The sequence below is a fragment of the Lentzea sp. JNUCC 0626 genome, assembly GCF_043632865.1.
GTDB lineage: Bacteria > Actinomycetota > Actinomycetes > Mycobacteriales > Pseudonocardiaceae > Lentzea.
In genome coordinates, this window is record NZ_CP171635.1 from 4,559,214 (window position 1) to 4,666,347 (window position 107,134).

A 107,134-nucleotide genomic window follows, 5' to 3' on the forward strand; every position below is an offset into this window, starting at 1 on the left:
CGCCTTGGCGTGGATTCTGCGTCGCCGCAAGGCCGTCGGCATCGCCCAGGCTTTGGTCGACGCCGGATGGAGGCCTTTCGCCCAGATGGACACCGTTGCCCAGAAGGAGGAAACCCGATGACCTGCCGTACCTGCGGAATGACCGGCAAGCACACGACCAGCTGCAAGACCACCGCCAGTACGACCCGCACGCGGGTGACCGCGCCCGGCCGGGGCGTCTACGCCGACCCGATCGCCGTGGGCTTCGACGTGACGACCCCCATCGACTCCCCGGCCGAACCGTGCCCGCCCAGCGACCCCGGCCCGAGCTGCACCCCGGACGGAGGGACCACGTGGTGAGCAGCGCCCAGTACTCCCGAGACTGCATCGCTGTCGGGATCTGCCCGCCACCGCTGGAGCAGTGGCAGCAACGCCGAGCGGTCCGCGCGGTCGCCCACCACGCCCAAGACGCAGACGACCTGCTGACCCTGCTGGAGATCCTCGGCCTGCCCGCCCAGGCAGGCAAGGCCGACGCGGAAACGCCACAGATGTGGCGATCGGTGCGGATCACGTGAGCACCAGCCCACTGCCACCCCTCGGGGTCGTCGGGATGGTCGCCCTGGTGCTCGGCCTGCTGGGCTGGGCGGTCTCGGGCCACTGGCAGGCCGCGGCCGTGGGCCTGGCGCTCTGTCTGACCTGCGCAGTACTCGACGCAGGCCTACGGCACCGGTGACCAGGCGCGGCACGGCGAGCACGACATGACCCTGGAGGAACACCCTGATGGCGCTGTGTCTGGTGACGAACTGCTTCCACGAGGCCTACCACCGGTACGCCTGCGAGTACTGCACCGAGCGGATGCAGCGCCACCTGCGGGAGGTCGAAACCTACGCGGTGATCATCCGCGCGACCAAGACACCAGGCCGCGGCCAGCCTGCCGTCCGCCGGGCACCGGGGTTCGGCTCGTCCATCCCAGGACGAGCCGACGCCCTGGTGGCCGACGACTACCGCAGCAGGTCCACCGGGGACGGACCGGACGACGTGGAACGCGACGTCCGGTCCCTGCTCGGCACCCTGCACGGCATCACCTCGTGGCTGCGACAGGAACGCGACGAACCCCCACCCAGAGGCACGCTGGACCTGTCACGAGAGATCGGCTGGTTGTTGCCGCGCGTGGAGTGGTGCGCCACCCAGCAGTGGGTGGACGAACTGGCAGGCGACATCTCCGAACTGCACCACCAAGCCCGCCGTTTGGCCGGCGACAGCCCACCCAAGGCCGTAGGGCCGTGCCTGACCGCCTCGTGCACCGGCCGGGTCTACCCGGCCTTGATCCTCGACCACCGAACCGCACTGCGGCAACGAGTCGAGGGCGGCCGGTGCTCCCGCTGCCCAAGGATCTACGACTGGCTGGACCTGATCAACGTGCGGCGCTCGACGCTGTGAAAGGAGGTTCCCGAATGACCCACGACGAGTGCAAGGCCTACGCCGCGGCACTGCTGGTCGAGCACGCGGGCGACGTCGAACTGTTGTCCGTCTATGAGATGTTCGAACAACACGGCCCAGACGGCTGCGGCGACGAGATCAGCGACGAGGACGCAGGCAAGGTGTTCGACCTCGTCGCCACGGCGAACATCACCGTGCACTGGACTTAGGGGGCACCAATGGGAAGGCAGGAGTTCATCGTCCTGGTAGGACCCGACCGCACGTTGATCGACCGCCACTCCCTGGCGTTCCTCACCCAGCGCTCGGTGAACACCATCCGGGCGCACTGCCAGGTCGAGACCTACCACCGTCGTCACGCGCTGTACGACCTCGACCGCGCCCGCGCCGTGCTCGCCGAAGTCCCCGTGCGGGGTCACTCCATCGTGGCGTTGCCGTCCTGATCTCTTGCTATATCATCGTTTCCAGCGGGCAGAACTCTGCCCACATCCGGCGCTGGTCCCGTGTGGACGCGCCCCGACCCCCTGACGTCCCCCCGTCGCCTGGTCGGATACCCCTGGACGCAAGCCCTCACCTCTGAGATCGGGTGAGGGCTTGTTCCATTGCGCCCACAGGAGTCTTCGTGACCGACCCGTCCCAGTACCCCGGCCCGGCGGACACCGAGCAGGAACCCGAGGCCGCACCGCGCCCGGCCCCTGCCGAACAGCCGGACACCGAACAGCCGGAGCCGCACCAGGTGCCATCGGCCGAGCAGCCGCCGAACCTGACGCGCGACGCGTAGCCCGTGCTGTTCCTCGCACTCATCCTCATGGCCGGTTCCACGCTGTGCATCGTGCTGGGCCTGGTCCTGGACGGAATGGCGTGGCTGCTGGTCCTGGGCACCCTGGTGGCCATCGCCGCGGCCGTCGCCGCCGTGATCGGCGACCGTCGCCACGACTACTGACCCACCGGCCACCGCGAACCGGTTGCCCAGCAGCACAACGAAAGGCGTGAGCGATGCCGGCCACGGCCGTCCCCGTCATCGACATCCCCCAGGGCGTGGCGACGCCGCTCGGTGGCGGTGTCGCCGTCGACGCCATCAACGGCAACTCCGTGCAGAACAACAGCGCGGGCAAGACCTTCGTCCGGTTCACCAAGACCGACGCCGGAGCCGCCACGGTGGCCGTGACGATCACCCGCAAGGTCGCAGGTCAGAGCGTCACCCCGGTCACCTTCACCATCCCGGCCACCACGGGCGACGTCCTGTACCCGCTGGGAGATCCCAACGACTTCGGCAGCGTCGTGACCTTCGTTTTCACCAACGCCACCGCGGGCACCAAGATGTTCCCTTTTAGCCGCACCTGATCAGGCCCAAAGGGGTGATCCGGTGCCCCTCCCGCCGTCCGTCCAGCGCGTCACCGTCCACGGCCGCTACAGCGCCCTGCCCGACGGTGTGACCCCGACCGGCGTGGTGCACTTCGTGCCGCCCGCAGTCCTGCGGGTCACCGCCGACGACACCGTGGTCATCCCGGCCACCATCGCCGCGATCGTCACCGCAGGCGAGTTCACCGTGTCCCTGCCTGTCACCGACGATCCCGCCATCACCCCGACCGGCTGGACCTATGAGGTGATCGAGCGACTCGCCGGGTTCCCCTTGCGCCGCTACCGCATCCCGGTTCCCCGCTCCACCGTCGGCGTGCTCGAACTGGCCGACATCAGCCCCGCCGTCACCCCGATCCCGGCCCAGTCCTACGCGACCACAGCCGACCTCGTGGCCCTGGACGCGCGGGTCGACTACCTGGAAGCCCACCCCGGCGGCGGAGTCACCGACCACGGGGCGCTCACGGGATTGAGCAACGACGACCACCCCCACTACCTCAACGCGTCCAGGCTCAACACCGCGCTCGCCCCGTACGCCACGACAGCCGCTCTCACGACCGGACTGACCGGCAAGGCCAACACCACCCACACCCACCTGACGGCAGACGTCACCGGGCTGGACAGCACCCTGGCAGGCAAGGCCCCATCCGGGCACGGCCACGCCCAGGCCGACGTGACCGGCCTCGCCGACACCCTGGCGGGCAAGGCCTCCAGGACCGTCATCCGCCACGCCTACATCACCACCGGCAACGTCTCACCCTTGCCGGACACCAACGGGGCGTGGAGCTACCCCGGCGACGCCACCGGCCTGCCGGTCGACTTCGCCCTGGAACTGCCCGCCGCGGCCGGTGACTGGGTGGAGCTCGGCGTGCACGCCATGAAGAGCGACAACACCCAGGCCTTCCTGGACGTGGCGGTCATGGTCGGCCCGACGGTCGTCCGCCACCTGTCCACCGGCACAGCAACGCCCGCCGTCGAGGGTGACCCCGCCTGGTACCCGCCCCCGTTCCGAGGCATCTGCACCTCCCGCGGCTTCCTCGTCGGCACCGAACACCTCACCGACGGCACGGTGCAGTTCGTCCTTGCCAACAAAAGCGCCGGCGCAGGCGTCCTCTACGCCTCCCCGTCGTTCCCGTTCTACTGGTGCGCCCGCAACCTCGGCCCGGTGCTCTGACCAGGCAATGGCCGCTCGACTCGCCCTCTTCCTGACCGGACACCGAGGGGCGGGCGAATGGCCCGCCCCCTGCTGCTCGACGCCTTCTGCCGCAAGGGCGGATCGTCGGCAGGTTATGAAGCGGCGGGCTTCCACGTCGTCGGGGTCGACATCGAAGACCACGCCGACGGCTACGCGGGCAGCGAGTTCGTCCAGGCCGACGCCGTCACCTACATCCGCGACCACGGCCACCAGTTCGCGGCCATCCACGCCGGACCACCCTGTCAGCGAGACTGCGCGCTCACCCTGGGCACCAACGCCGCCCGCGCGGGACTGCACACCAGCCTCCTCGAGGTAACCCGCGAAGCACTGGACGCCACCGGACGCCCATACGTGATCGAACAGCCCATCGGACGCGCCCCAATGCGACGCGACGTCCTGCTGTGCGGGCTGATGTACGACCTCAAGGTCTACCGCCACCGCCAGTTCGAACTGTCCGGCTGGACGATGCCGAACCCGGCGCACCCCTCCCACCGAGGGCATCGAGTCGCCGGGTACCGCCACGGCCGCAACTACGAGGGCGACATGTACGCCGTCTATGGCGACGGAGGCGGCAAGGGATCGGTCACGGACTGGCAGCGGGCCATGGGCATCCCCTGGATGAGCAACAAGAAGGACCTGGCCGAGGCGATCCCGCCCGCCTACACCCGCCACCTCGGCGAGGCGCTTCACGCACTCGTCGCGAACCCACGAAGGTCAGCAGCTCCTGGAGTCCGCGTCGTTGCAAGAACGGGCTTGTCCAGGTCCCGGTGACGCAGGTCGACCTGCCACCCTTCTGCCCGGCACCGCGCGGCAAGGATCTGCCCGAACGCCGGTCCCCGGTGGCGACCTCCAACACAGAACACCACGACCCGCACCACACCCAGCCCCAAGCCGACCGGCAGGGACACCGCCTCGAACAGCGTCTGGGCGAAGGCCCGTGCTCCTGGTTGGCGCAACACGTTCTGGACGACCTCAGGATCTCGGGCAGTCATCTGCCGCATCGCCACGGACACGTGCGGGTCCCTGAACCAGTCGGACACGTCGTAGACCATGTGACCGCGTGGCACCGGCCCATGACCGGACCCGCAAGTCCTGATCGACACCTGGGCCTCCGGCCGTGGGGCGGAGAAGTTGCAGCGCTGCACCGTCATGATGCAACTGTGGAGTCCGGAACCGTTCCGGCGCACCGGATTGCCCGTTGCCCAACGCGACGGTCAACACCGTCAGCGCCGTGACCCCCGTCGCCTACTGCGAGTCTGGTCCTGCTGCCGCCGTTCGCGCTCGGCCTGCGCCTGCCGCGCGACCTCCCGAGCCCTGACGTCTTGTGCCCGGCGCTCGATCTCCGCGTCCTTCTCACGGTGAAACCACATCACGGCGTTGCGGGTGACCGGCGAACCGTCGTACGGCCACGAGACGCCCCGCGCTTCATCACGGTTATGGCCGTTCAGCCACAGTGCGGACAGCCGTCGAACGTTCTCGGCGTGGACGTCCTCGGGGCGCAGCTCCTCTGCCGCGATGTCCAAGGAGTGACGCCACCCAGGGCGCACCACCTCGGCCTGCGTGGCCTCCTCGTACCGGCCCCGCCCGAAGGCGTTGCGCGGGTTGCCCTTCATTACGAAGTGGTGATTCGTCGCGCACATCAACTCCGGGGCGTCCAGGTCCTCGGCGAACGTGATCGGGCCGTCGATGCTGCGCAAGATGTACACCGCGCACCGCCCTTTCGTGCCCAGCTGGCATGACCAGGCGACCATACGGCGCAACGATCAAGATCAGTAGATACCGGCTTGCCTCAGTAGAACTCCGACGTGTGGTCCTGCCACGTCACGCAGGTCGGAAGTTCGCCGGTCTGCCGGAATTCCTCCAGCGCCGCAAGGATGCGGTCAACCGGAAGGGCGGCATTGGGAGGGAACTCGGCCCGCACGTCCTTGTCGATGAACAATGTGGGCGCATTCGAACTCGGGGATTCGTTGCGGGTGACGTAGATCCCCTGCGGCGTCCCGTCCGCAGCAGGCGGTTCCCACGACTTCGGGCTGAGGAACATCAGCGCGCCCATGCGTTCCGGGAACGCCACGTCAACCTTGATCAACGTGTCAGGCTTCTGCCGTGGTCCGACCCTTGGGCGTTCCCGGGCAACGACCTGCGGTGGGTGGGGCTGCCGGTGCGCCAGCATGTACTCCAGCAGCTCCTCCAGTTCGGAGCGGGAGGTGACCGACGCCGGGGTCTTCGCCCCGTCGGTGTCGTCGTCGCGGTAGTACCAAACGTCGAGCGTGTACGTCACGTGATGTCCCTCCCGCGGAACGTGTGAGAGCCCTTCGGATCATGCACGACCAGCGTTTGCCCTGGCAGGAGTATGTCAGGAAGCAACTCGTCACAGCCCAGCTCGCCCCGGCAGATCACGTTGTTGATCACGACCTCGGCGTGGCGGACGTGCTGAACTGTGGCTTCACGCATTCGCCACGCCACCTTGGCCTCGACGTGTGACGCCACCCATGGTGTGCTCCCAGGTCGAATCAGGCCCAGGTCGGCAACGTGCTTGGCGATGGCGCGAACCTCGGCGCTGGCCGCGTCACCACTTTGGACCAGGTCGCTGTGACCGTCGTCGTCACGAAAGAAACCGCTGGTGACGTACGTCGGAAGCGCGGCGCGTTGCTGTTCGATCCAGTCGGCGTTCGGCGGCATTGGGGGCGAGGCGGACGGTGATCCGCGAGCTGGTGCAGGCGATGGCTGACTGGGCTGGGCCGGCGGCTGCGTGGGCGCGTCGCCTTGCAGGGTCCTGCGGTACTCCTCAACCGTCCGGCACCCCGCAGCGACGATCTCAGACAGTTCCACAGCCCCAGTAGCAACGCTCAACCACGCCTGCATGACCTGGTCGAACTCGTATTCAAGAGAACCCGATCCCTGCATGACCTCGGCCAGCAGCGCCGCGGCCTCGTCGGCAAGCTCCCCCGCCTGCGCCAGGGCCGCGTTCGCCTCGTCGGCCTTACTCACCACCCGGTCCAGCCCGGCGGCGATCTCCTCGAACGTCGCCACGTGCACCCCCGTCCCCGTCCACCGCATCGTGGCACGGGGTACCGACAGTCAGCCCGCCAAGCGCTCAGCGCTGATCCGGCGACTCCTGCGAGGTCCCGTCCTCGGCGTCGGTCGGTCTGGTCACTGGCGGGAGTTGTTCGCGTGCCGGAGCAGGCCACCGCGCCACGTCCGCCTTGATGCCCTCCACGACATGGGGCGGCAGTTCGCGAATCGCGCGCGCAAGGTCGGATTCCGGGCCGGACTCGTCCGGGCCGGGGTCTGAGTCGTCGGGCATAACTGCTGATCGTAGCCACGGGCCAGGTCGACGGCCCGCCTTGCGCGCCACTGCAGAAGGGCGCAGGCCATGCCGATGTCGCCCCCGACCCGGTGCGCCGCACCGGGCTGCAACGCGCTGACCAGCCGCGGGACCTGCGAGACGCACAAGCGGGTGCGCTCTCCACACGAGACCCGGCCGCGGTACCGAGACAGCGACACGTGGTCGTCGGGGTCGACGTCCCGGTGGCGCAGGGTCCGCGCGGCCCAGCTCGCCCGACACCCCGACTGCGCCCGCTGCCACGGCCCTGCCGACCAGGTGGACCACGTCGTCCCCCTCGCCATCGGAGGAGCCAAGTACGACCCGGCCAACCACCAGTCCCTGTGTGCGGACTGCCACCGGGCCAAGAGCGCCGCGGAGCTGGGCAAGACCTACGCCGGGAGGGGTCCTCGGGTGCGGACGTACCGAGTGGACAACCGAGTGGTCGTCGTCTCGGGATCGCCGTGCTCGGGTAAGACCACGTACGTACGGGACCGCAAGCAGCCGTACGACATCGTGTGGGACTTCGACGCCGTGGCCCTCGCCCTCGGTGCACCGGGAGACCACGCCCAGCCACCCCATTTCCTTCCGTTCGTGGCGGAGATGAGGGACGCGTTCCTGGGCCGGCTGACCCGCAAGCACCAAGCCCCCCGCGTGTGGGTCGTGACCTGCGATCCCCACCTGGCCGATCGGCTTCCTGGCGCACAACACGTCCGCATGGCCGCGACCCGAGACCAGTGCATGGCTCGTGCCGTCACGGCAGGCCGTCCACATCGGTGGGTCGAACTGGTCGAGCAGTGGTTCACCGAGCACGGGAACACGCCTGAACGGTGAGGTGGTGTACCGGTGCTGTACTTCGCCAACGCCAGTTCGCCCACCGTGCGGGCTGCGATGGCCGCCGGTGAAATCGGGATGATGTGCACGCCCGCGGAAGGGCGTTCGCCTGCTGGCGCACGGGTGTGGGCGGCTGACAACGGCTGCTATGGCCAGGGCTACCCCGGTGACGTCAGGTGGTTGAAGTGGTTGGCCAAGCTCCAGCCTTACGCCGGGAACTGCCGGTTCGCGGTCGCCCCCGACGTGTTCGACTCCGTCAACATGGCGGGTGACGCCGGAGCCACTCTTGCCATGTCGGTGCCGTTGCTCCCTGAGATCGAAAAGCTCGGGTACCGCCCGGCGTTCGCTGCCCAGGACGGCACGGAGGACCACCCCGTTCCGTGGGACAGGTTCGCTGTGTTGTTCCTGGCAGGAAGCACGTCGTGGAAGCTGGGTGAGCCAGCAGCAGCGTTGGCGGCCGAGGCCCTGCACCGCGGCAAAACGGTCCACATGGGACGCGTGAACAGCCGCAAGAGGTGGTTGATCGCTGAGCGCCTCGGGTGCGCGTCGGCTGATGGGACGTTCCTAGCCTATGGGCCGGACACCAACCTCCAACGGATGCGCCGCTGGTCGGTCACGACCGCAGATACGCCTCCAGCGGGGTCAACTCCGGCGGTACGTACGAGGCGATGTACTGGCGCGCAAACTCCAGGCCGTCAGGCGTGAGCCGGAAGTGATGCACCTTCCCGCGCACCAGCCTGACGCCGGTGCCGTGGTCCGGTAGATCATCGACCAGCCCGGTTTCGCGCAACCGTTGGACTATCCGACGTACACGGTCCGGGTCCAGGTGGAGCTGTGTTGCCAGGTCAGTTACATAGCGGTACGCGTCTGGCGCTGTTAGAAGCGCCTCGTAGACCTGTCGAGTCTGGCGAGAGTTCTTACGCATGAACAGGTTCAGGGTTGAAGTCTGGGGCAGGTTCGCGGTCGCCGATGTGTTCTTTGTGGAAGAACAAGGCGGAGCAAATGTCAGTGCCCCATGACTTGTCAGCGCTGGATTCCCACCCGGCGACACGGACCCAACCGTGTCCGTAGAGGAGGCGGTCTGCCCAGCGTTGACTGCTCTCCATGTCTGGCCAGTCAACGTCGCTGTGCCGAACGTGCACGGGGCCTTCCTCGTGGCCTCCCCACGCCACGTACCAGCAAGACGGGCCGCCGTGCTCCGGTGTGCCGAAGCCGATCTTCACGGCGGTGTGCCTCCTGCGCTTGATCAGTCCGTCCCCGATCAACTGGTGAAGCCGTGCGGGAACGGGCCGTTCCTGATCGTCAGGGGCGAAGTCCTCCGCAGGTTTGCGCCCGCCGAGCTTGTGTTCCTCGACGATCGACGCATGGCCGAACTCGCCTTGCTGGAGATCCTCGGGCTCAGTCCACGGGCTGAGCCTGACCCATCCCCGATGCGAGATGACCCTGTCTGCCCACTCCCTGCACTCGGGCACGTTCTGCCAGTCGACGGCATGGAACCAGGTGGTCGGCCCGTCTTCCCACGTGAGATACCAGACCGGCGGGCGGCAGGAGCCGGTCTCCTCGGCTCCGATCAACGCATGCTCAACAAGCCTGGCGGCCACGCGCGTCCCTTCATCCATAGGTGCCAACACCTTCGGTGAGGACGTCGTGCAACTCAAAGTTGCATAACCGAATGGGTGAACGCGCCTGAACGAAGCTCGGTGCAGGGAGGCGGTGCCCGTGGCCAAGAACATGTGGTGTTGCCAGGCGCATCTCGTTGCGGCGAACCGGGAAGGGCGACGTCAGGCCGATCGTCGGTGCTCGTGCCGTGGTCGGTGTGGATGGCACATCGGGCCACCGCCTAGACCAATGCCCGACGAGGTCGAGGCGACTACTCCAGTTGCCAACTAAACCAATCCTCGACTTTGGAGACGCGCAGTGACTAACGCGTGTACTCCAGACGGGGTAAGGGGTGTCGAAATCACTGGTGCCCCTCCGCTGCCATGTCTCCGCCGGTGGCGCGCTTTTTCGTGTGACAGGTTTCCGTAACTGAGTGTGACAGACCAGCGTGCGCCTTGCGCCTTGATCACGAGCAGGCGGTGACGGTGTGCCTGTACCAATCCACGATCTGACGACGACCCGTGAACCGGTCGCCTCGCTTCACACCTACTTCCGCAATCCCAGGCGCGGCAACGTGGACCTGATCGCACAGTCCCTAGTGGTCAATGGCCAGTACAGGCCGGTGGTCGCGAACAAGGGCACTCACACCGGCCGGGCACGGGAAGTGTTGGCGGGCAACCACACCCTGGTCGCCGCGCGGGACAAGGGCTGGCCCGACATCGCCGTGTGCTGGGTCGACGTGGACGAGGACCAGGCCGCGCGGATCGTGGCCGCGGACAACCGGACTGCCGACGTGGGCGACTACGACATGGGCGCGCTCGCCGAGCTGCTGGACGGGCTGGACGACCTGGCCGGTACCGGCTACACCGACGCTGACCTCCAGGCACTCCAGGCGGTTCTCGATGCGCCGGCCGATGTCGCCGACCTGCACGAGAAGTACGGCGACCCGGACGACGCGGTGTTCCACCCGGAGATCCGGATCAAGGTGACACCGGACCTGTTCGACCGGTGGCGCAACGCGTTGGAGCACTACGAGGGCGCGGACGACGTGGCCAAGCTGGGGCAGCTCCTGGACGACGTCGAGGTCATGCACGGGTGACCGCGCAGCCGTTCAAGATGCTGGGCTCCTATGCCTACTACCGCACGGTTGACCTGGCGAGCCTGGTCGACGGACTTCCTGGTGCGCGCCCGTTGTTCTTCGGTGACTCCGGCGCCCACTCCGCCCGGACGTTGGGGATCAACCTGACCCTGGACGACTACGCGGCATGGTGCCGACGCTGGGACCGGCAACTCACCGTGTACTCCAACCTGGACGTCATCGGCGCACCGGAAGCCACTTACGCCAACCAGAAGGCACTGGAGGCCAAGGGGTTGCGCCCCATGCCGGTGTTCCACACCGGCACGCCGTGGCACTGGCTTGAGCGCTACTTGGACGAGGGCTATACCTACATCGCGCTGGGCAAGCTGCTGGGCAACCCGATCAAGCATGTGATGCCCTGGCTGGCCAAGGCGTTCCGGTTGGCCCAGGGACGGGCCGTGTTCCACGGGTTCGGGATGACGGTGTGGCCCGCGCTGCGTGAGTTCCCGTTCTACTCCGTCGACTCCAGCACGTGGGGGTCCGGAGCCCGCTACGGCGACGTGAGCCTGTTCAACGGCCGCAACATGGTGCGGGTCCGCCTGCGGGACAAGGCCGCAGTCCTGGCCCACCGGGACCTGATCGCCCTGCACGGTGCCGACCCCGCTGTACTGGCGTCCAAGGCGAACTATGACCGCCGGGTGGTCGTCGGCGTGTGCGCCGTCGCCTACCACCGGGCCGAGGACTTCCTACGCAGGCGGCACGGCCCGATCGCCCTTCCGGACGGCCCGTACAACCCGGTGGCCCGCCAGACCAGCGCCCCGGCGACGGACGGCCTGCACCTGCACCTGGCCGACACCTGGGACGGCAACCTGACCGCCGCCGCGGCCGGGCTTCACCTGTACCTGGCCGAGACCTGCCGGGGAGACCTGCACAGCGCGTCGTCCGCCCTGGACCAGTACGCCCGACCCGCCCAAGCCAAGGAGGTTCCGGCGTGAGCCTGAGCCGCACGATCACCGTAGGACCCTTCGGGATCTTCTTCACCAACGTCAACCGCGCCATGAACCTGCGAGCGCACTCCCACACGGGAGCCGTCACCGTCGTCTACGACACCGTGGGGCGGCACGGATACCCGTCGTTCTGGGAGACCAACACGGCCCTGGAACAGCGCATCCACCAACTGACCCGCCGGGTGTTCAAGGACGCCACCAACGAGGACGTGGCCGACCTGCTGTTCGCCCACCTGGACGGGTGGACGTCCCCGCTCTGGGAACCGTGGGGCGGCACCTACCGGCTGCGCGCGGTCCACCTGGACGTCGTGGGAGTCCACGACGAGATCGGCCACGACGCCGGGACCACCCGGTACACCGTGGCTCGGACCGACGACGAGCAGGCCGCCTGATGCCGGCCCACATCGTCACCGTCTCCCACAACTTCGAGACCGCCCATCGGTTGCCGCACATACCCGGCAAGTGCATGTCCCTACACGGCCACTCCTGGTGGGCCGACATCACGGTGTCCGCGCCGGAACTGGACGGCGGGATCGTGGTGGAGTTCGGCCCGTTCAAGAAGGCGTTGCGCAGGTGGATCGACGAGCACCTGGACCACGGCGTGATGCTGGGCAGCAAGGACCCCCTGGTGGGGGTGCTGCGGTCCTACGACACCAAGGTCCACGTGGTCGACGGGTGGCCGACGGTGGAGACCGTAGCGGCGATGCTGGGACGGCTGGCCGGTGAGTTGCTGGCCGAGCTGGGCCGCGCCCCCGGCGCGCAGGTGACCGGCGTGACCGTCCGGGAGACGTTCGTCAATTCCGCGGGGTGGTCGGCGTGACCGCCCTCGACACTTCGCGCTCGGACCTGGTGACCCTGCTGGTGGCGGAGGTGTTCGGCCCCACCGTCCAGGGCGAGGGGCCGACCGCCGGGCGTCGCTGCTCGTTTCTGCGGCTGGGTGACTGCAACCTGGCGTGCGACTGGTGCGACACCCCGTACACCTGGGACGGCGGGCGGTTCGACCTGCGGGCCGAACTGACCAACCGGCCGGTCCACCTCCTGGTGGACGAACTGCTGGCCGGTGAGGTCGACCGGGTGGTGATCACTGGCGGGGAACCGCTGCTGCACCAGCGGCGCACCGGGTGGCGGCAGCTCCTGCAGGAGCTGGGCCGGGCCGGTGTCGACGTGGAGGTGGAGACCAATGGGACGATCCCGCCGCAGCCGTTCACAACGGAGTTCGTGGCGGCGTTCAACGTCTCTCCCAAGCTGGCCAGCGCGGGAATGGACCTGCGCCGCCGGGTCCGGGTGGCAGCCCTGACCACGTTGCGCGACACCGGCAAGGCCACGTTCAAGTTCGTGTGTCGCACGCCCGGCGACGTCGCCGAGGCCGCGGACTTGGTGGACCACCTCGGTATCCCAGCCGGGATGGTCTGGGTGATGCCGGAAGGCACCACCCGCGCCGAGGTCGACCGGCACCTGGCCGTGATCGCCGACCCCGTGGTGAGCCACGGATTCAACCTGTGCACCCGCCTGCACGTACTGGCGTGGGGCGACGAGAGGGGACGATGACCACCACATCCGCGACCATCGACCTGGACCAGCCGGTCCGGCAGCGCAACGCCTTCACCGACGGTGTCGACGCCTGGTTGGCCCACCGGGGGCTCGATCCCAACAGCCAGGCCCTGCGCGGAACCCCGATGCGGCTGTTCAAGGCGCTCAACGAACTGACCGCGGGGTACGACGAGGACCCGGCGGTCCTACTGTCCGCCCGGTTCGACGTCGAGCGGTCGGACGAGATGATCGTGGTGACCGGGGTCCCGTTCACCAGCCTGTGTGAACACCACCTGTTGCCGTTCACCGGTACCGCGACCATCGCCTACCTACCTGCACCGGGCGCTGCGGTTGCCGGGCTATCCAAGCTGCCGCGTGTCCTGGACGCCTATGCCCGGCGTCTCCAGGTCCAGGAGCAACTGACCCGCCAGGTGACGACCGCCCTGGACAGTCACCTGGACACCGACGGGTCGGCCTGCGTGATCCGGGCCGTTCACGGCTGCCTGGCTCATCGAGGGGCACGCAAGCCCGGATCGGTGATGGTGACCAGCTCCTACACCGGCCGGTTCCAAGCCGACATCGACGTGCGGGGCGAACTGCTCGCCCACATCCACGACTGACCGGCGCGGGAACGGGGGTGCGCCATGGGCAAGCGCGGCCCGTCTCCCAAGCCCACCGCCCTGCGGCTGCTGCACGGTGACCGGGCGGACAGGATCAACACCGACGAACCCACTCCGCGCACCGGCCTGCCGCACTGCCCGGACGATGCCTCCGACGAGGTCCGCCAGGTGTGGGACTACACGGTGGCCGAGCTCCAGGTGATGGGGCTGGCTTTCCCTGCGGACCGGGATTCGTTGCGCTGCTACTGCGAGGCCGTGGTGGCGCACCGCCGGTCGTCGGCGGTGCTGGCCAAGAGCGCCATCCTGGTCAAGGGCATCCACGGCGGCATGGTCCGCAACCCGGCTCTCCAGATTCAGCGTGACGCGGCGATGACGATTCGCGCGTTCGCCGGGGAGTTCGGGCTGACTCCCAGCGCTCGCAGCACGATCCGCGCACAGGAGGCGGGCCGTGGTCGAGAGGAAGACGTCAACCCGTTCGCCGGGCTCGCCCAGTAAGCGCCGCATTCGCCTGCCTTCCAAGGCAAAGCTGGACGAACTCAAGCTGTCCCGCGAAGTCGCCTGGTACCTGTTGGACCGGGGCTATGGATTGCCGTCCTGCCCACCTGCGATCAAGACCCCGGAGCCCGGCGAGGCACCGGGAGCCCAGTTCGATCCGTCCCGAGTGGACCGGGTACTGCGGGCGTTCTGCCTGCTGCGCCATACCCAGGGCCAGTGGGCCGGGCAACCGCTGCGGCCGGACGTGTGGCAGATCGCCTACGTGATCGCCCCGACGTTCGGGTGGGTCCGCTGGGACACCGACGCGGGTATCCACGTCCGGATCGTTCGCGAGTTGTACGTGGACGTCCCGCGCAAGAACGGCAAGTCGACCATCGCAGGCGGGATCGCCCTGTACATGGCGTGCGCCGACGGCGAACCTGGCGCCCAGGTCGTCACCGCGGCGACCAGCGAGCGTCAGGCAGGGTTCGTGTTCGGGCCTCTGCGTTTGCTGGCAACGAGTTCGCCCGCGCTCAAGCCGTACGTGCACTGCACGGTCAAGCGGATCGTGCACCACGCCACGGCGTCCTACATCGAGGTGATCGCCAACGCTGCCACCGCCCAGCACGGCGCGAACCTGCACTGTTCGATCGTGGATGAGTTGCACGTCCACAAGACGGCCGACCTGGTGGAGGCGCTGGAGACCGGCACCGGTTCGCGTCGCCAACCGCTGACCGTGATCATCACGACGGCGGACTCGGGCAAGCCCGGCACGATCTACAGCCGCAAGCGTCATTACGTCGAGCAGTTGTCCCGCCGGGTGCTGGTCGACCCCACGACCTACGGCGTGGTGTGGGCGGTCCAGGAGACCGACGACCCGCACGACGAGCGGACGTGGAGGCGCGCCAACCCCGGCTACGGCGTCAGCCCGACCCGCGCCTACCTGGAGTCGGCGAGCACCAAGGCGAAGCAGTCGCCGGCCGATCTCGCCTCGTTCCGGCGGCTGCACCTCGGGGTGCGGACCAAGCAGTTGACCAGGTTCCTGACCCTGGAGGCCTGGGACCGCAACGGCCACGCCTCGGTCGACCAGGCCGCGCTGACCGGCCGGGAGTGCTACGGCGGGCTGGACCTGGCGAGCACGTCGGACCTGGTGGCGTTGTGCTGGCTGTTCCCCGATGACCAGCGGGGCGGTTACGACGCGGTGTGGAAGCTGTGGACCCCCGAGGCCAACGTGGAGGCCCTGGACCGCCGGACGGCGGGCGAGGCCACCGTGTGGGTCCGGGATGGACTGTTGACCGTCACGCCCGGCAACGTCGCCGACTACGACTTCATCAGGGCGACGATCAACGCCGATCGTGAGCAGTACGACGTCAAGTCCTTGGGCTACGACCCGTGGAACGCCTCCCAACTGTCGAACGACTTGACCACCGACGGGGCACCGCTGGTCAAGGTGCGCCAGGGCTACGCCACGTTGAGCCCTCCGCTCAAGGAGGTGCAACGGCTGGTGCTAGCGGGCAGCGAGGACGCGCCCATGTTGCGGCACAACGCAAATCCGCCGGTTCGGTGGATGGTCGACAACCTGGCCGTGACCGTGGACCCCAGCGGCAACGTCAAGCCTGACAAGGCCACGTCCGCCGACAAGATCGACGCCGTGAGCGCCCTGGTCATCGCCATGTCTGAAGCCATGACCCGCCAACCGCCCCGCCGGTCCGCCTACGAAGACGGCGACCTGCAAGTGATCTAGGGAGTTCCGTGATCGACACGACCGGCCGCCACCCCTCCGTGGCGGCCATCGTCAAGCACTTCCACCAGGGCGAGCACCTACGGTCCGACCTGGCCGAGATCGCCGCCCTGTTCCACGGCGTCGTGGTCGAACTGCTCAGCCTCATCGAGCACGACGACCCCGAACTGAGCGCCGCTCTGCGCAAGCTGTTGGAAGCCAAGGACGCCGCTGTCCGGGCCGCTCTGTGACAGGAAGGAACGCCGATGACGTGGGCGTTCCGCCGCCTGGTGCGCAAGAGAGTCGTCATCAACCAGGCCGATCAGGCGTTCGCCGGAATCCTGTGGGCGCAACGCGGCCCGCTTCTCGTACTGCGTAACGCCGAGCTTCTCCAACCCGGTACCGCGCCCCAGCCGATGGACGGCGAGGTTGTGGTGGAACGCCACTCAGTCCACTTCATCCAGATCGTGGGGTGAGTCGTGGCGTTCGTGGTGAGCGCGGGCCAATTGGCCACGGTGAACCGCTCCGTCGTTCCCGCCCTGCCGCCGATGTCCGTGCGGCTGTCCGACGACCTGACCGCCGACTATGCCGCGATCTACCGGTCGCAGCCCCAGGTCCGCACGGTCGTGGGCTTCCTGGCCCGTAACGTCGCCCAGCTCGGCCTGCATCACTTCCGCCGGGTGTCCGACACCGACCGGGTCCGGCTGACCGACCACCCCGTGGCGCGGCTGTTCGCGCAGCCCAACCCCCGCATGACTCCGTACCGGCTGTTCCAGCGGCTGATCAGCGACCTGGCGATCTACGACGTGGCCCTGTGGGTGAAGGTCATGGAGAACGGCGGGGTTCGGGGCCTGGTGCCGATCCCGCCTGCGCGGTTCTCGCCGATCGGTGAGAACTGGTTGGAGCCGGACGGTTTCGAGATCCGCCGGGGCGGCCGGGACCGGCTTGAGCTCGACGCAGACCGGTGCGTGTACTTCCGGGGCTACCACCCCGACAACCCGGTCACCGGATGCAGCCCGATGGAGGCGTTGCGGTCTCTGCTGATCGAGGAGTACGAGGCGACCGCGACGCGGCAAGCCATGTGGCGCAACGGAGCCCGGATGTCCGGGGTCATCTCCCGACCCACAGATGCGCCGGCCTGGTCGCCCACGGCACGGGAACGTTTCCAATCCCAGTGGCGAGCCTCCTACACCGGGTCGGGCACGGACGCGGGCGGAACGCCGCTGCTCGAAGACGGCATGACGTGGCACAACGTCGGCCTGGACGCCCAGCAGGCCCAGTACGTCGAGTCCCGCAAGTTGACTCGCGAGGAAGTCTGTTGCGCCTACTGGGTTCCGCCGCCCATGGTCGGAATCCTCGACCACGCCACGTACTCCAACATCACCCAGCAGCACAAGATGCTGTACCAGGACTGCCTGGGGCCGACCATCGAGGCGATCGCCCAGGAGATCGAGTTGCAGGTCTACCCCGACCTGCCCGGTACCGACGGCGTCTACTGCGAGTTCAACATCGCCTCCAAGCTCCAAGGCAGCTTCGAGGAACAGGCATCGGCGGCCAGCTCGGCGACCGGGCGGCCGTGGATGACGGCGAACGAGACCCGCGCCCGGTTCAACCTGCCGACCCACCCTGACGGCGACGGCCTGGTGGTCCCGCTGAACGTGCTGGTCGGTGGGATGGCCTCGCCCCGCGACACGGCCCCGCCCAAGGCGGTCAAGGCCACCCGGCTGGACCGCCCGGCGGGCAAGGCCGCGGATCTGGCTCCGCTGGACGTCGAGGCGAGCCACCTCGAGGAAAACCTGAACGCCTGGTGCACCGCCCAGGCCTCCACGCTGCTGGCCGGTCTGGACGGCGACGCGCTTCCGTCTCTGGACGAGGCCTGGGGCGTCGCGGAGGCCTGGGACGAGTCGTTGTCCCAGGTGATCGTGCGCCACGCCGTGCGGATCGCTGAGACGGCCGCGGACGACGTCCTGGACCTCTACAACCCCGACAGGTCTGGGTGGAACGCAGACGTCCTGCTGCCCTGGCTCACCACGGCGTCGCGCACCTACGCCACCGCCATGAACACCAGCACCCGCTACCTGCTCACCGAGGGTCTGTCCGACGTGGCGTCGTGGAAGACCCGCGTGGCCGGGGTGCTCGGTGACCGGGCGTCGTTCGTACGGCTGTGGTCGTCGCGGATCACCACGGAGTGCGCGGCGTTCGGCGGCCTGGACGCCGCAGGACCTTCCGGGCTCACCGGCAAGACCTGGCACGCCGGGCACTCAGGCCACGAACACCTCGACGGTGTCCGGATCGAACTGTCCGCGACGTTCCCGAACTCCTGCCGCTGGCCCGGTGACCTGCGCGGCGGTCGCGCCGAGGCCGAGGGCTGCACCTGCCGGTTGACCTTCGACTGATTCACATCTCTGTGTGCCGCCACGCGGTGGCCACCCATGCGGGAGTGCTCATGCACATCAAGACCGCCCCGGTACAGATCAAGGCCGCTGGAGCGCAGGACGGCACCGACGAGGGTGTGTTCGAGGCGATCGTGTCGGCTTTCGACGTCGTGGACACCTACGGCGACGTGGTCCTACCGGGGGCATTCACCGAGACCCTCAAGGAGTGGGCCGACTCCGGCGATCCCATCCCCGTCCTGTGGTCCCACGCCGCCACCGATCCCGATTACCACATCGGGTGGGTGCTCGCCGCGGAGGAACGCGACGAGGGCCTGTGGGTTCGCGCCCAGATCGACCCCGACGACCTGGCAGACCCGAAGTCCAAGGCAGCCAAGGTTTACCGGCTACTCAAGGGACGCAGGGTCAAGCAGTTCAGTTTCGCCTTCGACGTCCTGGACGCCGGATGGGCGGAACGGGACGGGAACGACGTCTACGAGTTGCGCCGCCTCAAGCTCTACGAGGTCGGCCCGACTCTGGTCGGTGTCAACCAGAGCACTGAGCTTCTGGATGTCAAGCGCCGCAAGGAAAACGGTCCGAGGTCCACGCCGTCCGGCGGGGAGACCTCGGGCGCAGACGAGGCACAGCCGCCGCCACTGGCAGCCGTTGTGTCCGCGCTGCAAGAGATCAAGGCCCTTCTGACGGGTCACACGCACGCATCTGAGCAGGCCACGCCATCCCAGCCCGCCGACACGGAGTCGCCCACGCAGGCCGCCCCGGTCGAGCCAGCACGGACCGGAACCGCCTCGGCTCGTCTGCGCGCGGACTTCGAGCGTTTCGACGCCGAAGTCTTCGCTCTCACGAACGAGGACAACGAAAGTGCCAACCAAGGTTGATGACCTTGCCGAGCAGCTGAAGAGCTGCCTTACCTCCATCCGTGGCCTGGCTGACGCCGCTGACGCGGAAGACCGCGACTTCACCGACGACGAGCGCGCCACCGTCACGGCGAAGATGGCCGAGGCCAAGGACCTGCGGGTCAAGCTGGACAACGCCAAGTCCGATGGCGCGGTGCGCAAGGCGATCCGCGACCTGGGCGACGGGTTCGGCCTCACGGAGCCCAAGCCCCACGTCCGCCCGGACGGGCTGATCGTCCCGGATGGACAGAAGTCGATCGGTGAACTGTTCGTCGGTTCCGCCGAGTACAAGGCGCTGATGGAGTCGGTGCCCGGTGGCGTGTTCACCAAGCAGCACCGGGTCCAGAGTCGGCCGGTCGGCTTCACCCATCTGACCCGCAATCCCCGCGGTTCCAAGGCATTGGTGACCGGCGCTTCCGACACCAGCGCGGGTTCGTTGGTGGTCAACGACTACCTGGGCCTGCGGGTCGGCCTGGACGCCTTCCAGCGCCCGCTGACCATCCGTGACCTGGTGACGCCGGGCACCACCCAGTCCGACACGGTGGAGTACGTGCGGGTCACCGGCGTGACCAACAACGCCGCGCCGGTCGCGGAGGCCACCACGACCTCCAACGGCACCAAGCCGGAGTCTGGTCTCACCCTGGCCAAGGTCACCACGCCGGTCCGCACCATCGCGCACTGGATTCCGGTCACCAAGCGTGCTCTTTCTGATGCCGCGCAGATCCGCACTCTGATCGACGCGTATCTGGAGTACGGGTTGGAGGAGGAGTTGGAGGACCAGGTCGTCAGCGGTGACGGTGTCGGCGAGAACTTCGAAGGCCTGGCAACGGTTTCCGGCACGCAGACGCAGGCCTGGGACACCAACATCTTCACCACGACCCGGCGTGCCAAGACCAAGGTCCGCCTGGTCGGCCGGTCGATCCCGACGGCGTACGTGCTGAACCCGGCCGACGTCGAGACGATGGATCTGTTGCAGGACAACGAGGCCCGCTACTACCGCGGTGGTCCGATCGGGACTGTCGGTGGAAACCTGGGAACCGCACCGCTGTGGGACCTGCCGGTCATCGAGTCGGAAGCCGTGCCCGCCGGAACCGGTTGGGTCGGCGACTGGCGCAAGGCGATCATCTGGGACCGCGAACAGTCGAGCATCACGATGTCCGACAGCCACGCCAACTTCTTCGTGCAGAACCTCGTTGCTCTTCTCTGCGAGATGCGCGCGGCGTTCGGTGTGATCCAGCCCAGCGCCTTCGTCGAGATCGACCTGACCGCGTAAAGGGGTGCGCTGATGGGATACCTCAACCCCGCAGCAGGTGCTGCGCGCGAGGGTAAGCAGGCCGCCGCGGTCTCCAACGCCGCTGCGGCAACGGCTTCTGCAGCGGCTGGTGCGACGCCGACCAAGGCGGAGTACGACGCGCTTCTGGCGGACGTCAACGCGTTGCGGACCAAGCTCAACGCGGTGTTGGTGTCGCTGCGCGCGGCGGGACTCCTTGCCCCGTAGCTGGCGGCCGTCCCCCCTGGACCGTGGGGTCCCGGCGGCCTGTCCCGTCTGCGGCACATCTCGTGCCGCGTGCGGACAGGCCGCCGACCACAACCCTGTCGACCTACCCGCCGTGGAGGTTCCGACCGTGGGAGAACCGTTGCGGCGCTATGCCGTCGTGGTCAACGGATACGCCACCCACATGCGGCTCAACCAGGCCGACGCCGAGCGGCTGGGCGCGACCCTGGACGAACCCGCCGAACAGGCGACCACCGAACAGGCACCTGCCGACGAGCGGACACCGGCCAAAGCCCGGCGTGCCAAGAACAAGGCACGCACTCCCGCTGACAAGTAACAGGGGGTGGCGGTGAGCACCCCTGCCCTAGACGAACTGCTCGCAGACCCCGCCGAACTGGCCGCACTCACGGGCCTGCCCGCCGACGACTCCCGGCTGGTGGCGGCACTGGTGGCGGCGAGCAGGCGTTTCGCCGGTGCCGTGCGCTGCCCGATCCGACGGGTGGAACAGGACGAGGTCGTCCTGGACGGCAACGGCACCACCTCCCTGCTGCTGCCCGCGGCCCCGGTCACCGCCGTGCACCTGGTGGAGTTGGACGGCGTCGCACTGGACGCTGCGAGCGTCCAGTGGTCCGCCGACGGACTGGTGGAACGGACGACCCCGTGGCCGCGGCGTCGGCGATGCCTGCGGATCGTCTACAGCCACGGCTACGACCCGGTGCCCGGCATGGTGTCCGACGCCGTCACCCAGGCCGCCCACATCGCCCTGAACAGCGAGCCCGGCATGTCCACCTTGGCGGTAGGTGGCATGTCCGTGTCGTGGTCGACCACGTTCGGCGGTGCCCAGGCCGGCGCAACCGAGGCCTGGTCCCAGGCCGTCGAGCGGTACCGGCTCAACCGGGGTGACCGGGCGTGATCATGTTCACCAGCTCGATCACCGTCCTGCGCGCCCCGCTGCTGGTCGACCGGTACAACTCCGAGCGGCCCGACTGGAAGCAGGCCACCCGCACCCGCGTAACGGGGGTGTCGGTGCAGCCGACCGCGACCACCGAGACGACGACCGAACCCCGCGACCAAGTGGTGACCGGGTGGCGGGTCTACAGCCGGGCAGGCGTGGACCTGGACGTTCGGCACACCGACCGGGTGGAACTGGAGAACGGGACGGTGTGCGAGGTCGTCGGCGAGATCGCCCGATGGCCTCACCCCATCCGGCCCGGCCTGGTCCACCACGTGGAGTTCGACATCCAACGCGTACGGGGGTGAACCGTGGCCCGCACACGTACCCGAGTCCGCATCTCCCACGACCTGTTCCGACAGGTCGTGGACCTGCCTGCCGTTCGAGCCACGTTGGCCCGCACTGCGCGGGAGGTCGCGGCGCGAGCCCAGGCGTTGGCTCGCCAGGAGAACGCCGAGGCGACGATCAGCGTGGAGGACGGCACCCGGCCCAAGGGCCGCAGCTACTCCCGCGTGGTCGCCGACGACTACGCCGACCACGAGTTCGGCACCGCCAAGCGCAAGCGCACCCGCCTGCTCGGGCGCGCCGCCGGAACCACCAACAGCTAAGGACTCCGCCGTGCCCAAGGTGATCATCGCCTTTGACCGCGACAACAGCCGGGTGGGCAAGACGGTCGACCTGGACGAGGACGCAGCACGGGTTGCCGTCGCCGAAGGCCGCGCCCGCTACGTCCACGCCACCGACGCCGTCACCGTGTCCGCGCCTACCGACCAGCCACCGACGCCCAGTCCGGCCCCGGTCGATGGCGTCGGCAAGGCAGGGAGGTAGGCCGCGGTGATGCTCGCCCCCGCCACCCATCCCGACAGCGAGGCCATGCTGATCGGATGGTTGGCCGACCGGCTGACCGGTGTGCGGGTTGTAGCCGACCTGCCCACCGACCTGGAGGACGTGCTACCGGTCGTCCAGGTCACCGGGGTTTCTGGTGCCACCGGAAACCGGGGATGGAACGGCCACCGCTGGCTGACCAGTTCACCCCGCTTCGACCTCGACGCCTACGCCTCCACCCGTGCTGATGCCTCCGACCTGTGCCGCACAGTGCAGGCGTGGCTGGCCATGCTCCCCGGTTCCACTGTGGGCGGCGCGGTCGTCGCCCAGGTCACCGAGGAACTCGGCCCTGATCGACGGCCGGACTACAACACCCGCGTAAGCCGTTACGGCGCAACGTATGCGCTGCTGATACGGCCCGCCTAGAACCAGAACACACCCTCTTGGTGACACGCGTTCAACGCCCAGGGGGCGCGTGTTCCCTTGCCATGCAAGGAGAACACCCACAATGGCAACGAATGCCGAACTCGCACGCCTGGGCGTGACCGGCGCACTGTACGTCGCACCCCTGGGCACCGTGGCACCCGTCGACATGTCCGCCTGGCCTTCCGGATGGACCGATCTCGGCTACATCAGTGACGACGGCGTAACCGAGTCGCTGAACGAAGACAAGCAGGACTTTGTGCCGTGGCAGTCGGCGACGCCGATCCGCACGGAAGTCACCAGCTCCGTCCAGACCTTCTCCGCGACCCTGTGGGAGAGCAAGGCCGCCACGATCAGCCTGTTCTACCGGGTTCCCGAGTCGGACATGGTCGTCACGGGCTCTGCGCCCAACCAGGTCGTCAGCTTCACCCAGGCCGGAAAGCCCAAGCGGGACACCAGGGCCTTCGGTGTGGACGTCGTGGACGGTACCTATCACCGCCGCATCGTGCTGCCGCTCGCCGAGGTCACCGAACGTGGAGACGTCGTCTACAAGAGCGATTCGCTGATCGGCTACGAGTGCACGATCACCGCCTATCCCGGCAGCGACGGGTTCTCTGTCAAGCGCATGTTCAAGGAAGGCTGGCTTCCCGCCGCCTGACCCACCCCCTGATCAGGGGCTGACGCGCTCCCTGGGCGGGTAGAGCGCGTCAGCCCCGTCCGCATCCCCCTTCGCCCGCCCGGAAGGAGGGTGACCGTCCACAGTGACCATTCGTGATCTCGAAGCGATCGTGAACCAGCGCCGTGAAGCAGTCGGCGGCGACGATGTGACGTTCTCCTTTGCAGGACAGGAGTTCTCGTTCCCGCATCCGTTGCTGGCGTCCGACTCCTGGAAGGACGGCTTGGCCGACATCACCAGCGATGTCGAACTGGGCCAGTACGTGCTGGGCGAGCAGTACGAACAGTTCATCGAACTGGGTGGCCGGTCGTCGTACCTGGCGATCCTGATGGACGACCTGCGCCGTGAGGTCCAGGACGAGGACGCCGAGGGACGCCCTACACGGTTGCCGACGTCCTCGCGGGCGCGGCAGAAGCGACAGAAGCGGACCTAGCCGCCACCTACGGCGGTGACCCCCTGGCCGACTACTGGCGGGGCCGGATCACCCTGCGCCGCCTGCGGGTCCTGGTCGAACACCTGCCGCCCAACGGAGCCCGTGCCCGTGAGCTCAAGGGCCACGCCTGGACGGATGAGACCTACCTGGCCGCCGTCATCGCCGACCGGGTGGCCGAAGCCGCGGCCGGCATCATCCGCGCCCTGGGAGGCAAGGCGGGCAAGCCCAAGCCCGTCCCGCGGCCGGGAGCTCCGGCAAACCGCATCGGGCACCGGGGCACCGCGTCCACCGCCGATGTCGTGGCCTACCTCGACAGTCTCAAGCCTGCCTGACACAGCCGGGGGTGAACCATGCCCCCAGGCGCAGCGGTATGGGTCGACGTCCTGCCCAGCATGCGCGGATTCGCCATGGTCATGGCCAAGGAGGCCACCGGCGCGGGCAACCGCGCGGGCAAGGCCCTGGGCGACTCCCTGGAGCGCGCCGCCGCCAAGGCAGGGCATGACGCCGCGGAGGCGTTGGCGCAGAACATCGAACTGGCCAAGGGCCGGGTCCAGGACGCAGCCGACGCGATCACCGAGGCGCGAGACAAGGAGGCCACGGCCGCCGGTCGCGTCCGGGTCGCCGAGGAGAAGCTGACGGAGCTGCGCGGCAAGGGCAAGGCCACCGCCGCGCAGCTCGCCACCGCCGAGGAACGGCTGGCCGCAGCCAAGCGCGGCCAGGCCGCCGTTGCCCGGCAGATGGTGGCGCTCACCGCCGAGGAGGACCAGGCCAAGGCCCACCTGACCGAGGCGACCAAGCGCCTGGAGACGGAGACCTCCAAGGGCAACCGGTCGATCGTCCGGCTGGTCACCAGCATGGAGAAGATCGACACCTCCCGGATCGACAACGGGGCCAAGTCGCTTGCCAGCTTCTCCAAGTACGCCTTTGCCTCCGCGTCCGGGGTCTCCGCCATCGGCTCGGCCCTGCCTGCCGTGGCTGGGCTGGGTGCCGTTCTGGGCCAAGCGTCCGGGGCCGCGCTCATCCTGCCCGGTGCACTCGCTGCGGGAGGCGTGGCAACGGGAACGCTCGCCGTGGGCCTGTCGGGCATCGCCGACGCGCTGGGCTCGTGGGACGACGCCGAGAAGTTCACGGAGAAGATCGAGGGCCTGTCCAAGGAGGGCCGGGCGCTCGCCGTCTCCATCCGCGACGCACGTCCCCAGTTGCTCGGGCTGCGCAACGACGTCCAGAGCGCGCTGCTGGCCGGGTCCAGCACGGAGTTCAAGGAACTGGCCAAGCTCTACGTGCCGCTGCTCGCCAGTGGCATGAGCGCCACCGCCACCGAGTTGGCCACTGGCCGGCGGGAGCTGGTCGGGTTCGCCACCGACTCCCGCACCGTGGCCGACCTGGGCCTGATCATGGCCTCCACCAAGACCAGCACCGGCGAACTGGTGCAGGTGATCGCACCGCTGCTGTCCGCCCTGCGTGACGTCGGGGTCGTCGGTGGCGAGGTGTTCGCCGGGCTCACTCACGGCGCGGGCAGTGCCGCCCAGCGGTTCGCCGACTTCATCGCCGCGGCCAGGGAATCCGGGCAGCTCCAGCAGTGGATGTACTTGGGCCTGCAAGCCCTGGACGACCTGGGCGAGCTGCTCGGGAACGTCGGCACCATCGTGTCGTCGGTCCTGTCCGCTGCCAGCACGCAGGGCGGTGGGCTGCTCGACACGCTCAACGCCGTCACCGGGTCGGTCGCGGCGATGCTGTCCAGCGTCGAAGGCCAGGAGGCACTGGCCACGTTCTTCCGGACCGTCCACGACGTCGTCACCAACCTCCAGCCCGGCCTGCACGCCGTGCTTGGCGCGGTGATCGAGGGCGTGACGGTCCTGGGTCCGGCGCTTCCTCCTGTGGCGTCGGCGTTCTCCGACGTCGCCGTGGCGCTTGCGCCGATGATCCCGCAGTTGACGGCCATCGCCGTGTCCCTGCTGCCGCCGGTCGTTGCCCTGGTGCGGGAGCTGGCCCCTGTGCTTCCCGTTGTGGCGGCAGGATTTCTGGCCGGTGTCATCGCGCTGCGGGCGTACAACGCGGTCGTCACGGGCGTGCTGATCATCCAAAAGGTTGTTCAGTTCACGCAGGCGTGGACGACGGCCCAGTGGGCACTCAACGCCGCCCAGCGGGCCAACGTTATCGGCCTGATCGTCACCGCGATCGCTGCCCTGGTCGGCGCGATCATCTGGCTGTGGAACAACAATGAGGGATTCCGCAACTTCTGGCTGACCACCTGGGCCAACATCAAGGCCGTCGTGGCAGCCGCGTGGACCGGCTACCTTCAGCCTGCGTTCCGCGGCATCGTCGCCGCCGTCCAGTGGGTCGGCGACGCGGCGGTGTGGTTGTGGCGCAACGCTTTCGTTCCTGCCTGGTCGGCGATCCAAACCGGAGCGGAAGCGGCCTGGTCGATCCTGTCGGCGATCTTCGACGCGTTGTCGACGGCGGCGCGGATCGCCGCGGCCGTGTTCATCACGTTGTTCGTCACGCCCTACGTCATCGCCTTCAACCTGATCCGCGATCTCGCGGTCTGGGTGTGGGAAAACGGACTGCGCCCGCTGTTCGAGGAACTGGCCCGCCAGTTCCGCAACCTGATGACGTTCCTGGCGCCGGTCGGAGCCGCTTTCGCCACCGCGTTCCGCGCGATAGTCGTTGCCGCGCAATGGTTCTACGACACGGTGATCATAGGCGTGATCGTCAACGGCGTGCTCTGGTACTTCAACCTGTGGATCTCCGCTGGTCAGGCCGTGTGGTCGGCCATCACCTCGATCCTGACCAGCCTGGGTTCGTTCTTCGCCTCGGTGTGGGGCGAGATCGGCCGAATCCTGGGCGTGGGGATCGACTGGCTCAACCGGGTCGGAGCCGCGTTCTCGCTGTTGTACGACGTGTACGTGCGGCCCAAGGTCGAGGCGATCGGCGCGGTGCTGCGGCGGGTCTATGAGAGCACCATCCTGTGGGCGTTCAACGGGATCAAGGACGCGATCGACGCGACTGGCCGCGCCTTCGACACCGGGGTTTCACTGATCGAGCGAATTTGGTCCGGCTTGAAGGACAAGCTCAAGGGGCCGGTCAACTTCGTGATTGACGTGATCTACAACCGCGGCGTCCGGCAGGTGTGGAACCAGGTGGCGGACTTCGTCGGCCTCAAGGACATGATGCTGCCGCAGGTGGCGATGTTGGCAGGCGGCGGTGTCCTCAGTGGATATTCGCCAGGCCGGGACTCGGTCCCGGCGTTGCTATCGCCGGGTGAGGCAGTGTTGGTGCCCGAACTGGTCCGCCAGATCGGGCCGAGCAACATCCTTGCCGCCAACGCCGCAGCGTCTCATCGTCGCGGAACCGTTGTGGGACAACAGTTCTCTGGCGGCGGAGTCGTCTCGCGGTTCGCTGGAGGCGGGATCGTCGGCACCATCGCCGACTGGGTGGGCGACATCGGCCAGGACGTGGTCGACCTGTTCCGTGACCCGGCGGCATTCATTCGCGGCCGGATCGGGTCGAGCAGCCGGTGGGTGGACCAGCTCGCCGCGCTGCCCGGCAAGTACCTGGGCAAGATCGGCGATGTCCTGTGGGACAAGGTGACTTCCTGGTTCGGCGGCGGTACCGAATCGGCGAGCGGTGACCTGGGTAAGTGGATCGCCACGGGTATCCGGATCACCGGAGTTGACGGCTCCTGGTTCGGCCCGCTGCACACGCTGATCATGCGTGAGAGCGGCGGAAACCCCAGGGCTATCAACAACTGGGACATCAACGCCCAGCGCGGAGACCCGTCCCGCGGTCTCATGCAGACCATCGGGTCGACGTTCAACGCCTACCGCGATCCACGGCTGTCCGGCGACATCTACGACCCGGTGGCCAACATCGTGGCGGGCATTAACTACATCAAGTCCAGGTACGGCACGATTTTCGCCGTTCAGCAGGCCGTCGGTTCAACGCCGATGGGCTACGACTCCGGCGGCTACCTGATGCCCGGCGTCTCCACCGTCTACAACGGAACGGGGCGACCTGAGCCCGTGTTGACCTCTGGTCAGTGGGATTCGTTGCAGCGCAACGGAGATCCGTCCGGACCTCTTCTGATCACCGGCACGCTCGATCTCGGCGGTGGTCTGGAAGCACGGATCGATGGACGCATTCATCAAGCCCAGCAAGGAATGGGCACGGCACTAGCTGCCCGACGGAGGTTGTAAGCGGTGGTCTACGAGTACCGCAACGGAATCGACTACTTCTACGGTCAGCTATCGACCGCCGCCGCAGTGTCCGACACGACCCTGTCGTCGGCTGCGTTCGCGTCCTTGCCCTCCACGTACTCCACCACGTCCTACCTTCCTCTGGTGCTGCACGACCCGACCCTGGGCGTGGAGGAAACCGTGTGGGTCACCGCTCACACGGCGGCCTCCACCTCGGTGACGGTCGTACGTGGCAGGCAGGGCACGGCGGCGCGTGCGTGGCCGTCGAGTACTCAGGTGGTGAACGCCCCGACGGTTCGGGACGTGACGTTGCCGCTTGCCCGTGCGGCGTTGCCGACTGACGCGCACGTCGGCATGCGGACCGCCGTGACGGACGAGGGCATTGTCGTTCAGCGCGCCTACAACGGCGGACGGTGGGAGGCAGACGTCGGTGTCGGCCTGCCGAGCGAGTTCGGATACCGGCAGGACGGTTCGGCCATTCCCTCCTCGTCGGTGTTGATGATGCGGGGTGGGTGCGCGACCGGCATCACCAACGGTTCCTCTCAGTTCGCAGTGGTGTTCAAGTCTCCGTTTCCCAACCAGGCGTTGACGGCGAATCTCACGTGGCACTCGGGTACGCCGGGCAACCTGCACTTCGCCATCTATCCCGGAAGTCTGTTGCTCGGTGGTTTCACGTGCTACGTGTTCAACACCGCGACCGGTGCACTGTCGGGCGCGGGTGCCAACGTGGTCTTCAGCTACTCGGCTGTGGGGTACTAGGCCATGTACGCGCGCACGCCATGGGCGCGTTTCCCGTGGAGTGCCAACGAGATTCCCAACGTTGTACCTCCTGGGTGGCAGGACGTCCCCACGCCGATTCCCGGCAGTACACCGAACTTCGTCTTTCTGAGCCAGGTAGGCGTGAGCCCGTGGGCGCTGCGTTCCTGGGCTGGATACGTGAAGCCGACCGTCTACGCCGGTGGAGGCATCGCCGTTGCGCCGGACCCGGTGCGCGGTGTCATCCGGGTGTGGACGTGGTGGCCGGATGCCGCTGCCCTGCAACTGGTCCGCGTGACCGGGGATGGTGTGCGGAGTCCGGTTCGTGGTGCGTTTCCGCTGGTACCCACGACGGCCACCAGGCGGAACCTGTGTACCAACCCGTCGGTGGAGGTGTCGCTGTCCGGGTACGTCGCCCTCAACGGGCAGACCACCCTGTCTCGGCCCTCAGGTTCGGCACCGGCCGGGACGTACGTCCTGCGGATGGTGAGCACCAGCACCACGACGGGGGCGTTGGTTCCCGGAACACTGCCTGGCCCAGGAACGTTCACCATCTCTCTCAACCTGTTCTGGTCGACCAGGCCAAGCGGGGTGACGGTGACCGTGCCGTGGCTGGACGCGGCCGGTTCCTCCGCCGGAACCACGACCATCACCCTGTCCGGCGATCAGATCAACACGAGCGTCGGGCAGACCGCACGGCACGTGCTCACCGCCGTCGCGCCTTCCGGTGCCGTCACAGGAAGTGTCACGCTCACCGTCACCGGCATCACGGCCAACGTCACCACCGTCGACATGGACGCAGTCGTGATCGAGCGCGCCGCCACCGACGGCTCGTACTTCGACGGGAGCAGCACGGGCGGGAGCTGGACCGGAACGGCCGGCCTGTCCACGTCGCTGTTGGCACCGCTGTTCGTGGTCGACGACGGAGAACCGCCTTTCGACACGGCGGTGACCTATGAGGCCTACAACGCCGCGCTCACCGGGGGCCGCGTTGCCTCCGTGCCGGTGCTGCTCGCCTCGACCGGCACCACGTGGATCACCCATCCTGCCGCCCCCGCGTCGCCGTTCGTCGTGCAGCTCGCCGCCCCCACGCCCGTGCGTACCTACGAGGTCGACCAGGGGACGTTCAACGTCCTGGGCCGTGCCCGGCCGGTCGTCGTGTCTGCGGCGCAACGGCGGGCAGCAACGGGGACGGTCACGTTCGGCGCGTTGTCCCGTGCGGAGCTGCGCTCCCTGTTGGCGACCTTCGGTGATCTGTCACCGGTACTGCTCCGCGTTCCTGGCGACTACGACCCCGGCGACATGTGGGTGGTGCTCGGAGCGCTGACGGTCGACCCACAGGGGCGGCTGCCGTACCAGGACACCCGCGTGATTTCGGCTCCGTTCACGGAGGTGGACCCCCCAGACGCGGCATTGGTTGCCTGACCGGTCGAGAGGGGGCCGGTATGTGGCCCCTGTCGACCAAGGCGCAGCAGGCCCTGGTCCAGTCCCACACGATGACGGTCCGGGCCGTCGCCTACGGCCCGTACGGCTCCCTCGAGGTACCGGTGGGCGGCGGCTCGGTCACCTCCGACGCCACGTCGCAGGTCCGGCGCACCGGCACCATCATGACCGACCCCAACCTGTGGCCGGTCGATCCCCGTTCGGTGCTCGCCCCGCTGGGCACCGAGGTTCAGGTGGACTACGGGATCGGTCTGCCGGGCGGGCTCGTGGAGTGGGTGCCGGTCATCCGGGGCATGGTCACCGAGGCCACCCGCAACCAGCCCGTCGGCTCGGACAGCTCCCTGCCCATCGGCCTGGTCGACAGGTCCGCCCGCGTCGCTGAGGACCGGCTGACCGCGCCCACGCAGACGATCGCCGGGGCCACTGCTGTCAGCGAGATCCGACGCCTGGTCCAGGACAGCCTGGGTGCCTCCGTGGCCGTGGTCGACAGGACCGGGTCGGTGGCCGTCGCCGCCGTGCTCGACATCGAACGGGACCGGTGGGCCGACGGCATAGAGGTCCTGGCAACCGGCATCGCATCGGAAGTGTTCTTCGACCCGACCGGGTCCGGTGTGATCCGGCTGCAACCGCAGATCACGGACCCCGTCGTGTGGCGGGTCTCCACAGGACAGGCCGGCATCTTGGTGACGCGCGGGGACAAGCTGACCCGTGAACGGACCTACTCCGGTGTGGTCGCCAGTGGACAGCGCAGCGACGGAACCGCGCCGGTCACCGCCACCGTCTGGGACAGCGACCCGACCAGCCCGACCTACTACGCCGGTGCCTTCGGGCGGCGGCCACGGTTCTACGTCTCCGCGATGCTGACCACGGTTCCCCAGTGCACCGCGACGGCAGCCGCTCTGCTCGCCCGCGCCAAGGGAATGAACGCCCAGGTCACCCTGGCGGCGATCTGCAACCCGGCCTTGGAGGCGGGGGACGTGATCGAGGTACGCAACGTCGAGGACGGCACCGTCCAGCAGCACATCGTGGACAAGGTGACCATCCCGCTGAGCCCGTCGGAGCTCCAGACGATGGAGACCCGGTCCCTGGACCTGCCAGCCGAGCAGTAGGGAGGCCGGTCCGTGCTTCCCGAGGACGCCCTGGCGGAGCTGCTCGCCCAACTGCGGGAGTCCCTGCGCCTGGTCGGCACCGTGTCCGGCACCTCCGGCACACGGGTTCTCGTCAACGTCCGCGGCTCGGTGCTCACCCTGCCCCGCCTGGCCAGCTACAGCCCGATCGTGGGCGACGTCGTCCACATCCAAGGCCCCGCGCCCTATCTGGTGCTGGGCAAAACCGCCTGAGTCCCGAAAGGACCGTGCTCGTGGCGTTCGCCGACATGGCCGACCTTGCTCAACATCCCGGTTTCCGAGACCGGGTCCGAATCGCAATGCTCGTCGCCGCCGGAGACGTTGGCGCAGAGGAAAACGACGGCTCCGAGTACCGCCGCCTGCGTCGCGCGTTGGCGGTGAACGTGCAGCACGACCAGGACTCCTACGCCGAATGCTTCTCCTGGATCGTGGCCTCCAACCCTGCGGTGTCCTTCACCTCGCTGGACAGCGACCTCCAGTACACCGTGAACAGCCGCTGGGACGCACTGGCCGGTGCGTCGCCGGACCCGACTCCGTAGCAGCGCAAGGGGGCGGGCGTGCTTCCTCGCGGACTGACCAACGCGCTCACCGTCCTGATCAGCCTGGTGTGGGCAGGAAACGTGATCGTCGGGTTCTTCCGGCCGGAACTGCGGGACCCACTGGTCAACGGGATCTTCGCGGTCGTGGTCGGCGCGATCTATGCCTTGGGCCGCAACGACTCCGGCGGCAACGCCCTGTCCACGGTCCGCCGCCGCATCGCCGCCGCCATCGCCGGAGATGATCCCGAACCTGCACCGGACCAGGCCCCGCCGTCGGCGGAATCTGAAGACAGGGGGCCGCCATGACCAGCTGGCTCTACCTGCTGCAAACCATCGGCGGATGCGCCGCCGGGTTCGTCGCCGGATACCTGGTCGGCCGCACCGCCCGCGACGTCCACCGCATCGCAACCGTTGTCGCGGAAGGGGAACCGGTGAGCCCGTCGCCACGCCACCGCCTGCGCCCATCCTGGCGGGCGGCCGTCGCCCTCGTCCTGGTGGTGCTCGGCCTGGTCACCGTGATCCTGGGCCTGGCCCAGTCCGCGGCCACCAGGCGGATCACCGAGTGCCACACCGTCTACGCCAACAACATGGCCGACGCCCTGGACACCCGATCCCGCGGCAGCCAGCAAGCCCAGGACGCACTCGACGCCCTGATGACCTCCGTGGCCGCGCTGGGCACCAGCCCGCCGGTCAACGAGGCCGACGCCGCCGACCGTCAGGAACGCGCCCGGCAGGCGATCACGAATTACGTCGCCAAGCGAGCGCAGGCAAAGCAACTGCTTGCCCAGAACCCCTACCCGGCACCGCCCAGGACGGCCTGCCCGACGAACTGATGAACGGAGGCCGTGATGGATCATGGCATCGACGTCTCCATGTGGAACGCCATCAACGACGCGAACGCCGTACGCGCCAACGGAATCACTTACGCCTGGGTCAAGGCGACGGAAGGCGTCGGCTATGTAGATCCCAGCTTTTTCGCGAAGGTCCGGCAGCTCAAGGCCGCGGGAATCGTCGTGGGCGCCTACGCATTCCTGCGGGCCGGTTCCGGTGCCGCGCAGGCAAGGCACTTCCGGACGGTGGCGGGAGACGCCGGTTGTCTGGACGCGGGGTCGCTGCTTCCCATGCTGGACATGGAGGCCGCCGACGTCCGGTCCGGTGCCAACAGCTACGTGACGGAGTTCTACGACACGCTGCGGGTCGAGCCCGCCGAGGTGTACGGGAACTTGGACTGGTGGCGCAACGTCCTGTCGTTCTCCTACTGGGGTTCCCGAAATCTGTTGGGGCACATCGCCCACTACAACGGTGCGCCCGGACAGCCTGGCTGGAGCTATCCGCGTGCCGCGGTGCACCAGCACACCCAGGAGGGCATCGTCCCTGGGATCGCCGGGCATGTCGACCGCAACGCGACGCTGGGCACGTACAACCTGCGTTCGCTCACCCTCGGCCAGGTGGCACCGCCGATCGGACCTCCCACGGGTGGCGGCAGCGTCGCCGACCCCGGAGACGTCTGGACCGTGGCGGCCGGGGACACCCTGTCGCGCATCGCCTCCGCGTGGGGAACGACGGTCTCCGCGGTCGCCGTCGCCAACGCCATCCCGAACGCCGACCTGATCTACGTGGGGCAGCGCATCCGCAAGCCCGGCACGAACGGTGCGGCCCCCGGCCCCGTCGCCGGTACCGGCACCTACACGGTCCGGTCCGGGGACACCCTGTCGGAGATCGCCGCCCAGAACGGGACGACCGTCGCGGTGTTGGTGGCGCTCAACAGGATCTCCAACCCTGACCGGATCTATGCCGGTCAGCAGTTGGTCCTGCCGGGCAACGCCGCGGCACCAGCAGAGCGGGTCTACGTCGTTCAGGCCGGCGACACCCTGGGCGGCATCGCCTCCGAGCTGGCCTATCCCGGCGGATACCCGGCCCTCGCTTCGCGCAACGGCATCAGCGACCCGGACAAGATCTACCCCGGACAGCGCCTCTTCTACTAGTCACAGGCAAAGGAGCCCCCTCGATCCCGTGTGGGATCGAGGGGGCTCCTTTGTGTTGTGGGTGACTGGTGCCACCTCAGCGAGGGGACGACCGACCAGCCCGGCCGATGTACTCGGGGCATTGGGGGGACACCGGCACTGTGACGTCGTAGCACCAGTCCTTACCGGGCTGTCCGACCCACAACCGCGACCAGCGGGTTGCAGGTCAACCGACGACTCTTACCTCGGTGCGGGGTGCGACCTCGCATTCCAGGATGAGCGTGCCCAGCAACTCCATCACCTCTCCGTACGTCCTGGTGGGGAAGAGCCGGGGCAGGCTCTCGATGTGGCCCAACGATCTCCGCAAGATCAGTTCGACGGCTGCCGCGGACTTGCCGTCGAGGCTGAGCAGGTCCAGCCCGGCGGCGCACAGCAGGTCGACCTGTTCCCGTCGTATGTGGACGAAGTCCGTTTCGATCGGGGCCGGTCCGCCGACGTCGATCTCTTGAAAGAAGTCAAGGCCGGTCACGGCGTAGGTTCTCCTCGATCTTGTCCATGTACTGGTCGCCTGACATGTCGCCCCGGTTGACCTGCTCGATGTCCTGGAGCGCTTCGACAAGCGTTCCCTGGCTTGCCATGGCGGGGAACAACTCGGCGGGCAGCTTCAAGGCGTCCAGTTCGCCGCGTCTGTGGGCGCCACGAAAACAGTTGGTGCACAACGCATCCCACGTCCCGGTCATGAGCCGCGCCCACATCGGCAGGCTTGCCCGAAGCGGTGCTGAGCAGTCCGAGCAGGTCGTCTGAACTCCGGGGATCGTCAGGTCACACTGTTCCGGGGCCGCGCAGACGATCACGGACCTGGTCATGGGGTGTCACCGGCCGCGGCGTCGACGCGTGCGTCCATCACCGATCTGCCCACTTCGATCGACAGCCAGACCAGATACGCCTGCTCCACGGTGATCACCGAGAGCGCCGCGGTGGCGGGTCCGAAGTTGGCCGCCGCGTACTCGTACCACTCCAGCCATCGGGCGTAACGCGGGTCGTTGAGTGGCGATCCTGGTTGCACCCGTTGCGGTTCGATGGTGAACGTGAGCGTGCCGGTGAAGTGGTCGGGGGTGTCGCCGGTCGGGGCTGCGTGCCTCACTTGCGTTCCCCCTGCACGACCAGGTACGCGCCGATGGCGTCGTGGAGCTCCCGCACGGTGGCCGGTGTCAGGCTGTCGCCGCATTCGCAGCCGCCGACCGAGATCCCCTGGGCGGAGATGTCGGCTTCGTAGCAGCCCTGGAGTTTGACGTTGATGACCTGACCGGAGCGGAGGCGTTCGAGTGGTGTGCGGGTGGGTCGCTTATCCATTGGTCTTGTCCTTCGCCGGGTCGGTCTTGGGGCGGATCTCCTTGCGCCCGCAGGACGAGCACGTCAGCCGGTTCGGTCCGACGTTGAACACCCGGCGTCGGTGGCCGTAGGTCTGGTCCTGGAACTCGTTGGTGCAGATACACAACCGAACGGTGGTGCTGCCGACGTGCACGTGACTCGCTACCTTTCCCTGCTTCTCTCGGTTTTCTGGCTGACGTTCGACTGTCGCCCCACATCAGGTGGCGGCACCGGGCACACTTGGCCATGCGGTCCAGCTGCTCGACCTCGTCCTGGCAGCCCGATCCGTACCAGTCACTGGGGGTGTCGACGCTCACGCCGCATCGGGCGATGACGTGATGCGCCAACACGTTGACCAAGTGGGCCACTGCGCCGTGCCGGGTGTAGCGCCACTCCTGGCCGTGGCCGGCCGACGGGCAGGACACGGATTCGCGCTCACTCGTCACGATGGCCGTGCTCTGCCTCGTCGGCTACGTCCGGGACGTCCTGCGGGTCGAGTTCGGTCGGGCTCCCTTTGGTGCGGGGGAAGACGGCACGGTGCACTGAACCGGGGCTCAGCTGGAGGTGCCTTCCGACGACTTCCCACTTCATGCCGTGCACCTCGTGCAGGCGGCGCACCGCGTTGCGGCGTCGCTCAACCGCGCGCCGCTGGGCGTCCTGGCAATCCCGCAGATTGGTCTGGGCCGCAACGGCTTCTGCGAGGTCTATAGCCAGGCCGTTGTCGGCCGGTGCGTCCAGGTTCCCCGTCGCTTCAGGCTGTGCGCTCAACCTTGACCTCGCAGCATCCGTCGCAGTAGTGGAAGGCCTCGTCTTCCCACGTCCTGACCTTGAGATCGTCGGGATCGGGATGCAGGTTGTTGTGCTTGCAGCGGCGCAACATGATCCGCTTGTCGTGGTCCCAGAACAGCGGGGCGGTCTTCAGCGGGTGGTCACTGGGCCGATGCACACAGCAGCGGTCCCAAGTGCACGCGGTGTCGGGGTGGGTCGACATGACTCTGCCGTCGTGCAGGCAGATGACATCCGCTGAAACCGTCATCGAAGGGCCTCGGTTCTCGTGTCGAAGAGGTTGCACCACAAGCACATGCCGGTCTGCGCTGCGCCGTCGGCCTGACCTCCGCATGGACACAGGGCCGCTTTGAGGGCGGGCTCACGCCATTGCCCGGTCTGGCCGTTCTTGTTCCAGCTCAACGGTTCGGTGTCCGCTGCCCCGTCCCACACGGCCGCGGCCAGCACGGCGGCGAGGAAAGTCCCGTGGGCGGTTCCGGCGTAACACCAGTACCGGGCGTAGTACAGCGGGTTGGCTACGTAGGTCTCCACGATGCGCCAGTTGAAAGCCATCCGGACGACATCAATGAAGTGGGGACCGACCTGCTTGACCCTCAGGCCCTGCTGGTCGAGCAGGGGGCACAACATGACCTTGCCGCCGTGGCGCTCGATCGCCTGCAGGGCGACCCGCATCTCTTCCGGGTTCAGCGGATTCCCGGCGCACGCAACGGTCATGCGATCACCCCGGCGTACTGCCAGCCCTGCGGTACCGGGCGACCGCCCACGGTGGCGGCGACGTGCAGAGTGACCGACCCGTTGTCGAACGGAGCCAGCAGGCTGCGGCGGATCGTAGCGGTGGACCGCGGTTCGACCGCCGGGCCGGGCTCCGCGCCCGGCAGCAGCTCGACCAGACGAACGTGACCGCTGACCCCGATGCGCACGACCTCGTCGTTGCCGTTGACCACCTCGATGTCGCACAACAACTCCCGGCGTCCCAGCTCTTCCAACGCCGGGCGGTCCTCGGCCGGCGCAACCACCGGCCGGAGCGCGCGAACCGTGACCCCGTCCCGGATCGCGCCTGCTTCTCCCCACGTCAGGAACGTCGTCTGGCTGACGGCGAAGGAGGTCACGGTGCGGAGTGGTGGTGCCGGTGTGGTGCTTCCGCACGACGCCATCGCCGTACTCGCGCCGAGCACGGCGGCGATGACGCGGAATGCGTTTCTCACGAACTCATCTCCCTGTCCTAGGCGGCCTTGCGCCTGCGGCTCTTGGGTTTGGCGTTGTCCTGCTGGTACTCCCAGGCGTCCACCTCGTCACGGGTCAAGGTGATGCCCGTGACGTAGTAGCCCTGGGTGTCCTGGTAGACCGAGTGCAGCCGGACGCCGTCGAACGTCTTGCGGCGGATACGCACCAGCCCGCACGGGTTGCGGCAGTGGGCGGTCCGGGTCAGCACCGCGCCGGAACCGGTCTCCTCGATGACCCATCCCCGGTGCTGTCTCTGCCAGGCATGTCCTTCGGACCTGCACTCGATGAACCTGGGATCGCTGAGGTAGTCGTCAACGTCAGTGATCCCAGAGTCGTTGCGGCTACGAGACATCGGTTACCCCTGCCGCCACCAGCGGGTCCTGGCCGTCCAGCTTCAGAGCGTCCTTCCACGCGTTGGCGAGCGCGTACGGAATCCGGCCACGCGTGCCCACGTTCCACCCGTGGTCCTCACCCCACGCCTGGATGCGTTGGCGCAGCGCCTTGTACTGCTCGCGCAGCTCGGCGTTGGCACCTTCGGGCGTCTGCCACCAGTTGCCGGGCGCGCCGACCACGGGCGGACTCGCGAACTGCGACCGGGTGATGCGGTTCTCGCGCCCCTCGGGCCGGGAGTGCGACGCCCAGAAGGCCAGTTCCGCCCGCATCTGCGTGGCGTTGCCCTGACTCAAGTCGATCTTGAGCGGCTTGCCGTCCAGGCTCCATCGGATGGTCTCGTGTGCCTCACTGTTGCGGTCGATGTCATCAACGCGCAAAACCACTTCTGCCAACAGAAGTCCTACCCATCTGACGAACGGCACCGCCTGCTTTGCGATAGCGAATGTTGCAGCGCAGACGAAGGCCTTGGTGGATTGAGAACAGGGTTGCTAGACGTGCTCGGAGCGATGCCACCCAGCGGTCGAAGAGGTCAAGGCCCACACCAGGATTAAGTCCGTGCAGGCACTGAGCAGCAGGCCGCCGAACCCGGCGGCCGTGCTCCATTGGCGATGAAGGAAAGCCACTCCGCCGCAGTAGGCCGAGACGACGATCAAGACCAGCAGAAAGCCCTGGCAGGCAACGCGTAGTGCGACAACGCCGACGCCACCACCGGGCTGCCGATCACGTACAGGTCGGCGGAACCGTGGCACCGCCCGCCGCGCGGTGCGGCGACGGTTCACCTGGGCGGTTCCACCCCTTGCCGCGCATCGTGTGCGTCCACCCGTCGCACGTAGATCGTTGCGGGCAAGACCTCGACGGTGGACAGGCAGGTCATCTGTACTTCAGCTCCCAGGTGGTGCGGCCAGGCCGCGGTAGGCGGGTCGACGGATGCTCTGGAGTCGGTCACGGACAGAGTGCGCGGGCGTCTTGTTGCCCTTTCGGTGCAACCCACTAGGCCACTCGTGTTCGTTCAAAAGTCGTCATTCCAGATGGCTAAGAACCGTGGCAGCGTGTCCCATTTGCGTCAAGCTGACACCGAGCCCATTCCCCCAATCAGGGGGATAATCACCAAACCGGTTGCCGCATCAAGCAAGCTGCGCGTCCAGGTGTTCAAGTGCTCTGAGCTGCGGGTTTGCGTAGGCGTAACCGGTTTCACGCGCTTGGTCGCAGTCCAAGTAGGACAGACACGGTTGACCACTCGCGCCAATACCGTGCACCGGCACGCGTTAACTCACCCGGAGGATTTTGGGGGGTCCGATAACCGTGCGCTGCCGTCTACAAGTAGACGTTGGCGACCACCTGAAAGTGGCAAATTGCAAGTTTTGGCCCCTCCAAAACTACAAACCTGGGGAATCCATTCACACGAAAAGGGGGTATCTGGGCCATGGGTGTAATGAGTTCGGTGGGGTTGTTCGCAGCCCCACTGGTGGCCGTGCTCGCTGCCGGCCTGGCGTTGGTGTCCGCGGCCTGCGCTCGCCGAGATCGGTTGGCCATCGAGGCGGTGGCAGCTGAACTCCAGGCACGCGAGGATCAGCGCCGCGCCGAACTGCTGACCCGGCTGCCACCCGAGCTGACAGGCCGGGTGCCGGGAGGCGGTCGGCACCGCACGACCACGGCCGGGCCACCGGGACGGGGGTGAGGATTCACCCGCCTAGCCCGGTCCCCGCGGCGTAGCCTGGCCGTGGTTACACGGGTGCCAGGACGGCCTCGACCACCCGTGAGACGCCGAGAGGCCCCGACCAGGTCTGAACTGGTCGGGGCCTCTCCGACATGCGCGGGCCAGATTGTGCTGGGCTGTTCGCCCCTACGTCCTCACTGCCTCCTCGTCTTGCCGGTGTTCCTGCCAGGCGTCACGTCCAGCCTGCGTGATGCGCCAACACCGGATCGGCTGGTCAGGCGATGTCGGGTCGGGCTCAGCGACCCAGGCCACGGAGAGCCACCCGGCCTCCTGGAACAACCCGATGTACAACGCGACCGTGCTCTGCGGCGTTTTGGTTGCGGCCACGACCTCCCGCCGCGTGTAGGACGTGTCGGCACTACTGCGAAAGAGGTTCAACACGTGTTCGCGGGAGGCCGTCCACGGCACCTTGTCTGATTCCGTCACTGCCACCACCCCGTGCCGTTGCTCCAGTTCGCCGCCAGGTCGTGCGCCAGTACCGCGTCCAGCACGTCCTGGCCGGGGCGCAGCCCCATGTTGTCCAGTCGATCGTCCCTGAGGGACTCGGTGGCGATATCCAGTAGGGCCTGCTCCGGGTCACGGTCGAAGTAGGTTGCCAGGCGGACGATTCGGGCCAAGCCCGGCATCTTCTCGCCGGACAGCCAACCCACCACCGTCGTCCGGCTGACGCCCATGTGCACCATGAGGTCGTCCAGAGTTCCGGGTGCCTTGTTCTGCCAGGCGGCCAGCGTGCGGGCGAACGTCGGTCGATACGAGTGGGCGTCAGTCACTTGGCCTCCTCGACCATGTTGACGGGGCAGAGTTTCACGCCTTCGTCTGTGTCGGCGATCATGCAGTGATCACCGAGCCACGTCGGAAGCGTTCTGCGCCAACGTTGCACCGTGCTGTCACCCAGCATGTCCACCGTTGCGATGAGCAGGCGCTTCGTGTCCTGTCCGTCCACCTCCCAGTAGAGGGTCGGAACCGCTGTCGGCTCCATCTCCATCTCGACTCCCTGCTGACCTCTGGCGACGAACTCCGCAAAGATCGAGAGTCCGCTTTGGTCCAGGTACCTCTGGAAGGCCTGGTTGGTCCCGACCAACCGGGCGATCAGCGCGCGCCCGTCGGCTTCGCCGCGCGGAGTGAGCGCGTACCTGAGGTCGTCCTGCGGGCGGCCCATCCGATCGTCGTCCTCTGCCTCCTGAACGTCGAACCAGCCGTAAGGAACCATCTCGACGATCAGGCTTCGAATCAGCCACCTGTGCAGCGGCAGGCTCTCGCCGAGTTCGACCAGACTGGGACGAAGCGTTGGGGCGTGAAGGAAATGAGTGACCGTCACCGCCAGGGCTGCCACCCGTAGATCATCCATCTACCTCACCTCCCATGGCCTCGGCGTCGCCGCGGGCTGCACGAACCACCAACGCGGCGTAGATCGACAGACCCGAGGATTCCAAAAAGGACTCGAACGGCGCACTGTGTCCCCACAACCGGGACACCAGCTTCCGTGCCTTCGACTCGCCGTCCGGCGTGAGTCGGTAGGTCATCAACCCCTGTCGTTGCCCGTGCTGGTCATCGGCCAGAGGCCTGGCGACCCGCAGCCAGCCGTCTGCCAGCTTTTCCGACACCAGAGCCTGGATCTCGTGTTGCTCCAAGGACAGGCACCTGGTCAGGTCGGCGACGCTGTAGGGCACTGTTGTGTCGACCAGGAGCCGCACCGCCACCGTTGCCAGGCGTGCCTCTCGGGTCTCGCTCATCGCCGACCTCCAGCGGCCGGGGCCAGGGCTTCAAGGACGCGTTCCAGACCCAGGGTGATGATCTTCCACTGCACCTCAGCGTCTACGCGGTTCCGCGCAAGGTCACACAGGGCAGGTCGTTGCGCTGCAACGAGCCGGTAGACCTTTCCGTTGGGGTGGTCCGGTTCCCACTGCAACGCGCCGTATTCGCCCAACCTCCTGAAGCCCTCCCGCACGTGGGAGATCGAGTAGTCGGTCATCTCATACACGTCGCGAGTGCGCCACTTGGTGTCCGCAGGCGAGTTCAGCACGACGATCAGGATGACGATGTCCACCGGATGTAGCTGCACGTCCTCGTTCATCACCCCTCGATTCGTTTGAACGTAACGGTTTCCGACACATGAGGCGGCGGGATAGGACGCGCACGCGAACGGATACCTTGTTTGTCGGCTACGTGCAGGCCGTCCCAGGCCGTCACCAAGCCGCGGTGGGAGATCGTGAGCTTGAGGCCAATCCAGACCTCCGAACTGGCGTCGGCGAGTCCCTGTTCCAGCAGCTCGGAGGCGATCTGCCACAACACGCCCCGCTCCATCACGTGGCCCAGCGCCAGAGTCAGGTCGGTGTCCACCCCGAACGCCCGGTCGGGGTCGCTCGCCAGAACGGCGAGCACGTCCAGCCGATCCCGCGGCGTCGGACAGAAACCGAGAAGCTGTGTTGCCACCAACGGCTCCTCCCCGGCACATCACGAGGACCGCCCCGTGTCGTGAACCTGTGAGGCACTGTCCGGCGACCGGTCCGCCTCCACCGCCTGCAGCGGCTCCAAACTGTTCGAGGCGACCGCCTCGCGGCTCCTCCCGAGGGCGTCAGGACTGAGTGAGTACCTGTTCCTCTCGCGGGTCCTGGGGTGCGGCTCAACGACTTCGAGCTGCATGACGCCAGCGCGAACCAGACGGTCCATGCTGGTGCGTGCGACAGAGGCAGAGCAGTTCATGGCCGCCGCCATCTGTCGGACCCGCCAGTTCCGCGCGGTGTTCGGCAGTGCCGCTGCCAACGTGGCGAGTTCCGTCCTGAACAGGCGAGCATCGCTGGTCACAGGGCGACACCCCCTTGCGATGCAAGGGCAAGCGCACCGGGCGTGCTGGACCAGCCCACCCCCACCACCTTGGGCAGAACTAGTTTCGGTGCCATGCGGTCTTCGGGAGGCGGGATCATCAGAACGAAGTCGATGACGTCGTCTAGACCGCCTTCCATGTAGGCCACCAACTCGCCGTCCGGATTCGTTCGCGCGCCCGTGGCGTTGGTAGGCGACAACGCCTTGAGCACGTCCGCCCACGACTTCGGCGAGCCCGGAAAGATCGGGTAGGTGTGGACCGCTCTGGCCTCGAACCCACCATCGGGCGTCTGGCCAGACCACAGCCGGAACCTTCGGCCCGGCACCGTCAACAGGCGTTCCATAGGCGGTAGCGCCTGCACCACTACCGCCTCGGTTCCCACCGCTGCCATCAGACCGTCACCTCAACCTTGGTGTGACGGCCGCGCCGTGCTCGCTTGCGGTGGACGCCACCGGCGCGGTGCGACTTCACGAGGCACGCCAACGACATCGGGTCCCGACGCCAGTACAGGACCCTGAAGTCACCCCGCCGTGCCTCGTGCAGCCGGTTACGAACCTTGGTGGCGCACCGTGCGTCCGCACGTTCAACCCGGCGGCGTACCCGTTCACTTGACCTGCGGAAACGCTTGACTCTCTCGAAGTGGTGGGCGATCGCCAGGCATAGAAGGGCGAGCAATGCGCCGGCGAGGACCCACACCTCCCAACCCAGCTCGGGGACGAGCTTGACCAGGTGTTCCACAACGTCCACCTCCATCAGTCAGGGCCGATGGGGCGCCTGTGGCGGGCTTGCACGGCCCGGACAGGGTCCGAAAGGGCAGTACAAACCAGGTCGCCCCATCGACCTGAACAGACTAGCGTTCGGACAGTCCGAATCAGTGGTGTCCGAACGGGTGACGTACGAATCGGTGTACCAACGCAGCGTGGCTAAGGTGATCGCATGGCCGTGGGCAGTACGAGGGGTAAGCGCAGGTTGGGGCGGTTCGTCGGCGCGATTGCGGACCGCGAGAAGTTGAATCAGACGGAGATCGCCGACCGCGTCCAGCCGTCGCGTCAGACGGTCATGCGCCTACTGTCCGGTGAAGGTCTGCCGAAATGGGCGACCGTTCTTGAGATCATGTGGGCCATCGGAGCCTCGCGCGAGGAGATCCAGGAGGCTCAACGACTCCACGGAATCGCGGACGTCGACACGAAGATCATCCCGTTCGCGGATGACTTCTCGGACGAGTACCTGCGGTTGAGGATGGACGAGGCTGAAGCGGAATTGGAGCGCACGCTCAACCAGTCGCTGATTCCGGGACAGCTTCAAACTGCTGCTTTCGCACAGGCTGTCGCCCTGAAGTCTGCCCGGCGACTTAAGCCGGGTTGGGCAGAACGAGCAGGAGCCGAACGAGAAAGCCGCCAAGCACTGTTGTCTCGTGAACCGCGCCCGCTTGAACTACATGCACTGATCGATGAAGCGGCGTTGAGAAAGATGATCGGCGGCCCGGAAGTGATGGCCGAGCAGCTTGATCACTTGCTGAAGGAGAGCCAGCGGACGAACGTCACGATTCAGGTCCTGCCTGACGCACTCGGGGCCTACGGCGCTCACTCAAGCCCGTTGACGCTACTCAGTTTCGCGGACCCAGATGAACCTGACTGCGCCTACCTCGACGGCCTGCAAGGGTTGACGATCTTCGAGGGGAACCAGCGCAAGGGGAAGGGGTCGAAGAAGGTCGAACCCTCGGCCGCAGACGTGCTGTCCGCCGTGTGGCGCGACGTGGCAGCCGACGCACTGAAACCAAATGATTCAGTCGCGTTCATCTCGGATATTTTGGACAGGGTAAGGGGATAATGGCCGAACTGAAGTGGAGAAAGGCTAGTTATTCAGATGCCGGTCAGTCATGCGTAGAGTTTGCATTCTCGCCTGACCGGGCTTACGTGCGCGATTCCAAGAAGCCGGGTGGGGCAAGACTCAACCACGGGCCTGCGACCCACGACGCATTAATTCGATTCGTCAAGGGTGGCAGCGTGGACGCTCTACCGCCCGGCACGTGAGAGCGAGACTTACCTGCGAGTCCCCGCCGCGACGCGTGCGGCAGGGGCTCGCAGGTGGGCTAGCCTAGAACACGCGCAGGCCCGTGGATTGCACCCCAATCCACGGGCCTGCGTCGTCACTGCGGACCGCTACCGGGTCGGCAGGGGGATCACTTCACTCTCCGTCAGTTCGCGGTCCTGCGTGAGCGTGGCCCAGGTGCCCGCCGACGTCGGCCACCACACAACGTGACCACCCGCGAGGTCGGGCACGAACGCCGGGTCGCCGATGATCGTCTCCCCAGAGCCCAGCTCCGCCTCGACGGCGTCATACGCCTTGGCCACGGCGTCGGAGTCCAACACGTCCGCCAGGTCGATCCGCGTCACGCCGCCACCCCCAGGCCACGCAGACGGTCCAGGAACGTCTGTTCGGCGGGCAGCAGGGCGGCCAGCTCCAGCAGGTCCCCATCCTCGGTCACCGTCGCCCAGGTGCCCGCCGACGTCGGCCACCACGGGACGAACGTCGTAGGGTCGGCCGGGTCCGCAACCAGGACCGGGTCCCCGGTGACACGATCGCCCGTTCGCTCGATCACGCCCACCGCCGACTCGTACGCCCCTTCGAGCGCCTCCATGATCACCCCGAGATCAATCACAGCGCCGCCTCCTCGACGTCCGCCGACCGCGGCGCGGTGGGGCAGTGGAACCACACCGAGTAGGGGTGAACGACCGACCGACCACCCTTCTCCAGGTTCAGGAAGAACCAACCGCCATCACGGTCGTCGGTGAGGTCGACCGTTCCCCGGTTCCCGTGCCCGTCCCACGCGGTCATCCCGTCCACGATTTGCTCACCATCGGCCGTGAACCGATGCCGATCAACCTGGACCGGCGAATCGGACGTGAAGTCGTGCCAGCACGCCAACTCGTGCACCTTCACCCCGCCTACCAACAACGTCCGCTTGATCAACCGTAGAGGAGCAGTGCCATTGATGGGTTCGCACTTCGAGCACCGAACGCGCTCGCCATCGGCGGGCACGTTCATGATCGGGTGGATGTTGACCAGGTCGCTCACCACCCGCTCCAGGGGCACGTTGTAGTTGTCCGCGACCAGAAACACCTTGCCGTCGGCGAACTTCGACAGGTCGATCCACCCGACGTTGCCGTCTCGATCCCATGCCCGCATGCCGTGGTAAGCGCCCAACCCGTTGCGGGTCCGCTGGCAAGTCACCTCGGTGCCCTCGTGCCACTGGCCCGAGAGGTCCATCCACATCCACAGTCCGATGGTGTCCGGCACGTGCCGGTACCAGACCTTGACCGTGGGTTCGTCGGTGAGGAAGCCCTGCCGGCTTCCCTCTGAGTCCAGCTCCTTGATCGTGAACACTGCCCAATTCCTCTCGTTCGCCGGGGCGAATCCCCGGTCGTTGAGGTCATCGGGCGCGACTACGCCGTGTTACCGGCCTGGCTGCGGAGCGTAGCAAGGCAACGATTGGGCAACTGTGCAAAACACCCCGCATTCGCCCCCGCAGAGAGAGGTCGCAGGAAATGACGAGGTCAAGACAGGTTTGAATGCTCTGCGGGAAATAGTCCCCAGAGTGTTGGGAGTCTTGGGTCGCGGGGCGTCCCGCGCACGAGAGGACGCCAGCGCCAGCTTGCCCTGCTCCTGTGCCCCCTGCCTCGTGCCCTCCGTCCCGCGCCCTCCCGGCCTCCGCTCCGGTCAGCTGAACGTCGCCGCCACCAGCTCTGCCGTCTTGGCGAGCAGCGGTTCGTCGGCCGCTCCGGTCGGCTCGTCCTTGCGGGTCGAGAGGACCGCGATCACGATCGGCGCGCGGCCCGGCGGGAAGGCGATGCCCACGTCGTTGGTGGTGCCGTAGCTGCCGGTGCCGGTCTTGTCGCCCCAGCGCCACGCGGACGGCAGGCCCGCGCGGATGCGGTTGCCACCGGTGGTGTTGGCCAGCAGCCATTTGGTGAGTTGCTCGGAGTCGTTCGAGTTGAGGGCGTGGCCGAGGGTGAGCCGCGCGTTGCTCTGGCCGATGGCGCGCGGGGACGTGGTGTCGGTGATGCGGCCGGGTTCCGCCGAGTTGAGTTCCGGTTCCCAGCGGTCCAGGCGGGTGACCGGGTCGCCGATGCTGCGGCTGAAGCGGCTGATTGCGGTGGGGCCGCCCAGTTCCTTGAGCAGGAGGTTGGCGGCGCAGTTGTCGCTGTAGGTGATGGTCGCCTCGCACAGGGCCTTGACGGTCATGCCGTTGGCGAGGTTCTCCGGTTTGCCGGTGATCGGGCCGTAGCCCGACTTGTCCACATCGGACTGGGTGTAGGTGATCACCTTGCCCAGCAGCGTTCCGTCGCGGTCCTTGCGGAGGATCGCGGCGGCCTCGATGGTCTTGAAGGTCGAGCAGAGCGGGAAGAGTTCGTCGGCTCGGTGCAGGACCGTGCGGCCGGTGCCGGTGTCGGTCGCGAACACGCCGAGGCGCGCGTTGTGCTGCTTCTCCAGGTCGCGCAGTCTGCCGGTGACCGTCGAGGCCTGCGCCGTGGCGGGCACCGTCACCGCCAGGGCCGCCCCCGCTCCCCACGTCAGCACGGCACGTCGGTTAACGCTCAACGTCCTGTCCCCCTCACTCGGAAACCTCTCCCATCTGACAGGACGTGCGGGAGATCAACTGGTTGTCACCCGATCCGGCGCCAGCACGCCAGGTAGGTGAGCGCGGCGAGCAGCGAGCCCGCCGACGCGAGCATTCCGGCGCCGAGGTAGATGACCCACTCGTCGGCGTTGAGGCCTTCGCGGGCCAGCGGGAAGGCCCACAGGATCACGCCGAGGGCCAGGGTCGCGGCGGCCGCGAGCGACCAGAACACCACCAGCACCACGCGTCCGATGCGGCGCTTGCCGGCGTACGGCTCCAGGGATCCCTTGCGCTGCAACCACCACGCGGCCAGGGCTGCGATGGCCAGTGCGATGCCGTCGGCGGCGAGGGTGTCGCTCAGGCGGTGCCACTTCGCGGTCAGCGTGTACTGGCCGATCGCGGTCGCCCACGGCAGCACGAAGAACAGCATGACGCCGCGCCACTTCCACGGCACCACGATGATCGCCGCGAACAGCACGGTCATCGCGATCGTCGTGTGTCCACTCGGGAGGCTGTTGTGCGCGTAGTCGCCGGTGACTTCGACCAGGTGCGGGCGCGGCAGGATGAACCGCTTGAGCGCCTGCACGACCAGTTGCCCGCCGACGATCACGCCGACCGCCGCGATGGTGAGGTCCCAGCGCTTTCTGAGCACGCCGATCAACGCCACGGCGACCACCGCGGCGGCCAGCGAGTAGATCGTGATCTGGCCGAGGGCCTGCCAGGCGGCGTCGGTCTCGTCGACGTTGTCCTGGTCGGCGCCGCGCAGGGCCGCGTTCTCGATGGTCTGGCCGGCCCGCGTCAACACGGCGAGGACGTACACGATCGCCGCGAACACGAAGCCGGACGCCGCGACCACGGGCCACCGTCGGAGGTTCACGCCAGGTGAGTCTGCCGCCGTTCGGCTCAGCGCGCAGTCCGAAGATCAATCCGCGCCAGCACGGCCGTGATCGCGAGGTCCACCGTGTACTCGAACTCGGCCGCGCGGTCGAACTCGGCGAGGTGCGGCGCGGCCGTGGCGATCGCGGTGAGCCCGGCGCCTTGGAGCGCCTCCAAGCGTTCGCCGTCGTCTCCCCCGAACGTGGGCGCGGCGGACACCTCGCGCAGCAGCGTGCCGATCAACGTGGCCAGCAGCATCCGCAGCAGGTGCACGGCCTCTTCGGCGTCGGCCCCCGCCGCGAGCAGCACGGTCAGCACCGCGTCGACCGGCGCAAGCCCCTCCAGCGACGACAACTGCCGAGTGAGCACGAGCGGCGCGGCTCCCGGATGAGCAAGCGCTCGGTCACGGAAGGCGTGCGCGATGGCGTGCAGGTCGTGCCGCGCGTCCCCGGTCGGCGCCGGCAGCACGAGGCCGCCCAGCAGCTGTTCGGCGACGGCGTCGAGCAGCCCGTCCTTGCCGTCGACGTGGTTGTAGAGGCTCTTCGCGTCCACCCCGAGCAGCCGCGCGACCGACCGCATGCCGACGGCCGCCACCCCTTCGTCGCCGATGACCTGCAACGTCGCCGCGACGATCGTCTCGCGGGACAGCAGCGGGGTGCGCGGACGGCCGCGCCGGGTGTCAGTCACCTGGTCATTGTGCCTTGCGGATGCCCACGGTGTGGGTTTACGGTTTAACCCACACCGTGGGTATTGGAGGAACGATGCGCTTCCCGTGGGGAACCGCTGCCGATCTGCCGACGATCGGCACCGAGATCGACACGCTCGCGGCGATGGACGTCGAGGGCGGACCCGGCGCCCGGCTGCGGGTGGCCCGAGAGCGCGGCCTCGCGTTCCGCCGGGAGTTCGCCACGACCGGCACGCCCGCCGGCATCGTGACGCGCGACCTGGTGACGTTGCCGTACCCGACGCGGTTCGGCCTGTTCCGGGCGTCGCGGGCGATCGCGCCGTTCCTGTCGATCACGAACCGCATGCTGGTGATCCGCTGGGACGACAAGATCCTGCTGTTCGAGCCGAGCGACCACGAGCACGGCCGCTACACGCCGTACTTCGAGGACCTGTCCGACCGCACCCCGGACGTCGTCGAACGCCGCATGGTCAAGGTCCACGGCACCGTCCCCGAGCACCTGGCCGCGCTCGGCATCGCTCCTGAGGACGTCGACTACCTGATGTTCGACCACCTGCACACGCAGGACCTGCGGCGGTGGATCGGCACGTCGAGCACGCCCGCGTTGTTCCCCAACGCCAAGGTGATCGTGCAGCGCGACGAGCTGATGGCCATGGCCGACCTCCACCCGTTGCAGAAGCCCTGGTACCAGCCCTCGACCTACGCGGACGTGCCCCCGGAGGCGTTCCTGCCGGTCGACGGCTCGGTCGTGCTCGGCCCCGGCGTCGCCGTGATCAAGACGCCCGGCCACGTGTTCGGCAACCAGAGCCTCGTCGTCAACACCTCCACCGGTATCTGGGTGAGCAGCGAGAACGTGATCGCCGCCGAAGCCCTGACCCCGGAACACTCCCGCCTGCCGGGCCTCTCCTCGTGGACGCGGCGCTGGCAGCAGGAGGTCGTGCTGAACGCCAACACCGTCGAGACCACGGCCGACCAGTACAACTCGATCGTGCTGGAGAAGACCATCGCCGACCGCAGCACGCGCGACCCGCGGTTCCTCCAGTTCTTCCCGTCCAGCGAACTCACCGGCGCCTGGACGAACCCGGGCACCCGCCCCACCTTCACCCACGGCCAGATCGTCCACTGAGGAGCGTCCGATGACGTCGCGTTTCGTCCTGCCGTCCGAAGAAGTCCTGCGAGCGCGCGAAAAGCTCGTCCTGGACCACTTCCGCGACGAGGTGGCCCACGACTGGGACGCCACCCTCTCGACGTTCCCGCACCCCCACTACGAGATCATCGCGCAGATGGTCGTCCACGACGGCGACGACGCGGTGCGCCAGTACTACACCGACACCCGCGTCGCGTTCCCCGACCAGCACCACGAGCTGATCTCGTTCCGGCACAGCGTCGACGCCGTGATCGTCGAGTTCTGGCTCCTCGGCACCCACCTCGGCCCGCTGGGCAAGATCCCGGCCACCGGCGGCAAGCACCGCACGCGGATGAACGCGTACTTCATCTTCGACGCCGACGAGAACCTCGTGACCGAGCGGATCTACTTCGACCAGCTGTCGGTGCTGAAGCAGGTGATCGGCGGGATCGACCGGAAGAAGCCGAGCGGGCTGGCCAAGCTGCTGCAGGTGTTGCGCGGGATGCTCGCGATGTCGGGCAGCCAGCCGGACGCGCGCCTGACCAAGACGACCCCGCCGCCGTTGGACGACTAGGCCCTGTCCTGCAAGTCCGTCAGGTGGCAGGCGCGGGTGAGCGAGCCGGAGACGGTGCCTAGAGCCGGATCAGCTTGCGTTCCACGGCGGTCGTCACGGCCGCCGTGCGCGTCTCCACGCCCAGCTTGGTGAAGATCCGCACCAGGTGCGTCTTCACGGTGGCCTCGCTGATGAACAACGCCTTCGCGATCTCCCGGTTCGACAGGCCTCGGGCGAGGTGTTCGAGGATCTGCACCTCGCGCTTGCTGAGCTTCGGGGCGGGGCCGCGGACCTGGCGCAGCAGGCGTTGCGCGATGTCCGGGGACAGCACGGTCTGGCCCGTCGACGCCGTGCGGACGGCCTTGGCGAGTTCCCCGGGCGCGCAGTCCTTCAGCAGGTAGCCGATGGCGCCCGCTTCCACGGCGCGGACGATGTCGGCGTCCGAGTCGTAGGTGGTGAGGACGACGACCTGTGGGGGTTCGGGCAGGGCGCGGATTCGGCGGGTGGCTTCCACGCCGTCGATTCCCTTGCCCAGTTGGAGATCCATCAGGACGACGTCCACTGTGGACGCGAGCTCGGCCGCCTGCTCGCCGGTGGCGGCCTCGATCACCTCGAAGTCGCGGGACAGCAGGCCCACCAGGCCGAACCTGACGACCGGGTGGTCGTCCACCACCAGGACCCTCATGGCGTCGGCACCGTCACGGCCACGGCGGTTCCCTCCCCCGGCGCGCTCTCGACGGACACGGTGCCGCCCAGTTCGGTGATGCGGCCCCGGATCGAGGCCAGGCCGTAGCCGCGGCCTTCGCGCGTGCGGGTGGTGGTCGGGTCGAAGCCTTGGCCGTTGTCCACGACGTCCAGTGTCACCGCGTCTCCCAGGTAGGACAACGTGATCGCGACGTGGGAGGCATGAGCGTGTTCGGCGGCGTTGGCCACGGCGCCCTGGGCGACGCGCAGGAGGGCCACCTCGGTCTGCACGTTCAACGGGTACGGGTCACCGTCCACCTCGACGTGCGGGCAGAGACGGTGGAGGGCGTCCAAGAGGGTGCCTCGGATGGGTGAGAGGTCGCGGACGAAGCGGCGGGCCTCGGCCAGGTTCTCGCGGGCGACGGACGCCGCTCGGTCGGTTTCTCCCAGTGACAGCAACAGGTTGATGCTGGAGAAGCCCTGGGCGAGGGTGTCGTGGATCTCGCGGGCCAGGCGTTGGCGTTCCTCCAGGACTCCTGCCTCGTGCAGGAGGCGGGCGCGGTCGAAGAACACCGCCGCGGTCAGCACCGCCACGCCCACCGGGCCGAGGACGAGGGACCAGTCGAACGTCGCCGCGAGTCTGATCTGGGCGAGGACCACGGCGAACGTCAGGAGGGCCGCGATCGGCAGTGCCACGCGGGGTTTGAGTTGGCGCAGGCATTGGAAGAAGAGCGGGATGGCGCACCAGCCGAAGCTCGGCGCGAGCCACACGAGCACCAGCCAGACGGCCAGCACGGCGGGCAGGGCGCTGGTCCAGCGGACGCCGGCGGGGTACGCGGCGCCGAGGGCCAGGGCCAGGCCGAGCACCACGAGGTCGGCGCCGTGGTACGCGACGTACCGCGCCGCCGACGCCGTCAACAGCACGTAGAAACCCGCGTGCATCGCCCTGTGCAGCCACACGTCGAGCGACTGTAGGCGAGGAGTGCCGGGCGGCGGGTCAACCGATGGGTTGAACCGAGGTTCAACCGTCACCACCAGGGAACGGGCGCGGAAACGCGGAACCGTGGTGGCCATGGACATCAAGAAGATCGCAATCGCCACCCTGGTCGTGCTCAGCGTCGGCGGCGGCTACGCGGCGGCCGACCAGCGCACCCCCACCCGCGCGGAGAAGGTGCTGACCATCGACGCGGCGATCAAGGCGGCGCAGGCCACCCTCGACGCCGCCGAGAAGGAGAACCAGCGCGTCACGGTCGCCGTCGTCGACCGCAGCGGCGACCTCGTGGTGCTGCTCGCCGGGGACGGCGCGGGCCCGCAGACCGAGGAGTCCGCGCGGCGCAAGGCGTTCACGGCCGTGTCGTTCAACGCCCCGACCTCGGAACTGGCCGGTCGCGTCACCGGCCAGGGCGCGACGCTGCGGGACATCCCCGGCACGTTGTTCCTGGCGGGCGGCGTGCCGGTGGCGGTCGACGGCACGTCCGTCGCGGGCATCGGCGTCGGCGGCGCGCCCAGCGGCGACCTGGACGAGAAGTTCGCGAAGGCCGGTCTCGCCACCCTGCGGTGAGTGGTGCTGCCACGGGTGGCTTGGAGGCCGTCCACGCGAGGGAACGGACGCGCAGGTCAGCCACGCCCGATTGCCACCCGAGAACGGGACGAACAGTGTGGCCGGGGGTGCCGGCCCCCGGTCATCGGCGCCGGTCGGTGGTGCCCCAGCCCGGGTTGGGCCGCCCCGGTTCCTGCCATCCCTGATTGGGCCGCGCCGGTTCGGGCCGTCCCGGTTCGGGCCGCCCCTGATTGATCCGCACGGTCTGTTCGGGATCGACGGGCGCGATCGCGTGCCGGGCCACGTGCCGGCCGGGCTTCGGCTTCTTGCCCATCAGCATCAACGCGACGGCGAGGAGCAGGCCGACGGTCGCGAGGCCCGCGGCGACGGCGCGGGCGGCCGGGTGCTCGAGGATCAGCGTGGAGATCGTCAGGGCCAGGACCAGGGCGGCGATCGGGCCGATGACGGCGATGTCCGAGCGGTCCTCGGGCTGCGCGGCGGGTTGTGCGGCAGGCTCCACCGGGGGCGCCACCTGCGTGACCGGCGCGTAGACCTCGATGGTCTCGAAGTTCGCGCGCGGCGGTTCGTAGGGCGGCTGCCGTAAGCCGGGAGGGACCGTCACCCCCGCCATGCTGCCCGAGGAAGGCGCGTCGCCGCAAACCTCCCATTCCGGTCTGCTACGTGTTCCCATGTAGCGCTGGGGTTTTCGAGGAGGTTCGTGATGTGCCGGTGGCTCGCTTACTCCGGTTCGCCGGTGTTGCTGGAGGAGTTGCTCTACGCGCCGGAGAACTCGCTCGTCATGCAGTCGAAGCACGCGCGGCTGGGCGCGACGGCCGTCAACGGTGACGGGTTCGGCATCGGCTGGTACGGCAGCACGAGCACGCCGGGACTGTTCCTCAGCACCGAGCCCGCGTGGAACGACCGCAACCTGCGGGAGCTGTCCGCGCAGATCACCGTCGACCGCGTCTTCGCGCACGTGCGGGCGTCCACGGGCGGCGCGGTGCAGCGGTCGAACTGCCACCCGTTCCGCCACCAGAACTGGCTCTGGATGCACAACGGCCTGATCGCGAAGTTCCCGCTGGTGCGACGCGAACTCATGCTGGCGATCGACCCGGTGCTGTTCCCGCTGGTCGAGGGGTCGACGGACTCGGAGATCATGTTCTACCTGGCGATCAGCTTCGGGCTGGAGCAGGACCCGCCCGCCGCGGTGGGGCGCATGGTCGAGTTCGTCGAGGACGTCGGGCGGCGCGCGGGCGTCGAGTACCCGATCCAGATGACGGTCGCGGTCACCGACGGTTCGACGACGTGGGCGTTCCGGTACTCGAGCCGCGGCAAGTCGCGGTCGCTCTTCCACAGCACCGACGTGACGACGTTGCGCCGCCAGTACCCGGACAACCCGGCGCTGCACGACCTCACCGACGACTCGCGCCTCGTCGTGTCGGAACCGCTCGGCGACCTGGTCGGGGCCTGGCAGGAGGTGCCCGAGTCGACGTGTGTGATCGTCCGGACGGGCGTCGAGGAGGAGCTCGTCCCGTTCAAGCCGTGAGCCTGAGCCGTGAGTCGGACCGGGAATCGTCAGGCAACCGTCAGCCGACGCACCCCGATCCGGCATAGCGTCTGGTGCTGCCGCCGCCACGGACCCCTCGGAGAGGTTCCTCATGCTCACCACGGCAGCGGCAGCACTCATCGCCCTCTCGGCGCTCAGCCCGGCGGACCAGACGGCCCCGGCGCCCGTCCTGGAGGTCGTCACGGTCAACGGATCGGGGTGCGCGGCGGGCGACGCCGACGTCAAGACCGACGACCGCACCTTCACGATCGGCTACCACGAGTTCCTGGCCAGGGCGGGCAACGGCTCGTCGCCGGTCGACCAGCGCAAGAACTGCCAGGTCAGCCTGCGCGTGAACGTCCCGGACGGATACACCTTCGCGTTGGTTAGAACCTCTTACAACGGTTACACCCACTTGCAAACGGGAGCGACCGGGTTGAGTCGCGTCAGCACCTACGTGCAGGGGACGACGCCGACGGCGACGGTCAGCCAGCCGTTCACCGGGCCGTTCAGCGACGCCTGGCAGACCCACTACCGGCCGAACTCGACGGACGTCCAGTGGGTGCCGTGCGGGGAACGGCGCAACATCAACATCAACGCCGAGGTCCGCGTCGCGCTCGGCTCGGCGGACCCCGACCGGCTCAACTTCGCGATCGTGGAGTCGAGCCGGGGCGCGGTGCGCGTGAAGCGCTGCTGAGCGTCAGCGTCCTGGTGGCGGCCACAGCGGCCGCCACCAGTCCGGCCAGCGCGACCCACGTGTAGGCGTCGCCGTAGACGTGCTCCTGCCAGCTCCAGAGCATCTCCTTGTCCCCCGTGCTCGGCAGCCAGCCGAACGGGTGCACCAGGAAGATCACCAGCAGCACGCCGAGCACCGGCCGGGCCCAGGTGCGGCGGGTGAACGCCAGCGCGAGGAACGCGGGCACGCACCAGACCCAGTGGTGCGACCACGAGACCGGCGAGACCAGCAGCCCGGCCGTCGCGATCGCGGTGAGCGCGACGACCTCGTTCCGGGCTCGGTAGGCGGCGACGACCGCGAGCGTCACGACGATGATCGACAGACCCGTCCAGATCAACGACTCGGCGTGCTCGCCGGGGTTGATCCGGTGCAGGAACCCGCGCAACGACTGGTTGGTCGCGTAGGCGAGACCACCGGCGCGGCTCGTGTCGAAGATCGCGTTGAACCAGAACTCGGCGGAGTCCTTCGCGGCGAACAGGAACCCGAGCACCGCCATGCCCGCGAAGCCCACCAGCGACATCGCCGCGGCCCGCCACTCCTTCCGCACCAGGAAGTAGAGCAGGAAGATCAACGGGGTCAGCTTGATCGCGGCGGCCACGCCGATCAGCAGGCCGCGGAACCTCGGGTCGCGCACGGCCAGGGCGTCGATCACGACGATCGCCATCAGCACGAGGTTGATCTGTCCGAAGAGGAACGTCGAGATCACGGGTTCCAGTGACACGCCGAGGATCGCGACGACCGGACCGACCGTCCACGCCACGTCCGCGCGCCTGCTCAGCGTCTTGGTGACGAGCACGCTCACGCCCGTCAGGCAGACGAAGTTCAGGGCCACCACCAGCGCGTTCGCCACCGGCACCGGCACGAACGTGAGCCCGCTGAACAGCACGGCGGCGATCGGCGGGTAGGTGAAGGGCAGGTTCGGGCCGTCCAGGGGGCCCGGGAAGCCGACGTAGAGCGGGACGTCCTGCAACCAGGCGAAACCGCCGGTGCGGTACACCTGCAGGTCCAGGTAGTACGCGCCCATCGCGGCCATCTTGATCGGCAGCACGAGCAGCACCACGATCCAGATCGCGCGGACGACCTTGCGCGCGGTGGTCCAGCGGTGCCGGACGAGAAGTCTCTTCCGGCCGGCCTCGAAGGCGTCGTCGGACATCGGCGGGATCTCGCCGGCGGCCCGGCCCAGCAGCTGCATCTCGTTCACGGGAAGTTGTTGGCCGGTACCCGCATCTCCGTTTCCCCCAACGGATGTGACCGTCCTCATGGGAACGCGCCCGGCGGAAACGGCCAATCGCGCGCGAGGAGCCGAACGCGCGCGACCGTGGCACTGTGGAACAGGTCACACCTTCAGACCGGGAATGCTTTCGCGCCGATCGACCAATAGTTTCCGTGAGCACCGAGACAGCGCCGCCGGCGCGAACAGGAGGGCCGGGGGTGACGAAGCCTCTGGACCGGGACGCCTGGGTCGAGTTGTACGACCGGCACGCCCGCGATCTGCACCGCTACCTGGCGCTGCGGATGGACGTCGCGATCGCGGACGATCTGGTGTCCGAGACGTTCCTCATCGCCTGGGAACGCCGTCAGAGCTTCGACCCGGCCCGCGCGAGCGTGAAGGCGTGGTTGTTCGGGATCGGGACGAACCTGCTGCGCCAGCACGTGCGTTCCGAGGGCAGGCGGCTGCGGGCCTGGGCGCGCGATCACGGGAGGCGGACGGTGGCCGATCACGTCGACGACCGCACGGCGTCGGTCGTGGACGCGAAGTCGCTGATGAGCGACCTGGGCGAGGTGCTCGCCGACCTGCGGCCCGAGGAACGCGACGTGCTGCTGATGATCGCGTGGGGCGACCTGAGCGCGGCCGAGGTCGCCGAGGTGACCGAGACGCCGGTCGCGACCGTGCGGACCAGGCTGTTCCGGGCGCGGGCCAAGCTGCGGGCGAAGATCAACGGACAGGAGGGTGACGACGATGCGTGAGATCCGTCAGGTCGAGGACGAGACCGTGAAGTGGGCGATGTCGGACGTCGCCCCGATGAGCGACGAGGCGTTCGACCGGGGCCGGGCCGCCCTGCTCGCCCGGATCGACGAGGACACGGCGGCCGATCCGGGTTCCGAACTGGTGTCCGGCAACGTCGTGCCGCTGGCGCCGCGACGCAGGCGGCGCATCCCCGTGGTGGCCGCGGCCGCCGCGATGGTGGTGCTCGCGGGCGCCGCCCTGCTCGCGCCCTCGCTGGTGTCACGGGTGAACGGCCCGAGCGTGGGCAGCGCGGCGGCGGCCGACCTGCTGAACAAGGCGGCGAACCTCACCGGTGACGCGAAGCTGCGGCCGGACCAGTACCTGCTCGTGCAGCAGGACGCGCGCTGGTCGATGACCGAGTACGAGCACGACTGGATGTTCCTGCAGGACCAGAAGCTCCAGACGTGGATCCCGGCCGACCGCAACGGCCCGTGGCTCTACAAGCGCGAGCAGGCGAGCGGCCGCCAGTGGCTCATCGGGTCCGAGAGCGACCTCCCGCCGGACCTGAAGACGCCGTTCGACGGGGCGAGCGAGTACCGCTCCGACGGCGGCCCGGCGTTGCGCGACAAGGTGAAGGTCAGCTTTCGCGACCCGTCGCCCGAGTACCTCACCACGCTGCCGGCCGACCCGAAGGAGCTGTACCTCAAGCTCCGCGACGAGGCGCAGGGCAACGAGGGCCTGGTCTTCCTGCAGATGGTCAACGACGGCCTCGACACCGGCGCGTACCCCGCGCACGTGCGGGCCGCGGTCTACCAGGCGCTGAGCTACCTGCCGGGGCTGGAGATCGTCGAGAAGGCGGCCGTGCTCGACGGCCGGACGGGCACCGCGCTGGGCGTCACCGAGAAGGAGACGACCGAGCAGATCGTGATCGACCAGACGACCGGCGAGTACCTCGGGTCGCGCACGGTGCTGGCGAAGGACGCGTGGGGCCTGAAGCAGGGCCAGGTCATCGGCACGACGTCGGTGACGACCAAGGTCGTGGCGGGGATGGGACTCGCCTCCTGAACCCGGCGCGTTGTGACAGGGGATTCGGGGTCTCCTGTCACAACGCGGCGGGCTGTCCGGTCTTCCTTGGCATGAGCCACGAACACCACGACCACCACCTGGACAACCCCGACAAGAGCGGTCCGCCGCCCGCCATCGAGGTGATCGGCACCGTCCCGGGCGCGCCGCAGATCCCCGACGGTGCCGAGGCGATGACGATTCTCGTGACCCTGCCGCCGGCCAGCCCCGGTGCGCCACCGCACCGGCATTCCGGGCCCGCGTACGGATACGTGGTGAAGGGCGCGATCGTCTTCGAACTGGAGGGCGAGCCGGAACGGGTCGTGCGCGCGGGCGGGACGTTCTGGGAGCCGGGTGGTGACGTCATCCACTACCAGGACGGAAACGCCCTGAAGGACGAGGAGTCCCAGTTCGTCGTCACGATGTTCTGCGCGCCCGGTCAGCCGATGCTGACGGTCGTGGAGGCGGACGAACTGGAGGCGCGCAAGCACCTCAGGGCGCCACGGCCGTGAAGGCGTCGTTGACCGAGTTGGCGCGCGGTCAGGTCGAACGGGCTCGTGCGGCGTCGAGCGGGCGCAGCGCCTCGACCGTCCACGGTGGACACGAGCGGGCGTTGCGGCAGACCGTGATGGCGTTGCGGGGCGGCGAGCACCTGCACGAGCACGAGCATCCCGGTGAGGTGACCGTGCAGGTGCTGCTGGGCCGGGTGCGGCTGGTGGCGGGCGCCGACTCGTGGGAGGCGGCACCCGGCGACCTGCTGACGTTGCCCGACCGGCGGCATCGGGTGGAGGCGCTGGAGGACAGCGCGTTCCTGTTCACCACGGCGTTGCGGCTGCCGTGAGCAGGAGGAGGGGCGGGGTGATCCCCGCCCCTGCGTCCGTCACTCCACCAGCTTGCCCGCCGTGTCCACCTCCCGCATCAGGGCCGCGATCTCCTGCGGCACCGGGGGAATCTCCTCGCGCTCGACCTGGCCGGGACCGGCCCAGACGAGGTTGACCTGCTGCGCCGGGTCCATGTCCGGGTAGTCCGACCTGTTGTGGCAGCCGCGTGTCTCGCGGCGTTCGAGGGCGCACTCCAGGGTGGCGCGGGCGGACAGCGCCGACGACAGCAGGTCGAAGGCGTGCGCGAGGTCCTGGTACCCCGCCAGGTCGGGGTGCACGCCGATGTCGGCGATGCGGGCTTCCAGGTCGTCGAGTTCGGCGAGTCCCTTGCGCAGCCCCGCTTCGTCGCGGACGACACCCGCGTGCTCGGTCATCGTGTTGCGCAGGGCCCGTTGCAGGGCGCGGACGTTCTCCTGGCCGTCGGCGGCGAGCAGTCCGTCCACTTCGGACCTGGCCTCGGCGATGGCGGCCTGCGAACGACGTTGTGCGGTCAGGCCGGCGGAGTACTCGGCCGCCGACTCGCCGACGATCCGGCCGTAGACGAGGAGTTCGATGAGCGAGTTGCCACCGAGACGGTTGGCGCCGTGCAGGCCGCTGGACGCCTCGCCGATCGCGTAGAGGCCCTCGACGCCGGTGGAGTGGTCCTCCGGTGCGACCCAGACGCCGCCCATCGAGTAGTGCGCGGTGGGCGCGATCTCCATCGGTTCCCGGGTGATGTCCTTCATCTGGAGCTCCAGCAGGGTCTGGTAGACCCTGGGCAGGCGCTGCATGATCTGCTCGCGCGGCAGGTGCGAGACGTCGAGCCACACGCCGCCGTTCGGGGTGCCGCGGCCTTCCTTGATCTCGGTGTACGCGGCGAGCGCGACCCTGTCCCGGGTGGACAGTTCCATGCGTTGTGGGTCGTAGCGGGCCATGAAGCGTTCGCCGGCGGCGTTGGTGAGGACGCCGCCCTCACCGCGCGCGGCCTCGGAGACGAGCGTGCCCGCCGCGTTCTCCGGTTCGAGCAGGCCGGACGGGTGGAACTGGACGAGTTCGGGGTCGCGGATCCTGCCGCCCGCGAGCACCGCGAGCCGGAACGAGTCGCCGGTGTTCTCGTCGCGGCGGCTCGACGTGCGGCGCCAGATGCGGGTGTGTCCGCCGGCGGCGAGGATCACCGCGTCGGCGTGGAAGAGGTAGCGCTTGCCGGTGTTGAGGTCGAACCCGTACGCGCCGAACACCACGTTGTCCTGCACCAGGATCCGCGTGACGTAGCAGGAGTCGAGGATCGGGATGTCGAGCTGCGCGGCGCGGTTGACCAGGGTGCGCTGGATCTCCAGGCCCGTGTAGTCGCCCGCGAACGACGTGCGGCGGAACGTGTGCGCGCCGAAGAACCGTTGCGAGATGCGGCCGTCGTCCTCGCGGGCGAACGGCATGCCGTAGCGCTCCAGGTCGGCGATCCCGCGCGGCGCCTGCTCCGCCACGGTCCGCACGATCTCGGGGTTGGCGAGGAGATAGCTCTCCTTGATGGTGTCGGCCGCGTGCTGTTGCCAGGTGTCGGCGGGGTCCATCGTGGCGAGTGCCGCGTTGATGCCGCCCGCGGCGAGAGCGGTGTGCGCGTCCGACTTGGGACGCTTGCCGAGGACCGTCACGTCGACGCCTCGTTCGGCGAGTTCGATGGCGGCGCGCAACCCCGCGCCTCCCGTGCCGATCACCAAAACCGATGTGGCTACCTGGTGTTCCGTCATCGCGGCCTCCGTTGCCCGTGTCTTCCAATAAATAGGACCGGGCAGCGTCGGAGCTTGTGACTGTTAGCTGCGTGACAGTGCGTTCGTCGCCACACGACTAGTGTGAGCAGTGTGTTCGTGAAGCTTTGTGGTCTGCGCAACGAGTCCGATGTCGCCGTCGCCGTGGAAGCCGGGGCGGACGCCGTCGGTTTCGTGCTGACGAGCAGCCCCCGCCAGATCGAGGTCGACCTCGCCGCGCGACTCGTGGCGGAGGTGCCGCCGAACGTCCTCACCGTCGCCGTGGTGCGCGGTGTCACCGCCGCCGAGGGTGGTGAGTTGGCTTTGAAGACGGGCGTGCGCGCGTTGCAGCTGCACGGCGACTACCCGCGCGAGGCGTTCGACGAGCTGGCCGACCTGCCGTTCGACCTGGTGCGGGCGACGGCGCTCGGGCCGTCGACGGACGTGCGGACCGGGGCGTTCGGGGAGCGCTGGCTGCTGATCGACTCGCCGGTCGCCGGGTCGGGTGAGCAGTGGGACATCACCCGGCTCGCCGAGAACCCGCCTGCCGGGGAGTGGCTGCTGGCGGGCGGGTTGGCGCCGGAGACGGTGGCCGGGGCGATCAGCGTCGCGCGGCCGTGGGGTGTGGACGTGTCGAGCGGCATCGAGTCGAGCCGCGGGGTGAAGGACCACGGGCGGATGCGCGCGTTCGTCGCCGCCGCACGGGGTCAGGACAGCGCCTAGGCGCTGTCCTGCAAGTCTCGTCGGGCGTCCGTGGCGGCCGAGGGACCCGGAGACGGCACCGCCGCAAAGCCCGAATACGCCCGGTATGAGGGCATTGCGGCGGCACCGTCTCCGGGTCGCTCGCCCGCACCTGCCACCTGACGAACTTGCAGGACAGCGCCTAGACGACGCGTTCGCCCGCCCGGAAGACCGCACGCACGTCCAGCAGGGCTTGGAGGTCCTCCAAGGGGTTGCCTCCCACCGCCAGCAGGTCGGCGTCGTGACCGGGGGCGAGCCTGCCCTTGCGGTGGCCGATGCCGCACGCGTCCGCCGCCACGCTGGTCGCGGATGCGAGGGCGCCGGCAGGCGTGAACCCGAGCAGCTCCCCGAACTCGATCACGCCGTGCGGCAGCGAGTCGAACCGCTTGAACGGGCCGATGCCCGCGTCCGAGGAGCACACGAGCTTGACGCCTCGTTCGCGCATGCGGGCGAAGTTCTCCCGCAACGTCAGGCTCACCGGGGTGGCGGGCTCGGCGGTCGGACGGCGTGCGGAGGTCGTGCTGACGTAGATCCCCGCGCGCACGATGGCGTCCACGGTGTCCCAGTCGACCGCGAGGCCGCCGGGCGCGAGGAAGAAGGCGTGTTCGATCGAGTCGACACCCGCCTCCACCGCCGCCTTGATGCCCGACGTGGCGTGCGCGTGCACGGTGACCGGGATGCCCGCCGCGTGGGCGATCTCCACGCCCGCACGCAGTTCCTCGGTCGTGTACTGCTGGTCGAACGGCGACGAGCCCGGCGTGATCGAACCGCCGGTGGCCATGATCTTGACGACGTCGACGCCGTGCTCGACCCGTTCGGTGACGGCCGCGCGCACGCCCTCGATGCCGTCCGCCTCGCCGCCGAGGAACCAGCAGTGCCCGCCCGTCGTCGTCACCGGCGGGCCCGCGACCAGGACTTCCGGACCCGCGTCCCGCACCCGCGAGGTCAGGTAGCCGCGGTCGCCGAGGTCCCGCACCATCGTGATGCCTGCTTGGAGCGCCTCCAAGGCGTTGGCGCGGATGCGGGCGAGCACCACGTCGTCCGGATCGGTCTGGTCGGTCGCCACGCCGAACGGGTCGAACGCGAGGTGCACGTGCGCGTCGACCAGCCCCGGCATCAGCGTGACGTCCCCGAGGTCGGTCACCGGCACGTCGCCCGGCCCGCCCGCGACGATCTTGCCGTTCTCGACGACGATCACCGGTTCGCCCGGGACCTCCCGTTCGCCGTCGAAGGTCCGCGCTGCCCGAAAAGCCTGTTTCATCGTTGTCCCCCAACGGTTTCAGGGGACCCAGGTTAGGCGGCGACGTAGCCGGGGACGTCCTCGACCCGGTCGTAGACCGGCAGGCCGCGTTCGCGCGCGATCCGCACGTCCTCGTCCGCGCCGGTCGACTCCCCCGGCAGCCTCAGCACGGCCTCGCAGTGCCGCAGCAGGCGTTCGGCGGTCGGGTACATGATCTCCGCCGCCACCGGGTCGGTCACCGACGTGCCCCCGGCGCCGCGCAGCACGGGCAACGCCACCCACTCGCCGATCATCGGCACGTGCCCGCTGCGGAAGAGCGGCCACGCCGCCTCTTCCAGGGCGGCCAGGTTGCGTGCCATCAGGTCGGGGTCGTCCCCGGTGCCGGAGCGGTAGGGGCCTGCGATCAGAATCAGCATGCGACCGACCATAATGTGCAAGACTCGGCAAAAACAAGGAGAAACGTGCATGCTGGCCGCCCAACGCCGTGACTTGCTGCTCGAACGACTGCGCACCGACGGCCGGATCGTCGCCAAGGACCTCGCCGCCGAAGTGGGCATTTCCGAGGACACGATCCGTCGTGACCTGCGCGATCTCGCAGCAGCAGGGCTGTGCCAACGCGTCTATGGCGGCGCACTGCCCGCATCCCCCGCCATCGCCGACTACGCGACGCGTCAGGGCGTGCAGGTCGATGGCAAGCAACGGGTCGCACGCGCGGCAGCGGCATTGGTCGAGCCCGGCAGCACCGTGATCCTCGACGGCGGCACGACGACCCTTGCCGTCGTGCGCGCGCTACCGCTCGACCTGCGCGCAACGGTCGTCACGCACAGTCCGACGATCGCGAGCGCGTTGGAAGAGCACGAGAACGTGGACGTCTACGTGGTCGGCGGCAGGCTCTTCAAGCACTCGATGGTCGCATGCGGTGCCGCCGCCGTGGAGGCCGCACGGGGCGTGCACGCCGACCTCTTCTTTCTCGGCGTCACGGGCGTGCACCCCGATGCGGGCCTCACGACCGGCGACGCCGACGAGGCCGCGATGAAACGCGCGCTCGCCCACCAGGCCGCGGACACCTACGTGCTGGCGAGCTCCGAGAAGATCGGCACGGCGTCGCGGTTCACCGTCCTGCCGTTCGCGGACATCGCGGGCGTGATCACCGACGCCGACAACGACGTCGTGCGCGCGCTGGAGGTCCCGGTGATCAGCTGCTGATCCGCAGGAACCCCTTGGGAGAACCGTACTTCACGCCGCACTGCGTCAACGCCAGCACGCCGGGCCCCTCGACGTCGCCCTCGAAGTAGCGGGGGTTCACCGACAGCGCCTCGGCCACGTCGGTCGCGTAGATGTCCTCGAGTTCGTCGTTCTCGTCGCTGAGGTCGTGCGGCAGGCACCAGCCCTCCTCGACCTCGTGCGACCCGATCTGCTCGTTTTCCTTGAAGGCGTCGTAGTACCGGAGGACCTCGCCGCCTTCGGCGATGCACCACGACGTCCAGCCGTCGCCACAGCTCTCGCCGTAGTAGTGCGCCTCACCGAACACGGCGCTCAGCACCGCGCAGATCTCCGTCACCGGGCGGGTGCCGTGCTCGAACGGCTCGCCGAACACGAGCGTCCAGCCGTCCCACGAGCCCGTGACGTAGACGCGCGAGCAGCGGGCGTGTTCGTTGCCGCTGCCCCACGCGTGGTGGTCGTTGTTCCACGCGTCGGCGCCCAGCACCCTGGTCACCGGCACCGGGTCGGTCAAGCCGCACACGCCGAGCACGGCCGCCTGGTCCTCGGTCTTGATCGCGTACCAGCCACCGCAGAGGTGCATCTCATCGGTGTCGTACTTGCTGTCTTCGATCTTGTACTGGATGAACCGGTCGATGACGCGGCGGTCCTCCGGCAGGAACGCGTCGGGTCCGGCGACCTCGGCGATGCCGGCCAACGCACCGCGCCGCAACGCCCCACGAGCCGTGCGGCGGGTCTCCTGCAGCAGCGGCAACACCTCCGGCCCCATGGTGCTGAACGCCCACATCGCTTCCTGCCGCACGTGGTGGTCCTCGTCGGCGAGCAGCGGCAGCAGGTCGGCCGCGCGCTGGAAGGCCTCCTCGCCGCGGAACTGGGCCGCCGCCTTGCGACGGATGCCGTGGTGCTCGTGCCTGAGCAGGCCGGGGTAGAGCTCGGTGGCATCGACCAGCGAGAACACCCGGTAGCCCTGCCGGATGACGTCGCTGTCCTCCGACGTGGTGATCAGGTCCACCAGCTCGCCGAACGTCGTGATCCCCTGCTCGCGCACGAAGTCCTCGATCTCGGGCTTCCAGTGGTCTGAGCTCAAGCGGTCGATCAGCACCCGGATCTCCATGGCGCGGCAGGCTACCCGCTGGTCCGAAGTGGACTCTCCCTTGGCCCGGATGGCCGAGACCTTGACTCACGACGGCGTACCGGCCAGGCTGCGAACCGTGACGAGCCTGGCTGAGGAGCACGTCAAACCGGCGGTGCGCTGGAGCATCGGCCACGCCCTGCCGCGCGCGATCCTGCGCCTCGCGGCCCGCCGCGGCGACCTGCAGGGCCGCATCACCGTCGAGGCCACCACCGGCGCCGACCTGACCGGACTCTTCGACGAGATCCGCGCCCGCGGCCCGTTGGCGCGAACCAAAGTCGGCCACACCACCACGCGACACGAGATCGTGAAGGCGGTCCTGGCCGACGACGCGTTCGTGACGGCCCGGCCGCGCTTCGGCGCCGGCCTCCTCGGCAAGCTCGCCGCGTGGTCCGCCACGGACGTCATGCACCCGGTCCAACCACCGTCGCTGCTGGCCGTCGAACCACCCGCGCACACCCGCTACCGCAAGCTCGTCACCCGCGTCTTCACCGCGCGAGCCGTCGAACAGCTGCGCGTCCGCACCCAGGAGATCGCCGACGACCTGCTGGACGGCCTCGACCCGGACAACCCGGTCGACCTGATCGAGACCTACTGCGGCCTGCTGCCGGTCACGGTCATCAGCGAGATCCTCGGCGTGCCCCCGCAGGAACGGTCGACCGTCCTCGCCCTCGGCGCGGCGGCGGCCCCGAGCCTCGACCTGGGCCTGTCGTGGCGGGTGTTCCGCAACGTCGAGTCGACGCTCACCTCGTTCGACGCCTGGCTCTCCCGACACCTCGACGCCCTGCGCGCGAACCCCGGCGACAACCTGCTGAGCCGCCTGATCACCGCCCGCGAGGACGGCGTGGGCCTCACCGAACGCGAGCTGAAGGCCACCGCCGGACTCGTGCTCGCGGCCGGGTTCGAGACGACCGTGAACCTGCTCGGCAACGGAATCTCGTTGCTCACCAAGCATCCCGAACAACTCGCGGCGCTTCGGGCCGACCCGGCGCTGTGGAGCAACGCCGTCGACGAGGTCCTGCGTTACGACCCGCCGGTGCTTTTGACCGGCCGCATGTGCGCGAAGGACACGACAGTCGCCGGAGTACCGGTCCAGCGCGGCCAGCTCGTCACGACCGTGCTCGCAGGCGCGAACCGCGACCCGTCCGTCTTCGCGGACCCGCACCGGTTCGACGTGACCCGACCGAACGCGCGCGACCACGTGTCGTTCGGCGCCGGACGGCACTACTGCCTGGGCGCCCAGCTCGCGCGGATGGAGGGCGAGATCGGGCTGCGGACGATCTTCGAACGGTTCCCGGGCCTCGCCCCGCTGCCCGGCGCGCGCCGGCGCCCGACCCGCATCCTGCGCGGCTTCGAACGCCTGCCGACGAGTCTCACTACGATCGGTGGGTGAGCACAGACTCGGCCGGACGGATCCTCGACGCCGTCCTCACCCTGTTGTCCCGGCACGGCATCGGCGGCGTCAGCATGCGGGCCGTGGCACGGGAGGCGGGCGTCGCACTCGGCCTCGTCAACTACCACTACGCCGACAAGACGGGCCTGATCGCCGCAGCCCTGCGCCGCATCGAGGAGCAGGACATCGCACTGGTGGAACCGGATCCCGACCTGCCGGCAGGCGAACGGCTGCGGATCGCACTGCGCAGGGTGGCCGATCCGGAGTTCCTGACGACCGAGTACCTGTCGCTGCGGTTGCAGCTGTGGTCGCTCGCGCAGGCCGCCGAGGAGTTCGAGCGGATCAACACCGAGGCGCAGGGCCGGTACCGGTCCGGGCTGGCCCGGCTGATCCGGGCGGCCCGGCCGGACCTGTCCCGGTACGAGTGCGCGAAACGGGCGGCGGACATCGACGTGATCCAGAACGGCCTGTGGCTGACGGCGTTGCTCGGCCTCGACCGCGCCGCGCTGCGCCGGGCCGTGAAGTTGTGCGAGGACATCGCGCTCGCGTGAACCTTGAACGATCGTTCAAACAGCTCTACCTTGTGAGGCATGAAGGTCACGGCTGAGGACGTTCATCGCATCGCCACCGGATACCACACCGACCCCGCGCGCTCGATGTCGTTGCGCGCCGAGGCCTACGTCGATCCCGCGTGGTCCGCGTTCGAGGACCGCGCCGTCTTCTCCCGGACGTGGCAATGGATCTGCCACGTCGAGCAGCTCGCCGCACCGGGCAGCTACACGGCGTCCACCGTGGCCGGCATGCCGATCGTGGTGGTGCGTGACCGTTCCGGCGAACTGCGCGCGTTCTACAACGTGTGCAAGCACCGCGCGCACGAACTCCTGAGCGGCTCGGGCGTCACGCGCAACATCGTGTGCCCGTACCACGCGTGGACGTACGACCTGAACGGCGGCCTGAAGGCAGCGCGCCGGGCCGACCGCATGGAGACGTTCGACAAGTCCGAGGTGTGCCTCGACCAGGTGCAGGTGGAGGAGTTCGGCGGGTTCGTCTACGTCAACCTCGACCCGGCCGCCGAGAAACTCGCCGAGCAGGCACCGGACCTGGCGGCGGAGGTCGACTTCTGGGCTCCGGACGTCGCTGGACTCACCCACGCCAAGAGGCTCAGCTACACGATCGACTCGAACTGGAAGAACGTCGTCGACAACTTCCTGGAGTGCTACCACTGCCACATCGCGCACCCGGAGTTCGTGGACCTGGTCGACATGGGCACGTACGACGTGCAGACGCACGGCATCTGGTCGAGCCACTTCGCCGAGGCGGGCAAGCAGGCCAACAGCGCCTACGACGTGTCCGGCGCGACGGTGAACCAGCACGCGGTGTGGTGGCTCTGGCCCAACACCTGCCTGCTGCGCTACCCCGGCCGGGCGAACTTCATGGTGCTCCAGATCCTGCCGGACGGCCCGGAACGCAGCCGCGAGACGTGGGACTTCTACTTCGACACCACCGACCTGACCGCCGCCGAACTGGACGGCGTCCGGTACATCGACGAGGTGTTGCAGGTGCAGGACATCGCCATCGTGGAGAGCGTCCAACGGGGAATGCGCACGCCCGCGTTCGAGCAGGGGCGGATCGTCTACGACCCGGCGGGCACCGGGTTGTCCGAGCACGGCGTGCACCACTTCCACGGCCTGCTGCTCGACGCCTACCGCGCAGGCCTCACGTGAGGTAGCTCGACGTCAATGGCGTGCTGACGCAGGGGAGGCCAGCACCTGCTCACCGACATGGACCGGCAGCATCTCGATCCGGTCCAGCACGGCCATCGGGTCAGTGCGTCTGCTCGATGTACACGATCACCTTGCGCCACAACGCGTCGAAGAAATCCTCGGCCGTCAGCAGCGCGCCGCCCGTGCCCTGCAGACCGTCGGTGAACCTCAGCCTGGCCTCCTCGTGCTGCCTGTCCCACTCCGCGGTGGCCCAGCCGTTCATTCCGCCACCCCGGTACGCGGGAGCGCCGTACCCCACCGCGAGCTGGTCCTGCCCGAAGGTGTCGTGGAACCAGACCTTCAGCCCGTACACGGACGCTCCGTGCTTCTCGACGCGAACCTCCACCACGTGGTCGGGAGTCCGCACCCGGCAGGTGTAGCCGTACTGTTCCAGTGCACCCGCGTGCGCCTGAAATCGTTCGCCGACAACGGAGAGCGCGTTCTCCAGAGTCTCGTAGGGGCTGTAGCTGCCCGGCGCGATCCGCGGCAGCAGGATGCCCGACGGACGCTCGGAAGGGGCCGGGGCGGCGGCAGCGGGCACGGTGCTGCGGACGCGTTCGGCGGTGATCTTCGCGAGTTCCTCGACCGACCAGTCGTCCGCGCGCAGGTGTGAGGTCGCCGAACTCAACAGCTGCTCGGGCACCTTCACGTCCCCCACCAGGATCGGCAGGATGTACGCGTCGTCGCGGAGCTCGATCGACCAGGCGAGCGCGGCGTTGTACTCGTCCATCGGGTACGCGCCACCGAGGTAGTCCCGCGAGAAGAACGGCACGACATACCTCGCGATGCCCTGCCCGTAGATCTTGCGGAACTCGACGATGAAGTTGCGTCCCCACATTTGGACCAAGACGTTCTTGTCGTAGAAGACGCTCAGTCCGAGAGCCTCGCAGGCCCGCACGTAATTCTCTGCCAGGGTGCGCTGCGCGCCTGAGAACGACACAGCGACGTCATAGGTTTCGCGATCGGGCATCAGTACCTCGTCGACCTTCCGAGTGAACAACGACCGGTCCGCCAAGCATTCCACACGCCGATTTCCAGAACGTGCACGACTCGTTTGGCCACCACTTCGCCCGCCAGCGAAATTCAGCATCGCCAAGAATACGTCCCGGACCTGCGGAAATAGGCCGACAAACGATCTCGCTCAGGCCTGGACCAGGCGGTTCTTCGCCGGTGACCACTAGTCGTGTCCAGTATGAACGCCACAAGACAAATACTGGACGATTTCTGGACAACGTCCAGACCCACCCCGGCACACCTGTAACGGCAGCTTCCACGTTCCGATGTCCACAGCGCGTTCGACAAGTCGCCGTGAAATCGCCAGAGATAAGCGGCACTCAATAGTCCGGAGCCGTTGTCGACGGCTGCGCGAACAACAGGAGGAAGCAATGACCGTAATGCTCACCAAGGGTGGCAACGTCTCTCTCACGAAGCAGGCCCCCGGTCTCACCGCGGTCCTCGTCGGGCTCGGCTGGGACGCGCGGTCGACCAGCGGCGTGGACTTCGACCTCGACGCGAGCGCGCTGATGTGCAACGCCTCCGGCAAGGTCATGTCCGACGCCCACTTCATCTTCTTCAACAACCTGAAGAGCCCCGAGGGGTCCGTCGAGCACACCGGCGACAACCTGACCGGCGAGGGGGACGGCGACGACGAGTCGCTGAAGGTCGACCTCGCCGGGGTTCCCGCCGACTGCGAGAAGATCGTGTTCGCCGTGTCCATTCACGACGCCGCGGCGCGGTCGCAGTCGTTCGGGCAGGTGAGCAACGCGTTCATCCGGGTGGTCAACCAGGACGGTGGCGCGGAGATCACCCGTTACGACCTGAGCGAGGACGCCTCCACCGAGACGGCGATGCTCTTCGGCGAACTGTACCGCGCGAACGGTGAGTGGAAGTTCCGCGCCGTCGGCCAGGGCTACGCCTCCGGCCTGTCCGGCATCGCCCGCGACTACGGCGTGAACGTGGCCTGACGGTCCTTTCCGGTCCCGCGCACGAAGGTGATGGGCCGCTCCGGCGGACAGCCGGTCCGGCCCACCCTCATCCCGACGGAGAAACCCATGTGGCTCAGGACGTTCGGCGGCTCGCTCGCCGTCACCGCCGTCGGACTCGTCGGCGCCTACCTCTACGCCGGCCCGGCGGGCCTCGCCCTCGCCGCGATCCTCGGTGTGCTGGAACTGACGCTCTCGTTCGACAACGCGGTCGTGAACGCGACGGTGCTCAAGACGATGAGCGCCTTCTGGCAGAAGCTCTTCCTGACGGTCGGCATTCTGATCGCCGTCTTCGGCATGCGGCTGGCGTTCCCGTTGCTCGTGGTCGGCGTGACCGCCGGCCTCTCCCCCACCTCGGCGATCTCGCTCGCCATGGAGGGTGGTGACCCGCACACGCCGGGAACGTACGGATACATCCTGCACGACGCGCATCCCGCGATCGCCGCGTTCGGCGGCATCTTCCTGCTGACCCTGTTCTGCGACTTCATCTTCGAACGGCGCGAGATCACCTGGATGGGCTGGGTGGAACGGCCGCTCGCGCGAATCGGGCAGCTCGAACAGCTCTCTATCGCGGTGTCACTGCTCGTGATCGCCGTGGCCGCGCTGGAGTTCGCGCCGGAGGGCAAGTCGACGACGGTCGTGGTGTCCGGCGTGTTCGGCTTGCTCACCTACGTGCTCGTGAAGGCGTTGAGCTCCAGGTTCGACCCGGACAAGCACGGCGGCGGCAGCACGCTGAAGGTCAAGGTGGGCAAGGCCGCCTTCATGTCCTTCCTGTACCTGGAGGTCCTCGACGCGACGTTCAGCTTCGACGGGGTCGTGGGCGCCTTCGCCATCACGTCCGACCCGATCATCATCGCGATCGGTCTCGGGCTGATCGGTGCCATGTTCGTGCGCTCGCTGACCGTCTTCCTGGTCCGGCAACGGACTCTGGAGGAGTACGTGTACCTGGAGCACGGCGCTCACTGGGCGATCGGCGCGCTCGCCGTGCTCCTGCTGGGCACCATCAAGTTCGAGATCCCCGAACTGGTGACCGGGCTCATCGGGATCAGCTTCATCCTGCTCGCGTTCGTCTCCTCGGTCGTCCGCAACAGACGTGCCACAGCGGCCGACCGCTCACTGGAAAACGCAGGAACCTGAGGTGTGTCATGGCAATCGACTACACGAAACGGCCCGCAGGAGGGTCCACCGGAACCGTCCTGCTCACCAAGTCCAAGCCGAACGTCTCTCTGCACAAGCAGACCACGGGCGTGCTGCGGGTCAACCTGAACTGGAACGCCCGCCCGGCGCCCAAAAGCGCGGGAGGACTCCTGCGCCAGTGGCTCGCCCCGTCCGACATCGACCTCGACCTCGGCTGCCTCTACGAGTTCACCGACGGCTCCAAGGGCGTCGTCCAGGCACTCGGGAACTCCTTCACCGCGAGCCCTGAAGGCGTGCGGGACAAGGTCATCTGGCTCGACGGGGACGACCGCTCCGGCACCAGCACGGCAGGCGAGAACCTGTTCGTGGACCTCGCCCACGCCGCCCGCATCCGCCGGATGATCGTGTTCAGCTTCATCTACGACGGCGTGCCCAACTGGGCGGCCGCCGACGGTGTCGTGACCCTGCACCCCGCAACAGGTCCCGCCATCGAGGTCCGGCTCGACGAACCTCGCGACAACGCCCGGATGTGCGCGGTCGCCATGATCGAGCAGTCGGGCACGGGAAGTCTCACCGTACGCCGCGAAGTCCGCTACCTCGACGGCGGCCAGCAGCGGCTGGACCAGGAATACGGCTGGGGCCTGCGCTGGACGGCAGGTCGCAAGTAGCGAGCCGACCACTCCGACGAAAGGTTGTCCGGTATGAGCATCACCTTGACCAAGGGCCAGAAGGTCTCCCTGCAGAAGCAGAACGGCGGCACGCTCACGAACGTCCGCATGGGACTCGGCTGGGACGCCGTGAAGAAGAGAGGCCTGTTCGGCCTGCGCGACCAGAGCATCGACCTCGACGCCTCGGCACTGCTCTTCGACGGTGCCGGCAAGCTCGTCGACCAGGTCTGGTTCAATCAGCTCAGGAGCAAGAACGGGGCCGTCGTGCACACCGGTGACAACCGGACCGGCGCGGGCGACGGCGACGACGAGTCGATCCGGGTCGACCTCACCCAGGTGCCCACCGAGGTGAAGACGCTCGTGTTCACCGTGAACTCGTTCACCGGCCAGGACTTCTCGCAGATCGAGAACGCGTTCTGCCGCCTGGTGGACGAAGCGGGTGGTGGCGCCGAGGTCGCCAAGTACAGCCTCTCGGGCTCCGGCAGGCACAACGCCCAGATCATGGCCAAGGTGTCACGAGAGGGGGCCGGCTGGTCGATGACCGCGCTCGGCATCCCCACCTCGGGACGCACCTTCCACGACATGCTGCCCGCGATCAGCGGTGCGCTCTGACCCGGTGGGCGGAGAGCCACGACAACGGTTCTCCGCCCACCGGGCGAGCAAGAGCACGAACCCACACCGATTCGTGGACGGTCGATTGGCCACGGCGCCGGGAATTTGACGGATTTCTGTCATTTTTTCGCCTGGCTTGTGTCGTGCGTCCGCGGGCAAGGTGGTGAGACGACGAGGGAGGTGACAACCGATGACCGCAGCACGACCGCGGATCTTCCTGAGCTACTCGTGGGCGGACGAGGCGGCTGTCGACGTCATCGAGAGCGGCCTGAAGGCCCACGGGATCGACGTGTTCAGGGACCGCGACATCCACGTGTTCGACCCGATCACCGACAACCTGCGCCAAGAACTCGACGGGTCTCACCTGCTCGTGGCGTTCTACTCCCGCCGCTACCCGACGCGCTACGCGTGCCAGTGGGAACTCACCAGGGCGTTCCTGTCCGCCCTGCACAACGGTGAGCGGCCGACGGACCGGATCGTGGTGGTCAACCCGGAGGGCGACGACCGGCACATCTCGCCGATCGAGTTCACCGACGCCGCCTACCAGCCGTGGCGGCACGACTCCGACGTGGACGCGCTGGCGAAGTCCGTCCTGGACAAGGCAAATCGGCTCACTGCCGTGATGGGCGGTGTACCGGACGCCTCCGCCGGCGAGTTCCACGAACGTCTCCGCCATCCGCGGCGCTTCGTCGGCCGCTACCCCGCCCTGTGGGACGTGCACAGCGCCTTGCAGGGCAACGACCACTTCGCCTCGAAGTCGCCGACGGCCCACTCCGTCGCCTTGGTCAAGGCCCCGGCCGGCATGGGCAAGACGGCCCTCGCCGAGCAGTACGGGTTCCTGTTCCGCGACGCCTACCCCGGTGGGCAGGAGTGGACCGGGCTCGGCGACCTGGCCGGAGCCGATCCCGACGGCGTTCGCGCGCGCTGGGCGGCGGAACTCAACCGCGTGACGCGCAAACGCTTCGGGACAGGCCTCGACGGACTGGACCTGCGGCAGGCCCTGGACACGCTCGGGGAGAAGATCACCGAGGTCGCGCAGGACGTCCTGTGGGTGATCGACGACATCCCGGACGGATTGCCCACCGACGTCCTCGACGACCTGATCATCCCGTCACCGTTCGTCAGGACCGTCCTCACCGGTCGCACGGCGACACCGGACTGGCCGGTGGCCACCGTGTCCCTCGACGGGCTGACCCAGGTCGAGGTGGAAGGGCTGTTCTCCGCGCGATGGCCGGACCTGGCCGACGACGAACGAGCTGCGGTCGCCGCACTGGCCGAGCGGTCGCACGGTCATCCGCTGATCATCACGGCCGCCGTCAAGTCGCTGCGCAGTGGCCAGGGAACCGGTGCGCTGCACCGGCTTCTGGAGGACGCGGGACCGTCCGGTTCGGTGGTCGGCGCGCTCGCGCCGATCGTCCGGGCCCGCACCCAGCACGCTCGCGTGGTGCTCGGCTTCGCCTCTTTGCTCGCCAGGGCACCGTTCGGCGGTGACCTGCTGGTGGAGGGCCTGTCCACGCTGCTGGGCGAGCGGACCCCCGTACTCGTGGCCGAGGCGCTCGACGAACTCGACGCGCACTGCCTGCTGCACCGCGTCCACCACGGTGACGGCCTTCACCGGCAGCTGTGGCAACTGCACGCTCTGGTGGCCGACGCGGCCCGGCAGGACCTCGACCACTCCTTGCTCGGCACCCTGGCGCAGCAGGCGTCCGGTGTCGTGCTGGCCAAGCTGAAGACGAAGTCCGCCGACATGAACGCCCATGCGGCGAAGATCGCCGAACATCCGGACGTGCGCGCGAGTACGCGGCTCGAACTGCTCCGCACGGTCGCGGACGTGTACGAGGAGCACGGAGATCTTCTCGCGGCGCGAGCAGCGCGGTTCGCGGCCGTGCGTGCCGGTGGCGATCGACCGCCGGCACGGGACCTGCTCGCCGCCGCCCGGCTCGCGGTGGAAACCGGTGACGCACAAGAGGTTCTCCGTCTCACCGAGGGACTGTTCGAGGGGTTCGACGGCCACACCGAGTACCGAGCCCGCTTCCTGGCAGCGTGCGCACACGACCTGAGAGGCGACATCGGCAGGGCCGACGAGGTCTTCCACGAGCAGGAACTCGTGGGGCAGTTCGGTTTCGCGCCCGTCTGGATGCCGGAGGAGGAACGCGGCCACACCGTCCTGATGCGGATGGCCGCACTGCGCCGGCGCGGCCGTTACAAGGAGGCGTACGAGGGGATCACGGGGCTGTGGACGGACCTGCGCGCCGAACATCCGACCGGCATCCACACAGGTCCTTGGCCGCGGGTGGCCATCGAGGCGGCCCGGCTCCAGCTCCTCACGGGCAAGGTGATCGAGTCGAGGGCGACGGCGGACCAGGTCGTCCGCGTGCTCGGCGAAGCCGGCCTGCCGCGGCACCACCTGGCCAGGGAGGCCGTCGCGGTCCAGGCAGAGGGCGAGCTCGTCCTCGCGTGGTCGGAACGGAAGGCACGGCCCCAGGAATGGCAGCTGGCCACGAAGAAGGTGGCCAGAGCGCTCGCGGAGTCCGCCGACTGGTTCGGCGAGGACAACCCGCTGACGCTGGAGCTCCAGGTCCTGCACGGGTTGACGTTGCACAACAACTCACGCCCGGCCGACGCCCTGGAGGTGCTCATCGAGGCCGAGCAGCGGATCCACGCCTCGCTCGGTCCACGGCATCCGCTGGCCATGCGCGTCAGGCTCTACATCGGCCTGGCCACGGCGAACAAGGATGACTGGGCAGGGGCCAGGAAGATCTACGAGAACCTGCTCCCCCTGCACGCCGAGGTCCTCGGCCGGAGGCATCCCGAGGCTCAGCTGACCCGGTTCCAGCTGGGTGTGTGCCTCCTCAAGGCGCACGAACTGGATCGGGCGCGCACGCTCATCGACGAGGCCGCGCCGGTGCTGGTCGCACAGCACGGAGTCTGGCAGCAGTGGGCGTCGATGGCGCGGGTCGCCCAGGGGTTGCTCCGGCTGCCCGGACCGCTGCTGCGTCTCGCCGGCACCATCGAGAGCCTCACCCGCAGGACCGCGGGCTGAACCCGGTCCACCCGTTTCCCGGACGTCGCGGAAACGGCAGTTGAAAACGGGTTTCCCGGTTTCCCGGATTTTTGTTCAACAGGAAACCGGTTCCTCCGCACCCAGGCCGGATCGCACGATTTGCACATCGATGCGAAACACCTCGCGAGGACATGAGACCCGACTCGACTGAAGGGACCTGTCATGCACACACACTTCATCATCGTCGTGCTGAGCACCCTGCTCGGCTGATCAGGAAAAGCGGGCCTGCGGGTCTCCGCCCGCAGGCCGCTGTACCGGTCCGTGGTGGTAACCGAGAGCGACAGGGCATGGTGGAATTGGGACCCGAACTCAGGCGCAGACGCGAGTCGGCCGGCTACTCGCTGGACAAGATGGCCAAACTGGTGCACTTCACCAAGGGTTATCTGAGCAAGGTCGAAACCGGCAGGACCCAGGCGAACCGGGAGCTCGCCGCCGCCTACGACAAGGTGCTGGAGGCAGACGGCGAACTCATCGCCATCGCCGAGGTCCAGCCGGTGCGGCGCAAGCCTCGCGGCATGATGGGCCTGCCCGCGCACACACGACACTTCGTCGGACGCGGCCCTGAACTCACCGCGCTGGGCGCCGTGCTCGGCGAGCGCCAGAACATCAAGGTCGCCGTCGTCAGCGGGATGGCGGGGTCGGGCAAGACCTCGCTCGCCGTGGCAGCGGCACGAGCGGCCGCGGACTCGTTCCCGGACGGGTGCATCCTGTTCGACCTGCGTGGTCACAGCCCCGGCATGCACGCGCAGGCACCCGCGGAAACGGCCTACCACCTGCTGCGCTCCCTGGACGTCCCGCACGACCTCATCCCGGCGGACGCGGACGGCCGCACCAACCTGTTGCGCGACACGCTGCGCAACCGGGACGTGCTGGTCGTGCTGGACAACGTCCGGCACGCCGACCAGGTACGACCGCTGCTGCCGGCCGAGGGCCGCAGCCGGGTGATCATCACCAGCCGGTGGCGGCTGCCGTCGCTGGACGACGCCTGGCACATCGACCTCGACGCGCTCGCGCCCGCCGAGGCGTTGCGCCTGTTCCAGTCGCTCCTGCAGGGCACGTCCACCGTCGACGACCAGGACGCGGCCGCGATCGTCGCGCACTGCGGGCACCTGCCACTGGCGATCAGGATCGCCGCGGCCAGGATCCTGCGGGGCGGCTGGAGCGCCCGGCGGTTCCTGCGGCGGCTGGCAGACAGCTCGACCAAGCTCGCGCACCTCGAGGAGACCGAGCGCGGGGTCAGCGCCGCACTCGCCGTCACCTGCGACCTCCTGCCCCCTGAACAGCGCGAACTGCTCGGGCTGATGGCGAACCACCCCAGCGGCAGCATGCCGGTGCCGTCGGTCCAGGCCGTCGCGGGACTCGGTCCCGGTGACACCGACCTGCTGCTCGACGGCCTGCACGAGGCCCACCTGGTGTCGAGGTCCGAGGACGAGCAGGTTCGCCTGCACGATCTCGTGCACACGTACGCCATCCAGTACGTGCGTCCGGCGGAAGAGGTGTCGCGCCCGGCGTTCGACCGGCTCGTCGATCACTACCTGGCCGCCGCGATCGCCGCCGACGAACTGCGCGAACCGGAGCGGCGTCGCCCGGAGACCGAGGCGTCGCTGCACTCCGAGCCGCCGTTCGAGGGTTCTTCCGGCGCACTGGCCTGGATGCGGTCGCAGTGGCCGACGCTGGTCCGCCTGACCGACCTGCTCGCGGACGAGCGCTGCTGGCAGCTCGCTCTCGCGGTGAGGGGCTTCTTCTTCCAGGAGAAGCTGTACGACTCGTGGATCCACATGCACCTGGCCGCGCTCGGCACCGCGTCGGGGAATCCGGCCGCCACGGCCAAGCTGCTCAACGGGATCGGCATGGCCCGGCTGGAATCGGGCCAGGTGGCCGCGTCCGTCGACTGCCACGAGCGGGCGCTCGCGTCGTTCGTCGAGGCGGGGGACGAAGCCGGCGCGATCGACGCCTCGGCGAGCCTGGCCTGGGCGCGGATGCACCAGAACGAGCCCGCCACGGCGCTGGAGGGGCTCACCGCCGCTCTCTCCGCGTACCGGCAGGCCGGACGAGACCGCAACGTCGTCATCACCCTGCGCGGCATGGCGTTTGCGCTGACCTGCCTCGGCAGGCTCGACGAGGCCCGGACGCACGCCCTGGAGGCCCGCCGGTCGGCCTCGACGTCCATCGACGTGATCAGGGGCATCGCCTGCGTCGCCTGGGTCGAGTACCGCGCGGGTGCGACCGGCCGGGCACGGGAGCTCTACGCCGAAGCGGCCGACCTCGCCGAGCTCGCGGAGAACGGCTACGAGCGCGCACGTGCGCTGACAGGTCTCGGCAACCTGGCCGAACAGGCGGGCGACCACGACGAGGCCGCCGTCTGGTGGACGCAGGCGGCCGAGCACTACACGCACCTCATCCCGGCGATCGTGTGGGAGGCGCGGGCACGCGAAGAACTGACCGCGGAGTGACATTCGAAGATCAGCCGGAATTTCACCTCGCATCACGCCGCACATTCTGTCCACTGTTTGTCCATTTCCACTCCTTGTGACACGACCCAATAAACTCGTTCTTTCCTTCGTAACGTCCGGCGATAACGTCGCGATGCTCGTTCCAGGATGTGTTCTCTGCCGGTTTCGGCAACCCGTTCGCCGATACCGTGCGCGACCTCAGCAACAGCGGAGAACGGACGCGGCAAAACAACTCGCAATGACGGGAATCCACGGACATGGACGAACAACCTCTCGGCAGCAACTACCGCCTGGGCCCGCAGATCGGCGCCGGCCGGATGGGGCGGGTGTACCTGGGCAGGCACGTCGATGGGCGCGAGTTCGCGGTCAAGAAGCTGCGCAGCGACCTGAGCGACGACAGCGGCATCATCGCCCGGTTCCACCAGGAGTGGGCCATCCTCCAGAAGCTGGAGGGGCCGAACCTCGTCCGGGTGCACGACCTGGTCGTCGAGGGCGAGACCGTCGCGTTCGTCATGGACCTGGTGCCCGGCGGTGATCTCCGGCAGGTGCTGGAGGCCACCGGACGGCTGCTGCCGTCCGAGGTCGCGCGGATCGGTGCCGGCATCGCGCGGGCACTGGCCGCCGCCCACGCCCGCGGCGTCGTGCACGGGGACGTCAAGCCCGAGAACGTCCTGATGGATTCCAGCACGGCGGAACGCGTCCCGAAACTGACCGACTTCGGCATCGCCACGGTGGTCGCGTCCGCGGGCACGCGCACCAGCACCTCGCGGGTCGGCACGGTGGAGTACATGGCACCGGAGACGGCGGCCGGCGGACCCGCGTCCTCCACAGTGGACGTGTACGCGCTGGGCATCGTCCTCTACGAACTCAGCTGTGGTGTCACCCCGTTCGCGTCGCCGTCGATCCCGCAGACGTTGATGGGACATGCTCAACTGCTGCCGGGCAAACCTCCCGGCATCGCCGAGGAGCTCTGGGCCGTGATCGCCCAGCTGCTGTCGAAGAACCCGCTCGCCCGGCCGGACGCCGGCGTGGTCGCGGGCAGGCTGGACGAGCTCGCGATGGTCCTTCAGCAGCGCAACGCCCCGGTCGCGGAGCACCTGGTGGCGCCGCCTCCCGGACGACCGATCGGCAACGAGGCGGAAACGTTGCTGCCCGGGGCTTTCCCGCACGCCACCCCGCCTCCGCCTCCCGCGAGGAGATCCCTGATGCGCAAGCTGCGAGTGGCCGGTGTGATCGTGGTGGTCGCGGCGATCGCCGCGACCGGCACGTACCTCTTCGCGTCGGGCAGCGAGAACGAGCCCGGCGCCGCGGGACCGCGGGACTCCGGAGGTGTCACCGGGACGAAGGTGACCGGTCCGACCACGACCACGACCGTGACGCCCACGTCGACTCGGGTGACTCAGCTCAGCGAGATGCCGGATCTCGTGGGCAAGCTGCTGGGAGACGCGCGGGACGCGCTGCCGGTGGACCTCGAGGTCGCCGTCGACGAGGCCTTCGACAACACCAAGCCGGACGGCACGGTGACGAAGCAGGACCCCGAACCCGGTGCGGCGGTGGGCAAGAAGGTCACCCTGACGGCCGCCAGGCCCGCCTACACCGTCTACCTCGACTCGCTGCGACCGATCGCCGGCGGCTGGGCCAACACCCAGGGCGAGATAGTCGGCATGGTCGGGAAGTCCTATCCCCACTCGCTCTTCGACCGGGTGAACACGTGCTCGGAGAAGGGCTCCGTGGAGTACAACCTCTCCAAGGGCTACCGGAGGTTCGTCGCCACGTCGGGACTGAGCGACGACTCGTCCTACGCGGACCTGAACGTGCAGTTCGAGATCTTCGCGGACGAGGGACGACTGCTCAAGACGGCCGTGGTCAAGTTCGGCGAGGTGGTCGACTTCGACCTGGACGTCACGGACGTGCTCAGGTTGAAGATCCAGTGGCAGCCCGCCCGGTCGAGCAAGGGCTGCTACAGCACGAACGCCTGGGTGCTCGGGAACGCCAAGCTGCTCGGCGTGGCCGGCGAGGTACCGACCTCCGGGCTGCCTCCGACGTCCACTCGCGACTCCGCGACCACGACCACCACCACGACGAGGTAGACCGTGCTCGAGGTCAGCGCCGGCGGGCGCACGTGGACGTTCCCGGTGGGCGCCGGCGTGCTGATCGGCCGCGGTGCGGAGTGCGACGTCGTGCTCGACGACCCGCGGGTGTCCCGGGTGCATCTGCGGGCCGACTACGACAACGGCTGGGTGCTCCACGACCAGAGCAGCGGTGGCACGCGGATCGGGACCCGGCTCGTCCGCGAGCACCGCCTCGAAGGCACGGTGACACTGCTCCTGTCCAGCAGCTGCGAGGTGTCGCTGCGGGATTGCCGCACCAGGTCGGTCAGCATCGGCCGGTGGGCGGGCAACGACGTGGTGCTGGACGACCCCCTGGCATCCCGCCGGCACGCGATCGCGGCGTGGGAGGGCGACGGGTGGCGGATCACCGCGCTGGGCGAGAACCCCGTGCTGCTCCACGGGAACCCGGTCGGTGACGAACTCGTCCGGCCTGGTGCCGCACTCACGTTCGGCGCCACGGACGTCGCCGTCACCGCAGACGGTTTCACCCCCGCCGCGGGCGCACGCCGGCTCGTCGTGCGGGAGGTCGAGCACCAGTTGCCAGGCGGACGGCGGTTGTTGTCCGGAGTGGATCTCGACGTCGGGCCCGGTGAGCTCGTCGCGGTGATCGGCCCGTCCGGGGCCGGCAAATCCACTTTTCTCAAGGTGCTGACCGGGCAGCTGGCTCCCAGTGCCGGATCCGTGTCGTTCGACGGACACGACGTGCACGCGGGCGGCGACGAAGTGCGGCGGCGCATCGGTGTGGTGCCGCAGGAGGACGTGCTGCACACCAAGCTCACGGCCCGCGACGCGATGCACTACGCGGCACGTCTGCGTCTTCCGGTGGACACGTCGCGAGGCGAACGTCGTGACCGCGTGGGCGTCGCTCTGTCCGAAGTGGACATGCAGACGCACAGGACGACCCGGCTCAGCAGGATGTCGGGCGGCCAGCGCAAGCGGGTGTCGATCGCGTTGGAGCTGATCACCGAACCCCCGCTGCTCCTGCTGGACGAGCCGACGTCGGGACTCGATCCGGCGCTGGACCGGCAGGTGATGTCGGGGCTGCGGAAGATCGCGAACGCGGGCCGGGCAGTGGTCGTGGTCACGCACAACCTCGCGTGCCTCGACATCTGCGACCGGATCCTCCTCCTCGCGCCCGGTGGCGTGCCGTTGTACTCGGGGCCACCGGCGGACCTCTTCGGCCACTTCGGCACCCACGACTGGGCGGAGGTGTTCGAGGCCGCCGCAGAGCACCCGCTCCCGACGACGCCACCTCCGTCCAGAACAGAGCCTCCCCGCCTCGCAGCGGCCCCTCGGAAGGTCGCCCGGCCTTGGCTGCACCAGGCGGCAACGCTGGTGTCACGGCACTTCCGGCTGATCACGGCCGATCCCGCCTACGCGCTGTTCCTGCTGCTGCTTCCCGTGGCGCTGGGACTGCTCGCGCTCGTCGTCCCCGGCACCGGTGGCCTTGGTCCTCCCGACGCCGAGCAGCCCCACGAGGCGGGACAGATCCTGGTGCTGCTCTTCGTCGGCGCGGCTTTCGCGGGTGGGGCGGGTGCCGCGCGGGAGGTCGTGGCGGAGCGGGCGATTCTCCTCCGAGAACGGGCGGCGGGCCTTGCTCCCCGGGCCTACACGCTGAGCAAAGCCGTGGTCTTCGGGATCGTCAGCGCGGTGCAGGCCACCGTTCTGGTCGCGGTCGCCGTCCGGGTCAAACCCGGTCCTGCCGACGCGGTGGCGCTCGACAACGCCGTGGTCGAACTCGGGCTCGCGCTGTGGTGCACCGCGTTCGCGTCGGCCGGCATCGCGTTGTTCGCCTCGGCGGTGGTCCGCAGCGGCGAACAGGTGATGCCCGTCCTCGTGGTGACGGTGATGCTGCAGCTCGTGCTGTGCGGCGGGATGATCCCGGTGACGGAACGCCCGGTGCTGGAACAGCTCTCCTGGGCCGCCCCGAGCCGCTGGGGCTACGCCGCCGGAGCGTCCGTGGTCGACCTGACGGAGCGAGCTCCGGGATCGACGAAGGACTCGTTGTGGGAACACGAACCCGAGTCCTGGTCGATCGCGGTCTCAGCGCTGCTCGGTCTGACGCTCCTGCCGCTGTGCGGGCTGGGTCGCAGGGTGCGCCGGCTCCGTCAGGACTGACCGGCGTCCCACCCGAAGCCGTACGACAGCTGCGGTTCCAGGTTGTCGAAACTCGTGTGCACCTCTCCGAACCTGTTGGGAACGACGAGGTCGCCCGTCCACACCGGATCGTCGAGTTCCAGGGGGAGGATGCCGGACAACCGCCACACCCGGTGAGGGCGCAGCACCGCGCCGAACCGGACGTGCAGGGAGAACCTGTCGCACTGGTACTTCGGCGTGCAGACGTAGTGCGGAGCTATGCCGCGCTCCGGCGGCACCTTCACCCGGAACGCGTACTCGTGCTCGTCACCGCGAGCCAGGGGTTCCGGCAGGCGCAGCACGAACCCGATGCGGTTGCGCGCCTTCATCGTCCCGGCGCTGAGCTCACCGCCGTGCAGCAGGTCGACGCCCAGGTCCTCGACGCTGCCGGCGCCGGTCCAGTCCGGCGGAGGGGTCAGCGTCAGGCCGACCTCGACCTCCTCGACGCCGTCCTCCCCCGCGACGATCCTGCGGGTCTCGTACACCTCCGGCACCCGCAGGTCGAAGCTGATCACCGCCCGCAGGTCCAGGGTGTGCCAGGGCGGCCGCTTCCGCACGTCCACCAGCCGCCGGGTCTCGAGCGCGAGCTGGGCGAGGCGGACCAGCGCGCTGTCGATCCTGCGCTGGACCGTGCGCCGGTCGACGAACGCCGAGTCCGCGATCTCCTTGATCCGCTCCTGGTACATCCGCGGCGTGGCGGAGTCGAGCCCCAGAGCGGCGCGCAGCAGCTTCTGCTGGTCCTGGTGACACTGGTCGATCAGTGCGTTCAGCTGGTCTCGAACCTTGCGGCGGATGCGCTCGCCGGTGTCACCGGCCTCGACACCGCACACCCGTTGCAGGACGCGTCCGACCCGTGCGCCGATGTCGTCCGTCTCCACGCCATGGCCTTTGCGCAGAGCCTTCAGCTCACTCACGAGCTGTTCGGCGGGCACACTCATCGCACCTCCGGCAGGACAACGGGCGTGGAGTTTAGTGTCACCGATCAGGCGACACCCGGGTTCGTTGTCCAGTCCTGGAACGAGACCACCCGAACGGAGCCGATGACCTGTCCAGTTCCGGTCCGTCACGCCGGGCGGCCAGCCCCACACGCCTGACGTGCGACGTTCGTAGTGAGCCGAACGGGGCATTTCTGGAATCGCGCGTCCCGAATCCGCGCTGACCTCCTCTAATGACTCTGACGGGCCCCTGCACCCGCGCGACGTGCGCGGGCATCGCCCGCTGAGAGTTGGAGGAATCCGTGTTCCTGGGTTCACGATCACGCCTGCGCACCGCGGTCATCGCCGCGGTCGTGGGCGCCGGTGCGCTGGCGGCGGCCACCCCTGCCGCGGCCGCCCCTGCCGCCGCCGGCAACCGCTCGTACCTGGTCATCACGGCGCCCGGTGCCACCTCCGGTGCCGCGTCGGCCGTCGCCACCAACGGTGGTGTGGTGTGGACGAGCTACGACGCGATCGGTGTCATCGTCGCGCATTCGACGGCCACCGACTTCGCGACCAGGATGCGGGCCGTGTCCGGGGTGCAGAAGGTCGGTGCCACGCGCACGACGGACGTTCCCGCCGAGGCCGCGACCCAGCCGATTCCGGCCAGCCCCTCGCAGGCGGCCCAGCCGAGCACCGAGCCGGTGCGTTCGGACATGACGCAGATCGGCGCCGACAAGGCGTGGGCGGTCAACCCGGGCTCGCCCAACGTCAAGGTCGGCGTGCTCGACACCGGCGTCGACGACCTGCACGCGGACCTCGCCCCGAACTTCGACGCCGCCAACTCCGCGTCGTGTGCTTACGGCAAGCTCGACACGCGCACCGGTTCGTGGCGGGACACGGACACACACGGCACGCACGTCGCCGGCACGATCGCGGCCGCCAAGAACGGCAAGGGCATGGTCGGTGTCGCGCCGGGCGTGAAGATCGCGTCGGTGCGCATCGCGGAGAAGCCGAGCGGGCTGTTCTTCGCCGAGAACACCATCTGCGCCATGGTCTTCTCCGGTGACCGCGGCTTCGACGTGACCAACAACAGCTACTACACCGACCCGTGGCTGTTCAACTGCCCGAACAACGCCGACCAGGACGCGATCCTCGAAGGCGTGAAGCGCGCGGTGGCCTACGCCGAGGGCAAGGGCGTGCTGAACGTCGCCGCGGCGGGCAACGAGAACTACAACCTCGCCAACAAGACCACGGACTCGACGAGCCCCAACGACTCGACGCCCGGCCAGCGCAACGTCACCAACGCCTGCCTGAGCGTCCCGACCGAGGTTCCCGGCGTCGTCAGCGTCGCCTCGATCGCGTCGAACAACGGCAAGTCGTCGTTCTCGAACTACGGCACCGACAAGATCCACATCGCGGCGCCCGGCGACAGCGTCTACTCGACGGTCCCCGGCGGCCGCTACGGCTCGAAGTCCGGCACGTCGATGGCCTCCCCGCACGTCGCGGGCGTCGCCGCGCTGCTCAAGTCGACCAACCCGACGGCCACCCCGGCGCAGCTCAAGACGTTGCTCGCCACCCAGGCCGACGACCTGAGCTGCACCGACAGCCGGTGCTCCGGCACCGCGGCGAAGAACAACTTCTTCGGCGAGGGCCGCGTGGACGCGCTGGCCGCGGTCCAGGGCACGCCGCCTCCCGGCCGTGAGTTCGAGAACACCGCCGACGTGGCCATCCCCGACACCAACACGCCCGTGACCAGCTCCATCACGGTCTCGAACGTCACCGGCAACGCCCCTGCGACGCTCAAGGTCGACGTCAACATCGTGCACACCTACCGCGGTGACCTGGTCGTCGACCTGATCGCCCCGGACGGGTCGGTCTACTCGCTGCAGAAGTCCAGCAACGACTCGGCCGACAACATCGTCACGACCTACACCGTCAACGCCTCCAGCGAGGTCGCGAACGGCACGTGGAAGTTGCAGGTCAGGGACGTGGCGCGGCAGGACACCGGCTACATCAACTCCTGGAAGCTGACCTTCTAGGACGGCATTCGGAGGAACCTCGGCGGCCGCGGCTAACCAACGGCACCACCTGCAGCGATAGCAGTGACGTGGAACCGGATCTGTGGTCGTCGGCCGCCGCGGCCCTCGACGAGCACGAACACGCGTTGGTGATGGCCAGGCTGGCGGGCACGATCGTCGGTCCTGGCCAGACCTCGCGCCTCGCCCGCGGCGAACGCGACGTCGTGTTCCTGCTGCCCGACCGGCTGGTGCTCGTGCGGCCGGACCCCTTCTGGACCGGCTCGTACGACCGCAAGCAGATCATGCGCATCATGCTCGCCGCCGGACACGTCCAGTTCGACGTGACCGGCGGCGACAGCGTGGAGTTCTGGATCGACACCGAGCTGTCGCCCCCCGATCAGTTCATCGAGCAGGCCGAGACCTGGCTGGCGCCGCGCAAGAGCTCCGCGAGCGGCGCGATCATCGGGTTCGGGCTCGCGATCATCATCGCGTTCCTGTTCATCCTCGGGCCGGTCGATCTCATCCCCTCCGACGGCAGGCTCACCGTCAAGTCGAGCTGTGGGGACTTCCTGCGGGCAGGCGGCGACGAGCAGATCGAGCTGCTCAGGCGGTTGTTCGGGCAGGTCGGCAGGCCGGACGAGGCGAACAAGCCGATGACGCTGGACGCGTCGAAACGGCATTGCGGCGAGAACAGCGGCGCGACGCTGGACTCGCTTGTCACCGGCAAGTGAGCCCAGGACCTGCGTCGAGGTCTGGTTCGATGAGAGTCGCGCCTGAGGTGGTTCCTGGTGGTGCGGCCGGGCGGCCCGCATACCGGAGTCGTACGTGGGTCGTCCGGCCGTGCCGCCAGGGGCCGCCTCAGGCCCGGCTATCGCGGATCAGACCTCGACGCAGGTCCTAGAGTGCTGGTGTGTTCGACACCCGCCAGCTCGAGGTCTTCGCTACGGTCGCGCGGACCGGTTCGTTCAGCGCCGCCGCCCGGCTGCTGCACTGCACCCAACCGGCCGTCAGCCAGCAGATGCGGGCGCTGGAACGGCAGGTCGGCGGGCCGCTGTTCGTGCGCACGGGCCGCGGGCTGCACCTGACCGAGGCCGGGCGCATCCTCGCCGAACGCGGCTCGGACCTGCTCGACCAGCTCGCGACGACGCACCAGCAGGTCAGTGCGATAGCGACGCACGACATCGGCACGATCCGGATCTGCGCGTTCCCCAGCGCCAACGTGTCGCTGGTACCTGCGGCGGCGGCGATATTGGCCGAGGAACGGCCCACGTTGCGGCTCGAACTGGTCGAGGAGGAGCCGCCGGACTCGTTCGCGCTGCTCCGGCGCGGTGAGGTCGACCTGGTGCTGAGCTTCAGCTACCTGGACGAACCGCAGGACGAGGCGACCGTGAACGGCATGCTGAGCGTGCCGTTGCTGCGGGAACCGCTCGCGTTGCTGGTGCCGGCGGGACACCGGCTGGCGGGACGCGAGAAGGTGTCGCTGACCGAGGCGGCGGAGGAACGCTGGATCGCCGGTTGCGTGCGGTGCCAACGGGCGCTGCACCTGGCGTGCGACAAGGCGGGGTTCGTACCGGACATCACCTGCTCGACCGACGACAACCTGGCCATCCAGAGTCTCGTCACCGCAGGTCTGGGCGTTGCGCTGGTGCCTCGGCTGCTGTTGTCGTTCCTCCAGCACCCCGGGCTGACGACGGTCGAGGTGGAGTCCGCGGCGCAACGGCTGACGTCGCTGTACACGTGGCCGGACCTGATCCAGCTGCCGATCATGCGGGCGACGGTGGACGCGCTCATCTCCGCGGCCGGGCGGGCATAAGCGCGGCTTATGGGGCCCCAAGGGATGGCCCTCTACTGCTGTTAGCTCGCGCTGGTCATGGTTGTCAGCATGGGCATCGTCAGGACCACTCCGCGCACCGCCGACTCGGTCCTGCCCGGATTGTCCCTGGTCGCGGCCGGTGTCGCGACCTCGATGACGGTGTCGTGGCTGCAACCGTCGATCAGCGCGTTGACGATCGCCGTGCTGCTGGGCGCGATCGTGGCGAACGTCGTGACGCTGCCCGCGTCGATGTCCCCTGGGATCAAGCTCGCCGGACGGCGGCTGCTGCGGCTCGGCGTGGTGCTGCTCGGGTTGAAGCTCGTGTTCCAGGACGTCCTGAAGCTCGGTTACGAGATCTTGTTGCTCGCCGCCGTCGCCGTCGTGGTCACGTTCGTCGTGACGCGCTGGCTCGGGCGGTTGCTCGGCGTCGGTGAGGGTCTCTCGCTGCTGATCGCGACGGGCTTCTCGATCTGCGGCGCCTCGGCCGTGGCCGCGATGAACTCCGTGCGGCAGCAGGACGAGGAGGACGTGGCGAAGGCGCTCGGCCTGGTCACGTTGTTCGGCACGGTGGCGATGTTCAGCCTGCCCGCGTTGTTCCCGCTGACCGGCCTCACGCCCGCGCAGTACGGCGTGTGGGCGGGCGGCAGCGTGCACGAGGTCGCGCAGGTCGTGGCCGCCGCCGGGCCGGTGAGCGGCGCGCTGGCGATCGCCGTCGCGGTGAAGCTGACGCGGGTCGTGCTGCTCGCGCCGATGCTCGCCGCCGTGAGCTTCGCCGAACGCCTCAAGTACCCGGCGTCCGGTCAGCGCCCGCCGATCGTGCCGTTGTTCGTGGTCGGGTTCCTGGTGATGGCCGGGGTGCGGGCGACCGGGCTGCTGCCCGAGGTGGTGCTGTCCGCGGCGACGTTCATCGACACCGTGCTGCTGGCGGCGGGCATGTTCGCGCTCGGCACGGCGGTGAAGTTGCGTTCCCTAATGCGTTCCGGCCCTGCGGTGCTGCTGCTGGGCCTGCTCTCGACCACGGTGATCGTCGTGCTCGTGCTGACCGGCACGGTGCTGATCGGCTGATCGCCTCGTTCCTCAGAGGAGGACCCGCTCATGACGCACAGCCTGCTCTCCCCCACGGCCACGCTTCTGGTGGGTTCGCTCCGGGCCGCGATCACGCGCGGCGGTTCCCAGGAGGCCGTCGCGGCACGGGTCGCGCGGACCCTGGAAGGTCACCTCACCGACCCGTTCCTGCTGAGCGCGACGCAGCGCGAGCCGGATCCGACGGCGTACCGGCAGCACGTGCTGCACGTCGAACCGGACGGGTCGTTCTCCGTCGTCGCGCTGGTGTGGTTGCCGGGTCAGGAGACCTGCATCCACGACCACGTCTCGTGGTGCGTCGTCGGGACCTACGTCGGCGAGGAGGAGGAGACGACGTACCGGCTGCGCGAGAATCGGCTGGTTCCGTTGCGCGTCAACAAGACGCCCGAGGGGGTGGCGGCGTACCTGGTGCCGCCCGGGGACATCCACAAGGTGTGCAACAACTCCAGCTCGGTCGCGATCTCGATCCACGTGTACGGGGCCGATGTGAGCGTGCTGGGGACGAGCATCCGGCGGAGGTACGACCAGCCCGTCAGCGGGTGATTCCCCTTGCTATCGCCTGGGTGGCGAACTCGATGAGGTGAGCGGGCTTGACCCGGTTGATGCGGGCGCCCTGCAGCAGCAGGTCGTCCGCCAGGCCGATCAGCGAGTCCCAGACCCAGTGCGGCAGGGCCGGGTCGTCGATCAACTCCTGGCCGGTCGCCCGCGCCGTCTCGTCGAGCGTCTTCGCCAGTGCCTTGAGGGTCTTGCGGTAGTCCTGCGCGGAGTTCGTGACCTCCTTGCCGCGGCGGCCGCCGGAGAGCACCTTGGCCTCCCACTGCGCCGCCGACCGGCCGAACCGGCGCCACAGGTCGGTGATCTGCGGCTCGATCTCCTTGAGCACGCCCGCGATGCCGAGGTCCCGGTTCACGCTTTCGAGCGTGCGTTGGAGCTCCTCCAAGCGGCGTTCCATCAACGCCGCGAAGACGTCCTCCTTGCCGGAGAAGTACTGGTAGACGGTGCCGGAGCTGACGCCTGCCCCGACCGCGATCGCGCGCATGGTCAGGCCCGCGTAGCCCTGCTCCTCGACGATCAGCTCGGCCGACGCGAGGATGTCGCGCCGCCTGCCTTCCGCGTCACCCCAGGCCGTTTGCTCGGTGCTCACGATCCCGAAGCCTACTTTGAACAACGTTCAGAAGCATATTGAACGTTGTTCGGTTTACTCCTACCCTCGGTGACGTGGACCACCTCGACCGGCTCGAAGCCGACAGCGTCGACATCTTCCGCGAGGCCGTCGCGGAGTCCGAACGACCGGTGCTGCTCTACTCGATCGGCAAGGACAGCTCGGTGTTGCTCCACCTGGCGCGCAAGGCGTTCCACCCGTCGCCGCCGCCGTTCCCGTTGCTGCACGTCGACACCACGTGGAAGTTCCGCGAGATGATCGCGTTCCGGGACGCGACGGCGGCGTCGCTGGGACTGCGGCTGATCGTGCACCGCAACCCCGACTGCGTGGCGGCGGGCATCAACCCGTTCGACCACGGCTCGGCCCGGCACACCGACCTCTGGAAGACCCAGGGCCTGCGCCAGGCCCTCGACGAGCACCGGTTCGACGTCGCGTTCGGCGGCGCCCGGCGGGACGAGGAAGCCTCGCGCGCCAAGGAAAGGGTGTTCTCGTTCCGCACCGCGCAGCACCAGTGGGATCCGCGCAACCAGCGCCCCGAACTGTGGCGCCTCTACAACACCCGCGTCGCGCCCGGCGAGAGCATCAGGGTGTTCCCGCTGTCGAACTGGACCGAACTCGACGTGTGGCGCTACGTCGAACGCGAGCGGATTCCCGTGGTGCCGCTGTACTTCGCGGCCCCGCGCCCGGTGGTCGACCGGGACGGCGCGCTGATCATGGTCGACGACGACCGGATGCCGTTGTCCGAAGAACCACGACTGGAGCTGGTGCGGTTCCGCACGCTCGGCTGCTACCCGCTCACCGGCGCGGTGCGCAGCGAGGCGCGGACGGTCGCGGACATCGTCGAGGAGATGCGCACCGCGACGACGTCGGAGCGGCAGGGACGGGTGATCGACCACGACCAGAGCGGCTCGATGGAGCGCAAGAAGCGGGAGGGGTACTTCTGATGGAGCTTCTGCGGTTCATCACCTGCGGCAGCGTGGACGACGGCAAGAGCACGCTGATCGGACGCCTGCTGTACGAGTCGAAACTGCTCTACGCCGACCATCTCGCGGCCCTGGAAGCGGATTCCCGGCGGGTCGGGACGCGGGGTGACGAACTGGACTTCGCGCTGCTGGTCGACGGGCTGGCGGCGGAACGGGAGCAGGGCATCACGATCGACGTGGCGTATCGGTTCTTCGCGACCGAGGCCCGGCGGTTCATCGTCGCGGACACACCGGGGCATGAGCAGTACACGCGGAACATGGCCACGGGGGCGTCCACGGCTGATGCGGCGGTGCTGCTGCTGGATGCGCGCAAGGGTGTGCTGGAGCAGACGCGGCGGCATGCGCGGATCGTGTCGTTGCTGGGCATCCGGCACGTTGTGGTGGCGGTGAACAAGCTGGACCTGCTCGGGTACTCGCGGGAGGCGTTCGAGACCGTGCGGGCCGAGTTCCCCGGCACCACCTGCATCCCGATGTCCGCGACCGACGGCGTCAACGTGATCGGGCGCAGCGAGCGGACGCCCTGGTACGACGGCCCGACCCTGCTGCAGTGGCTGGAATCGGTGGTCATCCCCACCGAGCCGGACGGGCCGTCGCGGTTCCTCGTGCAGTGGGTGAACCGGCCGAACGCCGAGTTCAGGGGTCTGTCGGGGCGTGTGCTGGGCGGGGTGCTGCGCCGCGGCGAGGCGGTGCGCCTCGGCCAGCGGACCACGAGCGTGGCGCGGATCGTCACGATGGACGGCGACCTGGACGAGGCGCCGGCCGGATCCTCGGTGACGGTCGTGCCGGCGGACGACGTCGACGCGAGCCGCGGTGACGTGCTGGGCGCGGCGGACGACCCGCCGGGCCTCGCCGCCGCGTTCGAGGCCCACCTCGTGTGGATGGACGACACGGCACTCATGCCCGGCCGCCAGTACCTCGCCAAGATCGGCGCGCGCACGGTCGGCTGCACCGCGACGAAACCGCTGCGGCTCAACGAGATCGGTGTCGACACCGTGCACTTCGACGCGCCGGTGCCGTTCGAGACGTACGCGGACAACCGCGACCTCGGGTCGTTCATCGTGCTCGACCGGCTGTCCAACGCGACGGTCGGCGCCGGGATGATCATCCGCGCGGTGAGCCCGTCGAACCTGCGCTGGCAGGCGCTGACCGTGGACAAGGAGGCCAGGGTTGCGCGCAACGGGCACCGGCCGTGCGTCGTGTGGCTGACGGGGTTGTCCGGGGCGGGGAAGTCGACGATCGCGGACCTCGTCGAGAAGGCGTTGCACGCGGAGGGGCGGCACACGTTCCTGCTGGACGGTGACAACGTGCGGCACGGGCTCAACTCCGACCTCGGGTTCAGCGACGCCGACCGGGTCGAGAACATCCGGCGGATCGCCGAGGTGGCCGCGTTGATGGTCGACGCCGGGTTGATCGTGCTGGTGTCGTTCATCTCGCCGTTCCGGGCGGAACGGGCGCTGGCACGCGAACTGGTCGGGGAGAACGAGTTCTGCGAGGTCTTCGTCGACACGCCGCTCGACGTGGCCGAGCAACGCGACCCGAAAGGCTTGTACCGCAAGGCTCGCCGGGGTGAGCTGGCGAACTTCACCGGCATCGACTCGCCGTACGAGCCGCCTCTCGACCCCGAAGTGCGACTCGACACCACGGCGCTCGCACCGCAGGAGGCGGCCGAGGTCGTGCTCCGCCGGCTTCGTGCGCTCGGCGTCTGTTGAACGTTGTCCAGAATCGTGTACGTTCCACTAGAACACGTTCTAAATTCGGGAGGCTCGCGGTGCCTGATCAGGCGTGGTCGCAGTTCTGCCGGGCGTTGGAGAAGGCCGGCGAGGTGGTCCTGTCCGAGCACGCGCCGGACACGCCGCTCGACCGGGCGGAGGGTTACCGGTACCTCTCCCGGCTGACGCGGGAGATGCTGTACTCCTGCCTGGACAACGCCGATCCCGACTTCCCGCGGTTCCACGAGCTCGACCTCGTGAAGATCGGCGCGGACAACCCCGACAACGTCTACCTGTCGGCCAACATCCGGGGTGATCGCGAGTACCGGATCACCGGGACGCGCGGCACGATCGCGTACTTCAGCATCGGATCGAAGGCCAACCGGTACGCCAAGGACGGCACGATGGCGTCGACCGGCGAGCTGTCCGACGCCGGCCTCGCGATCGCGCCGGACGGCACCGTGGAGATCATCGCGAGCGCCACCGAGCACAGCGGGAACTGGTTACCGCTCGCCCCCGACTCGACCGGCCTCGTGGTGCGCCAGACGTACCTGGATCGTTCGTCGGAGGTGCCCGGTCAGTGGCACGTCGAGCAGATCGGCGGACCTGCGGAACCTGCTTCTCTCACGCCCGAGTTCCTCGCGAAGGCGTTGCAGCGGGCGGCTTTGTCGGTGCACGGCACCGCGGCCACGTTCGCGCACTGGACGCGCACGTTCATGAAGCGCCCCAACGAACTGCCCGACTTCGGGCAGGAGATGTTCCAGCGCGCCGGGGGCGATCCGGAGATCTTCTACCTGCACGGCTACTGGACGCTCGCGCCCGGCGAGGCGTGGGTGATCGAGACCGACGTGCCGGACTGCCCGTACTGGAACTTCCAGCTGAGCAACTGGTGGATGGAGTCGCTGGACAACCGCCGGGCCATCACCGTCAACAAGCACACGGCGTCGTTGACCGACGGGCGCCTGACGATCGTCGTGGCGGCCTCGGATCCCGGTGTGGGCAACTGGATCGACACCTGCGGCCACACGTCCGGCACCGCGTTGCTGCGCTGGCTCGGCGCGACCGAACACCCGATCCCGAAATGCCGCGTGGTCCCCTTGGAGGAAGTCCAATGACGGTCACCACCGAGTTGAACGTCTCGAAACTCGTGGAGCGGGCCTGTGTCAAGACAGGGCTCGCGGACTTCGGCGACGACTGGTTCCGCGAGCCGCTCGACGTGCTCGTGTCGAGCCTGAACACCGAGGCTTCGCTGTCGCCGCTGGGGTTCGAGCTGACCAGGCACCGGCTGACGGCGTTGCTCTCGGACCGGTTGCGGTTGCGCGAACTCCAACGTCTGCACCCCGAGGTGCTCGACGTCGAGGTGCGGGTGGCGGCCGAGATCTGCGGGCTGCCGCGCACCGGGTCGACGTTGCTGCACCGGCTGCTGGCCGCCTCGCCGCAGGTGACGTCCACGCTGTCGTGGGAGGTCGCCTACCCGCTGCCGTTCCCCGGCGAGGGACCGGACGCGGAGCAGCGCAAACACCGCGCGCAGGAACGGATGCAGGTGTTCGCGCAGCTCTCCCCCGACTTCGGCGACCTGCACACGGTCGTGTGGGACGGGCCGGAGGAGGACGTGATCCTGCTGGACCGGACGTTCGTCTCGATGAGCTTCGACTCGTTCTACTGGGTGCCCTCGTACGGCGACTGGCTGCGGTCCGCCGACCAGCGCCCCGCCTACCGCGAGCTGCGCGAGTGGTTGCAGGTGCTCCAATGGCAGCAGGCCGATCGCACGCTGCCGTGGGTGCTGAAGTCGCCGCACCACCTGACCGCCGTCGACACCGTGCTGGACGAGTTCCCCGACTGCAAGATCGTGATGACGCACCGCTCCCCGGTCAACGCCGTGCCGTCGTACGCGTCGATGGTGCGCGCGATGTCCTCGCAGTACAGCGAGAACGTCAACGCGGTCCAAATAGGACAGTACTGGTCGGGCCGGTTCGCGCGGACGTTGCGCGGCTTCGCCTCGGCCAGGTCCGCGCGCCCCGGCCGGTTCGTGGACGTGCGGTTCGCCGACACCGTCAGCAAGCCGCTCGACGTGGCCCGCCAGGTGCTGGACGCGCTGGGCCTGCCTCCCGGCCCCGCCGACGACGCCGCGTTCGAGGCCTACCTGTCCCGCAACCGCACCGAACGGCACGGTTCGCACTCCTACGCACCGGCGGAATTCGGGTTGTCCGAAGACCAGCTCCGCGCCGACTTCGCCTTCTACTCGGAGGTCTACCTGTGATGCTGCAAGACGAGGTCGTGGTGATCACCGGCGTCGGCCCCGGCCTGGGCTCGAAGCTCGCCGTCCGCGCCGCAGCCGAGGGCGCGAAGGTCGTGATGGCCGCCCGCTCCGCCGACGTGATGACACAGGTCTCGAAGGAGGTCGCGGCGGCCGGAGGGGAGGCGATCGGCGTGCAGTGCGACGTCCGCCGCCCGGACGAGGTGGCGCACCTGGTCTCCACCGCCGTCGACCGCTTCGGCACGATCACGGGCCTGGTGAACTCGGCGTTCGGCCACCCCGGCTGGTTCGATCTGCTGGACACGCCCGAGAAGGCCGTCCGCCGCTCGATGGACATCATCCTGTTCGGCGCCATGAACGTGACGCGCGAGGTCGTGCCGCACATGAAGGCGGCCGGGCGCGGGTCGATCGTCAACGTAGGCACGATGACCACCCGCAAGCCGATGCGCGGCGAGGGCGGCTACGCCGTGGCGAAGGCCGCGATGGCGACGGCGACCCAGTTCCTGGCGCTGGAACTGGGCGAGCACGGCATCCGCGCCAACCAGGCCGTGATGGGCTGGCTCGACGGCCCGGGCGTGCGCTTCTACCTGAAGTTCACCGCCGAGGCGCGCGGCATCACCGAGCAGGACGTCTACGACGAGATCGCCGCCCGCAACCCGCTGGGCCGCATCCCGACCGACGACGCGTGCGCCGGTGCCGTGCTGTTCCTGTTGTCGCGCCTGGCCTCCGAGGTGACCGGCGCGGTGCTGGACGTCAACGGCGGGGAGTACATGCCGGCATGAGTCATCTCATCGAGTCCGTCGTGGTGGAGATCCCGGCACCGGCCGCGTTCGTGTGGGACGTGCTGCTCGACTACCCGCACTATCCACAGTGGAATCCTTACACCCTGGCGGTGTCCACTACTTTGGAGGTCGGTTCGCCGATCGATCTCACGTTGCCCCGGCCCGACGGCGGGGAGGGGACGTTCTTGAGCCGCGAGTTCATCCGGGTGGTGGCGCCGCCGACGTTGCTGCGCTACGACACCGGGGAGACGTTCCCGGGGCTGCTCGGCGTGCGGGACCAGGTGATCACGCCGCTCGGTGCGGACCGGTGCAGTTACCGGACGTTCGAGATGTTCACCGGCAAGTACGCGGACGCGGTGTTCGCGGCGCAGGGTGCGTACGTCAAGCAGGGCTTCGACTCGGTCGCGCACGCTCTGGTGGCACGGGTCGAGGCGCTGAGCCGCAGGTGAGTAGTTGTACCGATGCCCGTTCGGGCCGGTAGCGGCACTCTCGACTTGTGAACGACACCAAAAGTCACACAGGGGCGGGAGTGGCGGGCTTCGCCACCACTCTCGGGCTGTTGTTGCTCACCTTTCTGGCCATGCGCAACGACGCGCTGGAGTCGCTCGGGTGGCAGGGCGGCCAGTACGCCTACGCGTTCGTCTGGATCGCGCTCGGTTCGGTGGTGGCCGGGGTCGTGCTGAAGGTGCGGTCGCCCGCACCGTGGCGGGCGTTCGGCACGGGGTTGATCATCGGCGGCACGTTCGGCGTGGTGCTGCTGATCGCGTTCTTCATCCTGGTCGCGTACGCCCTGTCGAACCTGTCGGTGCCGTGAGCGCCCGCGTCGCCGCGGCGAGCGGGTTCGCCGTCGTCGCACTGTTGCTGGCGTTGACCGTGACGAGTCTGGTGACCGCCGCCCTGCCGGCGAACTGGGCAGGCGTCGAGCTCGCCGCCTTCTTCTTCATCGCACTCGGTGCGGCGCTTGCCGGTCCGCTGATCAGGACCGGCGCCGCCGGGGCGTGGCGGGCGGCGGCCAACGGCATGATCCTGGCCGGTGTCTTCGGCCTGGTGCTCTGGGTGACGCTGGTGACGACGATCTTCCTGTTCCTCGGGGACTGACCGGCTACAGCATCTGCGAGAGCCCTCGCAGTGCTGCGGCGATCTGCTCGCGATGCCCCTCCAGGGTGGCCCTGGTCACCCCGTCCGCAGCAGCCTTCGCGACGTCATCCGTCGCCACCTTGAGCACCGCGCTCATCGCGGCGGCCTGCACCCGCACCTCGATGGCGTCCCTGGCCATCCCCGCGCGCCGGGCCAGCACGTCCGCGAGCGCGTCCTCCGCCCGTTCGCGCAGCATCAGGTACGCGGCGCGCAACGCACGTTCGTTCTGGGTCAGGCGGACCACCGCGAGGACGGCCTCGATGTCCTCGTCGGAGGCGGCGTCGAGCAACGGCGTGTAGGCCTCGCGCAGGTGGTCGATCAGTTCGAGTTCGCGCGGCCAGGCCCGGACGACCGCGCAGAACGCGTCGACCATCTTGGTGAGCAACGGTTCGACACAGGCTTCCTTCTGCGGGAAGTAGCGCCAGAACGTGCGCTCGGAGACCCCCGCTGCCTGCGCGATCTGCTCCCCCGATGTGGCCGCGACGCCCTGCTCCGCGAACAGGCGCACGGCGTGCCGGGAGAGGTCGAGGCGCTGACGCTGACGTTGCTCATCGCTGACCGGCGGCCGACCCCGGCGCGGCTTTTGCGTCACAACGTCCGTCATCGGGCGATTCAACCACACGACCGAGCACATTTATTGGCACCATCTGCCATTTAGCGCTACGTTCGGTGCATGAGCATTGACGCAGAGCGCTTGCAGCTGCCGCTGGCCAGGCCGAACGTCCTCGATCTCGCCCCGCTCTACGAGGTCCTGCGGCGGGAGGCGCCGATCGCGCCGGTGACCACGCCCGCGGGCGACCCGGCGTGGCTCGTGACCCGGTACGAGGAGGTCAAGCTGCTGCTGGGCGACAAGCGCTTCGGCCGTTCCCACCCGGAACCGGAGAAGGCGTCGCGCATCTCGACCTCGGCCGTGCAGGACGGCCCGACCGGCGAGTACGCGACCGAGGAGGCCGACCACACGCGGATGCGGCGCCTGCTCACGCCGGCGTTCTCGGCCAAGCGGATGCGGATGCTGGGCGAGAACATGGAACGCCTGGTCGACGCCTGCCTCGACACGTTGATCGCGGAACACGCCGAGACCGGCGTGGTCGACCTGCACCGCGGGCTCGCGTTCCCGTTGCCCGTGGCCATGATCTGCGGCCTGCTCGGCGTGCCGGAAGAGGACAACGAGCTGTTCGCGTCGCTGTCCGAACGCATGGCCAGCACCGAGATCGGCGAGGAGGCCCACCAGGCCCGCGAGGAGTTCTTCCGCTACATGGTCGGGCTCGTCGAGGGCAAGCGCGGCCAGCTCGGCGAGGACGTGATCTCCGACCTGGTGCGCGCGCAGGCCGAGGACGAGTCGTTCGACTACGTGCAGATGGTGCGCCTGTGCGTCGGCCTGCTGTTCGCGGGCCACGAGACCACGGTCAACCGCATCGGCCTCGGCGTGCTGTTCCTGCTCACCGACCGCTCCCGCTGGGACGCCCTGGTCGCCGACCCGGACGGCCGCGTCGACGCGGTGGTCGAGGAGGTCATGCGCCTCGGCGCCCCCGGTGACCTCGGCCTGCTGCGCTACGCCAAGGAGGACGTCGACCTCGCGGGCGTCACGATCCACGCCGGCGACGCGCTGGTCCTGTCGATCAACGCCGCCAACCGCGACGTGACCGTCTACTCCGAGGCCGAGGAGTTCAACCCCGACCGTCCGGAGAGGACGCACCTCGGCTTCGGCCACGGCGCGCACTTCTGCATCGGCGCCTCGCTGGCCCGCACCGAACTGCGCGTGGTGTTCCGCGCGCTGGCCCAGCGCCTGCCGGAGATGCGCCTGGCCAAGGAACTCGACCAGTTGCAGGTCCGCGCGACGCTCACCGGTGGCGTCGCCGAACTGCCCGTGACCTGGAGGTAGCAGCCGTGAAGGTAGTGGTGGACCAGGGGAAGTGCGTCGGCGCGGGGCAGTGCGTGCTCGCGGCGGACGACGTGTTCGACCAGCGAGACGACGACGGTCTCGTCGACCTGCTGGACGCGAGCCCGCCGGCCGAACGGCTCGCGGACGTGCGGCACGCGGCGGCGGTGTGCCCGGCGTCGGCGATCGCGGTCGAGGACTGAGCGTGGTGCGGCCGGGCCTGCCCGGCCGCACGTCGTTCCCTGCCCGCGCGGGCACCAACCCCGTCGCGAACCCGGCGCCTGTGCTGTCGTGGAAGGCATGAGCGCAGGTGTCTCCGGCAGGATCAGGTGGGAACACACGGATCGGGTCACCGGCACCAGACTGCTGTTCCGCGAAGTCACGATCGCCCCCGGCGGCGACACCGGCTGGCACTACCACCAGGGCCTGCTCGTCGGGAAACTCGTCGAGGGCCGCCTCACCCACCAGGAACGCGACCACCGCCACACCTACGAAACCGGCGCGGTGATCGTCGAGTGGCCCGGCGCCGACAAGGTCCACATCGGACTCAACGAGGGTGACGTCCCGCTCGTGCTGGAGGTCCTGTACATCCTGCCGAACGGCGTGCCGCTCGCCGTCGAGGCGCCGTCACCCGAGTTGCGCGCCCGCGTGCAGCAGCACTGAGCGCACCCAGCGGTGGGCCGGGTCCGTGCTCAGCCGCGGGTGCCAGACCATCGGGTACTCGAACGTCCGGAACTCCTCCGGCCCGGCGCCCTGCACGACTCCTACCGCGACCTGCGGGAGTGGCTCGTCAGTCCTTCATGAGCGGCTCGAACAGCTTCGAGCCGTCCGCCTTGCCGACGTAGCAGTAGATCAGCCGGTCCGAGCTGCGGTACCCGTTCTCCGTCTTGACCTTCCACGCCTCGGCGGTCGGGATGATCACCCAGTACCGCAGCGTCTTCTCCTTGTCCTGCCCGGTCACCTCGTCGGACAGGAACGTCTTCGTGCACCCGGTGCCGCCGATCTTCGTCAGCTCCTCGACACCGGGGTACGGGACGTCCTTCTCGATCTCGGTGTTGGCCAGCACGGTGTCGAGCACTTCGGTCTCGTGCTCGGCGTAGCAGCCGACGCGGTCCTTGATCTCGATCTTGCGCACGTCCTTGGCCGGCGTCCAGTTGAGGCAGGCGTCGGGGACCGACCACAGCGAGTCGTGCTTCAGGTCGCCGTCGGGACCGAGCGTCAGCACGGGCTGCATGGCGGCGGTGCTGGCCGGACCGGGGGCGAGGCCGCCGATGCCGCCGAGGCCGATGTTGTCGATCATCGGCTTGAACACGGTGAAGTACAGCAGCACCAGCGCGCCGACGAGGAACAACGGGGTGAGCACCGCCGACAGGAACATCCCGACCGAACGCTTGCGGCGCGGCGGCACGTGCACGGACGGGGCGGGCGCGAACTGGCCGATCACCACCGGCCCGGACGTGGGCGGCGGCCCGAACGTGCCTCCACCGGTGGTGCCGTTCGGCTTCGGGAGGTCGGGCCTGAGCATCGGACCGGCAACGGTGGGCTGACCGTCCACCACGGGTCCGGTGTGGACGGTCGGCCGGGTCGGGTAGAGCTCGGCGACGACCAGGGCGTGCTCGATCAGCTTGTGCGCCTGGGCGACGCTGGGCCTGCGTGCCGGGTCCGGGTCCATCAGGCCCCGGATCAGGTCGCCGAGCGGGCCGAGGACCTTGGGCACCGGGCGTTCGCTCATCACCGCGAGGATCGTCGCCGAGGTGGTGGGGCGGTCGAACGCGCCGCGGCCCTCCACGGCGAAGAAGAGCGTGGCGCCCAACGCCCACAGGTCCCACGAGGGTGAGGCGTCGCCGCCCGCGAGGCGTTCCGGGGACATGTAGGCGGGCGAGCCGATCAACGTGCCGGTGGCGGTCAGCCTGGGGTCGTCGACGGACTGGGCGATGCCGAAGTCGGTGAGCTTCGCGGTGCCCCTGCCCGGCACCATCACGTTGCCGGGCTTGACGTCCCGGTGCACCACGCCCGACTCGTGCGCCGCTTCGAGGGCCGCCAGCAGCTGCCCGGCGAGCGTCGCGGCCGCGCGGGTGGTGAGCGGGCCGGACTTCTCGACGAGCGACTCCAGCGTGGGAGCGTTGATCAGCTCCATCACAATGAACGTCTGGCCGTCCTCGGAGATGAGGTCGTAGACCGTGACGACAGCGGGGTCCTGCAGCTGGCTCGCGATGCGCGCCTCGCGCAGCACCCGTTCCTGGTAGACCGCGCGCTCTCCGTCGGGAACGTTGCCGGGCAGCAGCAGTTCCTTCACGGCGACGTCGCGGCCGAGGACCGTGTCCTGGCCGAGCCACACGGCCCCCATGCCGCCCCGCCCCAGCTCCCGGACCAGCCGGTAGCGTCTGTTCCCCACCTCGCGCATGCGCGGCAGTCTGTCACCCGGTCCAGTGACGTACACGGGCACCGTCACCTGACGGGCGCGACCGCCGGGCCCTCGTACCTAACGTCGCGCGGCGTGAGACGACTGACGAAGCTGTTGGCCACAACGCTGCTCCTGACCGGCCTGACCCCGTTGGCACCGGCCTCGGCCGCCACGCCGGGCTGCGCACCGGTGGCGGTCACCGCCCCGGCCGGCGCGAAGATCGAGTCCGTGGACGCCGTGAGCCGTGACGCGCACTGCGAGATCACCGTGACGCTCACCCACACCGACGACCACGTGAAGGTCGTCATCGGCCTGCCACAGACCTGGAGCGGGCGGCTGCAGGGCGTTGGCGGCAGCGCTTACGCCGCCGGCGACACCGGTGCCCCGTTCTTGAAGGCGCTCCAAGACGGCTACGCGGCCGTGACCACCGACGCGGGCGTGCTCGACGGCCTGAACGCGAGCTGGGCGGTCAAGAACGGTCAGCTCGACCAGACCCTGCTGACGAACTTCGCGACGCGTTCGGTGCACGAGGCGGCCGTCCTCGCGAAGCAGGTGGTGCGCAAGCACTACCAGCGTTCCGCCACCTACTCCTACTGGAACGGCTGCTCGACCGGCGGCCGCCAGGGTTACGCCGAGGCCCAGAACTTCCCCGGCGACTACGACGGCGTGCTGGCCGTCGCCCCGGCCGTGAACTGGTCGCAGTTCGCCGTGGCCACCCTCTGGCCGCAAACCGTGCAGTACAACGACAAGCACATCATCGGCAACTGCGTCTTGGAGGCGTTCCGGCAGGCCGCCGTCGACGCGTGCGACGCCTCCGACGGCGTGACGAACCGGATCGTCGACCGCCCGGACCGGTGCGGCTACGACCCGCGCCGGCTGATCGGCACGAAGATCCTGTGCGACGGTGCGGAAGTGACCGTGTCGAAGGCCGACGCCGACGTGATGCGCAAGATCTGGGACGGCCCGACCGACGAGCGCGGCCGCAGCCTCTGGCCGGGCCTGCCGAAGGGCGCCGACCCGGTGTGGCTCGCGGGCACGATCCCGGGCTTCCCGCTCCCCGGTTTCTCGACCCCCGGCTTCCCGGTGGCCCAGCTCTGGGTGCAGAACTTCCTGCTGAAGCAGCCGGGCTTCGACACGTCGTCGTTGACCTACGCCCAGTTCCGCGACCTGTTTCGCCAGTCCGTGCGCGAGTTCGACAGCTCCATCGGCACCTCGAACCCGGACCTGTCCGCGTTCCGCCGGGCAGGCGGCAAGCTGATCACGTGGGTGGGCACCAACGACCAGCTCATCCCACCGGGCGGCACCCTGACGTACCGCGTGCAGGTGGAACGCCGCATGGGCAACGTCAACGACTTCTACCGCCTCTTCACCGCCCCCGGCGTCGACCACTGCCTGGGCGGCAACGGCCCCCAGCCGACCGACCCGCTGAAGTCGCTGGTCGACTGGGTGGAACGGGGCAAGGCCCCCACCACCCTGCCCGCCGCCACCGCGGACACCCGCCGCGACCTCTGCCTCCACCCCCGCACGTCGCGCTACGTCCACGGCGACCCGAAGGTGAACTCCAGCTACCTCTGCCTCTAGAACTAGTCAGGATTAGTGACTATCAAGTACAGTTACTACATCCGACGAGTCAGAGGAGTCCAGCGATGCGCGCCGCCTACTACGAGAAGCAGGGACCCGCCCACGAGGTGTTCGAGGTGGGCGAGGTCTCCCTCCCGGAACCGGGCCCGGACGAGGTCAGAGTCAAGGTCGCAGTCTCCGGCGTGCACGTGGGCGACGTGGGCAAACGCCGCGGCTACTGGGGTTCCACGATGACGTACCCGCGAGTCATCCCCCACGGCGACGGCGCGGGCACCATCGACGCGACGGGCCCCGGCGTGGACGCGACGCGCATCGGCGAACGAGTCTGGGTCTACCTGGCCCAGTCCTACCGCCCGTTCGGGACGGCGGCGGAGTACGTCGTCGTCCCGGCGGCCCACGCCGTCCCACTTCCGCCTGAGGTCGACCTGGAACAGGCCGCCATCGTCGGAATCCCGGGCATCACCGGCCACCGCGCCGTCTTCGCGAGCGGCCCGGTAGCGGGCAAGACCGTCCTGATCACCGGCCCGCTCGGCGGCGTCGGCAGAGCAGCCCTCGCCGTGGCCCGCCGAGGCGGCGCCACCGTCCTCGCCACCGTGCGCCACGCCGACCAGGTGGACGAGGTCCTGGCCGCAGGCGCCCACCACGTGATCCGCCTGGACACCGGCGACGCCGTGGCCCAGATCAAGGCCATCGCCCCGGACGGCGTCGACCGCGTGGCCGAGATCGACCTGGCGGGCAACGCCGCGTTCGACGTCGAAATCCTGAAGTACCAAGGCGAAATCGCGACCTACGCCACCAGCGACCCCGAGGCCCCACTCCCCTACTGGCTGCTGGCCTTCAAGAACATCACCGTCCAGTACCTCAGCAACGACGACTTCCCGGAAGAGGCCAACGACCACGCGGCCCGCGACCTCACCGCCGCCCTGGCCGCAGGCGACCTCCACTACCCGATCGCCGAACGCTTCACCCTCGACCAGACCGCAGACGCCCAGGACGCGGCCGAACGCACGGGCGCGGCAGGCCGCGTGATCATCACCCTCTGACCTCCACGACCGGGCCGCGGCGATCCACCAGATCGCCGCGGTCCGTTCAGCTACGCTGCCACGTCCACAACCGAGCCACCCCAAGGCACGACGGAAATGCCAAAGGCGAGGCGGCCCTCTTCTTGGCTCACCACACCAAAGCTCGTCCAGGTCTGCACGACCACCGCACTGGCGACGTACAACCACCTCACGAAAGCTTGTCCGCCAACCACTTCCGAGCCACCGACCAAGCATGCGAGTCAGGCTCGATCACGCTGAAGTGATCCCCACCAGGCGACTCCACGAACTCCCCCAACGCATGCCGAGCAGCATAAGTCCGACTGAACTCAGCAGGAATCACCTCATCCGCAGACCCGTGCACAGCCAACACGGGAACCCCGGCATCCCCCATCTCCACCGGAGAAACCAACGCGTACAACTCAGGATCCGCAACAGCCGAAACCCCAACCAGGAACCGAGTCATCCCAGCCCCGACCCCAGCAGCGACAACCGGCCAGAAATCAGGCCCGGAAGGCCCAGGCGCCCCCCGAGGCGGCTCCCCGCTCAAATCAGCCAACTCAGTCCCCAACTGAGCCGAATCAGCAGCAACCAGGTCGAGCACACCAGCAATGGACACAACACCAACCAACGGAACCGGCGGCTGAGCCCCCACCACTCCACCAGGCAACGCCCCGCGATGCGCAGTCCAGGTAGCCAAGTGCCCACCAGCCGAGTGCCCGACAACAGCAACCCGAGTCAGATCCAAAGGCGCGTCAAGCGACCCGACGAAATCCACCGCACGAGCAACGTCCGAGAAGGTCCCGGGCCACCCGGCCCCGGCCTCCCCCATCCGCCGGTACTCGATGCTCCACACCGCACACCCCTCCCCCACCAGGTCGGAGATCAACGGCTGCACAGCGGTGTCGTCCCACATGGCGGCCCACCACCCACCGTGCACCATCACCACGACGGGGAACGGCCCGGACCCGTCCGGCAGGTGCAGCACACCGAACTGCGACGGCTCGGACCCGTAGGCAATCTTGGAAGACATGAGAAGAATCCTCTTTCAAGCAGGGATGTGAGAACGGAAATGCGTGGCGATGCGAGCGAGCGACTCGCGAGCCTCAGGCAGAAAGGACCCGAAGTGCTGCCAGATGTGCGGCGCCCCTTCGGTCACCACGAGCCGAGCGTCCACATCGAACTCTCGGGCCCGCGCGTACAACTTGCGGGAGTCGTCGAGGAGCACCTCTTCCGACCCCACTTCGATCAACAGCGGCGGCAGGCCGGCCAGGTCCGCGAACAGCGGTGAGGCCAACGGGTCCAGCAGGCATTCCGACCGCAGGTAGCGCTGGGCGAACAAGGTCAGAGCCTCACGGGACACGAACGGGTCGCGAGCGGCGAGCGTCCGGAACGTGTCGGAGGTCAGCGTCATGTCGGTCCACGGCGACACGGCCACGACGGCCGCGGGCAGCGGAAGTGCCAGCTCCTTCAGAAAGACCAGCAGCGACAGGGCCAACCCACCGCCGGCCGAGTCCCCGCCGACGCCGATGCGGGAAGCGGGCAGGCCGGAGTCGAGCAACAGCCGATAGGCCTCGACGGCGCCGTGCACGGCTGCAGGAAAGGGGTTCTCCGGCGCCAGCGGGTAGTCCGGGAGGTGCACCACGGCTTCGGCGCCGGTGGCGAGGCGCGAGGCGACCTCGCGGTGGCCGTGGGCCGAGCCCTCCGTGTAGCCGCCGCCGTGGAAGTAGAGGATCGCCCGCGAAGGGTCGCTGGCCGCGGTGCGCACGGAGAGGCCCGCGAAGCCCGGCGCGTCGGTCACGACCGTGCCTGCGGGGACCGGGAACTGGTCGCTCCACAGCCGGTAGGCGTCGCGGTGCCGGACGTGCTCGGGACGGCCGTCCGGCGGGGGCACCAGGTCACCCATGCTCGCCAGCAGGTCGTGCGCCTTGCGGAGATCCTCGTTCATCGCTGCTCCCTCAGGGAATGACCACGGGCTTGACGACTCGGCCGGACTTCATCGCGTCGGCCGCCTTCTCCACGTCCGCGAGGGCGAACGTCTCCACCAGTTCGCCCACCGGCATCCGGCCGTCGGCGACCATCTCGGCGAGCAGCGGCAGGAAGACCGGCGGGTTGCTCTCGCCTTCCACCACGCCGAAGACGCGCTTGCTGTCGTTCACGATGTCGGCGACGTCGACCGGGGCGGTGACGCCGAACGGGGGCACGCCGACGATCGCCGCCGAGCCGCCGATGCGCAGACTCTTCAACGCCTGCACGAAAACCGCGGGCACGCCGCTGCTCTCCACCACGTAGCCGGGACCGCCGCCGGTCAGGTCCTTCAGAGCAGCAACGGGATCCGCGGAACGGGCGTTGATCACCTGGGTCGCGCCGAGCTTGCGGGCCAGGTCCAGACGAGACTCGTGCACGTCGATCACGACGATCTCGGACAACGGCAGCAGCGCGGCCGCCATCACCGCGGACAGGCCGACCACACCGGCACCGAAGACGGCGATCTTGCCGCCGGCCACCGGCTTCAGCACGTTCAGCACCGCGCCCGCGCCGGTCTGGATGCCGCAGCCGAGCGGGGCGAGCACCTCGGCCGGCAGGTCCGCGGCCGCGTCCGGGACGGCGACGGTGTTGCGCACGGTCGAGAGGGCGTGGCCGGCGAACGACGACTGGCCGAAGAAGCCGCCGTGCAGGCGCCGGCCGTCGAGCGTCAGGTTCTCAGGACCGTTGGTGAAGTTGCGCGGCAGGAACTCCGCGCACTGCGAAGGAATGCCTGCCACACAAGCAGCACAGTGACCGCACGAGTCGAACGTCAGCATGACCCGCTGGCCGGGGCGCAGCGACACGACGCCCTCGCCCACGCGCTCGACCACGCCCGCGCCCTCGTGACCGACGACGCCGGGCAGCGGGAACGGGAAGTCGCCGTCGCGCGCCGCCAGGTCCGCGTGGCACATGCCGGTGGCCTCGACGCGGACGAGCACCTCGCCCGGTCCCGGCTCGTCCAGCTCGACGTCGCGCAGGACGAAGTCCGCTCCGGCGGAGGACACGACGGCCGCTGCTGTGCGCTGTCCCACTTCACTCACCCCTTTTGCCCCTTGGGCTCTTGCTCCCGGTGTTGCTCTTGCCCCCAACAATAAGTCATGTATCGTGATAGTCAAGCTTTGTGACTATCCAAGTTCATGACAACAGCAAGGGGAGACCGAGATGAACCCGTTCCTGGAGCAGCTCACCGCGGACAACGCCGCCGTCCTTCTCGTGGACCACCAGGTCGGCCTGTTCACGGGCGTCCGGGACATCACGGTGAACGAGCTCAAGCACAACGTCGTGGGGCTCGCGAAGGCCGCTCGGGCCCTGGGCGTGCCGGTGATCCACACCACGACGGCCGCGACGAGCATGTGGGGACCGTCGATTCCCGAACTGCTCGCGGTTCTGCCGGAATCGCAGGAGATCCACGACCGCTCCACCGTCAACGCCTGGCACGACGAACGAGTGCGCGCCGCCGTGCAGGCGACCGGAGCGACCAAGCTGATCATCGCGGGCATCAGCCTCGAGGTCTGCGCCGCGTTCCCGGCCATGGCCGCCCTGGCCGACGGCTACCAGACCTACGTCGCCGTGGACGCGTCCGGCACCTTCTCCGCCACCAAGCGGGAAGCCGGCATCGCCCGCATGCAGCAGGCCGGCGTCATCGTCAGCGACTACGCCACGTTGATGGTCGAGATCCTCGCCGACAACGCCCGCGAGGTCGCCGGCGAGGTGTACGGCGCCCTCGACATGGACTTCGGCACCCTGCTCGCTCAGGTCGTCGCGTCCTACCAGAAGTAGTCCGAAGTAGACCTTGCAGACAAAGGAACCCATGATGGACATCACCTTTCCGGCCGGCAGCTACGTCATCGACGCCGCCCACTCTTCTGTCACCTTCTCCACCCGCTTCGTCGCCGGCCGCGTGAAGGGCACGTTCGACGACATCTCCGGCACCGTCGAGATCGCCGAGGATCCGGAGAAGTCCACCGTCACGGCCCAGATCGGCACGCAGTCGCTGCACACGGGCATCGCGCCGAGGGACGAGCACCTGAGCTCCGCCGACTACTTCGACGTCGCGAACCACCCGAGCGCGTCGTTCACGTCGACCGAGCTGATCGCGGACGGCGAGCGCTTCGCACTGCGCGGT

General features: G+C 68.7%; 138 protein-coding genes (2 of these 138 only partly in view). 90 read left to right on the forward strand and 48 right to left on the reverse strand.

Going from position 1 to position 107,134, the window contains the following annotated elements:
- The 12 genes from JNUCC0626_RS19855 to JNUCC0626_RS19910 all read left to right on the forward strand — a co-directional run.
- Positions 1-121 carry the 3' portion of a hypothetical protein gene (locus JNUCC0626_RS19855; RefSeq protein WP_394621262.1) on the forward strand. Its footprint begins 101 nt before the window's first position, so 121 of the gene's 222 nt are visible here — the last part of the coding sequence; its start codon lies beyond the left edge, outside the window; it ends in the stop codon at positions 119-121.
- On the forward strand, positions 118-339 hold the full coding sequence (locus tag JNUCC0626_RS19860) for a hypothetical protein (protein WP_394621263.1): 222 nt from the start codon (positions 118-120) through the stop codon (positions 337-339). The genes JNUCC0626_RS19855 and JNUCC0626_RS19860 overlap by 4 nt, the downstream gene beginning before the upstream one ends.
- On the forward strand, positions 336-554 hold the full coding sequence (locus JNUCC0626_RS19865) for a hypothetical protein (protein WP_394621264.1): 219 nt from the start codon (positions 336-338) through the stop codon (positions 552-554). The genes JNUCC0626_RS19860 and JNUCC0626_RS19865 overlap by 4 nt, the downstream gene beginning before the upstream one ends.
- Positions 551-712 carry a hypothetical protein gene (locus JNUCC0626_RS19870; protein ID WP_394621265.1) on the forward strand — a complete coding sequence of 54 codons (162 nt, stop codon included), beginning with the start codon at positions 551-553 and terminating at the stop codon, positions 710-712. The genes JNUCC0626_RS19865 and JNUCC0626_RS19870 overlap by 4 nt, the downstream gene beginning before the upstream one ends.
- Before the next feature lie 47 nt (positions 713-759).
- Entirely contained in the window at positions 760-1,419 is a 660-nt protein-coding gene (locus JNUCC0626_RS19875; protein ID WP_394621266.1) for a hypothetical protein, read from the forward strand.
- A gap of 14 nt (positions 1,420-1,433) precedes the next feature.
- Positions 1,434-1,628, forward strand: a complete 195-nt coding sequence (locus tag JNUCC0626_RS19880) for a hypothetical protein (RefSeq protein ID WP_394621267.1) — start codon at positions 1,434-1,436, stop codon at positions 1,626-1,628.
- Positions 1,629-1,637: 9 nt separating this feature from the next.
- Complete coding sequence (locus JNUCC0626_RS19885; protein WP_394621268.1) at positions 1,638-1,859, forward strand: hypothetical protein; 222 nt, start codon at positions 1,638-1,640, stop codon at positions 1,857-1,859.
- Between the two features lie 179 nt (positions 1,860-2,038).
- Entirely contained in the window at positions 2,039-2,197 is a 159-nt protein-coding gene (locus JNUCC0626_RS19890) for a hypothetical protein (RefSeq protein ID WP_394621269.1), read from the forward strand.
- Between the two features lie 3 nt (positions 2,198-2,200).
- Positions 2,201-2,359 (forward strand): hypothetical protein, encoded by a 159-nt coding sequence (locus JNUCC0626_RS19895; RefSeq protein WP_394621270.1) that lies wholly within the window; start codon positions 2,201-2,203, stop codon positions 2,357-2,359.
- Positions 2,360-2,412: 53 nt separating this feature from the next.
- On the forward strand, positions 2,413-2,760 hold the full coding sequence (locus tag JNUCC0626_RS19900; RefSeq protein ID WP_394621271.1) for a hypothetical protein: 348 nt from the start codon (positions 2,413-2,415) through the stop codon (positions 2,758-2,760).
- Between the two features lie 22 nt (positions 2,761-2,782).
- Entirely contained in the window at positions 2,783-3,949 is a 1,167-nt protein-coding gene (locus tag JNUCC0626_RS19905; protein WP_394621272.1) for a hypothetical protein, read from the forward strand.
- A 57-nt stretch (positions 3,950-4,006) separates the two neighbouring features.
- The gene (locus tag JNUCC0626_RS19910; RefSeq protein WP_394621273.1) at positions 4,007-4,741 is read left to right on the forward strand and encodes a DNA methylase; all 735 of its coding nucleotides are present in this window, start codon (positions 4,007-4,009) and stop codon (positions 4,739-4,741) included.
- On the opposite strand, the gene JNUCC0626_RS19915 is transcribed toward JNUCC0626_RS19910, so the two are convergent.
- The 5 genes from JNUCC0626_RS19915 to JNUCC0626_RS19935 form a co-directional block, all read right to left on the reverse strand.
- The gene (locus JNUCC0626_RS19915; protein ID WP_394621274.1) at positions 4,657-5,121 is read right to left on the reverse strand and encodes a RapZ C-terminal domain-containing protein; all 465 of its coding nucleotides are present in this window, start codon (positions 5,119-5,121) and stop codon (positions 4,657-4,659) included. The two genes, JNUCC0626_RS19910 and JNUCC0626_RS19915, sit on opposite strands and share 85 nt — an antisense overlap.
- Positions 5,122-5,193: 72 nt before the next feature.
- Positions 5,194-5,667 (reverse strand): hypothetical protein, encoded by a 474-nt coding sequence (locus JNUCC0626_RS19920; RefSeq protein WP_394621275.1) that lies wholly within the window; start codon positions 5,665-5,667, stop codon positions 5,194-5,196.
- Between the two features lie 92 nt (positions 5,668-5,759).
- Positions 5,760-6,248: an Imm1 family immunity protein gene (locus JNUCC0626_RS19925; RefSeq protein ID WP_394621276.1), complete on the reverse strand. Its 489-nt coding sequence runs from the start codon at positions 6,246-6,248 to the stop codon at positions 5,760-5,762.
- Entirely contained in the window at positions 6,245-7,000 is a 756-nt protein-coding gene (locus JNUCC0626_RS19930; RefSeq protein WP_394621277.1) for a DddA-like double-stranded DNA deaminase toxin, read from the reverse strand. The genes JNUCC0626_RS19925 and JNUCC0626_RS19930 overlap by 4 nt, the downstream gene beginning before the upstream one ends.
- A 64-nt stretch (positions 7,001-7,064) precedes the next feature.
- Complete coding sequence (locus JNUCC0626_RS19935) at positions 7,065-7,274, reverse strand: hypothetical protein (protein WP_394621278.1); 210 nt, start codon at positions 7,272-7,274, stop codon at positions 7,065-7,067.
- A 69-nt stretch (positions 7,275-7,343) separates the two neighbouring features.
- Here JNUCC0626_RS19935 and JNUCC0626_RS19940 point away from each other — a divergent pair, with 69 nt between their 5' ends.
- Together JNUCC0626_RS19940 and JNUCC0626_RS19945 are read left to right on the forward strand one after the other, a co-directional pair.
- Positions 7,344-8,126: an HNH endonuclease gene (locus tag JNUCC0626_RS19940; RefSeq protein ID WP_394621279.1), complete on the forward strand. Its 783-nt coding sequence runs from the start codon at positions 7,344-7,346 to the stop codon at positions 8,124-8,126.
- Between the two features lie 12 nt (positions 8,127-8,138).
- The gene (locus JNUCC0626_RS19945; protein ID WP_394621280.1) at positions 8,139-8,831 is read left to right on the forward strand and encodes a hypothetical protein; all 693 of its coding nucleotides are present in this window, start codon (positions 8,139-8,141) and stop codon (positions 8,829-8,831) included.
- Between the two features lie 212 nt (positions 8,832-9,043).
- On the opposite strand, the gene JNUCC0626_RS19950 is transcribed toward JNUCC0626_RS19945, so the two are convergent.
- Complete coding sequence (locus JNUCC0626_RS19950; RefSeq protein WP_394621281.1) at positions 9,044-9,745, reverse strand: hypothetical protein; 702 nt, start codon at positions 9,743-9,745, stop codon at positions 9,044-9,046.
- Between the two features lie 467 nt (positions 9,746-10,212).
- On the opposite strand from JNUCC0626_RS19950, the gene JNUCC0626_RS19955 reads away from it, so the two are divergent.
- The 31 genes from JNUCC0626_RS19955 (at position 10,213) to JNUCC0626_RS20105 (ending at position 34,290) form a co-directional block, all read left to right on the forward strand.
- A complete protein-coding gene (locus tag JNUCC0626_RS19955; RefSeq protein WP_394621282.1) occupies positions 10,213-10,824 on the forward strand; it encodes a ParB N-terminal domain-containing protein in 612 nt (203 codons plus the stop codon).
- On the forward strand, positions 10,821-11,798 hold the full coding sequence (locus JNUCC0626_RS19960; RefSeq protein ID WP_394621283.1) for a hypothetical protein: 978 nt from the start codon (positions 10,821-10,823) through the stop codon (positions 11,796-11,798). Before JNUCC0626_RS19955 ends, JNUCC0626_RS19960 begins: the two co-directional genes overlap by 4 nt.
- Positions 11,795-12,202 carry a hypothetical protein gene (locus JNUCC0626_RS19965; protein ID WP_394621284.1) on the forward strand — a complete coding sequence of 136 codons (408 nt, stop codon included), beginning with the start codon at positions 11,795-11,797 and terminating at the stop codon, positions 12,200-12,202. Before JNUCC0626_RS19960 ends, JNUCC0626_RS19965 begins: the two co-directional genes overlap by 4 nt.
- Positions 12,202-12,630, forward strand: coding sequence for a 6-pyruvoyl trahydropterin synthase family protein (locus JNUCC0626_RS19970; RefSeq protein WP_394621285.1), 429 nt, complete (start codon positions 12,202-12,204; stop codon positions 12,628-12,630). Before JNUCC0626_RS19965 ends, JNUCC0626_RS19970 begins: the two co-directional genes overlap by 1 nt.
- Complete coding sequence (locus JNUCC0626_RS19975) at positions 12,627-13,358, forward strand: 7-carboxy-7-deazaguanine synthase QueE (RefSeq protein WP_394621286.1); 732 nt, start codon at positions 12,627-12,629, stop codon at positions 13,356-13,358. Before JNUCC0626_RS19970 ends, JNUCC0626_RS19975 begins: the two co-directional genes overlap by 4 nt.
- Positions 13,355-13,960 (forward strand): GTP cyclohydrolase I, encoded by a 606-nt coding sequence (gene folE, locus JNUCC0626_RS19980; protein ID WP_394621287.1) that lies wholly within the window; start codon positions 13,355-13,357, stop codon positions 13,958-13,960. The genes JNUCC0626_RS19975 and folE overlap by 4 nt, the downstream gene beginning before the upstream one ends.
- A 24-nt stretch (positions 13,961-13,984) precedes the next feature.
- Positions 13,985-14,455, forward strand: coding sequence for a phage terminase small subunit P27 family (locus JNUCC0626_RS19985; RefSeq protein ID WP_394621288.1), 471 nt, complete (start codon positions 13,985-13,987; stop codon positions 14,453-14,455).
- Complete coding sequence (locus tag JNUCC0626_RS19990; RefSeq protein ID WP_394621289.1) at positions 14,409-16,178, forward strand: terminase large subunit; 1,770 nt, start codon at positions 14,409-14,411, stop codon at positions 16,176-16,178. The genes JNUCC0626_RS19985 and JNUCC0626_RS19990 overlap by 47 nt, the downstream gene beginning before the upstream one ends.
- A gap of 8 nt (positions 16,179-16,186) precedes the next feature.
- Entirely contained in the window at positions 16,187-16,405 is a 219-nt protein-coding gene (locus JNUCC0626_RS19995; protein ID WP_394621290.1) for a hypothetical protein, read from the forward strand.
- A gap of 15 nt (positions 16,406-16,420) precedes the next feature.
- Positions 16,421-16,630, forward strand: coding sequence for a hypothetical protein (locus tag JNUCC0626_RS20000; protein WP_394621291.1), 210 nt, complete (start codon positions 16,421-16,423; stop codon positions 16,628-16,630).
- Between the two features lie 3 nt (positions 16,631-16,633).
- Positions 16,634-18,550 (forward strand): phage portal protein, encoded by a 1,917-nt coding sequence (locus tag JNUCC0626_RS20005; protein ID WP_394621292.1) that lies wholly within the window; start codon positions 16,634-16,636, stop codon positions 18,548-18,550.
- Positions 18,551-18,600: 50 nt separating this feature from the next.
- Positions 18,601-19,422, forward strand: coding sequence for an HK97 family phage prohead protease (locus JNUCC0626_RS20010; protein ID WP_394621293.1), 822 nt, complete (start codon positions 18,601-18,603; stop codon positions 19,420-19,422).
- A complete protein-coding gene (locus JNUCC0626_RS20015; RefSeq protein ID WP_394621294.1) occupies positions 19,406-20,713 on the forward strand; it encodes a phage major capsid protein in 1,308 nt (435 codons plus the stop codon). Before JNUCC0626_RS20010 ends, JNUCC0626_RS20015 begins: the two co-directional genes overlap by 17 nt.
- Before the next feature lie 12 nt (positions 20,714-20,725).
- Complete coding sequence (locus JNUCC0626_RS20020) at positions 20,726-20,938, forward strand: hypothetical protein (protein WP_394621295.1); 213 nt, start codon at positions 20,726-20,728, stop codon at positions 20,936-20,938.
- Between the two features lie 127 nt (positions 20,939-21,065).
- Positions 21,066-21,272, forward strand: a complete 207-nt coding sequence (locus JNUCC0626_RS20025) for a hypothetical protein (protein ID WP_394621296.1) — start codon at positions 21,066-21,068, stop codon at positions 21,270-21,272.
- Between the two features lie 12 nt (positions 21,273-21,284).
- A complete protein-coding gene (locus JNUCC0626_RS20030) occupies positions 21,285-21,848 on the forward strand; it encodes a hypothetical protein (RefSeq protein WP_394621297.1) in 564 nt (187 codons plus the stop codon).
- Positions 21,845-22,195 (forward strand): hypothetical protein, encoded by a 351-nt coding sequence (locus tag JNUCC0626_RS20035; RefSeq protein WP_394621298.1) that lies wholly within the window; start codon positions 21,845-21,847, stop codon positions 22,193-22,195. Before JNUCC0626_RS20030 ends, JNUCC0626_RS20035 begins: the two co-directional genes overlap by 4 nt.
- A 3-nt stretch (positions 22,196-22,198) precedes the next feature.
- Positions 22,199-22,495: a hypothetical protein gene (locus JNUCC0626_RS20040; protein ID WP_394621299.1), complete on the forward strand. Its 297-nt coding sequence runs from the start codon at positions 22,199-22,201 to the stop codon at positions 22,493-22,495.
- Between the two features lie 10 nt (positions 22,496-22,505).
- The gene (locus JNUCC0626_RS20045) at positions 22,506-22,715 is read left to right on the forward strand and encodes a hypothetical protein (RefSeq protein ID WP_394621300.1); all 210 of its coding nucleotides are present in this window, start codon (positions 22,506-22,508) and stop codon (positions 22,713-22,715) included.
- A 6-nt stretch (positions 22,716-22,721) separates the two neighbouring features.
- The gene (locus JNUCC0626_RS20050) at positions 22,722-23,138 is read left to right on the forward strand and encodes a hypothetical protein (protein WP_394621301.1); all 417 of its coding nucleotides are present in this window, start codon (positions 22,722-22,724) and stop codon (positions 23,136-23,138) included.
- Between the two features lie 82 nt (positions 23,139-23,220).
- A complete protein-coding gene (locus JNUCC0626_RS20055; RefSeq protein ID WP_394621302.1) occupies positions 23,221-23,793 on the forward strand; it encodes a hypothetical protein in 573 nt (190 codons plus the stop codon).
- A 103-nt stretch (positions 23,794-23,896) separates the two neighbouring features.
- On the forward strand, positions 23,897-24,244 hold the full coding sequence (locus tag JNUCC0626_RS20060) for a hypothetical protein (protein WP_394621303.1): 348 nt from the start codon (positions 23,897-23,899) through the stop codon (positions 24,242-24,244).
- 392 nt (positions 24,245-24,636) lie between these two features.
- Positions 24,637-28,440: a transglycosylase SLT domain-containing protein gene (locus tag JNUCC0626_RS20065; RefSeq protein ID WP_394621304.1), complete on the forward strand. Its 3,804-nt coding sequence runs from the start codon at positions 24,637-24,639 to the stop codon at positions 28,438-28,440.
- Between the two features lie 3 nt (positions 28,441-28,443).
- The gene (locus JNUCC0626_RS20070) at positions 28,444-29,199 is read left to right on the forward strand and encodes a hypothetical protein (RefSeq protein WP_394621305.1); all 756 of its coding nucleotides are present in this window, start codon (positions 28,444-28,446) and stop codon (positions 29,197-29,199) included.
- Positions 29,200-29,376: 177 nt separating this feature from the next.
- Positions 29,377-30,621, forward strand: coding sequence for a hypothetical protein (locus JNUCC0626_RS20075; RefSeq protein ID WP_394621306.1), 1,245 nt, complete (start codon positions 29,377-29,379; stop codon positions 30,619-30,621).
- Positions 30,622-30,641: 20 nt separating this feature from the next.
- On the forward strand, positions 30,642-31,748 hold the full coding sequence (locus JNUCC0626_RS20080; protein WP_394621307.1) for a DUF5047 domain-containing protein: 1,107 nt from the start codon (positions 30,642-30,644) through the stop codon (positions 31,746-31,748).
- Between the two features lie 12 nt (positions 31,749-31,760).
- Entirely contained in the window at positions 31,761-31,979 is a 219-nt protein-coding gene (locus tag JNUCC0626_RS20085; protein ID WP_394621308.1) for a hypothetical protein, read from the forward strand.
- Between the two features lie 20 nt (positions 31,980-31,999).
- Positions 32,000-32,305: a hypothetical protein gene (locus JNUCC0626_RS20090; protein WP_394621309.1), complete on the forward strand. Its 306-nt coding sequence runs from the start codon at positions 32,000-32,002 to the stop codon at positions 32,303-32,305.
- A gap of 18 nt (positions 32,306-32,323) precedes the next feature.
- Positions 32,324-32,611, forward strand: coding sequence for a hypothetical protein (locus JNUCC0626_RS20095; protein WP_394621310.1), 288 nt, complete (start codon positions 32,324-32,326; stop codon positions 32,609-32,611).
- On the forward strand, positions 32,608-33,138 hold the full coding sequence (locus JNUCC0626_RS20100; RefSeq protein ID WP_394621311.1) for a hypothetical protein: 531 nt from the start codon (positions 32,608-32,610) through the stop codon (positions 33,136-33,138). The genes JNUCC0626_RS20095 and JNUCC0626_RS20100 overlap by 4 nt, the downstream gene beginning before the upstream one ends.
- A gap of 15 nt (positions 33,139-33,153) precedes the next feature.
- A complete protein-coding gene (locus JNUCC0626_RS20105) occupies positions 33,154-34,290 on the forward strand; it encodes a LysM peptidoglycan-binding domain-containing protein (RefSeq protein ID WP_394621312.1) in 1,137 nt (378 codons plus the stop codon).
- 205 nt (positions 34,291-34,495) lie between these two features.
- Here the strand turns inward: JNUCC0626_RS20105 and JNUCC0626_RS20110 are convergent, their stop codons facing one another.
- The 11 genes from JNUCC0626_RS20110 to JNUCC0626_RS20160 form a co-directional block, all read right to left on the reverse strand.
- Entirely contained in the window at positions 34,496-34,798 is a 303-nt protein-coding gene (locus tag JNUCC0626_RS20110; protein ID WP_394621313.1) for a hypothetical protein, read from the reverse strand.
- Positions 34,785-35,135 carry a hypothetical protein gene (locus JNUCC0626_RS20115; protein ID WP_394621314.1) on the reverse strand — a complete coding sequence of 117 codons (351 nt, stop codon included), beginning with the start codon at positions 35,133-35,135 and terminating at the stop codon, positions 34,785-34,787. The genes JNUCC0626_RS20110 and JNUCC0626_RS20115 overlap by 14 nt, the downstream gene beginning before the upstream one ends.
- A complete protein-coding gene (locus JNUCC0626_RS20120) occupies positions 35,132-35,413 on the reverse strand; it encodes a hypothetical protein (protein WP_394621315.1) in 282 nt (93 codons plus the stop codon). Before JNUCC0626_RS20120 ends, JNUCC0626_RS20115 begins: the two co-directional genes overlap by 4 nt.
- The gene (locus JNUCC0626_RS20125; RefSeq protein WP_394621316.1) at positions 35,410-35,622 is read right to left on the reverse strand and encodes a hypothetical protein; all 213 of its coding nucleotides are present in this window, start codon (positions 35,620-35,622) and stop codon (positions 35,410-35,412) included. Before JNUCC0626_RS20125 ends, JNUCC0626_RS20120 begins: the two co-directional genes overlap by 4 nt.
- Positions 35,615-35,794, reverse strand: a complete 180-nt coding sequence (locus JNUCC0626_RS20130; protein WP_394621317.1) for a hypothetical protein — start codon at positions 35,792-35,794, stop codon at positions 35,615-35,617. The genes JNUCC0626_RS20125 and JNUCC0626_RS20130 overlap by 8 nt, the downstream gene beginning before the upstream one ends.
- Positions 35,795-36,075: 281 nt before the next feature.
- Positions 36,076-36,408 (reverse strand): hypothetical protein, encoded by a 333-nt coding sequence (locus JNUCC0626_RS20135; RefSeq protein WP_394621318.1) that lies wholly within the window; start codon positions 36,406-36,408, stop codon positions 36,076-36,078.
- Positions 36,392-36,676 carry a hypothetical protein gene (locus JNUCC0626_RS20140; RefSeq protein ID WP_394621319.1) on the reverse strand — a complete coding sequence of 95 codons (285 nt, stop codon included), beginning with the start codon at positions 36,674-36,676 and terminating at the stop codon, positions 36,392-36,394. Before JNUCC0626_RS20140 ends, JNUCC0626_RS20135 begins: the two co-directional genes overlap by 17 nt.
- Entirely contained in the window at positions 36,673-37,140 is a 468-nt protein-coding gene (locus JNUCC0626_RS20145) for a hypothetical protein (protein WP_394621320.1), read from the reverse strand. The genes JNUCC0626_RS20140 and JNUCC0626_RS20145 overlap by 4 nt, the downstream gene beginning before the upstream one ends.
- Complete coding sequence (locus tag JNUCC0626_RS20150) at positions 37,137-37,631, reverse strand: hypothetical protein (RefSeq protein ID WP_394621321.1); 495 nt, start codon at positions 37,629-37,631, stop codon at positions 37,137-37,139. Before JNUCC0626_RS20150 ends, JNUCC0626_RS20145 begins: the two co-directional genes overlap by 4 nt.
- Positions 37,632-37,648: 17 nt before the next feature.
- Positions 37,649-38,002 (reverse strand): hypothetical protein, encoded by a 354-nt coding sequence (locus tag JNUCC0626_RS20155; RefSeq protein WP_394621322.1) that lies wholly within the window; start codon positions 38,000-38,002, stop codon positions 37,649-37,651.
- Positions 37,992-38,426: an Lsr2 dimerization domain-containing protein gene (locus JNUCC0626_RS20160; protein WP_394622067.1), complete on the reverse strand. Its 435-nt coding sequence runs from the start codon at positions 38,424-38,426 to the stop codon at positions 37,992-37,994. Before JNUCC0626_RS20160 ends, JNUCC0626_RS20155 begins: the two co-directional genes overlap by 11 nt.
- A 1,058-nt stretch (positions 38,427-39,484) precedes the next feature.
- Here JNUCC0626_RS20160 and JNUCC0626_RS20165 point away from each other — a divergent pair.
- Complete coding sequence (locus JNUCC0626_RS20165) at positions 39,485-39,721, forward strand: hypothetical protein (protein WP_394621323.1); 237 nt, start codon at positions 39,485-39,487, stop codon at positions 39,719-39,721.
- Between the two features lie 165 nt (positions 39,722-39,886).
- Here JNUCC0626_RS20165 and JNUCC0626_RS20170 read toward each other — a convergent pair whose 3' ends face one another.
- The 8 genes from JNUCC0626_RS20170 to JNUCC0626_RS20205 all read right to left on the reverse strand — a co-directional run bounded on the left by JNUCC0626_RS20170 (position 39,887) and on the right by JNUCC0626_RS20205 (position 43,322).
- Positions 39,887-40,186, reverse strand: a complete 300-nt coding sequence (locus JNUCC0626_RS20170; protein WP_394621324.1) for a hypothetical protein — start codon at positions 40,184-40,186, stop codon at positions 39,887-39,889.
- Complete coding sequence (locus tag JNUCC0626_RS20175; protein ID WP_394621325.1) at positions 40,183-40,530, reverse strand: helix-turn-helix domain-containing protein; 348 nt, start codon at positions 40,528-40,530, stop codon at positions 40,183-40,185. The genes JNUCC0626_RS20170 and JNUCC0626_RS20175 overlap by 4 nt, the downstream gene beginning before the upstream one ends.
- Positions 40,527-41,108: a hypothetical protein gene (locus tag JNUCC0626_RS20180; RefSeq protein ID WP_394621326.1), complete on the reverse strand. Its 582-nt coding sequence runs from the start codon at positions 41,106-41,108 to the stop codon at positions 40,527-40,529. The genes JNUCC0626_RS20175 and JNUCC0626_RS20180 overlap by 4 nt, the downstream gene beginning before the upstream one ends.
- Positions 41,101-41,493 carry a hypothetical protein gene (locus JNUCC0626_RS20185; RefSeq protein WP_394621327.1) on the reverse strand — a complete coding sequence of 131 codons (393 nt, stop codon included), beginning with the start codon at positions 41,491-41,493 and terminating at the stop codon, positions 41,101-41,103. Before JNUCC0626_RS20185 ends, JNUCC0626_RS20180 begins: the two co-directional genes overlap by 8 nt.
- Positions 41,490-41,834, reverse strand: a complete 345-nt coding sequence (locus JNUCC0626_RS20190; protein WP_394621328.1) for a hypothetical protein — start codon at positions 41,832-41,834, stop codon at positions 41,490-41,492. Before JNUCC0626_RS20190 ends, JNUCC0626_RS20185 begins: the two co-directional genes overlap by 4 nt.
- Positions 41,834-42,193, reverse strand: a complete 360-nt coding sequence (locus tag JNUCC0626_RS20195; RefSeq protein ID WP_394621329.1) for a hypothetical protein — start codon at positions 42,191-42,193, stop codon at positions 41,834-41,836. Before JNUCC0626_RS20195 ends, JNUCC0626_RS20190 begins: the two co-directional genes overlap by 1 nt.
- Positions 42,194-42,561: 368 nt before the next feature.
- Entirely contained in the window at positions 42,562-42,975 is a 414-nt protein-coding gene (locus JNUCC0626_RS20200; protein ID WP_394621330.1) for a hypothetical protein, read from the reverse strand.
- A complete protein-coding gene (locus JNUCC0626_RS20205) occupies positions 42,975-43,322 on the reverse strand; it encodes a hypothetical protein (protein WP_394621331.1) in 348 nt (115 codons plus the stop codon). The genes JNUCC0626_RS20200 and JNUCC0626_RS20205 overlap by 1 nt, the downstream gene beginning before the upstream one ends.
- A gap of 198 nt (positions 43,323-43,520) precedes the next feature.
- Between JNUCC0626_RS20205 and JNUCC0626_RS20210 the strand changes: the two genes are divergently transcribed.
- Positions 43,521-44,414 (forward strand): Scr1 family TA system antitoxin-like transcriptional regulator, encoded by an 894-nt coding sequence (locus JNUCC0626_RS20210; RefSeq protein WP_394621332.1) that lies wholly within the window; start codon positions 43,521-43,523, stop codon positions 44,412-44,414.
- Entirely contained in the window at positions 44,414-44,617 is a 204-nt protein-coding gene (locus tag JNUCC0626_RS20215; protein WP_394621333.1) for a DUF397 domain-containing protein, read from the forward strand. The genes JNUCC0626_RS20210 and JNUCC0626_RS20215 overlap by 1 nt, the downstream gene beginning before the upstream one ends.
- Before the next feature lie 129 nt (positions 44,618-44,746).
- On the opposite strand, the gene JNUCC0626_RS20220 is transcribed toward JNUCC0626_RS20215, so the two are convergent.
- The 6 genes from JNUCC0626_RS20220 to JNUCC0626_RS20245 all read right to left on the reverse strand — a co-directional run bounded on the left by JNUCC0626_RS20220 (position 44,747) and on the right by JNUCC0626_RS20245 (position 48,768).
- Entirely contained in the window at positions 44,747-44,980 is a 234-nt protein-coding gene (locus JNUCC0626_RS20220; protein WP_394621334.1) for a hypothetical protein, read from the reverse strand.
- Positions 44,977-45,246, reverse strand: a complete 270-nt coding sequence (locus JNUCC0626_RS20225) for a hypothetical protein (RefSeq protein WP_394621335.1) — start codon at positions 45,244-45,246, stop codon at positions 44,977-44,979. Before JNUCC0626_RS20225 ends, JNUCC0626_RS20220 begins: the two co-directional genes overlap by 4 nt.
- Positions 45,243-45,971 carry a hypothetical protein gene (locus JNUCC0626_RS20230; RefSeq protein WP_394621336.1) on the reverse strand — a complete coding sequence of 243 codons (729 nt, stop codon included), beginning with the start codon at positions 45,969-45,971 and terminating at the stop codon, positions 45,243-45,245. The genes JNUCC0626_RS20225 and JNUCC0626_RS20230 overlap by 4 nt, the downstream gene beginning before the upstream one ends.
- A 333-nt stretch (positions 45,972-46,304) precedes the next feature.
- On the reverse strand, positions 46,305-47,165 hold the full coding sequence (bla, locus tag JNUCC0626_RS20235) for a class A beta-lactamase (protein WP_394621337.1): 861 nt from the start codon (positions 47,163-47,165) through the stop codon (positions 46,305-46,307).
- A gap of 86 nt (positions 47,166-47,251) precedes the next feature.
- Positions 47,252-48,082 (reverse strand): phosphatase PAP2 family protein, encoded by an 831-nt coding sequence (locus JNUCC0626_RS20240; protein ID WP_394621338.1) that lies wholly within the window; start codon positions 48,080-48,082, stop codon positions 47,252-47,254.
- A gap of 26 nt (positions 48,083-48,108) precedes the next feature.
- A complete protein-coding gene (locus JNUCC0626_RS20245; RefSeq protein WP_394621339.1) occupies positions 48,109-48,768 on the reverse strand; it encodes a TetR/AcrR family transcriptional regulator in 660 nt (219 codons plus the stop codon).
- A gap of 74 nt (positions 48,769-48,842) precedes the next feature.
- Between JNUCC0626_RS20245 and JNUCC0626_RS20250 the strand changes: the two genes are divergently transcribed.
- Both JNUCC0626_RS20250 and JNUCC0626_RS20255 read left to right on the forward strand, forming a co-directional pair.
- Positions 48,843-49,892 carry a hypothetical protein gene (locus JNUCC0626_RS20250; RefSeq protein ID WP_394621340.1) on the forward strand — a complete coding sequence of 350 codons (1,050 nt, stop codon included), beginning with the start codon at positions 48,843-48,845 and terminating at the stop codon, positions 49,890-49,892.
- A gap of 10 nt (positions 49,893-49,902) precedes the next feature.
- Positions 49,903-50,466 carry an ester cyclase gene (locus JNUCC0626_RS20255; protein WP_394621341.1) on the forward strand — a complete coding sequence of 188 codons (564 nt, stop codon included), beginning with the start codon at positions 49,903-49,905 and terminating at the stop codon, positions 50,464-50,466.
- Between the two features lie 58 nt (positions 50,467-50,524).
- Here JNUCC0626_RS20255 and JNUCC0626_RS20260 read toward each other — a convergent pair whose 3' ends face one another.
- Positions 50,525-51,130: a response regulator gene (locus tag JNUCC0626_RS20260; RefSeq protein ID WP_394621342.1), complete on the reverse strand. Its 606-nt coding sequence runs from the start codon at positions 51,128-51,130 to the stop codon at positions 50,525-50,527.
- Entirely contained in the window at positions 51,127-52,089 is a 963-nt protein-coding gene (locus tag JNUCC0626_RS20265; protein ID WP_394621343.1) for a sensor histidine kinase, read from the reverse strand. Before JNUCC0626_RS20265 ends, JNUCC0626_RS20260 begins: the two co-directional genes overlap by 4 nt.
- A gap of 112 nt (positions 52,090-52,201) precedes the next feature.
- Here JNUCC0626_RS20265 and JNUCC0626_RS20270 point away from each other — a divergent pair, with 112 nt between their 5' ends.
- A complete protein-coding gene (locus tag JNUCC0626_RS20270; protein WP_394621344.1) occupies positions 52,202-52,690 on the forward strand; it encodes a GlcG/HbpS family heme-binding protein in 489 nt (162 codons plus the stop codon).
- Positions 52,691-52,811: 121 nt separating this feature from the next.
- Here the strand turns inward: JNUCC0626_RS20270 and JNUCC0626_RS20275 are convergent, their stop codons facing one another.
- Positions 52,812-53,291 (reverse strand): hypothetical protein, encoded by a 480-nt coding sequence (locus JNUCC0626_RS20275; protein WP_394621345.1) that lies wholly within the window; start codon positions 53,289-53,291, stop codon positions 52,812-52,814.
- 99 nt (positions 53,292-53,390) lie between these two features.
- On the opposite strand from JNUCC0626_RS20275, the gene JNUCC0626_RS20280 reads away from it, so the two are divergent.
- A complete protein-coding gene (locus JNUCC0626_RS20280; protein WP_394621346.1) occupies positions 53,391-54,215 on the forward strand; it encodes a class II glutamine amidotransferase in 825 nt (274 codons plus the stop codon).
- Positions 54,216-54,327: 112 nt separating this feature from the next.
- Positions 54,328-54,912 (forward strand): DUF4360 domain-containing protein, encoded by a 585-nt coding sequence (locus JNUCC0626_RS20285; RefSeq protein WP_394621347.1) that lies wholly within the window; start codon positions 54,328-54,330, stop codon positions 54,910-54,912.
- Here JNUCC0626_RS20285 and JNUCC0626_RS20290 read toward each other — a convergent pair.
- Positions 54,857-56,143, reverse strand: coding sequence for a glycosyltransferase 87 family protein (locus tag JNUCC0626_RS20290; protein ID WP_394622068.1), 1,287 nt, complete (start codon positions 56,141-56,143; stop codon positions 54,857-54,859). The two genes, JNUCC0626_RS20285 and JNUCC0626_RS20290, sit on opposite strands and share 56 nt — an antisense overlap.
- A 239-nt stretch (positions 56,144-56,382) precedes the next feature.
- On the opposite strand from JNUCC0626_RS20290, the gene JNUCC0626_RS20295 reads away from it, so the two are divergent.
- From JNUCC0626_RS20295 to JNUCC0626_RS20310, 4 genes are all read left to right on the forward strand, one after another.
- On the forward strand, positions 56,383-56,919 hold the full coding sequence (locus JNUCC0626_RS20295; protein ID WP_394621348.1) for an RNA polymerase sigma factor: 537 nt from the start codon (positions 56,383-56,385) through the stop codon (positions 56,917-56,919).
- Positions 56,912-57,964 (forward strand): CU044_5270 family protein, encoded by a 1,053-nt coding sequence (locus tag JNUCC0626_RS20300; protein ID WP_394621349.1) that lies wholly within the window; start codon positions 56,912-56,914, stop codon positions 57,962-57,964. The genes JNUCC0626_RS20295 and JNUCC0626_RS20300 overlap by 8 nt, the downstream gene beginning before the upstream one ends.
- A gap of 71 nt (positions 57,965-58,035) precedes the next feature.
- Positions 58,036-58,473 carry a cupin domain-containing protein gene (locus JNUCC0626_RS20305; protein ID WP_394621350.1) on the forward strand — a complete coding sequence of 146 codons (438 nt, stop codon included), beginning with the start codon at positions 58,036-58,038 and terminating at the stop codon, positions 58,471-58,473.
- Positions 58,470-58,802 (forward strand): LuxR family transcriptional regulator, encoded by a 333-nt coding sequence (locus JNUCC0626_RS20310; protein ID WP_394621351.1) that lies wholly within the window; start codon positions 58,470-58,472, stop codon positions 58,800-58,802. The genes JNUCC0626_RS20305 and JNUCC0626_RS20310 overlap by 4 nt, the downstream gene beginning before the upstream one ends.
- A gap of 39 nt (positions 58,803-58,841) precedes the next feature.
- Here JNUCC0626_RS20310 and JNUCC0626_RS20315 read toward each other — a convergent pair whose 3' ends face one another.
- Complete coding sequence (locus tag JNUCC0626_RS20315; protein ID WP_394621352.1) at positions 58,842-60,566, reverse strand: L-aspartate oxidase; 1,725 nt, start codon at positions 60,564-60,566, stop codon at positions 58,842-58,844.
- A gap of 117 nt (positions 60,567-60,683) precedes the next feature.
- Between JNUCC0626_RS20315 and JNUCC0626_RS20320 the strand changes: the two genes are divergently transcribed.
- Positions 60,684-61,286: a phosphoribosylanthranilate isomerase gene (locus tag JNUCC0626_RS20320; RefSeq protein ID WP_394621353.1), complete on the forward strand. Its 603-nt coding sequence runs from the start codon at positions 60,684-60,686 to the stop codon at positions 61,284-61,286.
- 160 nt (positions 61,287-61,446) lie between these two features.
- Here the strand turns inward: JNUCC0626_RS20320 and JNUCC0626_RS20325 are convergent, their stop codons facing one another.
- Both JNUCC0626_RS20325 and JNUCC0626_RS20330 read right to left on the reverse strand, forming a co-directional pair.
- Positions 61,447-62,565, reverse strand: coding sequence for a metal-dependent hydrolase family protein (locus tag JNUCC0626_RS20325; RefSeq protein ID WP_394621354.1), 1,119 nt, complete (start codon positions 62,563-62,565; stop codon positions 61,447-61,449).
- A 32-nt stretch (positions 62,566-62,597) separates the two neighbouring features.
- Positions 62,598-62,960 carry a DUF4406 domain-containing protein gene (locus JNUCC0626_RS20330; RefSeq protein WP_394621355.1) on the reverse strand — a complete coding sequence of 121 codons (363 nt, stop codon included), beginning with the start codon at positions 62,958-62,960 and terminating at the stop codon, positions 62,598-62,600.
- Positions 62,961-63,009: 49 nt separating this feature from the next.
- Here JNUCC0626_RS20330 and JNUCC0626_RS20335 point away from each other — a divergent pair, with 49 nt between their 5' ends.
- Positions 63,010-63,750: a DeoR/GlpR family DNA-binding transcription regulator gene (locus JNUCC0626_RS20335; RefSeq protein ID WP_394621356.1), complete on the forward strand. Its 741-nt coding sequence runs from the start codon at positions 63,010-63,012 to the stop codon at positions 63,748-63,750.
- Here JNUCC0626_RS20335 and JNUCC0626_RS20340 read toward each other — a convergent pair.
- On the reverse strand, positions 63,740-64,879 hold the full coding sequence (locus JNUCC0626_RS20340; protein WP_394621357.1) for a HEAT repeat domain-containing protein: 1,140 nt from the start codon (positions 64,877-64,879) through the stop codon (positions 63,740-63,742). The two genes, JNUCC0626_RS20335 and JNUCC0626_RS20340, sit on opposite strands and share 11 nt — an antisense overlap.
- Positions 64,880-64,928: 49 nt before the next feature.
- Here JNUCC0626_RS20340 and JNUCC0626_RS20345 point away from each other — a divergent pair, with 49 nt between their 5' ends.
- From JNUCC0626_RS20345 to JNUCC0626_RS20355, 3 genes are read left to right on the forward strand one after another with little or no spacing between them, the layout of a single operon-like run.
- On the forward strand, positions 64,929-66,290 hold the full coding sequence (locus tag JNUCC0626_RS20345) for a cytochrome P450 (RefSeq protein WP_394621358.1): 1,362 nt from the start codon (positions 64,929-64,931) through the stop codon (positions 66,288-66,290).
- Positions 66,287-66,841, forward strand: coding sequence for a TetR/AcrR family transcriptional regulator (locus JNUCC0626_RS20350; RefSeq protein WP_394621359.1), 555 nt, complete (start codon positions 66,287-66,289; stop codon positions 66,839-66,841). Before JNUCC0626_RS20345 ends, JNUCC0626_RS20350 begins: the two co-directional genes overlap by 4 nt.
- 39 nt (positions 66,842-66,880) lie before the next feature.
- Positions 66,881-68,014 (forward strand): aromatic ring-hydroxylating oxygenase subunit alpha, encoded by a 1,134-nt coding sequence (locus JNUCC0626_RS20355; protein WP_394621360.1) that lies wholly within the window; start codon positions 66,881-66,883, stop codon positions 68,012-68,014.
- A 100-nt stretch (positions 68,015-68,114) separates the two neighbouring features.
- Here the strand turns inward: JNUCC0626_RS20355 and JNUCC0626_RS20360 are convergent, their stop codons facing one another.
- Entirely contained in the window at positions 68,115-69,023 is a 909-nt protein-coding gene (locus JNUCC0626_RS20360; RefSeq protein WP_394621361.1) for a TIR domain-containing protein, read from the reverse strand.
- A gap of 415 nt (positions 69,024-69,438) precedes the next feature.
- Between JNUCC0626_RS20360 and JNUCC0626_RS20365 the strand changes: the two genes are divergently transcribed.
- The 8 genes from JNUCC0626_RS20365 to JNUCC0626_RS20400 all read left to right on the forward strand — a co-directional run bounded on the left by JNUCC0626_RS20365 (position 69,439) and on the right by JNUCC0626_RS20400 (position 82,198).
- Entirely contained in the window at positions 69,439-70,017 is a 579-nt protein-coding gene (locus tag JNUCC0626_RS20365) for a TerD family protein (RefSeq protein ID WP_394621362.1), read from the forward strand.
- An 87-nt stretch (positions 70,018-70,104) separates the two neighbouring features.
- Entirely contained in the window at positions 70,105-71,172 is a 1,068-nt protein-coding gene (locus JNUCC0626_RS20370; RefSeq protein WP_394621363.1) for a DUF475 domain-containing protein, read from the forward strand.
- 8 nt (positions 71,173-71,180) lie between these two features.
- The gene (locus JNUCC0626_RS20375; RefSeq protein WP_394621364.1) at positions 71,181-71,840 is read left to right on the forward strand and encodes a TerD family protein; all 660 of its coding nucleotides are present in this window, start codon (positions 71,181-71,183) and stop codon (positions 71,838-71,840) included.
- Between the two features lie 33 nt (positions 71,841-71,873).
- Entirely contained in the window at positions 71,874-72,452 is a 579-nt protein-coding gene (locus JNUCC0626_RS20380) for a TerD family protein (RefSeq protein ID WP_394621365.1), read from the forward strand.
- 190 nt (positions 72,453-72,642) lie between these two features.
- On the forward strand, positions 72,643-75,495 hold the full coding sequence (locus JNUCC0626_RS20385; RefSeq protein ID WP_394621366.1) for a tetratricopeptide repeat protein: 2,853 nt from the start codon (positions 72,643-72,645) through the stop codon (positions 75,493-75,495).
- A 308-nt stretch (positions 75,496-75,803) separates the two neighbouring features.
- A complete protein-coding gene (locus tag JNUCC0626_RS20390) occupies positions 75,804-77,969 on the forward strand; it encodes a helix-turn-helix domain-containing protein (protein ID WP_394621367.1) in 2,166 nt (721 codons plus the stop codon).
- 257 nt (positions 77,970-78,226) lie between these two features.
- Complete coding sequence (locus JNUCC0626_RS20395) at positions 78,227-80,059, forward strand: protein kinase domain-containing protein (protein WP_394621368.1); 1,833 nt, start codon at positions 78,227-78,229, stop codon at positions 80,057-80,059.
- 3 nt (positions 80,060-80,062) lie between these two features.
- Positions 80,063-82,198, forward strand: coding sequence for an ATP-binding cassette domain-containing protein (locus JNUCC0626_RS20400; protein ID WP_394621369.1), 2,136 nt, complete (start codon positions 80,063-80,065; stop codon positions 82,196-82,198).
- On the opposite strand, the gene JNUCC0626_RS20405 is transcribed toward JNUCC0626_RS20400, so the two are convergent.
- Positions 82,189-83,154 (reverse strand): hypothetical protein, encoded by a 966-nt coding sequence (locus tag JNUCC0626_RS20405; RefSeq protein ID WP_394621370.1) that lies wholly within the window; start codon positions 83,152-83,154, stop codon positions 82,189-82,191. The genes JNUCC0626_RS20400 and JNUCC0626_RS20405 overlap by 10 nt on opposite strands.
- A 299-nt stretch (positions 83,155-83,453) precedes the next feature.
- On the opposite strand from JNUCC0626_RS20405, the gene JNUCC0626_RS20410 reads away from it, so the two are divergent.
- The 5 genes from JNUCC0626_RS20410 (at position 83,454) to JNUCC0626_RS20430 (ending at position 88,590) form a co-directional block, all read left to right on the forward strand.
- Positions 83,454-85,172, forward strand: coding sequence for a S8 family peptidase (locus JNUCC0626_RS20410; protein ID WP_394621371.1), 1,719 nt, complete (start codon positions 83,454-83,456; stop codon positions 85,170-85,172).
- Positions 85,173-85,240: 68 nt separating this feature from the next.
- Positions 85,241-85,882, forward strand: coding sequence for a hypothetical protein (locus tag JNUCC0626_RS20415; protein WP_394621372.1), 642 nt, complete (start codon positions 85,241-85,243; stop codon positions 85,880-85,882).
- Between the two features lie 179 nt (positions 85,883-86,061).
- Positions 86,062-86,964 carry a LysR family transcriptional regulator gene (locus tag JNUCC0626_RS20420; protein ID WP_394621373.1) on the forward strand — a complete coding sequence of 301 codons (903 nt, stop codon included), beginning with the start codon at positions 86,062-86,064 and terminating at the stop codon, positions 86,962-86,964.
- A gap of 69 nt (positions 86,965-87,033) precedes the next feature.
- Positions 87,034-88,029: a YeiH family protein gene (locus tag JNUCC0626_RS20425; protein ID WP_394621374.1), complete on the forward strand. Its 996-nt coding sequence runs from the start codon at positions 87,034-87,036 to the stop codon at positions 88,027-88,029.
- 30 nt (positions 88,030-88,059) lie between these two features.
- A complete protein-coding gene (locus tag JNUCC0626_RS20430) occupies positions 88,060-88,590 on the forward strand; it encodes a cysteine dioxygenase (RefSeq protein ID WP_394621375.1) in 531 nt (176 codons plus the stop codon).
- Here JNUCC0626_RS20430 and JNUCC0626_RS20435 read toward each other — a convergent pair.
- A complete protein-coding gene (locus JNUCC0626_RS20435) occupies positions 88,580-89,191 on the reverse strand; it encodes a TetR/AcrR family transcriptional regulator (protein ID WP_394621376.1) in 612 nt (203 codons plus the stop codon). The genes JNUCC0626_RS20430 and JNUCC0626_RS20435 overlap by 11 nt on opposite strands.
- Before the next feature lie 74 nt (positions 89,192-89,265).
- Between JNUCC0626_RS20435 and cysD the strand changes: the two genes are divergently transcribed.
- Genes cysD through JNUCC0626_RS20475 form a run of 8 tightly spaced genes read left to right on the forward strand, consistent with a single transcriptional unit; the run spans position 89,266 to position 96,038 of the window.
- Positions 89,266-90,153, forward strand: a complete 888-nt coding sequence (gene cysD, locus JNUCC0626_RS20440; RefSeq protein ID WP_430623500.1) for a sulfate adenylyltransferase subunit CysD — start codon at positions 89,266-89,268, stop codon at positions 90,151-90,153.
- Positions 90,153-91,901, forward strand: a complete 1,749-nt coding sequence (gene cysC / locus JNUCC0626_RS20445) for an adenylyl-sulfate kinase (protein ID WP_394621378.1) — start codon at positions 90,153-90,155, stop codon at positions 91,899-91,901. The genes cysD and cysC overlap by 1 nt, the downstream gene beginning before the upstream one ends.
- 59 nt (positions 91,902-91,960) lie before the next feature.
- On the forward strand, positions 91,961-93,016 hold the full coding sequence (locus JNUCC0626_RS20450) for a DUF1214 domain-containing protein (protein ID WP_394621379.1): 1,056 nt from the start codon (positions 91,961-91,963) through the stop codon (positions 93,014-93,016).
- On the forward strand, positions 93,013-94,161 hold the full coding sequence (locus JNUCC0626_RS20455) for a sulfotransferase family protein (protein ID WP_394621380.1): 1,149 nt from the start codon (positions 93,013-93,015) through the stop codon (positions 94,159-94,161). Before JNUCC0626_RS20450 ends, JNUCC0626_RS20455 begins: the two co-directional genes overlap by 4 nt.
- Positions 94,161-94,940, forward strand: a complete 780-nt coding sequence (locus tag JNUCC0626_RS20460) for an SDR family oxidoreductase (RefSeq protein WP_394621381.1) — start codon at positions 94,161-94,163, stop codon at positions 94,938-94,940. Before JNUCC0626_RS20455 ends, JNUCC0626_RS20460 begins: the two co-directional genes overlap by 1 nt.
- Entirely contained in the window at positions 94,937-95,389 is a 453-nt protein-coding gene (locus JNUCC0626_RS20465; RefSeq protein ID WP_394621382.1) for an SRPBCC family protein, read from the forward strand. Before JNUCC0626_RS20460 ends, JNUCC0626_RS20465 begins: the two co-directional genes overlap by 4 nt.
- Positions 95,390-95,436: 47 nt before the next feature.
- Positions 95,437-95,754 carry a hypothetical protein gene (locus JNUCC0626_RS20470; protein WP_394621383.1) on the forward strand — a complete coding sequence of 106 codons (318 nt, stop codon included), beginning with the start codon at positions 95,437-95,439 and terminating at the stop codon, positions 95,752-95,754.
- Complete coding sequence (locus tag JNUCC0626_RS20475) at positions 95,751-96,038, forward strand: hypothetical protein (protein ID WP_394621384.1); 288 nt, start codon at positions 95,751-95,753, stop codon at positions 96,036-96,038. Before JNUCC0626_RS20470 ends, JNUCC0626_RS20475 begins: the two co-directional genes overlap by 4 nt.
- 4 nt (positions 96,039-96,042) lie before the next feature.
- Here the strand turns inward: JNUCC0626_RS20475 and JNUCC0626_RS20480 are convergent, their stop codons facing one another.
- Positions 96,043-96,681: a TetR family transcriptional regulator gene (locus JNUCC0626_RS20480; RefSeq protein ID WP_394621385.1), complete on the reverse strand. Its 639-nt coding sequence runs from the start codon at positions 96,679-96,681 to the stop codon at positions 96,043-96,045.
- A gap of 69 nt (positions 96,682-96,750) precedes the next feature.
- On the opposite strand from JNUCC0626_RS20480, the gene JNUCC0626_RS20485 reads away from it, so the two are divergent.
- The 3 genes from JNUCC0626_RS20485 (at position 96,751) to JNUCC0626_RS20495 (ending at position 98,619) form a co-directional block, all read left to right on the forward strand.
- On the forward strand, positions 96,751-97,959 hold the full coding sequence (locus JNUCC0626_RS20485) for a cytochrome P450 (RefSeq protein WP_394621386.1): 1,209 nt from the start codon (positions 96,751-96,753) through the stop codon (positions 97,957-97,959).
- 5 nt (positions 97,960-97,964) lie between these two features.
- On the forward strand, positions 97,965-98,159 hold the full coding sequence (locus JNUCC0626_RS20490; protein WP_382444937.1) for a ferredoxin: 195 nt from the start codon (positions 97,965-97,967) through the stop codon (positions 98,157-98,159).
- A gap of 97 nt (positions 98,160-98,256) precedes the next feature.
- Positions 98,257-98,619: a cupin domain-containing protein gene (locus JNUCC0626_RS20495; RefSeq protein ID WP_394621387.1), complete on the forward strand. Its 363-nt coding sequence runs from the start codon at positions 98,257-98,259 to the stop codon at positions 98,617-98,619.
- Here JNUCC0626_RS20495 and JNUCC0626_RS20500 read toward each other — a convergent pair.
- Positions 98,584-98,715: a hypothetical protein gene (locus tag JNUCC0626_RS20500; protein WP_394621388.1), complete on the reverse strand. Its 132-nt coding sequence runs from the start codon at positions 98,713-98,715 to the stop codon at positions 98,584-98,586. The two genes, JNUCC0626_RS20495 and JNUCC0626_RS20500, sit on opposite strands and share 36 nt — an antisense overlap.
- Before the next feature lie 31 nt (positions 98,716-98,746).
- Complete coding sequence (locus tag JNUCC0626_RS20505) at positions 98,747-100,360, reverse strand: serine/threonine-protein kinase (RefSeq protein ID WP_394621389.1); 1,614 nt, start codon at positions 100,358-100,360, stop codon at positions 98,747-98,749.
- Positions 100,361-100,453: 93 nt separating this feature from the next.
- On the opposite strand from JNUCC0626_RS20505, the gene JNUCC0626_RS20510 reads away from it, so the two are divergent.
- Positions 100,454-101,941 carry a tannase/feruloyl esterase family alpha/beta hydrolase gene (locus JNUCC0626_RS20510; protein ID WP_394621390.1) on the forward strand — a complete coding sequence of 496 codons (1,488 nt, stop codon included), beginning with the start codon at positions 100,454-100,456 and terminating at the stop codon, positions 101,939-101,941.
- Positions 101,942-102,006: 65 nt separating this feature from the next.
- The gene (locus tag JNUCC0626_RS20515; RefSeq protein ID WP_394621391.1) at positions 102,007-102,984 is read left to right on the forward strand and encodes an NADPH:quinone reductase; all 978 of its coding nucleotides are present in this window, start codon (positions 102,007-102,009) and stop codon (positions 102,982-102,984) included.
- Positions 102,985-103,171: 187 nt separating this feature from the next.
- Here the strand turns inward: JNUCC0626_RS20515 and JNUCC0626_RS20520 are convergent, their stop codons facing one another.
- From JNUCC0626_RS20520 to JNUCC0626_RS20530, 3 genes are read right to left on the reverse strand one after another with little or no spacing between them, the layout of a single operon-like run.
- Complete coding sequence (locus JNUCC0626_RS20520) at positions 103,172-104,014, reverse strand: alpha/beta hydrolase family protein (protein WP_394621392.1); 843 nt, start codon at positions 104,012-104,014, stop codon at positions 103,172-103,174.
- A 15-nt stretch (positions 104,015-104,029) separates the two neighbouring features.
- On the reverse strand, positions 104,030-104,929 hold the full coding sequence (locus JNUCC0626_RS20525) for an alpha/beta hydrolase fold domain-containing protein (RefSeq protein ID WP_394621393.1): 900 nt from the start codon (positions 104,927-104,929) through the stop codon (positions 104,030-104,032).
- Between the two features lie 10 nt (positions 104,930-104,939).
- On the reverse strand, positions 104,940-106,049 hold the full coding sequence (locus tag JNUCC0626_RS20530) for an NAD(P)-dependent alcohol dehydrogenase (RefSeq protein WP_394621394.1): 1,110 nt from the start codon (positions 106,047-106,049) through the stop codon (positions 104,940-104,942).
- Positions 106,050-106,170: 121 nt separating this feature from the next.
- Here JNUCC0626_RS20530 and JNUCC0626_RS20535 point away from each other — a divergent pair, with 121 nt between their 5' ends.
- Positions 106,171-106,788, forward strand: a complete 618-nt coding sequence (locus tag JNUCC0626_RS20535; protein WP_394621395.1) for an isochorismatase family protein — start codon at positions 106,171-106,173, stop codon at positions 106,786-106,788.
- A 31-nt stretch (positions 106,789-106,819) separates the two neighbouring features.
- Positions 106,820-107,134 carry the 5' portion of a YceI family protein gene (locus tag JNUCC0626_RS20540; protein ID WP_394621396.1) on the forward strand. It continues 225 nt past the right edge of the window, so 315 of the gene's 540 nt are visible here — the first part of the coding sequence; it begins with the start codon at positions 106,820-106,822; its stop codon lies beyond the right edge, outside the window.

Bases quoted from the DNA above. Each gene is read 5' to 3' on its own strand.
- JNUCC0626_RS20345 (WP_394621358.1), top strand. From the start codon at position 64,929: ATGGCCGAGACCTTGACTCACGACGGCGTACCGGCCAGGCTGCGAACC.
- JNUCC0626_RS20485 (WP_394621386.1), top strand. From the start codon at position 96,751: ATGAGCATTGACGCAGAGCGCTTGCAGCTGCCGCTGGCCAGGCCGAAC.
- JNUCC0626_RS20460 (WP_394621381.1), top strand. From the start codon at position 94,161: ATGCTGCAAGACGAGGTCGTGGTGATCACCGGCGTCGGCCCCGGCCTG.
- JNUCC0626_RS20525 (WP_394621393.1), bottom strand. From the start codon at position 104,929: ATGAACGAGGATCTCCGCAAGGCGCACGACCTGCTGGCGAGCATGGGT.
- JNUCC0626_RS20355 (WP_394621360.1), top strand. From the start codon at position 66,881: ATGAAGGTCACGGCTGAGGACGTTCATCGCATCGCCACCGGATACCAC.
- JNUCC0626_RS20140 (WP_394621319.1), bottom strand. From the start codon at position 36,676: ATGACGGTTTCAGCGGATGTCATCTGCCTGCACGACGGCAGAGTCATG.
- JNUCC0626_RS20455 (WP_394621380.1), top strand. From the start codon at position 93,013: ATGACGGTCACCACCGAGTTGAACGTCTCGAAACTCGTGGAGCGGGCC.
- JNUCC0626_RS20405 (WP_394621370.1), bottom strand. From the start codon at position 83,154: ATGAGTGTGCCCGCCGAACAGCTCGTGAGTGAGCTGAAGGCTCTGCGC.
- JNUCC0626_RS20105 (WP_394621312.1), top strand. From the start codon at position 33,154: ATGGATCATGGCATCGACGTCTCCATGTGGAACGCCATCAACGACGCG.
- JNUCC0626_RS20430 (WP_394621375.1), top strand. From the start codon at position 88,060: ATGACGCACAGCCTGCTCTCCCCCACGGCCACGCTTCTGGTGGGTTCG.
- JNUCC0626_RS20260 (WP_394621342.1), bottom strand. From the start codon at position 51,130: ATGAGGGTCCTGGTGGTGGACGACCACCCGGTCGTCAGGTTCGGCCTG.
- JNUCC0626_RS20250 (WP_394621340.1), top strand. From the start codon at position 48,843: ATGCGCTTCCCGTGGGGAACCGCTGCCGATCTGCCGACGATCGGCACC.
- JNUCC0626_RS20300 (WP_394621349.1), top strand. From the start codon at position 56,912: ATGCGTGAGATCCGTCAGGTCGAGGACGAGACCGTGAAGTGGGCGATG.
- JNUCC0626_RS20385 (WP_394621366.1), top strand. From the start codon at position 72,643: ATGACCGCAGCACGACCGCGGATCTTCCTGAGCTACTCGTGGGCGGAC.
- JNUCC0626_RS20290 (WP_394622068.1), bottom strand. From the start codon at position 56,143: ATGCAGCTGCTGGGCCGGGCCGCCGGCGAGATCCCGCCGATGTCCGAC.
- cysC (WP_394621378.1), top strand. From the start codon at position 90,153: ATGGAGCTTCTGCGGTTCATCACCTGCGGCAGCGTGGACGACGGCAAG.
- JNUCC0626_RS20080 (WP_394621307.1), top strand. From the start codon at position 30,642: ATGTGGCCCCTGTCGACCAAGGCGCAGCAGGCCCTGGTCCAGTCCCAC.
- JNUCC0626_RS20395 (WP_394621368.1), top strand. From the start codon at position 78,227: ATGGACGAACAACCTCTCGGCAGCAACTACCGCCTGGGCCCGCAGATC.
- JNUCC0626_RS20100 (WP_394621311.1), top strand. From the start codon at position 32,608: ATGACCAGCTGGCTCTACCTGCTGCAAACCATCGGCGGATGCGCCGCC.
- JNUCC0626_RS20425 (WP_394621374.1), top strand. From the start codon at position 87,034: ATGGGCATCGTCAGGACCACTCCGCGCACCGCCGACTCGGTCCTGCCC.
- JNUCC0626_RS20495 (WP_394621387.1), top strand. From the start codon at position 98,257: ATGAGCGCAGGTGTCTCCGGCAGGATCAGGTGGGAACACACGGATCGG.
- JNUCC0626_RS20480 (WP_394621385.1), bottom strand. From the start codon at position 96,681: ATGACGGACGTTGTGACGCAAAAGCCGCGCCGGGGTCGGCCGCCGGTC.
- JNUCC0626_RS20285 (WP_394621347.1), top strand. From the start codon at position 54,328: ATGCTCACCACGGCAGCGGCAGCACTCATCGCCCTCTCGGCGCTCAGC.
- JNUCC0626_RS20190 (WP_394621328.1), bottom strand. From the start codon at position 41,834: ATGAACGAGGACGTGCAGCTACATCCGGTGGACATCGTCATCCTGATC.
- JNUCC0626_RS20000 (WP_394621291.1), top strand. From the start codon at position 16,421: ATGACGTGGGCGTTCCGCCGCCTGGTGCGCAAGAGAGTCGTCATCAAC.
- JNUCC0626_RS20065 (WP_394621304.1), top strand. From the start codon at position 24,637: ATGCGCGGATTCGCCATGGTCATGGCCAAGGAGGCCACCGGCGCGGGC.
- JNUCC0626_RS20390 (WP_394621367.1), top strand. From the start codon at position 75,804: ATGGTGGAATTGGGACCCGAACTCAGGCGCAGACGCGAGTCGGCCGGC.
- JNUCC0626_RS20365 (WP_394621362.1), top strand. From the start codon at position 69,439: ATGACCGTAATGCTCACCAAGGGTGGCAACGTCTCTCTCACGAAGCAG.
- JNUCC0626_RS20505 (WP_394621389.1), bottom strand. From the start codon at position 100,360: ATGCGCGAGGTGGGGAACAGACGCTACCGGCTGGTCCGGGAGCTGGGG.
- JNUCC0626_RS20375 (WP_394621364.1), top strand. From the start codon at position 71,181: ATGGCAATCGACTACACGAAACGGCCCGCAGGAGGGTCCACCGGAACC.
- JNUCC0626_RS20125 (WP_394621316.1), bottom strand. From the start codon at position 35,622: ATGGATAAGCGACCCACCCGCACACCACTCGAACGCCTCCGCTCCGGT.
- JNUCC0626_RS20115 (WP_394621314.1), bottom strand. From the start codon at position 35,135: ATGACCAGGTCCGTGATCGTCTGCGCGGCCCCGGAACAGTGTGACCTG.
- JNUCC0626_RS20155 (WP_394621322.1), bottom strand. From the start codon at position 38,002: ATGTCTCGTAGCCGCAACGACTCTGGGATCACTGACGTTGACGACTAC.
- JNUCC0626_RS20335 (WP_394621356.1), top strand. From the start codon at position 63,010: ATGCTGGCCGCCCAACGCCGTGACTTGCTGCTCGAACGACTGCGCACC.
- JNUCC0626_RS20330 (WP_394621355.1), bottom strand. From the start codon at position 62,960: ATGCTGATTCTGATCGCAGGCCCCTACCGCTCCGGCACCGGGGACGAC.
- JNUCC0626_RS19915 (WP_394621274.1), bottom strand. From the start codon at position 5,121: ATGACGGTGCAGCGCTGCAACTTCTCCGCCCCACGGCCGGAGGCCCAG.
- JNUCC0626_RS19985 (WP_394621288.1), top strand. From the start codon at position 13,985: ATGGGCAAGCGCGGCCCGTCTCCCAAGCCCACCGCCCTGCGGCTGCTG.
- JNUCC0626_RS19970 (WP_394621285.1), top strand. From the start codon at position 12,202: ATGCCGGCCCACATCGTCACCGTCTCCCACAACTTCGAGACCGCCCAT.
- JNUCC0626_RS20380 (WP_394621365.1), top strand. From the start codon at position 71,874: ATGAGCATCACCTTGACCAAGGGCCAGAAGGTCTCCCTGCAGAAGCAG.
- JNUCC0626_RS20255 (WP_394621341.1), top strand. From the start codon at position 49,903: ATGACGTCGCGTTTCGTCCTGCCGTCCGAAGAAGTCCTGCGAGCGCGC.
- JNUCC0626_RS20535 (WP_394621395.1), top strand. From the start codon at position 106,171: ATGAACCCGTTCCTGGAGCAGCTCACCGCGGACAACGCCGCCGTCCTT.
- JNUCC0626_RS20010 (WP_394621293.1), top strand. From the start codon at position 18,601: ATGCACATCAAGACCGCCCCGGTACAGATCAAGGCCGCTGGAGCGCAG.
- JNUCC0626_RS20360 (WP_394621361.1), bottom strand. From the start codon at position 69,023: ATGCCCGATCGCGAAACCTATGACGTCGCTGTGTCGTTCTCAGGCGCG.
- JNUCC0626_RS19935 (WP_394621278.1), bottom strand. From the start codon at position 7,274: ATGCCCGACGACTCAGACCCCGGCCCGGACGAGTCCGGCCCGGAATCC.
- JNUCC0626_RS20055 (WP_394621302.1), top strand. From the start codon at position 23,221: ATGGCAACGAATGCCGAACTCGCACGCCTGGGCGTGACCGGCGCACTG.
- JNUCC0626_RS20515 (WP_394621391.1), top strand. From the start codon at position 102,007: ATGCGCGCCGCCTACTACGAGAAGCAGGGACCCGCCCACGAGGTGTTC.
- JNUCC0626_RS20370 (WP_394621363.1), top strand. From the start codon at position 70,105: ATGTGGCTCAGGACGTTCGGCGGCTCGCTCGCCGTCACCGCCGTCGGA.
- JNUCC0626_RS20200 (WP_394621330.1), bottom strand. From the start codon at position 42,975: ATGGCAGCGGTGGGAACCGAGGCGGTAGTGGTGCAGGCGCTACCGCCT.
- JNUCC0626_RS20315 (WP_394621352.1), bottom strand. From the start codon at position 60,566: ATGACGGAACACCAGGTAGCCACATCGGTTTTGGTGATCGGCACGGGA.
- JNUCC0626_RS20305 (WP_394621350.1), top strand. From the start codon at position 58,036: ATGAGCCACGAACACCACGACCACCACCTGGACAACCCCGACAAGAGC.
- JNUCC0626_RS19940 (WP_394621279.1), top strand. From the start codon at position 7,344: ATGCCGATGTCGCCCCCGACCCGGTGCGCCGCACCGGGCTGCAACGCG.
- JNUCC0626_RS19860 (WP_394621263.1), top strand. From the start codon at position 118: ATGACCTGCCGTACCTGCGGAATGACCGGCAAGCACACGACCAGCTGC.
- JNUCC0626_RS19910 (WP_394621273.1), top strand. From the start codon at position 4,007: ATGGCCCGCCCCCTGCTGCTCGACGCCTTCTGCCGCAAGGGCGGATCG.
- JNUCC0626_RS20020 (WP_394621295.1), top strand. From the start codon at position 20,726: ATGGGATACCTCAACCCCGCAGCAGGTGCTGCGCGCGAGGGTAAGCAG.
- JNUCC0626_RS19900 (WP_394621271.1), top strand. From the start codon at position 2,413: ATGCCGGCCACGGCCGTCCCCGTCATCGACATCCCCCAGGGCGTGGCG.
- JNUCC0626_RS20215 (WP_394621333.1), top strand. From the start codon at position 44,414: ATGGCCGAACTGAAGTGGAGAAAGGCTAGTTATTCAGATGCCGGTCAG.
- JNUCC0626_RS20520 (WP_394621392.1), bottom strand. From the start codon at position 104,014: ATGTCTTCCAAGATTGCCTACGGGTCCGAGCCGTCGCAGTTCGGTGTG.
- JNUCC0626_RS20465 (WP_394621382.1), top strand. From the start codon at position 94,937: ATGAGTCATCTCATCGAGTCCGTCGTGGTGGAGATCCCGGCACCGGCC.
- JNUCC0626_RS19950 (WP_394621281.1), bottom strand. From the start codon at position 9,745: ATGGATGAAGGGACGCGCGTGGCCGCCAGGCTTGTTGAGCATGCGTTG.
- JNUCC0626_RS20210 (WP_394621332.1), top strand. From the start codon at position 43,521: ATGGCCGTGGGCAGTACGAGGGGTAAGCGCAGGTTGGGGCGGTTCGTC.
- JNUCC0626_RS20325 (WP_394621354.1), bottom strand. From the start codon at position 62,565: ATGAAACAGGCTTTTCGGGCAGCGCGGACCTTCGACGGCGAACGGGAG.
- JNUCC0626_RS20270 (WP_394621344.1), top strand. From the start codon at position 52,202: ATGGACATCAAGAAGATCGCAATCGCCACCCTGGTCGTGCTCAGCGTC.
- JNUCC0626_RS20185 (WP_394621327.1), bottom strand. From the start codon at position 41,493: ATGAGCGAGACCCGAGAGGCACGCCTGGCAACGGTGGCGGTGCGGCTC.
- JNUCC0626_RS20280 (WP_394621346.1), top strand. From the start codon at position 53,391: ATGTGCCGGTGGCTCGCTTACTCCGGTTCGCCGGTGTTGCTGGAGGAG.
- JNUCC0626_RS20180 (WP_394621326.1), bottom strand. From the start codon at position 41,108: ATGGATGATCTACGGGTGGCAGCCCTGGCGGTGACGGTCACTCATTTC.
- folE (WP_394621287.1), top strand. From the start codon at position 13,355: ATGACCACCACATCCGCGACCATCGACCTGGACCAGCCGGTCCGGCAG.
- JNUCC0626_RS19880 (WP_394621267.1), top strand. From the start codon at position 1,434: ATGACCCACGACGAGTGCAAGGCCTACGCCGCGGCACTGCTGGTCGAG.
- JNUCC0626_RS19875 (WP_394621266.1), top strand. From the start codon at position 760: ATGGCGCTGTGTCTGGTGACGAACTGCTTCCACGAGGCCTACCACCGG.
- JNUCC0626_RS19885 (WP_394621268.1), top strand. From the start codon at position 1,638: ATGGGAAGGCAGGAGTTCATCGTCCTGGTAGGACCCGACCGCACGTTG.
- JNUCC0626_RS20340 (WP_394621357.1), bottom strand. From the start codon at position 64,879: ATGGAGATCCGGGTGCTGATCGACCGCTTGAGCTCAGACCACTGGAAG.
- JNUCC0626_RS20145 (WP_394621320.1), bottom strand. From the start codon at position 37,140: ATGACCGTTGCGTGCGCCGGGAATCCGCTGAACCCGGAAGAGATGCGG.